This window comes from Clostridium aceticum (assembly GCF_001042715.1).
Taxonomy (GTDB): Bacteria; Bacillota; Clostridia; order Peptostreptococcales; family Natronincolaceae; genus Andreesenella; species Andreesenella acetica.
The window spans coordinates 1-115343 of sequence record NZ_CP009687.1 but is presented as its reverse complement, the minus strand read 5'-3'; the positions used below and the strand labels follow the sequence as shown (position 1 = coordinate 115343).

The 115343-nt window shown below is 36.4% G+C and carries 107 protein-coding genes, 2 tRNA genes, 6 rRNA genes, 1 other RNA gene, 1 riboswitch and 2 other annotated features (1 of these 119 running past the window's edge); of the genes, 10 read left to right on the top strand and 106 right to left on the bottom strand.

Features of this window, described 5'->3' with window-relative positions:
• The 14 genes from CACET_RS00565 to purR all read right to left on the bottom strand — a co-directional run.
• Nucleotides 1-220 carry the 5' portion of a SpoIID/LytB domain-containing protein gene (locus CACET_RS00565; RefSeq protein WP_044824626.1) on the bottom strand. 779 nt of this gene lie to the left of the window's left edge, so the window shows 220 of its 999 coding nt (coding positions 1-220); the start codon lies at nucleotides 218-220; the stop codon falls past the left edge of the window.
• 421 nt (nucleotides 221-641) lie between these two features.
• Nucleotides 642-884: an RNA-binding S4 domain-containing protein gene (locus CACET_RS00560; protein WP_044824625.1), complete on the bottom strand. Its 243-nt coding sequence runs from the start codon at nucleotides 882-884 to the stop codon at nucleotides 642-644.
• A gap of 62 nt (nucleotides 885-946) precedes the next feature.
• Nucleotides 947-1225, bottom strand: coding sequence for an HU family DNA-binding protein (locus tag CACET_RS00555; protein WP_044824624.1), 279 nt, complete (start codon nucleotides 1223-1225; stop codon nucleotides 947-949).
• A gap of 93 nt (nucleotides 1226-1318) precedes the next feature.
• Nucleotides 1319-2791 (bottom strand): bifunctional methyltransferase/pyrophosphohydrolase YabN, encoded by a 1473-nt coding sequence (gene yabN / locus CACET_RS00550; RefSeq protein ID WP_341411268.1) that lies wholly within the window; start codon nucleotides 2789-2791, stop codon nucleotides 1319-1321.
• A 44-nt stretch (nucleotides 2792-2835) separates the two neighbouring features.
• On the bottom strand, nucleotides 2836-4437 hold the full coding sequence (locus tag CACET_RS00545; protein ID WP_044824623.1) for a putative polysaccharide biosynthesis protein: 1602 nt from the start codon (nucleotides 4435-4437) through the stop codon (nucleotides 2836-2838).
• Between the two features lie 183 nt (nucleotides 4438-4620).
• The gene (spoVT, locus tag CACET_RS00540; RefSeq protein WP_044824622.1) at nucleotides 4621-5172 is read right to left on the bottom strand and encodes a stage V sporulation protein T; all 552 of its coding nucleotides are present in this window, start codon (nucleotides 5170-5172) and stop codon (nucleotides 4621-4623) included.
• A 132-nt stretch (nucleotides 5173-5304) separates the two neighbouring features.
• On the bottom strand, nucleotides 5305-6267 hold the full coding sequence (locus tag CACET_RS00535) for a peptidylprolyl isomerase (RefSeq protein ID WP_052661374.1): 963 nt from the start codon (nucleotides 6265-6267) through the stop codon (nucleotides 5305-5307).
• 38 nt (nucleotides 6268-6305) lie between these two features.
• The gene (gene mfd / locus CACET_RS00530; protein WP_044824621.1) at nucleotides 6306-9827 is read right to left on the bottom strand and encodes a transcription-repair coupling factor; all 3522 of its coding nucleotides are present in this window, start codon (nucleotides 9825-9827) and stop codon (nucleotides 6306-6308) included.
• 15 nt (nucleotides 9828-9842) lie between these two features.
• Nucleotides 9843-10223 (bottom strand): hypothetical protein, encoded by a 381-nt coding sequence (locus CACET_RS00525; protein WP_044824620.1) that lies wholly within the window; start codon nucleotides 10221-10223, stop codon nucleotides 9843-9845.
• Entirely contained in the window at nucleotides 10220-10780 is a 561-nt protein-coding gene (pth, locus tag CACET_RS00520; protein ID WP_044824619.1) for an aminoacyl-tRNA hydrolase, read from the bottom strand. The genes CACET_RS00525 and pth overlap by 4 nt, the downstream gene beginning before the upstream one ends.
• Nucleotides 10781-10851: 71 nt before the next feature.
• Nucleotides 10852-11799, bottom strand: a complete 948-nt coding sequence (locus CACET_RS00515) for a ribose-phosphate diphosphokinase (RefSeq protein WP_044824618.1) — start codon at nucleotides 11797-11799, stop codon at nucleotides 10852-10854.
• Nucleotides 11800-11805: 6 nt separating this feature from the next.
• The gene (gene glmU / locus CACET_RS00510; RefSeq protein WP_044824617.1) at nucleotides 11806-13185 is read right to left on the bottom strand and encodes a bifunctional UDP-N-acetylglucosamine diphosphorylase/glucosamine-1-phosphate N-acetyltransferase GlmU; all 1380 of its coding nucleotides are present in this window, start codon (nucleotides 13183-13185) and stop codon (nucleotides 11806-11808) included.
• A 295-nt stretch (nucleotides 13186-13480) separates the two neighbouring features.
• Nucleotides 13481-13786: a septation regulator SpoVG gene (spoVG, locus tag CACET_RS00505; RefSeq protein ID WP_044824616.1), complete on the bottom strand. Its 306-nt coding sequence runs from the start codon at nucleotides 13784-13786 to the stop codon at nucleotides 13481-13483.
• Between the two features lie 161 nt (nucleotides 13787-13947).
• On the bottom strand, nucleotides 13948-14778 hold the full coding sequence (gene purR, locus CACET_RS00500) for a pur operon repressor (RefSeq protein WP_044824615.1): 831 nt from the start codon (nucleotides 14776-14778) through the stop codon (nucleotides 13948-13950).
• A gap of 245 nt (nucleotides 14779-15023) precedes the next feature.
• Between purR and murC the strand changes: the two genes are divergently transcribed.
• Nucleotides 15024-16406, top strand: coding sequence for a UDP-N-acetylmuramate--L-alanine ligase (murC, locus tag CACET_RS00495; RefSeq protein WP_044824614.1), 1383 nt, complete (start codon nucleotides 15024-15026; stop codon nucleotides 16404-16406).
• Between the two features lie 210 nt (nucleotides 16407-16616).
• Here the strand turns inward: murC and CACET_RS00490 are convergent, their stop codons facing one another.
• From CACET_RS00490 to CACET_RS00470, 5 genes are all read right to left on the bottom strand, one after another.
• Nucleotides 16617-18347: a CotH kinase family protein gene (locus CACET_RS00490; RefSeq protein ID WP_044824613.1), complete on the bottom strand. Its 1731-nt coding sequence runs from the start codon at nucleotides 18345-18347 to the stop codon at nucleotides 16617-16619.
• A gap of 46 nt (nucleotides 18348-18393) precedes the next feature.
• Nucleotides 18394-19389, bottom strand: a complete 996-nt coding sequence (locus CACET_RS00485; protein ID WP_044824612.1) for an LCP family protein — start codon at nucleotides 19387-19389, stop codon at nucleotides 18394-18396.
• A 92-nt stretch (nucleotides 19390-19481) separates the two neighbouring features.
• Entirely contained in the window at nucleotides 19482-20948 is a 1467-nt protein-coding gene (locus tag CACET_RS00480) for an aminotransferase class I/II-fold pyridoxal phosphate-dependent enzyme (protein WP_044824611.1), read from the bottom strand.
• A 546-nt stretch (nucleotides 20949-21494) separates the two neighbouring features.
• Nucleotides 21495-22607 carry a M20/M25/M40 family metallo-hydrolase gene (locus tag CACET_RS00475; RefSeq protein WP_044824610.1) on the bottom strand — a complete coding sequence of 371 codons (1113 nt, stop codon included), beginning with the start codon at nucleotides 22605-22607 and terminating at the stop codon, nucleotides 21495-21497.
• A gap of 436 nt (nucleotides 22608-23043) precedes the next feature.
• A complete protein-coding gene (locus CACET_RS00470; protein ID WP_144414692.1) occupies nucleotides 23044-24597 on the bottom strand; it encodes an AbgT family transporter in 1554 nt (517 codons plus the stop codon).
• 356 nt (nucleotides 24598-24953) lie between these two features.
• Between CACET_RS00470 and CACET_RS00465 the strand changes: the two genes are divergently transcribed.
• Entirely contained in the window at nucleotides 24954-26183 is a 1230-nt protein-coding gene (locus CACET_RS00465) for an NAD(P)-dependent oxidoreductase (protein ID WP_044824609.1), read from the top strand.
• 40 nt (nucleotides 26184-26223) lie between these two features.
• Here CACET_RS00465 and CACET_RS00460 read toward each other — a convergent pair whose 3' ends face one another.
• Nucleotides 26224-26625 (bottom strand): hypothetical protein, encoded by a 402-nt coding sequence (locus CACET_RS00460; protein ID WP_044824608.1) that lies wholly within the window; start codon nucleotides 26623-26625, stop codon nucleotides 26224-26226.
• Between the two features lie 102 nt (nucleotides 26626-26727).
• Here CACET_RS00460 and CACET_RS00455 point away from each other — a divergent pair, with 102 nt between their 5' ends.
• From CACET_RS00455 to CACET_RS00445, 3 genes are all read left to right on the top strand, one after another.
• Nucleotides 26728-27057 carry a YtrH family sporulation protein gene (locus CACET_RS00455; RefSeq protein WP_044824607.1) on the top strand — a complete coding sequence of 110 codons (330 nt, stop codon included), beginning with the start codon at nucleotides 26728-26730 and terminating at the stop codon, nucleotides 27055-27057.
• Entirely contained in the window at nucleotides 27054-27506 is a 453-nt protein-coding gene (locus tag CACET_RS00450; protein WP_044824606.1) for a sporulation membrane protein YtrI, read from the top strand. The genes CACET_RS00455 and CACET_RS00450 overlap by 4 nt, the downstream gene beginning before the upstream one ends.
• A 109-nt stretch (nucleotides 27507-27615) precedes the next feature.
• Nucleotides 27616-28071 carry a rhodanese-like domain-containing protein gene (locus CACET_RS00445; protein ID WP_052661372.1) on the top strand — a complete coding sequence of 152 codons (456 nt, stop codon included), beginning with the start codon at nucleotides 27616-27618 and terminating at the stop codon, nucleotides 28069-28071.
• Nucleotides 28072-28226: 155 nt separating this feature from the next.
• Here the strand turns inward: CACET_RS00445 and CACET_RS00440 are convergent, their stop codons facing one another.
• The 10 genes from CACET_RS00440 to CACET_RS00395 all read right to left on the bottom strand — a co-directional run bounded on the left by CACET_RS00440 (nucleotide 28227) and on the right by CACET_RS00395 (nucleotide 39809).
• A complete protein-coding gene (locus CACET_RS00440) occupies nucleotides 28227-29237 on the bottom strand; it encodes a sodium:calcium antiporter (protein ID WP_242846917.1) in 1011 nt (336 codons plus the stop codon).
• A gap of 104 nt (nucleotides 29238-29341) precedes the next feature.
• A complete protein-coding gene (locus CACET_RS20300) occupies nucleotides 29342-30646 on the bottom strand; it encodes a DUF7922 domain-containing protein (RefSeq protein ID WP_048407512.1) in 1305 nt (434 codons plus the stop codon).
• Nucleotides 30647-30739: 93 nt separating this feature from the next.
• Entirely contained in the window at nucleotides 30740-31603 is an 864-nt protein-coding gene (gene rsmA / locus CACET_RS00430) for a 16S rRNA (adenine(1518)-N(6)/adenine(1519)-N(6))-dimethyltransferase RsmA (RefSeq protein ID WP_044824663.1), read from the bottom strand.
• A gap of 11 nt (nucleotides 31604-31614) precedes the next feature.
• The gene (gene rnmV / locus CACET_RS00425) at nucleotides 31615-32151 is read right to left on the bottom strand and encodes a ribonuclease M5 (protein ID WP_044824605.1); all 537 of its coding nucleotides are present in this window, start codon (nucleotides 32149-32151) and stop codon (nucleotides 31615-31617) included.
• A 98-nt stretch (nucleotides 32152-32249) separates the two neighbouring features.
• Nucleotides 32250-33293, bottom strand: coding sequence for a 3D domain-containing protein (locus tag CACET_RS21030; protein WP_044824604.1), 1044 nt, complete (start codon nucleotides 33291-33293; stop codon nucleotides 32250-32252).
• Nucleotides 33294-34063: 770 nt separating this feature from the next.
• Nucleotides 34064-35035, bottom strand: a complete 972-nt coding sequence (locus CACET_RS00415; protein ID WP_044824603.1) for a hypothetical protein — start codon at nucleotides 35033-35035, stop codon at nucleotides 34064-34066.
• A 362-nt stretch (nucleotides 35036-35397) separates the two neighbouring features.
• On the bottom strand, nucleotides 35398-36165 hold the full coding sequence (locus CACET_RS00410) for a TatD family hydrolase (protein ID WP_044824602.1): 768 nt from the start codon (nucleotides 36163-36165) through the stop codon (nucleotides 35398-35400).
• Nucleotides 36166-36177: 12 nt separating this feature from the next.
• A complete protein-coding gene (gene metG, locus CACET_RS00405; protein ID WP_044824601.1) occupies nucleotides 36178-38139 on the bottom strand; it encodes a methionine--tRNA ligase in 1962 nt (653 codons plus the stop codon).
• A gap of 159 nt (nucleotides 38140-38298) precedes the next feature.
• Nucleotides 38299-38546, bottom strand: a binding site (T-box leader).
• Nucleotides 38547-38703: 157 nt separating this feature from the next.
• A complete protein-coding gene (locus CACET_RS00400; protein WP_044824600.1) occupies nucleotides 38704-39234 on the bottom strand; it encodes a spore maturation protein in 531 nt (176 codons plus the stop codon).
• Entirely contained in the window at nucleotides 39234-39809 is a 576-nt protein-coding gene (locus CACET_RS00395; protein WP_044824599.1) for a nucleoside recognition domain-containing protein, read from the bottom strand. Before CACET_RS00395 ends, CACET_RS00400 begins: the two co-directional genes overlap by 1 nt.
• A 424-nt stretch (nucleotides 39810-40233) precedes the next feature.
• On the opposite strand from CACET_RS00395, the gene CACET_RS00390 reads away from it, so the two are divergent.
• Complete coding sequence (locus CACET_RS00390; protein ID WP_044824598.1) at nucleotides 40234-41679, top strand: nicotinate phosphoribosyltransferase; 1446 nt, start codon at nucleotides 40234-40236, stop codon at nucleotides 41677-41679.
• A 167-nt stretch (nucleotides 41680-41846) separates the two neighbouring features.
• On the opposite strand, the gene CACET_RS00385 is transcribed toward CACET_RS00390, so the two are convergent.
• Nucleotides 41847-43334: a CCA tRNA nucleotidyltransferase gene (locus tag CACET_RS00385; protein WP_242846916.1), complete on the bottom strand. Its 1488-nt coding sequence runs from the start codon at nucleotides 43332-43334 to the stop codon at nucleotides 41847-41849.
• Between the two features lie 410 nt (nucleotides 43335-43744).
• On the opposite strand from CACET_RS00385, the gene CACET_RS00380 reads away from it, so the two are divergent.
• Entirely contained in the window at nucleotides 43745-43984 is a 240-nt protein-coding gene (locus CACET_RS00380; protein ID WP_044824597.1) for an AbrB/MazE/SpoVT family DNA-binding domain-containing protein, read from the top strand.
• A 25-nt stretch (nucleotides 43985-44009) separates the two neighbouring features.
• Here CACET_RS00380 and rsmI read toward each other — a convergent pair whose 3' ends face one another.
• The 8 genes from rsmI to CACET_RS00340 all read right to left on the bottom strand — a co-directional run bounded on the left by rsmI (nucleotide 44010) and on the right by CACET_RS00340 (nucleotide 50782).
• Nucleotides 44010-44864 (bottom strand): 16S rRNA (cytidine(1402)-2'-O)-methyltransferase, encoded by an 855-nt coding sequence (gene rsmI / locus CACET_RS00375; RefSeq protein WP_044824596.1) that lies wholly within the window; start codon nucleotides 44862-44864, stop codon nucleotides 44010-44012.
• Nucleotides 44848-45615 (bottom strand): tRNA1(Val) (adenine(37)-N6)-methyltransferase, encoded by a 768-nt coding sequence (locus CACET_RS00370; RefSeq protein WP_044824595.1) that lies wholly within the window; start codon nucleotides 45613-45615, stop codon nucleotides 44848-44850. The genes rsmI and CACET_RS00370 overlap by 17 nt, the downstream gene beginning before the upstream one ends.
• Nucleotides 45616-45650: 35 nt before the next feature.
• A complete protein-coding gene (locus CACET_RS00365) occupies nucleotides 45651-46193 on the bottom strand; it encodes a peroxiredoxin family protein (protein ID WP_044824594.1) in 543 nt (180 codons plus the stop codon).
• Nucleotides 46194-46197: 4 nt separating this feature from the next.
• Nucleotides 46198-47097: a PSP1 domain-containing protein gene (locus tag CACET_RS00360; protein WP_044824593.1), complete on the bottom strand. Its 900-nt coding sequence runs from the start codon at nucleotides 47095-47097 to the stop codon at nucleotides 46198-46200.
• 104 nt (nucleotides 47098-47201) lie between these two features.
• Nucleotides 47202-48185, bottom strand: coding sequence for a DNA polymerase III subunit delta' (gene holB / locus CACET_RS00355; RefSeq protein WP_044824592.1), 984 nt, complete (start codon nucleotides 48183-48185; stop codon nucleotides 47202-47204).
• A 17-nt stretch (nucleotides 48186-48202) separates the two neighbouring features.
• On the bottom strand, nucleotides 48203-48532 hold the full coding sequence (locus CACET_RS00350; RefSeq protein WP_044824591.1) for a cyclic-di-AMP receptor: 330 nt from the start codon (nucleotides 48530-48532) through the stop codon (nucleotides 48203-48205).
• Nucleotides 48529-49161 carry a dTMP kinase gene (gene tmk, locus CACET_RS00345; protein WP_044824590.1) on the bottom strand — a complete coding sequence of 211 codons (633 nt, stop codon included), beginning with the start codon at nucleotides 49159-49161 and terminating at the stop codon, nucleotides 48529-48531. The genes CACET_RS00350 and tmk overlap by 4 nt, the downstream gene beginning before the upstream one ends.
• A gap of 178 nt (nucleotides 49162-49339) precedes the next feature.
• Entirely contained in the window at nucleotides 49340-50782 is a 1443-nt protein-coding gene (locus CACET_RS00340) for an aminotransferase class I/II-fold pyridoxal phosphate-dependent enzyme (protein WP_044824589.1), read from the bottom strand.
• 122 nt (nucleotides 50783-50904) lie between these two features.
• Here CACET_RS00340 and CACET_RS20040 point away from each other — a divergent pair, with 122 nt between their 5' ends.
• On the top strand, nucleotides 50905-51138 hold the full coding sequence (locus CACET_RS20040) for a hypothetical protein (protein ID WP_144414690.1): 234 nt from the start codon (nucleotides 50905-50907) through the stop codon (nucleotides 51136-51138).
• A gap of 57 nt (nucleotides 51139-51195) precedes the next feature.
• Here CACET_RS20040 and CACET_RS00335 read toward each other — a convergent pair whose 3' ends face one another.
• From CACET_RS00335 to CACET_RS00220, 25 genes are all read right to left on the bottom strand, one after another.
• Nucleotides 51196-51381 (bottom strand): sigma factor G inhibitor Gin, encoded by a 186-nt coding sequence (locus CACET_RS00335; protein WP_044824588.1) that lies wholly within the window; start codon nucleotides 51379-51381, stop codon nucleotides 51196-51198.
• A gap of 99 nt (nucleotides 51382-51480) precedes the next feature.
• A complete protein-coding gene (locus CACET_RS00330) occupies nucleotides 51481-51684 on the bottom strand; it encodes a hypothetical protein (RefSeq protein WP_044824587.1) in 204 nt (67 codons plus the stop codon).
• 230 nt (nucleotides 51685-51914) lie between these two features.
• On the bottom strand, nucleotides 51915-52064 hold the full coding sequence (locus CACET_RS20295; RefSeq protein ID WP_158385927.1) for a hypothetical protein: 150 nt from the start codon (nucleotides 52062-52064) through the stop codon (nucleotides 51915-51917).
• A 64-nt stretch (nucleotides 52065-52128) separates the two neighbouring features.
• Nucleotides 52129-52899, bottom strand: coding sequence for a cobalt-precorrin-6A reductase (locus CACET_RS00325; protein ID WP_044824586.1), 771 nt, complete (start codon nucleotides 52897-52899; stop codon nucleotides 52129-52131).
• Nucleotides 52896-53627 (bottom strand): precorrin-3B C(17)-methyltransferase, encoded by a 732-nt coding sequence (gene cobJ, locus CACET_RS00320; RefSeq protein WP_044824585.1) that lies wholly within the window; start codon nucleotides 53625-53627, stop codon nucleotides 52896-52898. The genes CACET_RS00325 and cobJ overlap by 4 nt, the downstream gene beginning before the upstream one ends.
• Before the next feature lie 4 nt (nucleotides 53628-53631).
• On the bottom strand, nucleotides 53632-54672 hold the full coding sequence (gene cbiG / locus CACET_RS00315) for a cobalt-precorrin 5A hydrolase (RefSeq protein ID WP_044824584.1): 1041 nt from the start codon (nucleotides 54670-54672) through the stop codon (nucleotides 53632-53634).
• Nucleotides 54673-55431, bottom strand: a complete 759-nt coding sequence (cobM, locus tag CACET_RS00310; protein ID WP_044824583.1) for a precorrin-4 C(11)-methyltransferase — start codon at nucleotides 55429-55431, stop codon at nucleotides 54673-54675. It lies immediately after the preceding gene.
• A complete protein-coding gene (cobI, locus tag CACET_RS00305; protein ID WP_044824582.1) occupies nucleotides 55424-56137 on the bottom strand; it encodes a precorrin-2 C(20)-methyltransferase in 714 nt (237 codons plus the stop codon). The genes cobM and cobI overlap by 8 nt, the downstream gene beginning before the upstream one ends.
• A gap of 92 nt (nucleotides 56138-56229) precedes the next feature.
• Nucleotides 56230-56823, bottom strand: a complete 594-nt coding sequence (cbiT, locus tag CACET_RS00300; RefSeq protein WP_044824581.1) for a precorrin-6Y C5,15-methyltransferase (decarboxylating) subunit CbiT — start codon at nucleotides 56821-56823, stop codon at nucleotides 56230-56232.
• Complete coding sequence (cbiE, locus tag CACET_RS00295) at nucleotides 56816-57433, bottom strand: precorrin-6y C5,15-methyltransferase (decarboxylating) subunit CbiE (RefSeq protein WP_044824580.1); 618 nt, start codon at nucleotides 57431-57433, stop codon at nucleotides 56816-56818. The genes cbiT and cbiE overlap by 8 nt, the downstream gene beginning before the upstream one ends.
• Nucleotides 57430-58545, bottom strand: a complete 1116-nt coding sequence (cbiD, locus tag CACET_RS00290; RefSeq protein WP_044824579.1) for a cobalt-precorrin-5B (C(1))-methyltransferase CbiD — start codon at nucleotides 58543-58545, stop codon at nucleotides 57430-57432. The genes cbiE and cbiD overlap by 4 nt, the downstream gene beginning before the upstream one ends.
• 12 nt (nucleotides 58546-58557) lie before the next feature.
• Nucleotides 58558-59178, bottom strand: a complete 621-nt coding sequence (locus CACET_RS00285) for a precorrin-8X methylmutase (RefSeq protein WP_044824578.1) — start codon at nucleotides 59176-59178, stop codon at nucleotides 58558-58560.
• A 26-nt stretch (nucleotides 59179-59204) separates the two neighbouring features.
• On the bottom strand, nucleotides 59205-60095 hold the full coding sequence (locus CACET_RS00280; protein WP_044824577.1) for a GHMP family kinase ATP-binding protein: 891 nt from the start codon (nucleotides 60093-60095) through the stop codon (nucleotides 59205-59207).
• 44 nt (nucleotides 60096-60139) lie between these two features.
• On the bottom strand, nucleotides 60140-60883 hold the full coding sequence (locus CACET_RS00275) for a hypothetical protein (protein ID WP_044824576.1): 744 nt from the start codon (nucleotides 60881-60883) through the stop codon (nucleotides 60140-60142).
• The gene (locus tag CACET_RS00270) at nucleotides 60883-61386 is read right to left on the bottom strand and encodes an ECF transporter S component (protein WP_242846915.1); all 504 of its coding nucleotides are present in this window, start codon (nucleotides 61384-61386) and stop codon (nucleotides 60883-60885) included. The genes CACET_RS00275 and CACET_RS00270 overlap by 1 nt, the downstream gene beginning before the upstream one ends.
• A gap of 12 nt (nucleotides 61387-61398) precedes the next feature.
• Nucleotides 61399-62778 carry a cobyrinic acid a,c-diamide synthase CobB gene (locus tag CACET_RS00265; protein WP_044824575.1) on the bottom strand — a complete coding sequence of 460 codons (1380 nt, stop codon included), beginning with the start codon at nucleotides 62776-62778 and terminating at the stop codon, nucleotides 61399-61401.
• Nucleotide 62779: 1 nt separating this feature from the next.
• Nucleotides 62780-64078 (bottom strand): glutamate-1-semialdehyde 2,1-aminomutase, encoded by a 1299-nt coding sequence (gene hemL / locus CACET_RS00260; protein WP_044824574.1) that lies wholly within the window; start codon nucleotides 64076-64078, stop codon nucleotides 62780-62782.
• The gene (hemB, locus tag CACET_RS00255) at nucleotides 64078-65055 is read right to left on the bottom strand and encodes a porphobilinogen synthase (RefSeq protein WP_044824573.1); all 978 of its coding nucleotides are present in this window, start codon (nucleotides 65053-65055) and stop codon (nucleotides 64078-64080) included. Before hemB ends, hemL begins: the two co-directional genes overlap by 1 nt.
• Before the next feature lies 1 nt (nucleotide 65056).
• Complete coding sequence (cobA, locus tag CACET_RS00250) at nucleotides 65057-66562, bottom strand: uroporphyrinogen-III C-methyltransferase (RefSeq protein WP_044824572.1); 1506 nt, start codon at nucleotides 66560-66562, stop codon at nucleotides 65057-65059.
• A complete protein-coding gene (gene hemC, locus CACET_RS00245; RefSeq protein ID WP_044824571.1) occupies nucleotides 66559-67497 on the bottom strand; it encodes a hydroxymethylbilane synthase in 939 nt (312 codons plus the stop codon). The genes cobA and hemC overlap by 4 nt, the downstream gene beginning before the upstream one ends.
• Nucleotides 67498-67541: 44 nt before the next feature.
• A complete protein-coding gene (locus tag CACET_RS00240; protein WP_044824570.1) occupies nucleotides 67542-68186 on the bottom strand; it encodes a precorrin-2 dehydrogenase/sirohydrochlorin ferrochelatase family protein in 645 nt (214 codons plus the stop codon).
• A gap of 26 nt (nucleotides 68187-68212) precedes the next feature.
• On the bottom strand, nucleotides 68213-69469 hold the full coding sequence (hemA, locus tag CACET_RS00235; protein ID WP_044824569.1) for a glutamyl-tRNA reductase: 1257 nt from the start codon (nucleotides 69467-69469) through the stop codon (nucleotides 68213-68215).
• A 20-nt stretch (nucleotides 69470-69489) separates the two neighbouring features.
• On the bottom strand, nucleotides 69490-69873 hold the full coding sequence (locus tag CACET_RS00230; RefSeq protein ID WP_052661370.1) for a sirohydrochlorin chelatase: 384 nt from the start codon (nucleotides 69871-69873) through the stop codon (nucleotides 69490-69492).
• A 151-nt stretch (nucleotides 69874-70024) separates the two neighbouring features.
• Nucleotides 70025-70209, bottom strand: a riboswitch (cobalamin riboswitch).
• A 232-nt stretch (nucleotides 70210-70441) separates the two neighbouring features.
• On the bottom strand, nucleotides 70442-71104 hold the full coding sequence (locus tag CACET_RS00225) for a TVP38/TMEM64 family protein (RefSeq protein WP_044824568.1): 663 nt from the start codon (nucleotides 71102-71104) through the stop codon (nucleotides 70442-70444).
• 24 nt (nucleotides 71105-71128) lie between these two features.
• Nucleotides 71129-72142: a ThiF family adenylyltransferase gene (locus CACET_RS00220; protein ID WP_052661368.1), complete on the bottom strand. Its 1014-nt coding sequence runs from the start codon at nucleotides 72140-72142 to the stop codon at nucleotides 71129-71131.
• A gap of 172 nt (nucleotides 72143-72314) precedes the next feature.
• Between CACET_RS00220 and mltG the strand changes: the two genes are divergently transcribed.
• Complete coding sequence (mltG, locus tag CACET_RS00215) at nucleotides 72315-73331, top strand: endolytic transglycosylase MltG (RefSeq protein WP_044824566.1); 1017 nt, start codon at nucleotides 72315-72317, stop codon at nucleotides 73329-73331.
• A gap of 43 nt (nucleotides 73332-73374) precedes the next feature.
• Here mltG and CACET_RS00210 read toward each other — a convergent pair whose 3' ends face one another.
• The 23 genes from CACET_RS00210 to serS form a co-directional block, all read right to left on the bottom strand.
• Complete coding sequence (locus CACET_RS00210; RefSeq protein ID WP_044824565.1) at nucleotides 73375-73590, bottom strand: heavy-metal-associated domain-containing protein; 216 nt, start codon at nucleotides 73588-73590, stop codon at nucleotides 73375-73377.
• Nucleotides 73591-73692: 102 nt separating this feature from the next.
• Entirely contained in the window at nucleotides 73693-73995 is a 303-nt protein-coding gene (locus CACET_RS00205; RefSeq protein WP_144414689.1) for a metal-sensitive transcriptional regulator, read from the bottom strand.
• Between the two features lie 116 nt (nucleotides 73996-74111).
• A 5S ribosomal RNA gene (rrf, locus tag CACET_RS00200) occupies nucleotides 74112-74228 on the bottom strand.
• A gap of 47 nt (nucleotides 74229-74275) precedes the next feature.
• Nucleotides 74276-77212, bottom strand: a 23S ribosomal RNA gene (locus CACET_RS00195).
• 129 nt (nucleotides 77213-77341) lie between these two features.
• Nucleotides 77342-78983, bottom strand: a 16S ribosomal RNA gene (locus CACET_RS00190).
• The 16S, 23S and 5S rRNA genes sit together here, the layout of an rRNA operon.
• A gap of 403 nt (nucleotides 78984-79386) precedes the next feature.
• Nucleotides 79387-79593: a hypothetical protein gene (locus CACET_RS00185; RefSeq protein WP_044826342.1), complete on the bottom strand. Its 207-nt coding sequence runs from the start codon at nucleotides 79591-79593 to the stop codon at nucleotides 79387-79389.
• A 182-nt stretch (nucleotides 79594-79775) separates the two neighbouring features.
• Nucleotides 79776-79958, bottom strand: a complete 183-nt coding sequence (locus tag CACET_RS00180; protein WP_044826341.1) for a hypothetical protein — start codon at nucleotides 79956-79958, stop codon at nucleotides 79776-79778.
• Nucleotides 79959-80118: 160 nt separating this feature from the next.
• Nucleotides 80119-80709: a 50S ribosomal protein L25 gene (locus CACET_RS00175; protein WP_044826340.1), complete on the bottom strand. Its 591-nt coding sequence runs from the start codon at nucleotides 80707-80709 to the stop codon at nucleotides 80119-80121.
• A 113-nt stretch (nucleotides 80710-80822) separates the two neighbouring features.
• Nucleotides 80823-81422, bottom strand: a complete 600-nt coding sequence (locus CACET_RS00170) for a 50S ribosomal protein L25 (RefSeq protein ID WP_044826339.1) — start codon at nucleotides 81420-81422, stop codon at nucleotides 80823-80825.
• Nucleotides 81423-81651: 229 nt separating this feature from the next.
• Nucleotides 81652-82068 carry a hypothetical protein gene (locus CACET_RS00165; protein ID WP_044826338.1) on the bottom strand — a complete coding sequence of 139 codons (417 nt, stop codon included), beginning with the start codon at nucleotides 82066-82068 and terminating at the stop codon, nucleotides 81652-81654.
• Nucleotides 82069-82350: 282 nt separating this feature from the next.
• A complete protein-coding gene (locus CACET_RS00160; protein WP_044826337.1) occupies nucleotides 82351-83433 on the bottom strand; it encodes a YibE/F family protein in 1083 nt (360 codons plus the stop codon).
• A gap of 274 nt (nucleotides 83434-83707) precedes the next feature.
• Nucleotides 83708-83941 carry a 30S ribosomal protein S18 gene (gene rpsR, locus CACET_RS00155; protein ID WP_044826336.1) on the bottom strand — a complete coding sequence of 78 codons (234 nt, stop codon included), beginning with the start codon at nucleotides 83939-83941 and terminating at the stop codon, nucleotides 83708-83710.
• 18 nt (nucleotides 83942-83959) lie between these two features.
• On the bottom strand, nucleotides 83960-84385 hold the full coding sequence (locus CACET_RS00150; RefSeq protein WP_044826335.1) for a single-stranded DNA-binding protein: 426 nt from the start codon (nucleotides 84383-84385) through the stop codon (nucleotides 83960-83962).
• Between the two features lie 22 nt (nucleotides 84386-84407).
• Nucleotides 84408-84692, bottom strand: a complete 285-nt coding sequence (gene rpsF / locus CACET_RS00145; RefSeq protein WP_044826334.1) for a 30S ribosomal protein S6 — start codon at nucleotides 84690-84692, stop codon at nucleotides 84408-84410.
• A 438-nt stretch (nucleotides 84693-85130) separates the two neighbouring features.
• The gene (locus CACET_RS00140; protein WP_044826333.1) at nucleotides 85131-85322 is read right to left on the bottom strand and encodes a DUF951 domain-containing protein; all 192 of its coding nucleotides are present in this window, start codon (nucleotides 85320-85322) and stop codon (nucleotides 85131-85133) included.
• Between the two features lie 29 nt (nucleotides 85323-85351).
• Nucleotides 85352-86224, bottom strand: a complete 873-nt coding sequence (locus CACET_RS00135) for a mechanosensitive ion channel family protein (RefSeq protein WP_082058316.1) — start codon at nucleotides 86222-86224, stop codon at nucleotides 85352-85354.
• Between the two features lie 12 nt (nucleotides 86225-86236).
• Entirely contained in the window at nucleotides 86237-86500 is a 264-nt protein-coding gene (locus CACET_RS00130; RefSeq protein ID WP_052661578.1) for a putative Se/S carrier protein, read from the bottom strand.
• A 13-nt stretch (nucleotides 86501-86513) separates the two neighbouring features.
• Nucleotides 86514-87116 carry a sulfurtransferase-like selenium metabolism protein YedF gene (gene yedF, locus CACET_RS00125; protein WP_044826332.1) on the bottom strand — a complete coding sequence of 201 codons (603 nt, stop codon included), beginning with the start codon at nucleotides 87114-87116 and terminating at the stop codon, nucleotides 86514-86516.
• A gap of 208 nt (nucleotides 87117-87324) precedes the next feature.
• An RNA gene (ffs, locus tag CACET_RS19705) (signal recognition particle sRNA large type) lies at nucleotides 87325-87589 on the bottom strand.
• Nucleotides 87590-87609: 20 nt separating this feature from the next.
• Nucleotides 87610-87698: transfer RNA gene (locus CACET_RS00120), tRNA-Ser, on the bottom strand.
• A gap of 11 nt (nucleotides 87699-87709) precedes the next feature.
• A complete protein-coding gene (gene tadA / locus CACET_RS00115) occupies nucleotides 87710-88159 on the bottom strand; it encodes a tRNA adenosine(34) deaminase TadA (protein WP_207641972.1) in 450 nt (149 codons plus the stop codon).
• 284 nt (nucleotides 88160-88443) lie between these two features.
• Nucleotides 88444-88520, bottom strand: a tRNA-Arg gene (locus CACET_RS00110).
• Between the two features lie 244 nt (nucleotides 88521-88764).
• A complete protein-coding gene (gene serS, locus CACET_RS00105; protein ID WP_044826331.1) occupies nucleotides 88765-90042 on the bottom strand; it encodes a serine--tRNA ligase in 1278 nt (425 codons plus the stop codon).
• A gap of 40 nt (nucleotides 90043-90082) precedes the next feature.
• Nucleotides 90083-90300: a binding site (T-box leader), on the bottom strand.
• Between the two features lie 360 nt (nucleotides 90301-90660).
• Here serS and CACET_RS00100 point away from each other — a divergent pair.
• Nucleotides 90661-90864, top strand: a complete 204-nt coding sequence (locus tag CACET_RS00100) for a hypothetical protein (protein WP_044826330.1) — start codon at nucleotides 90661-90663, stop codon at nucleotides 90862-90864.
• 68 nt (nucleotides 90865-90932) lie between these two features.
• Here the strand turns inward: CACET_RS00100 and CACET_RS00095 are convergent, their stop codons facing one another.
• The 19 genes from CACET_RS00095 to dnaA all read right to left on the bottom strand — a co-directional run bounded on the left by CACET_RS00095 (nucleotide 90933) and on the right by dnaA (nucleotide 115243).
• A complete protein-coding gene (locus tag CACET_RS00095) occupies nucleotides 90933-93677 on the bottom strand; it encodes a UPF0182 family membrane protein (protein ID WP_242846965.1) in 2745 nt (914 codons plus the stop codon).
• Nucleotides 93678-93760: 83 nt separating this feature from the next.
• Nucleotides 93761-94810: a PTS sugar transporter subunit IIC gene (locus CACET_RS00090; RefSeq protein ID WP_044826328.1), complete on the bottom strand. Its 1050-nt coding sequence runs from the start codon at nucleotides 94808-94810 to the stop codon at nucleotides 93761-93763.
• Between the two features lie 34 nt (nucleotides 94811-94844).
• Entirely contained in the window at nucleotides 94845-95687 is an 843-nt protein-coding gene (nadC, locus tag CACET_RS00085; protein ID WP_044826327.1) for a carboxylating nicotinate-nucleotide diphosphorylase, read from the bottom strand.
• Between the two features lie 22 nt (nucleotides 95688-95709).
• Nucleotides 95710-97227, bottom strand: a complete 1518-nt coding sequence (gene nadB / locus CACET_RS00080) for an L-aspartate oxidase (RefSeq protein WP_044826326.1) — start codon at nucleotides 97225-97227, stop codon at nucleotides 95710-95712.
• A 14-nt stretch (nucleotides 97228-97241) separates the two neighbouring features.
• Nucleotides 97242-98165 (bottom strand): quinolinate synthase NadA, encoded by a 924-nt coding sequence (nadA, locus tag CACET_RS00075; protein WP_479722646.1) that lies wholly within the window; start codon nucleotides 98163-98165, stop codon nucleotides 97242-97244.
• Between the two features lie 102 nt (nucleotides 98166-98267).
• On the bottom strand, nucleotides 98268-98786 hold the full coding sequence (locus CACET_RS00070; protein ID WP_044826325.1) for a transcription repressor NadR: 519 nt from the start codon (nucleotides 98784-98786) through the stop codon (nucleotides 98268-98270).
• Nucleotides 98787-99154: 368 nt separating this feature from the next.
• A 5S ribosomal RNA gene (gene rrf / locus CACET_RS00065) occupies nucleotides 99155-99271 on the bottom strand.
• A 49-nt stretch (nucleotides 99272-99320) separates the two neighbouring features.
• Nucleotides 99321-102257: ribosomal RNA gene (locus CACET_RS00060) — 23S ribosomal RNA — on the bottom strand.
• Between the two features lie 129 nt (nucleotides 102258-102386).
• Nucleotides 102387-104028 (bottom strand): 16S ribosomal RNA (locus tag CACET_RS00055).
• Nucleotides 104029-104423: 395 nt separating this feature from the next.
• Nucleotides 104424-105188 carry a SigB/SigF/SigG family RNA polymerase sigma factor gene (locus tag CACET_RS00050; RefSeq protein WP_044825732.1) on the bottom strand — a complete coding sequence of 255 codons (765 nt, stop codon included), beginning with the start codon at nucleotides 105186-105188 and terminating at the stop codon, nucleotides 104424-104426.
• Between the two features lie 32 nt (nucleotides 105189-105220).
• Entirely contained in the window at nucleotides 105221-105643 is a 423-nt protein-coding gene (locus CACET_RS00045; protein WP_044825696.1) for an ATP-binding protein, read from the bottom strand.
• Between the two features lie 48 nt (nucleotides 105644-105691).
• Nucleotides 105692-106006, bottom strand: coding sequence for an STAS domain-containing protein (locus tag CACET_RS00040; RefSeq protein WP_044825695.1), 315 nt, complete (start codon nucleotides 106004-106006; stop codon nucleotides 105692-105694).
• Between the two features lie 224 nt (nucleotides 106007-106230).
• Nucleotides 106231-108675, bottom strand: coding sequence for a DNA gyrase subunit A (gene gyrA, locus CACET_RS00035; RefSeq protein ID WP_044825694.1), 2445 nt, complete (start codon nucleotides 108673-108675; stop codon nucleotides 106231-106233).
• Nucleotides 108676-108687: 12 nt separating this feature from the next.
• Nucleotides 108688-110613: a DNA topoisomerase (ATP-hydrolyzing) subunit B gene (gene gyrB, locus CACET_RS00030; protein WP_044825693.1), complete on the bottom strand. Its 1926-nt coding sequence runs from the start codon at nucleotides 110611-110613 to the stop codon at nucleotides 108688-108690.
• Between the two features lie 138 nt (nucleotides 110614-110751).
• A complete protein-coding gene (remB, locus tag CACET_RS00025) occupies nucleotides 110752-111051 on the bottom strand; it encodes an extracellular matrix regulator RemB (protein WP_044825692.1) in 300 nt (99 codons plus the stop codon).
• A gap of 80 nt (nucleotides 111052-111131) precedes the next feature.
• A complete protein-coding gene (recF, locus tag CACET_RS00020; RefSeq protein ID WP_044825691.1) occupies nucleotides 111132-112244 on the bottom strand; it encodes a DNA replication/repair protein RecF in 1113 nt (370 codons plus the stop codon).
• Nucleotides 112245-112281: 37 nt separating this feature from the next.
• Complete coding sequence (locus CACET_RS00015) at nucleotides 112282-112491, bottom strand: RNA-binding S4 domain-containing protein (RefSeq protein ID WP_044825690.1); 210 nt, start codon at nucleotides 112489-112491, stop codon at nucleotides 112282-112284.
• Nucleotides 112492-112549: 58 nt separating this feature from the next.
• Nucleotides 112550-113653, bottom strand: coding sequence for a DNA polymerase III subunit beta (dnaN, locus tag CACET_RS00010; protein ID WP_044825689.1), 1104 nt, complete (start codon nucleotides 113651-113653; stop codon nucleotides 112550-112552).
• 249 nt (nucleotides 113654-113902) lie between these two features.
• Nucleotides 113903-115243, bottom strand: coding sequence for a chromosomal replication initiator protein DnaA (gene dnaA / locus CACET_RS00005; RefSeq protein WP_044825688.1), 1341 nt, complete (start codon nucleotides 115241-115243; stop codon nucleotides 113903-113905).
• Nucleotides 115244-115343 lie beyond the last annotated feature (100 nt).

Genomic DNA, 115343 nt, shown 5'->3' with positions numbered 1-115343 from the left:
TTTCCCTAGACTCTCCTGTTTCCACGATATGCACTGTTAGTCTAGGCTCCTGTCCTTCACCCTGACTAATAGATTCTGGAATTTCAGGGGTTTCCTCTGTTTGTTGAGGTGTTTCTTCTGTATCAGGTCCTTCAGGACGCCTTTCTACACGGCAGCCTGCTAAAGACAGTACTAGTATAATCGCCAATAACAATACTCCTAATTTCTTTAATCTCTTCATAGGAATCCTCTCCTTATCAAAAATTCTCTGAGTTTTCAAGCTGTAGATGTGATTAGTATTTGAAATAAAAGGAATTCCTATACAAATTTTTCGATAACATCTTCGAACATACGTTCTTTTTGTTATTTAAAGTTACTATAATTGTGGTATAATATGCCTATCCTCCATGAAAGGAGGTGAACACAATTGTCCCATCAACCAAAAGACAAGCTAGAGTACATAGTAAAGTTTATTACAACCATCGCAGCTCTCATTACAGCAATAGCTACTTTAATTCACACTTTAAGGTAACAAAAAGAAAAACAGGTGCCCACCACCTGTTTTTCTTATGAATACAATCGTCCCATCTTTTTACTACAAATATTCTTTATTAATTATAATATACCATTTTCTATTCTATTATGCAATAAAACTACGTTTTTTACTCTATCAACCGAAACATTTCCTTCGCTTCATCTTTTTTCACATGTTCAGAAATCTGTGTGATCTCTGCCCTTAGGGAACGGTCACCAAATTGTATCTCTATTTCATCTCCTATTGCTACCTCTGTCCCTGGCTTAGCTGTTTTCCCGTTGATAAAAACCCTGCCCTTCTCACATGCTTCTTTGGCTACTGTTCTTCGCTTAATGATTCTTGAGACTTTAAGATATTTATCTAGACGCATTTAGTTTTGCTCCCCTCCACTATAACACCAAAAATAAAAATCAGGGATAGCCCTGATTTTTATTAATCGTTCATTTTTTCTTTTAATGTTTTTCCTGCTTTAAAAACAGGAGCTTTTGAAGCTGGGATATCTATCACTTGTTCAGGGTTTCTTGGATTTCTTCCTTGTCTTGGCTTTCTTTCTCTTACATCAAAGGTTCCAAACCCTACAAGTTGCACTTTATCTCCTTCTACCAATGCCTCTTCTACACTTTCCATAAAAGCATTCAGTGCTAGTTCAGCATCCTTTTTAGTTAGTTGGCTTTTTTCAGCTATTCTTGCCACTAATTCAGCTTTATTCACTTAAACTACCTCCTTCGTATTTTAAAGTACGTATAGCATATTCTCTGCAAATTTCTAAAATCCTTTTTTTTTAACAATATTACCCACATTTTTTCAGCTTTTTTGCTTTGCTTCCTCCCATAATAAATCCATTTCTTCTAAAGTCATCTTCTCTAAAGATTTTCCTGTTTTAGCTGCTGCTGCTTCTATGTACTGAAACCTATTAATAAATTTTCTACAGGTAGCGCTTAAGGCGTCTTCTGGATTTACCTTTAAAAACCTAGTTAAATTTACCACTGCAAAAATCAAATCACCTGCTTCTTCTTTGATTTTATCAGCATCTTTGGCTTCCTCAGCTTCTAGGACTTCTTGTAATTCTTCCTTCACCTTATGAACAACATCCTCTAGCTTGTCCCAGTCAAAGCCAACGTTAGCTGCCTTTTTCTGAACTTTTTCTGCCTTTAACAATGCTGGTAGTTCTTTGGGGATTTTTGTCATAGAATCTGCTATACTTTTAATTTGTTTTTCTTGTTGTTTTTGTTGTTCCCAAGTTTGTATGGCTTCTTTCGAAGTATCTGCTTTTTCTCCTTTAAAAACATGAGGATGTCTAAAAATCAGTTTTTCACAAATACCTCTTACTACATCTTCCATGGTGAAAACGTCTCTTTCCTTGGCAATTTGACTATGAAATATTACCTGCAGCAGTAAATCTCCTAATTCCTCCTCCAGTAGTATATCATCTTTTTGATCGATGGCCTCTAGTACTTCATAGCTTTCTTCTATGAGATAGGGCTTTAGACTATCATGAGTTTGCTTAATATCCCAAGGACAGCCTTCTTTACTTCTTAATATTTCCATTATTTCCACCAAATTATTCACATTATAGTATTTTTTTTGTTCTATGTCAATCCCTGGTATATAAAGACTTGTGAGATAATCGATCCAATCTAAGCGGTCTAACATATAAAGAGGGACCTTTTCTATCCTCTGAAATTCAGTAATACCCGCGTTTTTTACTACAAAAATCTCCTGTTCATCGTCATAATAGTTCATCAGTCTTAATTTCACATCAGAAGCAATCAGAGGATCATAAACTTGGGTGATAATATTAGCAATGTTTGTGTCTGGCTGTTGCTTGTCTAGCTGCAACCCGTCCAATAGTTTAAATCCGCCAATAGGATCTATCTCTAGCGCCATAAACATAGCATCTATAAAGCTCATGGCAGGGTATACAACCTTTTTTATTCCTTCTTCTTTCTTGCAGGCCTCTGTCAACATTTGTACTGTGTGTTCTGCCACATAAGGATGTCCAGGTACAGCATAAAGTATATCCTCTTCCTTTGCCTTTTTCACAAGATCATCTACAATAAATTGGTATACTTCTTGAAAATTTTCTTTTTCCTCATAAACAGCATCGAAGGTTTTGTACTGTATGCCTTCTTCTTTTAAATTAGCTACTACAGGATGTTTTTCTGTCCTTAGGTATACTTCCTTATGCTGTTTCATGGCTGTTAGTGCAGCTAAGGTTAAATGTTCTTTCCCTCCCGGTCCTAGTCCTACGATAGTAAGTTTAGCTATTTTAATCACTCCCTTCTTAAATATAAAGTTAAGGTTTAACTTTAACCTCGTTCTTACTTCATGAGCTTTAACTTATGAAATAACTTTAATAGTTTTCCTCCGCCTGGTACTAGGTCAAAGTCTTCTTCGATAATGGTTCTTGTTTTTAAAAGCATCATGCCATAAACAGCTGCTCCTATAGCGATAGATACCATTGTAGAGAGACTATTACCAAGAAAACCATTTAACTGTCTATAGAGAATGAAAACAACAGCCCCCATTACTGTCACTGATAAAATAGGTTTTAAAATGAACTGTTTAGGTTCGAAAATAACTCCGGTTTCTTTTTTCACTGCAATAAAGTTTAAAAGAAATGCTGCGAAATAAGCTATGACGGTTCCTATCGCTGCACCTTTTACGTTTAAAGCAGGAATTCCTACCAAAGTATACGTAGTGATAAACTTAAAACCAGCTCCCACCATAAGGTTTCTAACGGGAATGTCAGGTTTTCCTAACCCCTGTAATACACCTGTCAAAGCTTGTAAGGGTGCTAAAAAAGTCACGGCAAAGGCTAGAAACAGAAGTATTCTACCTATCGTAGCTGGCTCTCTAGGATAAAGCATTGCCATAATTGGTGTAGATAATACTGCTAGGCCTACAGAAGCTGGCAAACCAATCAGCAAAGCTACCCGAAGGGCTGATTGTATGTCTTTTCTTGTACTATCCCAATCATTTTGAGCTACTGATTCTGAAATAACTGGTACAATACTGGTGGCCAATGCTAATGTCAATACTTGAGGTAAATTTACTAGTGCCGTTGCCATCCCCTGGAGCTGTCCATATAAGCTGTTTGCTTCTTGATAGCTAAAACCAGTGGCCTGCAGTCTTCTCAATACAATAAAAGTGTCCAGCATATTAATGAGTGGCATTACAGCCGCTCCTATAGCAATAGGAATAGCAATTCTTAAAAGTCTTTTAATAATTTGTTGATGGGTTTCTTCTACAGCATCAACAGCTTGTCCTTCTAAAGGGAGAATGTTATTTTTCCTTTTTTTATAAAGGAATGTCATCATTCCTAGTGCAGAAGCAGCACCTACGGAGGCACCAAAAGCAGCTCCACCGGCAGCATAGGTTACACCTAAACGGTTTAAAAAAATATAGGCTAAAGAAAAACCAAACAATACTCTTGCCGCCTGTTCTACTACTTGAGAAACAGCAGTAGGCGTCATATCCCGCATACCTTGGAAATAACCTCTAAAGGCAGCTAAAACAGCAACAAAAAACACTGCTGGTGCCAGTGCCACCACTGCATAGTAAGCGTTTGGACTCTCAAACACATTGTTTACTAAAAAAGTGGTTAGCAGCGCTAAAGCCACTGAGCCTACAGCCCCTAAGCCTAATAATAAATAGAAGGATGTCTTAAAAACCTTATGGGCCCCTTGATAATCTGCTCTTGCTCTCTTTTCTGATACTAATTTGGATATAGCTGTAGGAAACCCAGCAGCAGTAAAAGCTAACAGAAAGTTATAAACCGTATAGCCTACTTGGTAGTAGCCCATACCTTCAGATTCAATAATATAACCCAAGGGGATTCTAAAAAATGCTCCCATTACTTTTACAATCATTCCTGCTGCCCCTAAAATAACTGCCCCCTTTAAAAAGGTATCTTTCTTCATATTCATTCCTCCACAATAATATAGAATCTATTTTCCCCTCACTAATTCACAAAGATTGTCCTTCCTTTTGTCTTCCATCCTCGCTATAACTCTGTGAAGGTTACCTATAGCCCCTTGTTTCCTAATTGATTATAGCAGACTTTTACTAAAAAAAACAGCCCCGACATTGCGGAGCCTTAACGCTTACTGTTCCATTTGTTTTGATAAAAAAGCTGCAGCTGTAGTAGCTATCTTTTTCTCAACTTCTCCCATGTTAGAGCCCTTTGTCTTTGAACAAATAATTACTGTTCCTATAGGGTCTCCTTGTGTAACAATAGGAGCAATCACTTGGGCTGTATAGTCCCCTTCCTCCCCTTCATCAGAGGCAATCGGATACATTTGTTCTCCTTCGTTAAATAATGCGGCTTCCCTTTCTTCCATCATTTTCTCTAAAGCTTTACTGATACGTTTTTCTAAATATTCTTTTTTAGAATGTCCTGCCACTGCTATAATTGTATCTCTATCAGTTATAATTGCAATGTGACCTAAAGCTTCTTGTAAGGACTCTGCATATTCTGTAGCAAATTCACTTAATTCTCCTATAGGGGAATACTTTTTTAATATAACCTCCCCTTCTCGATCCGTAAATATTTCAAGAGGATCTCCTTCTCTGATCCTAAGAGTTCTTCTGATTTCTTTGGGAATTACTACTCTGCCTAAGTCATCTATACGTCTTACTATTCCTGTAGCCTTCAATACTATTCCCTCCTAATGTTAGAGTAAAATTTTAGTGTAATCATAGTATTTTACCAATCTTTGTTTTTTATTCATTGGAAGGATTTACTTTTTTATATAAAAAAAGCAGGTAGCCTTCATACCTGCTTTTATCTATAATTCTTCCCTTTTGTTAATTTCTGCCTTTTCTATCAATGCACTAACATGTTCTTGATATTCTTGATCTTTTAAAAATTCCATTAAATACACTTTAATATCTTCATATTCTTGCATTTCGCGAATAACATCTTCCACCAAAATAATATGATAGCCGTGTCTCGTCTCCACAATACCGCTTATTTCCCCTGGTTCTAGAGAAAAAGCAGCTTCTTCAAACTCTGGTAGCATATCTCCTCTTTGGAAGTAACCTAAGTCGCCTCCCCGGTCTGCTGCCCCTGGCTCGATAGAATACAGTGCCACCAAGTCGATAAAGTCTTCTCCTTGATCTATTTTTTGCAAAATCTCTTCAGCGGTAGTCTGCTCCTCTACAAGAATATGTCTTGCACTTACCTCCTCCTGCATAAAGAAGGATGGGTTATTCTTGTAGTAGGTTTGTGCAGCTTCTTCTGTGATTTCAAGGTTTTCTATGAAAAAATCTCTATATTTATGAAGGATGATATCTTTCTCGATCTGTTGTTTCATATAGGCTTCGTCTATATTATTTTCCTCTGTAAATTGTTGAAAGGTCTCATTTTGATCCTTAAAAACCTCATACGGTCCATAGGCTGCTAGTATTTCCTCTTCTGTTGCTGTAATGCCAGCTTTCTTTGCTTCCTGAAGAATCACTTCATCTGAAACAATCTTATCTAGAAGTCCTTTTTTTATAGAATCCAAAAGGGTTATTCCTGTACCAGTATCTTGTGTTAGTATTTCTCGTCCAAATTGTGCTTCATAGCTCATTCTTTGTAGAGCTAAGGTTTTTTCAAATTCTGCCATAGATATGCTGGTACCATTTACCACTGCTACAGCATCTTGTGGTATTTTAGACGTACTAGAACATCCTACAAAGAATAAAGTCATCATAAGTACAACAACAATTATCCCCATAGGCTTTCTACAGTTTTTTATTAAACCCATTTTTTATTCACTTCCCTTCTGTCTATCTTTTATTATACCTAACTAGCAACTTTTTTTAAACCACTAATTTTTTCTATTAAACCCTTTAAATCTAACAACACTTTATATTGGTCCTGTGTTTGTATCTTGTAGGTAATATACGGCTGTTGGCCTCCATGAATGGTAACCTTCCATCGATATCCCTCCATAACCTCAGCAACATTTTCTGGTCTTAATACCTTAGCCTCCTTAAACTGAATACGAATATTTTTCTCTTTTTGAGAAATATATTGGACTTTTAAGCTTTTTGCCAAAGCCTTAATATAAGAAATCAGCAACAAATTTCTTACACTAAGAGGTATATCTCCAAATCGATCCTCTATCTCCTCTTCAATGGCGTATAAATCTTCTTCATCGCGAATAGAAGCTATTTTTTTATAAATTTCTATCTTATGACTTTGATTAGCAATATATTTTTCTGAGATATAGGCATCTACATTCAGCTCCATCATGGTATCTTCATACTTCTCTATCTTTTCTCCCTTCAGTTCTCCTACCGCCTCTTCCAATAGTTTTACATAAAGATCATAGCCAATAGAGGCCATATGTCCATGTTGTTCCGAGCCTAATAGATTCCCAGCCCCTCGTATCTCCAGGTCCCTCATAGCAATTTTGAACCCCGAACCAAACTCGGTAAATTCCTTAATAGCTTTTAGTCGTTTTTCTGCCACCTCTGATAAAATTTTGTCTTTTTCATATAACAAGTAAGCATACCCTTGGCGGTTAGACCTTCCTACTCTACCCCTTAATTGGTACAACTGAGAAAGCCCTAGACGATCTGCATCCTGTATAATAATGGTATTTACATTGGCGATATCTAAACCTGTTTCTATGATGGTGGTACATACCAGTACATCATACTCACCATGATAATACTCCAGCATCAACTTTTCCAGTTGTCTCTCACTCATTTGACCATGGGCTACCCCTACCCTAGCCTGTGGTACAAAGTTCCCTAGTTTTGCTGCAATTTGGTGAATTCCCTGTACCCGATTATAAACATAGTAAACCTGCCCTCCTCTAGCCATCTCTCTTATAAGGGCATCTGCAATGAGGGCTTCGTTATAGGTGGCTACATAGGTTTGTACAGGAAATCTTTCCTCTGGTGGATCTTCGATTACACTCATGTCTCTTACCCCAATCATAGACATATGCAGGGTTCTTGGGATAGGTGTAGCGGTTAAAGTCAGCACATCTACAGCCTTTTTTAGCTGCTTTAAAGCTTCTTTGTGTTTTACTCCAAAACGCTGCTCTTCGTCTACAATCAGTAGCCCTATATCTTTGAAAGCAACATCCTTTGACAGGAGTCTATGGGTACCAATCAAAACATCTATGTTTCCTGTCCGAACATTCTCTATGGTATGCTTTTGCTGGGTAGGTGTCCTAAAACGACTTAACATCTCTACCGTTACAGGAAAGCCTGAAAAACGTTCTTTAAAGTTGTTATAATGCTGTTGGGCTAATATGGTGGTGGGTACTAAAACCGCCACCTGCTTACCATCCATAACAGCCTTAAAAGCACCTCTTATCGCTACCTCTGTTTTCCCATACCCAACGTCTCCACATAGTAATCGATCCATAGGTCTCTCTTTTTCCATATCTCTCTTTACTTCTTCTATGCACTTTAGCTGGTCCGGCGTTTCTTCATAGGGAAACAAATATTCAAACTGTTTTTGCCAATCAGTATCTGGGGCAAAAGCATAGCCTTTACTCTTCTCTCTTTCTGCATAGAGCTTTAAAAGGTCCTTGGCCATATCTTCAATAGCTTTTTTTGCCTTCGCCTTTGTTTTAACCCATTCTGTGCCTCCTAGCTTATTGAGTTTGGGCACCTTATCGTCAGCACCTATATATTTTTGTATTAGGTCCATTTGATCTGTGGGAAGATAGAGATTATCTTCTCCAGAGTAACGAATTTTTAGATAATCTTTTTTCACACCCTCTACCTTTAGTTCCTCAATACCTATATATTTTCCTATACCATGTCCTTCATGAACCACATAATCTCCTACCTGCAAATCAATAAAAGATTTTATAGGTGCTGTATCTTTTCTTGCTGATTTTTGTTTTTTCTTTTTATGAGCACCGTATATTTCATAGTCCGTAAAAAGAATATATTTTACATCTACATATTCAAAGCCCCTGTGAAGATTTCCTTGAAGGATGATGACTTTACCAGCATAAGATTCATCTATTCTATCCTGCACAAGAAAACTGGCTAATATCCCTTCCTCTCTGATGGTCTCTAATAGCTTCATGGCTTTTTCTTTTGTGGTGGTAACAATTCGAATCGTATAACCTTTTTGCTGTAGAGACTTTATTTCCTTTGTGAAAAGGTTTATCTTTCCATAAAAAGATTGTACCGGCCTAGAGATAAAGTTAATAATTTTCTTAGGCATGATATCTGGATGGTTTTTCGGTAAAAGACTAGAAGTTACCAAGGAACGATTTTTTAATTTTTCCAGAATTTCTTCATAGGTAAATAAAAGGTGTGCCTGATTAGGTAAAACTTCCCCCCTTTCTAAAAGAGTCTTAAAGTTCTCTCTGAATTCTTCCCAATATCCTTTAATTTTTTCTTTCCCTCGATCTGGTTCATCTAGAATGATGATGGCATCCTCCGCAAGATAGTCTATTAAGGAGGCACTTTTTTCATAGATATAGGGTAAAAAACGTTGTATTCCTTTAAAGTTACCAAAATTAGAAAACTTTTCTACTACTTCTGCTATTTTTTTCTGTAGTTTTTCTCCTGTAACAGTATCCAACTTTTTTAAAGTGTTTTTCAATTCCTGTGTTAGTCGAGGAATCGTCTTTTCATAATGATTCGCTTCTATGATGATCTCTATCGCTGGATAAACTTTTACTTCTTCAATTTTGTCTATGGACTTTTGTGTTTCTACTTCAAAGTGTCGAATAGAGTCTACTTCATCGTCAAAGAGTTCAATTCGAAGAGGATTTTCCTCTGAAGGAGGAAAAATATCAATAATACCTCCTCTAGTACTAAACTGTCCCTTTGTATCTACTCTCTCTACCTTCTCATAGCCTTGTAAAACAAAACTTTTCATTATCTCTTGCAGTTGAATACGTTGTCCTACCGTAAAGGTGTGTTGATATTTTTTATAGATATCTACAGGAGTAAGTTTTAACAATAAAGCTTCAATAGAAGCTACCACTACGCAAACTTCTCCCCTCGCCAGTTTATTTAAAGCTTTTATTCTTTCTTCACTTACTTCTTCACTTGTGGCTTCTACATCATAAAATACAATATCCTTTGTAGGAAAAAAGCTTGCCTGATCCTCAAGGTAAAACTTTAAATCTTGATGGATTTGTTGTGCTTCTATCTCACTATAGGTTAGTAAACAAATCTGTCGTCCTAGTCCTTCATAAAGGCTATAGGTAACATGACCCCTCTGAGAATCATCTAGTCCATGAAGGCTTATAGAAGACCTTTCTTCTCTTAAAATTTGTGCTAACTGCATATATTGTAGTGAATTTTCTAATGGTGATAATAGTACATTTTTTTTCATGCTTTGCACCCGCTTTTACAATTTTTTAACTACATACCAGTTCCATCCGCTGTGAAATATCCAAGATACTAGTATAGCTATAAAGCCAAATTTTGTTTTCGTATAGGTTAAGTAAGTAACCATGCCAAAAAAGCTATGACTTAGAATACTAGCCACAGCAGCCCACTTCCCTATTTTTTTTGATGAGGTAAAAATATCGTAAATTCCTTCTATACAGCCAAAAATGAAATGGGTTCCTATAATATTGGTTTTAAGGAAAAAGGCAAAGGTGGTTTTTGCCATTTCCTCTAATAGAGGTACTAGAATTGTGAGACCTTCGTCTTGGAAGGATTTTAATATGACCTTATTACATAAATAAGCTAAAGCAGCGGATAATATGCCTGCTATAACAATCATGTTTTATTATAACGGTTCATTGCTAGGTCAATACCTTCTTCTACAATGGTCTCTACGGCTTCTACAGCCTTTTCAACAACTTCCCTCATCAAATTAATTTCTTCCTTGGGAAATCTTCCTAGTACATAGTCCGCTAGATCACCAAATTTTGGTTTTCCTATGCCAATTCTTACTCGTGGAAAGGCATCAGATTGCAGCTGATAAATAATAGACTTCATACCATTATGACTACCAGCGCTACCTTTTTGTCGGATTCTAAGGGACCCCACTTCTATATCAATATCATCATAAATAACCACCAGATTTTTCGTGTCTACTTTATAAAATTCCATCATATCTCGAAGGCTTTCCCCACTTAAATTCATAAAGGTTTGAGGCTTTGCCAGTAAGACCTTTTTACCTCCCCAAAATCCTTCTCCGTAGAGGGCCTTATGCTTCAATTTGTTTACTTTTATATCATGACGATGGGCCAATAAATCTATGGCATCAAAGCCAATATTATGCCTTGTACCATCGTACTTTCTTCCGGGATTACCTAATCCTACAATAATGTGCATGATTCATAACCTCCTATGCACCTTTTCATTGAATGAAGGTTATTCCTCTATTCAACTTCAGCAAAAATCATTTAGTCAAATAATCTACTTACAGAAATATTTTTATAAATTCTTTGAATAGCTTCTGCAAACAAACGGGCTACAGACATCACTTTGATTTTATCAATATTTTTTTCCTCTGGCAATGTAATAGAATTGGTGGTAATCAATTCTTTAATGGCAGAGTTTTGAATTCTTTCAATAGCTGGTCCAGATAACAAAGGATGCGTACAAGCAGCGTATACATCTTTGGCACCAAATTCCTTTAATGCACTGGCAGCCTGTACGATGGTTCCTGCTGTATCAATCATGTCATCGATCAAAATAACATTTTTCCCTTCAATCTCTCCAATAATATTCATTACCTCTGAAACATTTGCTTTAGGCCTTCTTTTGTCGATAATAGCAATAGGTGCATCAAGATGATTTGCAAAATTTCTAGCTCGTGTAACACTTCCTAAGTCTGGAGAAACAACAATTAAATCTTGAATATTTTTTTTGATAAAATATTCAGCTAGAATAGGAACACCTAAAAGATGATCTACTGGTATATTAAAGTACCCTTGAATCTGTGCGGCATGTAGGTCCATAGCCAACACTCTGTCAGCCCCTGCTACGGTTAGCAAATCTGCTACTAATTTAGCTGTAATGGGATCTCTGGCTTTTGCTTTACGATCTTGTCTAGCATACCCATAGTAAGGTAAAACTGCCGTAATCCTTCCAGCTGAGGCTCTTTTAAAGGCATCAATTAAAATCAAAAGTTCCATAAGATGATCATTTACTGGGGGATGGGTAGGCTGTACTACGAAAACATCTGCTCCCCTTACAGTCTCATTGATATTTACAGCTATTTCTCCATCACTAAAAGTACCTACTTCGCAATTTCCAAGAGGTACACCTATCTCTTGAGCTATTTCCTTCGCTAATGCAGGATTCGCATTACCAGAGAATATTTTTATTTCACTACCGCTAGTATTCATTTTATTTTATTCCTCCTTTGTTTTCAATAAACCCTTACGCTGAACCCAGCCAGCTTTGTTTTGCTGATGGCTTCGAGCTATAGCTAATGCTCCTTTTTCTACAGACTTTGTGATGGTAGAACCACTGGCCACATACCCATGTTCTTCCACCACTACTGGTGCAATCAAATTAGAGTTACTACCAATAAAGGCATGATCATGAACCACTGCCTTGTGTTTATTTTTTCCATCGTAGTTTACAAATACGACGCCACAACCTATGTTTACATGAGCCCCTACCTCTGCATCACCGATATAGGCAAGATGAGAAGCTTTTGAGTAATCTCCAATAGTAGAGTTTTTCACTTCAACGAAATCTCCTATTTTTACATGCTTACCAATATTGCTTCCTGGTCTTAAGTAAGCATAAGGCCCTATCGTTGTATGTTCTCCCACTGTACTTTTTATAATCGTAGAGTCATGAATGGTCACAGCATCTCCAATTTTAGCATCTTCAATTCTTGTATTGCCGCCAATAACACAATCTTCTCCTATCATTGTGGTTCCGCTCAAGACGGCTCCAGGATAAATAATTGTATCCCTACCAATTTGCACTTTTTTCTCTATGTAAGTGTGGCTAGGATGAATGATAGTAACCCCTTCTTCCATATGCTTTTCAGCAATTCGTCGTCGCATAATAGTTTCTACTTGTGCCAGTTGACTTTTGGAATTTACAGCCATGATATCTTCATAGTCTTTGGTTTTATAGACTCCTATTGATTTTCCCATTGCAGCAATGATAGAAAGTGCATCGGTTAAATAATACTCTCCTTGAGCATTTTCCTTAGTAATGCGGGGCAAAGCTTCTCTAAGGGCTTTGGCATCAAAGCAGTAAAGACCAGAGTTAATTTCTTTGATGGATTTTTGTTCCTCAGAGGCATCCTTTTCTTCTACAATTTTCACCAGTTCCCTATCTACGCCTCTTACAATCCGACCATAACCATAGGGGTTTTCTAAATCTGCTGTTAGAACTGTAGCACTATACTTCTCTTTTTGGTGATAGACAACAAGTTCTTTTAATGTCTCCTCTGTGATTAAAGGACCATCTCCATTTAGTATTAACACAGTGCCCTCTGTAATAAGTTGATCATAAGCCATCATAACTGCATGCCCTGTCCCTAATCGTTCTTTTTGCATAGCAGTTTTAATATTTTCTGTTAAGCTGTTTTTCACCTCTTCTGCCCCATGTCCAACCACCACAACACACTCTTTTATATTCGCTTGATCAGCAGCATGTATAACATGCTGTAACATAGATTCTCCACAAACTTTATGCAAAACCTTAGGAAGTTTTGATTTCATACGGGTCCCAGCTCCAGCTGCTAATATAATTGCTTGTAATTTCATTTTTTCACCACCCACACAAATTCTGTTTATTTTTTGGATTAATACCTTGTTATATATTTTAATAAATTGTTCAAGGATTCATACTGATATGTATGATAAATTTAAAATAATTAGAAAAATCTATGACAATCTACTAGGCTTATTATCCCTTTAATAGTTTATTATATTTTAAATAAATAATAAACCCTTTTTCAACAAAATCTTCTGTTAGAAAATTTCCCATTTGGGTAAAAGTATAAAAGGACAAATAAAAAAAAGAAGCCCTAGTGACATAAAAGGCTCCTTGATACACTAACTATGCTTCATGTGCTGCACTTATCGTTTCAACTGCTTCAAGCTCAGCTTCTTCATTGACTTTTTCGTATTCTGTAAATATAGCCTGTTGAATTTTAAATCTTGTGTCAGAATTGATAGGGTGTGCTATGTCTCTAAAATCTCCTTCACCCATTTTTCTGCTAGGCATTGCGATAAATAGTCCATTTTGTCCCTCGATAATTTTAATGTCGTGTACGACAAATTCGTTATCAAAAGTTACGGAAACGATTGCCTTCATTTTGCCTTCCACTGCTACTTTCCTAACTCTTACATCAGTTACTTGCATCTGTCCCTCACCACCTTCCATCATGTCAATACTGGGTGTATATAGTTTCATAATAAGATGTATATAATTTCTATTATTTACCTTTATTCTCCATAAGTTTTCAATTTCCTTCTAAATATTTATAAATTTCTTAATTTTTTATGGTTTTTTCTAAAAATTCTTTATAAAGCAGGATAAATAAGTGCAGGATTTGGATAAATCTCCACAGACTCACTCTTTTCTCCTACTTCTTCTAAAATCAATAAAGGTATATAGTCTTCCACCAGTTTTTCTTGCGGCTCTTTCGTAGCGATTAGCACCCCTATGCCTTCTACCTGGGTGTCGAATTCTTTCATCATGTCCATCATACCTTTAGCAGTTCCTCCTGCCTTCATAAAGTCATCAATGATAATTACCTTAGAGTTAGGTTTGATCGCCCTTCTAGCTAAAGACATTCTCTGCATTTTTTTACTAGAACCAGAAACATAGTTAATACTTACAGTAGATCCTTCTGTCACCTTACTATCTCTTCTAAGAATAACTAGAGGTAAGTTCATAGCTTTTGCCACCATCATGGCTAGTGGTATTCCCTTTGTTTCTACCGTTATGATATAATCCACTTCCTTATAGTCAAATTGGCTAGCAAAAACCTCCCCCAATTGGTGAATCATTTGTGGAGAATAGATGATATCTGCCATGTATAAAAAACCCCCTGGAAGAATTCTTTCTTTTTGTCCTAAGTGCTGGCAGATATTTTCTAATATTTCTTTGTTTTGCTCTTTTGTAGTATAGGGAATAAATTTCACACCACCAGCAGCACCGGAAATCGTTTGAATTTTTCCTAGCTTCATTTTTTCCATAGACTGTTTTACCACCATAATATCTTCACTAATAGTAGATTTAGCAGCAGTGAACTTTTCTGTAAAGTAGTTAAGGGTAAATATTTTATTAGGCTGATCTCCAAGAATTTTTATGATAGCAGCAATTCTTTCGTTTCTTTTCAACTTCTCCATATATATAATTCCTCCCGGTATGAATATTATTTTATTATATTATACATTTTATTCGTTTATTAAAACAAATACAAGGGAAATTTAGTGTGCATCTGTTCACTTTTTATGTTATTATATTGAACAGAGTTTCGTATTAATATAAGTATAGAAAGTTTATAGATTAAAAGTAGCATTGGTTTTATATAAATGTCTAAATTTGGCAACACTAATGGCTAGAACTAACTTATTGTAAAGGAGCGAAGATTGTGATTTCTTTTGACTTGAATGAACATAAAATCCATCACATTCACTTAATTGGTATTGGTGGTATTAGTATGAGTGCTATTGCAGAAATTCTCTTAAGCCATGGTTACCATGTGTCTGGTTCAGATATTAGCGACTCAAAGCTTCTACGTAAACTAAAGGAGCATGGGGCAGAAATATTTATAGGACATAAAGAGGAGAATATTCAGAACCCGGACTTGGTGGTTTATAGTGCTGCTATTAAATGCATTAACCCCGAAAGAGTTCGAGCAAAACAATTAAATATTCCAGAAATAGATCGTGCAGAAATGTTAGGTCAAATCATGAAAAAATATGATAAGGCGATTGCAGTAGCTGGAAGTCATGGAAAAACTACCACAACCTCTTTATTATCTCTCTTGATGGAGTATGGAAATCTAGACCCTACGATTTTGGTTGGCGGGGATTTAGAAGATATTGGAGGTAATATTAAAATCGGTAAAAGTCATCATTTCATTACTGAAGCCTGCGAATATGTAGAAAGCTTTTTGAAATTTTTTCCATTTATTGCTGTTATCTTAAATATTGATGAAGACCATCTAGACTATTACAGAGACATTGAACATATCAAAGAAGCTTTTAGAAAGTTTGTAACCCTAGTGCCTAAGGAAGGCTTTCTAGTAGCCTGTAATGATGACCCTCAGGTGAGAGAAATTTATAGCAGTGCTGCCTGCAAAATCGTTACTTATGGTATAAAAACCTCTGCAGATTTTATGGCAAAGGATATTTCTTTTAACAAGGAAGGCCATCCTTCTTTTACGGTGATTTGCCAGGGAGAAGTTTTTGGTGAGTTTCACTTAAGCATCCCTGGACTTCATAATGTCTATAATGCTTTAGCATCTATTACTGCTTCCCACCTATTGGGTCTGGACGGAGAAACTATTTCTAGGAATATTCCTCGTTACAAAGGAATTCATCGCCGCTTCGATTTATTAGGAGAAGTAAAAGGAGTAAAAATAATTGATGATTATGCACATCATCCTGTAGAAATAAAAGCTACATTAGAGGCAGCAAAGCAATATCCTCATAGGAAAATTTGGGCTATCTTTCAACCCCATACCTATAGCCGTACCAAGGCGCTATTAAAAGATTTCTCTAGAGCTTTTGATGTTGCTGATCAAACCATTATTACAGATATTTATGCCGCTAGAGAATCAGATAATGGGGAAGTGAATAGCAAAAAGCTAGTGGAATTAATGGACCCTAAATTAGGAGCCCTCTATATGTCTAGCTTCGAAGAAATCATAGATTATATTTATGACAGGTTAGAACCTGGAGACTTAGTTTTAACCATGGGGGCAGGAGATGTTTATAAAATTGGAGAAGGACTTTTAAATAAGAAGTAAAAAAAACCTCCTTGGCGTGGGTTTGTCACCAAAACCATTCCAGGGAGGTTTTATATATTATTAGCATTAGCGTTAACTTAAGCCATGATTTGTCATCCTGAGGTAAGCAAAGCGAAGTCGAAGGATCTTAGAATTAAGAAAATCCTTCGTTATTTCAAGATCCTTCGCTATGCTCAGGAGGATTCCATGTTATACGATTCCACATATTTTTTACTCTGGATGAGTAATAACGATTTCTTCTCTATCTCTTATATGAAGGGTAGCTGTGATTTTGTTACAATAAGGATTAACTTTACTAGAGATAGACTCTACCCTACCATCTCTATAATAACCCATAATTAAATCCCACTGTCTTCCTGTAGCCACTTCCTCTTCGTACCAATTTTGCTTTCCAAAGGCAAAAATCTCATTTCTATAATATAAAGTTAATTCTCCTATAAAGTCTGCATTTTCTGGAAGGATGCTCCACAATCTATCTATTCCTTTCATCTCTTCCTTATGTTCTACTGTAAGAGTAACATTTCCTACTTCCTTTATTTCTTTTAAAAGGAGCTTCCCAATCGTCCATCCTTTGTAATCGGTAAAGTATATTGTGTCTCCTTCTTTATAATTTGCTAAGTCTACTATTACTGGGCTTTTTTCTATAGGATCTATTTGTCGTTTTATAAACTGGTATCTTAGTGCAACAAATTCTAATATTGTTTCTACATGTTCCTCAACTTTGCCCAGCCTTCCGTGATGATTCTGGGTATGCAATACAAAGGCATGCTTTGAGGGAACAACGTTAAGGCTATCCTCAATATATCCTCTCAGGTCAATGGTTTTGCTTACAAAATATTCTAAAGTAAAAATTTCCTCCATTAAGTACTCCATACGTTTAAAAAGCTTTTCCTGTAACTGCGGGGTTTGAAAAAATTTTATTATCATAGCGTTATCTCGGTAGCTATGTTCATAAAAATCATATTCGTAGGCGAAGTAGTGATTATCTACATATACTTGAGGTCGATAAGTAGAACCAAAGGTTAGGTCTTTATCCCACGGTATAATCCTCCACTTGGCGTCAGAATTATGATGGTCTAAATACAACCAATAATCATCAGCAAAGGAGTCTATATCTCCTATCAGTAAATGTATTGCCAACCAGTCTACAAAATCTTCTAAATAAAAGCGTTCTTGAAAACCCATGTAAAAGTCTTCCCCCGCTGGTGTGTTATATATCCACTCTGCTAAATCAACGACAGCTTGCCAGTGAGGATTTCCTCTATAAGAGAAGTTTTCTTTCAACAAAGTTACTGGGTCCTCTGTGTTACTGAGATCATATCCAAATAAAGAAGCTCTTCCTATTTCTTCTTTTTCAAGATTTGCCGCAAAGCTATCTCTTACTAGAGTGCCCTCGTCATTCATGCCCAAATGCTTTAATAAATTTTCATCGATTCTTTCCACATGTACATAAAGTCCTTCATAAACATTATTTATATATAAATTGAAATACTCTACCCTAGGAGCTGGTAACCCTAGTTCTTTAAACATGTCCATGGAAATCTTTTCTCTCATAAGGGCAGGGTCCGTATAAGAGGCGTTTAGGTTCATTCTATTACTTCCAAAAAGAAAGTCCTGTCCTTCTTGAAAACGAATGTTAAAAGACTTTTTCGGTAGATATCTTGTACTATCCCCTCTAAATCTTAGCTCTATTTTTTTTGCTGTCTTATCCTGTGGAGAAGTTTTTAAAGATCCTTCAACTCTCTGATCATCTAGAGGATCCCTCTGGTATAGCTTTACTAACTCCTCTTCCTCTACATATATGAATAATGTCGGGAAGTCTAAGCTGGTAGGTAGGTTTTTATCTATGTTACGGTTAAAAAGAAAAACAATAGCTATACAGCTTATGGCTATCAGTATAAAAATGATAGGGGTTTTATCCATCAACTTCTTCTCTCTCATGGCTACCTCCTTCAGTAAAAAAAGAAAAGCGGAAAATTTTCCGCTATCATTCCTCTTCTATAGGACTTTGTTCCTCTTGTTTTACGCCATAAATTTCTAGCAATAAATTTCTGGTTTCAATTTGATCGTGAAAATAATAGGATACACGATTTTGATACCTAGCTGTACCCGGAAGCATGGTCATACTGACATTTTCCATGTTTAAACCAACAGCATTAGTAGCATAGCGTAGTACATCTTGAAGTTCGATATCTGTTCTCACATGTCTAAAACTAGTAGAAACTAAGTTTGGCAAACTTCCTAAACTCATAGCCTTTTGTAGTGCCGATTGCATAAACTCCTGCTGTGCTCCGATTCTTCCCAAGTCTCCTCCTCGATCTACAGCACCACTGCCAGGAGTAGGTTGGCGATATCTCAAAAACTTAACTGCATCTTCTCCGTTTAAGACACGAGGTCCCGCTGGGAAATTAATCACTAGAGGAGGATCATCATAATCATCCCTATAGTGCATCCCTCCCCTAGGTATGGTTACAGGTACGCCACCAATAGCATTTACTATAGCCGCTGCTCCCTTATAGGTTACTGTAACATAATGATGTACTGGAACATCAAATAGCAGGTCACTGACTACTGTCTTTACCCCTGCCGCTCCATGATCTCCATAAGCAGCATTAATTTTCTTTTTTCCTGGGCCATCGTAGCCTACCCGAGGATAATAAGTATCTCTAGGTATAGAAATAATATCTAAACCTTTATTCTCTGGATCGAAGGATACAAACATCATGGTATCACTTCTCATTCCCTCAAGTCCTAACATAATAAAGTTTATCCTATTACTCTCGGCAACTGCTCTTAATAGCTCATCTTTAATTTCAGGTTCTGTGTCCTCAAAGTGATCATCATCTTCTGGTCTTACTATTACTGGTACCTCTGCACTAGGGTGCTTGTCCTTCATAAAGGTATTAAAGGATACAAATGCACCGGTAAAAAGTATTACAAAACTTGTAAAGGCTATGGTAAAAACTTTTAAAAATACTTTCATAGATTCACTTCCCACAAATTGTTTTAAAAAATTTTATCTGTACTCGATTATATCAAATCTAGTCATAAAAATCTATAGTTCGATATATTTACTCATATTTTTCTCTCTCCCAAAACCTTTACAAAATTTACATAAGGATCATCCGTCCCCTGCAATAAGCTGCCTTCTTTTTTTAACATAAATACATACTCTATCAATTCTTCAGTAATTCGCTCCCCTAATGCAATGATAGGAATACCTGGAGGGTAGGCCATAATAGACTCTCCGCTGATTTCCCCAGCCGCCTCTTCTAGTCTTACAATCTTTGTATTGCTATAGTAGGCATCCCTAGGGGAAACAATAATCTCTGGATTTCTTAGAACATTGGTTTTGATTTTAATCACTTTATCTTTCCGATAATTTTCAGCAATATCTTTTAGAGCTGCTACTAAAGCGTCTATTTGTGAAGTACTATCTCCCAGACTTAGTATAGCTAAAATATTATAGTAATCTGCTAACTCCACTTGAATATTATACTGATCTCTCAATAAATCATATACCTCAAAACCTGTAAGACCTAGATCTGCAACAAAAATCCCTAGTTTTGTTTCATCAAAATCATATACTCCTGGGGTACCAATAAGTTCATCTCCGAAGGCATACAATCCTTCTATTTCATTGATTTTTCCTCTAGCCTCTTTGGCTAAAATCAAAATATTTTCCAACATCTCTTCCCCCTGAACCGCCAGTTGTTTTCTTGCTACATCAATGCTAGCCATTAATAAATACGATGCGCTGGTAGTCTGTGTTAAGTTCAGGTTTTTCTTAACAACGCAGGGACGAATGATCCCTTCTTTCATTAGAAGTAAAGAACTTTGTGTTAATGAACCTCCTGTCTTATGCGTACTTACAGCACTCATATCTGCCCCTGCCTCCATAGCACTTAAAGGTAAGTCTTCATGAAATCTCAAATGGGCACCATGTGCCTCATCTACTAATACTGCTAGACCATGTTGGCGAGCCAACCTAATAATTTCCTTCAAGTTAGAGATTGCTCCATAGTAGTTAGGGTTCATCACCATCACTGCTTTAGCATCAGGATGTCTTGCAATAGTTTTTTCTAAATCTCCAATGGTAACTCCCATAGCAATCCCAAGTCTTTCATTGACCTGCGGTTGTATATAAATAGGAATAGCACCACTCAGAATAATACCAGACAACACTGATTTATGGGCATTCCGAGGAAGAATAATTTTTTCTCCCGGCCTGCAAGCACTCATAATCATGGTTTGAATTCCTGAGGTTGTTCCGTTTACTAAAAAAAAGGCATGATCTGCTCGAAAGGCTTCTGCTGCCAATTCCTCTGCTTGCTTGATTACACCTATAGGATTACAAATATTGTCCAGACACTTCATGGAATTAACATCTATTTCCATAATAGTATTCCCTACATATTCAGTGAATTCCTTTAAACCCTTACCGTGTTTATGTCCCGGCACGTCAAATGGAATAACATTTCTTCTGTGATAATCTCTTAAGCCTGTAAATAAAGGTGTTTGATTTTGATTAAAGTTCACCATGAAATTCACCTCTTTCTAAAAACATAGTTGATATATAGATATCATTAGCGTTAACTTAAACCAAAACTTGTCCCTTCAAGATCCTTCGCTATGCTCAGGATGACAAACTAAGAGGATTTTGGAAATACTTAACTTAACTTAACTTAACGCCTATGATATATATATAGTAATTTTGCACAATAGATTTATTAAATAATATTTTGATATAAAAATCAATAGTTTTTTATTAATAATAACTTTCCCTTTTCACAAAAAAGCCATACAGTGACTTGTAACGTCCTTGTATGACTTTTTTGTTTTATATGAAAGTTCTTTGATAACTGGATATATAGGGTTGCATGGAGAAACCGAAAAGCTTTGAATGCGAAAACCAAGCGATGAGTTTTTGCCTTCCATACGTAAAATATCCAAGGTACGAAAGAAACCGATACTATCGGCATCTAGGGCAGGTACTGCCCGAAGTTACGCCTGTGGAGACTGAGGTTGCGAAGTCGTGGAAGCAGGAAGCCATCCACCTCTGTAGGTGGTGATAGTTCACTTATTGATTTATGCAAACACTTTAATAATCTGTGCCACCATCTTGGCACTATTTACTAAATCCTTGATATGTATATGCTCTTCTAAGGTATGGGGCTTTTTCTCTCCTATTCCCAGATTCACAGATTTAATTCCGTTACCATTTAAGATGTTGGTATCACTACCGCCACCAGTGGAGGTAATATAGGCTTCTATCCCTAGCTGATGAAAAGCCTCTTTTACCTTCTTTACTACTTCTTCCTCTTCCTCGATACTAAAAGAAGGGTACATTCTTTCTACATCCATCTCTACTTTACCACCAAAATCTGCAGCGGCTTTTTCAAAAGCCTGCACCATATGTGCGGTTTGAGCGTCAAGCTTCTCTTCAGAAATACTTCTAGCTTCTGCCTTGATTTCCACCAAAGGTGTAACGATATTGGTAGCCTCTCCACCAGTGATCACACCGATATTCGCCGTAGTTTCCTCATCCACTCTTAGTAGCTTCATGTTTTCGATAGCTCTAGCAGCGATCATAATAGCACTAATACCTTCCTCTGGTGCTATACCCGCATGGGCTGGTTTACCATAGATTTTAGCATTTACTTTATCTTGACTAGGACCTACAGTAATAATTTCACCTGGAGATCCTCCGCTGTCTAGTACAAAACCATACTTTGCACTTATTTTGCTATAATCAAGATTTTTTGCTCCAAATAACCCGCCTTCTTCCCAGATACTAAAGACAATTTCTACATCACTATGGGAAAGATGATTTTCTTTGATGACTCGAACACCCTCTAGCACTGCAGCAATACCAGCTTTATTATCTGCACCTAAAATCGTCCTTCCATCGCTATAGATAACATCTTCTTTAATAACAGGCTTAACACCTTCCCCTGGCTTTACTGTATCCATATGACAACTGAACAAAATAGGGTCTCCTTTTCCTGTTCCCTTTAATCTTGCAATAAGGTTTCCAGTCTCCCCCTCTATCCTTTCATTAGCATCGTCTATGTAAACCTCTAGACCTAAATCTTGAAGCTTCTTTTTTAATACCTCAGCAATTTTTCCTTCTTTGCCAGAATGACTATCTATTTGTACTAATTCTAAAAACTCCTGCACTAAACGTTCTTGATTTACCATACTCCATCTCCTTCCTATTTTAAAACTTAGCTTCACTAAAGACAGCCAACATCATCCTTAGCGGAGTCATGGGGACGGTTTCATCTAGCACGTATGTTTTTCATGTGCTTGAGGAACTGTCCCCGTAGCGTAGCAGATGTAACACTATGTAGTATTCATTAGCGCTAACTTAAGCCATAATTTGTCATCCTGAGTGGAGCAAAGCGGAGTCGAAGGATCTTAGTGTTAGTAAAATTCTTGGCTACTCCAAGATCCTTCGCTACGCTCAGAATGACAGTTCAAGAGAATTTTGGTAATAATTGTACTAAGTTAACGCCTATTATGTAGTATTACTAAATGTGGTTATAATTATAGCATAATAACGATTGAAAGAAAAAGAAAGAAGCGAAGAATTTTGCTTCTCCGCTTCTTTATAAAAATCCTATAATTTTCATCACTAAATTCTAATAAATACTCCTGGTCCTAACGGTAGTCCTAGGAAGAACCATGCTACAAACAGCACTGTCCATCCTAGTAAGAATAGCAAGGAGTAGGGTACCATTGTAGAAATAATTGTACCGATCCCTGTTTCTTTATCATATTTTTGAGCAAAGGCTACGATTACTGCAAAGTATGCCATAAGTGGTGTAATGATGTTTGTTGTTGAATCACCAATTCTGTAGGCCAATTGAGTAAATTCTGGTGAGTACCCGATTGCCATTAGCATTGGCACAAATACAGGTGCCATAATCGCCCATTTTGCTGAAGCACTACCGATAAATAGATTAATAAATCCTGATACAAGAATAAACCCTATCAACATTGGAATACCTGTCATTCCAGTTGCTTCTAAAAAGTTTGCTCCCTTTACCGCTAAAATCGTACCTAAGTTTGTCCAGTTAAAGTAACTTACAAACTGAGATGCAGCAAAAGCCAGTACTAGGTATCCACCCATTGTTGACATAGCTTTTCCCATAAAAGCAGCTACATCTTTATCGTTTTTCACAGTCTTTGCTGCTATCCCGTAGGCTACGCCTGGGATCAAGAAGGTTAGTGCAATGATTGGAACTATGCCTGCCATGAAGGCAGAATTACGCAGTACTTCTCCTTCTGGAGATCTCAATATTCCATTGCTTGGTACTACCATTACTAATATAGCTACTACAAATACAAATAATGAAATACCTGCCCATACTAGTCCTCTAGACTCTTCTATTGTAATACCCTTAATTTCTGCAACTTCTTCACCTTTGTATTGACCAAGTCTTGGCTCAACAATTTTTTCTGTTACAATTGTACCGATAATTGTAATCAAGAAGGTTGAGGCAATCATAAAGTAAAGATTCGCTGTAACGTCTACAATGTATCCTGGTGAATACATCTGTGCTGCCTGTTGACTAATACCACCTAGAAGTGGATCTAATGTACCTACCATTAAGTTGGCACTGAAACCACCAGATACACCAGCAAAGGCAGCAGCTAAACCTGCTAACGGATGTCTACGGAAACTTAAGAAGATCAGTGCTCCTAATGGAACTAGTACAACATACCCAGCATCTGATGCAACGTTTGACATAACACCAGCAAAAACAACAACTGCTGTGATCAATTTTGGTGGTGTACTTAAAACTAATTTTCTTAGAGAAGCCTGTACTAAACCTGTACCTTCAGCAACCCCAACCCCTAACATCGCTACAAGTACTGTACCCAGAGGTGCGAAACTAGTAAAGTTCACTACTGCTTCTGCAAAAATTCTCCTAATCCCCTCTACTGTCAACAAACTAATAGCTGCAACGGTTGCCTTTTCAGTTTCTCCTGTAGCCACATTGATTCTCTCAAAATCAACAGTTACGCCAGCAGCTGCAGCTATTGCCGAGATAATAATTACTGCAAAACTGAAGATGACAAAAAGTGTTACTGGATGAGGTAATTTGTTTCCTGCTAATTCTACAAAATCTAAAAACTTATTAAAAAGTCCATGTTTTTTTGTATCCACTATTTTTGTACTCACTACTTTTCCTCCTATCTTTAGTATATATTATTCGTATATAAAAGCGTGTAGAAGTAGTATATATTATAATTTGTTGACTTGTCAAATCTTTTTAATAATTAAAAAATATTTAAAATCCTATAAATTTTCAGATTAAGGTCTATGCTGTGGTGATCTTCTCTATCCTAGTCATTTCATTTCATTTTAGGTAATTTTTGGTTTTATGTATTCTATACAATTTTGTGTTTTTCACAAGGGTAACGTTGTCCTTTGTCTATTCATTAACTATTCCAATAATTATGAATTATAACTTGTTATTCTCGGTAAACTGTTATAAGATAAGTATTAAAATTCATGTGGACAGAGGTGTAGTAAAAATGGCTAAACATATTATGCATGAAGCAAAGCGCTGTTTAAACTGTAAAAATCCCCAGTGTCAAGGACGTTGTCCTATAGCCACTGATATTCCTAGTTTTATTCAAAATTTCTTAAGTGGTAATATAGAAAAGGCAGGTGAAGGTCTTTTTTCCAATAATCCTTTATCAGTTATTTGTTCTATTGTGTGTCCCCATGAACATCAATGTGAGGGAGGATGTGTTTTAGGAAAAAAGGGAAAACCCGTCAATATTAGCGGCATCGAAAACTATATTTCTGATTACTATTTAAGTATGCCCAAGACCTATAATGTTGAAAAAAAGCTTGGTAAAATTGCTATTATCGGCTCTGGCCCTGCCGGTTTAACTTCTGCCTTTATATTAGGAGAAAAAGGCTTTCATGTTACCCTTTTTGAAGCACAGGAAAAGCTAGGTGGCTTCTTGAGATATGGTATCCCTGAGTTTCGCTTGCCCAACAGAATTTTAGATACTTTTACTGAAAACTTAACGAAACTAGGTGTGAAAATTAGACCCAATACTTTAATAGGTCCTATACTTACCATCGACACCCTATTTCGTGATGGTTATGATGCTGTATTTATTGCTACAGGAGTATGGAATCCTAATACTTTAAATATCAAGGGAGAAAGTTTAGGTCATGTTCATTATGCTGTTGCCTATTTGAAAAACCCTGAAGTTTTTTCTCTGAGTAATAAAGTTGTAGTGGTTGGGGGAGGTAATACCGCTATGGATGTAGCTAGAACTGCTATTCGAAAAGGTTCTAAAGATGTAACGATTTTGTATAGACGTGATGAAGCCAGCCTGCCGGCTATTCCCTCTGAAGTGGAGCTCGCAAAACTTGATGGCGTTAAGTTCGAATTTTTGGTCAGCCCTATAGAAATTGGAGAAAATTATATTAAATGTGTAGGAAATGAAATTATAGACGGCACCCTTCATCATAAGGAAGACACAGAATTACTTCTAGATGTAGATTCTGTTATTATCGCTGCTAGTCAAGGTCCTAGAAGTAATATTGTATCTCATACTACAGGGATTCAGGTAAATAATAGGGGCCTTCTTATCATTGATGAAAAAGGGATGACTACAAGAGAAGGTGTCTTCGCTTCTGGCGATGTTGTTACAGGAGCAAAGACGGTGGTTGAAGCGGTGCATCATACAAAGCTTGTATGTGATGCTATCGAAACCTATATTGATAATAAGTACAAGGAATAAATAGTTAGAATCAAAGGCGGAGAATACTCTCCGCCTTTTTTTAATAAAAATAACCAAATCCTGGTCCTCTGGGGGTTGGATGTCCTGGGAAAGGTCTTCTACGGCGTCTGCCTAAAAGTTCTCTAATGATAAGAATAGTAATCAAGTCTCTAAAGGCTCCCCTTGGTCCCCACTGTTCTGAAGCTACTTCACTTGTTGACATCTGATAAACTTCATCCACCATTTGTTCAATAAATCTAGGATCTACCTGAGGATACATTCTTGGATTGGTATACACATCATGACGACCACAAATTTCTTGAACTCTAGGATAAACTCTCCTATAAATATCTGGGTACAAGCTGATTAGTCCACTTGGATCATCATAATATTCCATGTAGCCTTCTGGTATGCCAAAGTATGGATATTGAACATACGGATAGTGTGATGGATTGTTATACATAAGCTTTTCCTCCCTTCTTTTTCGATACATATTATGCAAATCATGAAAAATTTGCCACTAGTTCGCATATAATTAATTACTAATCAATCGAGGTGAAGAATGATGCTTACTTTTTATCAAAATATTATTTACAATTTTTTTATTTCTTTAGGAGTATTGTTAGGAGGATGTCTCCTAGGAGGAGTGGCGGCTACCTTAAATGGGCATCCCCCTTTAAAAACCATGATGGATTTATGCGAACAAATCAAGATCTGGGCGATTGTTGTGGCATTAGGGGGTACCTTTCCTTCTTTTAAAGTGTTCGACACCGGACTTTTTAATGGGGAAATTAGGAGTGTGATAAAACAGGTAATCTATATACTAAGCGCTCTTTTAGGTGCTCATGTTGCTTATAAATTGATTTACTACTTAGAGGGCAGCGGAAAGCTATGAAAAGACGGTACAATGTTTTCGCAATCTTTATCATAGGGTTTATTGTAGGTCTAACGATAATGAACCTAATACAGATTCATACATTAGATCGACTGTATCGCATACAAAACCAATTGAGTAATCAGCTACTAGATCGTGAAATTAAACTGGAGCGTTTAAACCAAAGTCTAAACAGTGAAAAAGCCTCTATCATAAAAGACCTTGTTATCGAGGTGGAGTTTGAAGGCAACCCCTTAGTGAAGGATGAAATTGAAAAGGCTATTCATTTTTATATGACAGACTTGGTAGGACGAGAGCTTTGGAGTATTGATGGTGAGTTGGTTTATAAAATACTAGAGGATCGTATTCTCGATATTGAAGGTCGCAGGGTGAAGCTAAGAGTAAAGTATATTGTTCTTAGCGAAAAGATATCTATTTCTGTAAAAGCACAGGTTATAGAAGATTTGTAATAGAAACCTTCATACTAAATTAAGGCTAAAAGTTTACAATACTGTACTAAAACTTTTCTTTAGAAAATATATTAATAATAAACCAGTAACTGTGCTAGGGGGTGAAAAAGTGCATATTTTTGTAGTAAAAAGAAGAAATCTTTATATTGTGCTTGGCTTAATATTGGTGTTGATTATAGCACTGCTCTTCTTTGTTTTTACTAGAGATAAAGCAGTAAGCAATTATTCTACGATCAAGTATACTTATAGTAATCTTTTACCAGAAGAGGCTAAGGAATTAATAGAAGGAAATCCTCATATCGTTATTTTAGATGTGAGAAGCGAAAAGGAATATAGTAAAGGGCATTTAGAAAATGCCTTTCTTCTTCCTTTAAAAGAACTGAAGGACCGAAAAGTAGAGTTATCGGAAGAAAATGTTTATCTTGTTTATTGTGATAATGGTAAAGATAGTCAGAAGGCATCTAAACTCTTATCAGAGTCTGGGTACTCAAGAGTTTACACTCTGGTGGGGGGCTATAAAAAATGGCCCTATGAAATAACAAAGTCAGTCATCTACACCGATTAATAAGCTATGCTAAGCAGCATAGCTCATTTATTTTTAGGATATCATAATTGCTAGATTAATACAATTATTTCCAAATTTCTGTCGAACCGTCTTCCTTCCATTCCACTTTGCTCCCCCTCAGGATGACAAATTATGGCCTAGATCAACGCTAATGTTTAGGATATAAAAATAAGATAAATAGATAAGACATAGAAGGCTAAAATAAATACCGAGTCCCACCCAATAGTAAAAAAGGTCCTCCTAGATCGGTAAAATAGTCCTATAACAGCAATGCAGCTTAATACGATTCCTGCCATAGCTGTTATCGTATGATCTATATTGATAACAGTAAAAATAGAATCCTTATAATAGGCTAGATCTGTCACTACAATAATCAACATGTTAAATATGTTGCTGCCAAAAACATTACCCACCGCCATATCGTAAGCACCAATCTTAATGGCTGCTATAGATGCCACTAGTTCCGGTAAAGAAGTAGTAGCCGCTATAAGTAGGGTCCCTACAAAGGTATGTCCTAGTCCTGTTTGCACTGCAATCGCATCCCCTACTTGAGACAATGTCATCCCCGCCCAAATAATGATGGCACATGCTAACCCAAAACCAATAACAGCTTTCTTTAAAGGAATATTTTTATCATCTACTGTGTCTATGTCTTCTGGAGGACTTTCCTCTTGCTTTTTATTTTCATAACGAAGAATTAAAATAGAGCCATATAAATAGATAGCAAAAATCATCAAGCTGCTTATGCTTATCCAACCTATTTCTAAATCCAAACCGCTTATTTGACTCATCAAAATAGCCATTGCTCCTATTGCTGACAGTAATACCCCTAACATCCCTGCTAATATATGGTTCATTTTTACTTTAATCGTTAGAGGGCCTTGTCCGTGTAAAATATCAATAAGTGCTAAAATCATAATGTTAAAGGTATTGCTTCCATAAACATTACCTATAGCAATATCTGGAGCATCAATTAGTGCAGAAGTAACACTAGTAACCAGTTCCGGCAGAGAAGTAGCCGCTGCAATTAGTATTCCTCCTACAATACTATGACCTAGCTTTGTCTTAGCTGCAATAACATCTCCATATTCGGCAAGTTTAGTGCCAGAGATTACCACCATCAAAGCACTTATAATAAATAATATGTATGTATTTAACAATTTCATCCCTCTCTTTTTTAGTCTCTTTTCTAGCTTCTCCAAAAAATTAAAGCCTATGTAACAAATCAATAACTGTAGCAGAGATTGTCTCCACTACAGTCGTTGATCTATCAGATATTCTCCTGGCTTAAGGGCTCTACCATTTTTCCAGTTTCAGCATCAATATGCATTAGCCAATAACCAAAACCCTCTTGTTTAAACTGAGCGTAGTGGGATGGATGCCAATATACAAATCCTGTTTTCCCTTGGTAGGGCTGCTCTTTAGTAATTTTTTTCCCTGGGATACCATATATATAGTATTTAGCTCTTTTATTGTCATCATAACATACACCAAAGATATAGTGTTGATACCTATAAAGTTGCTTTTGATACTCTGAAGAAAGATAGTAGGAGTAATGATAATAATAAGGATTAATCATCATTTCAATATGAGAAATAAAAGGCATATAGGCTCTGTAGATGGTCTGGGTATTGTATTGTATTTGCCACCACTCATAGTCCTGCAATTTTTCATCAAAAGGTTCTACTCTAGGAAATACCTTTAGTGTGCTCTCAATGTATTTCTGTAATGGAGGAATCTCCTTAGCGGCAATATCCCAATCCTTTTCAAAGCTATATTGACTTTCTGGCTTTTTATGTGATAAATTTTCTTCCAGCGAATTCTCCTTTATTTCCAAAGAATTACTTTCCTGCGTCTTTTCTTCTTTAAGCTGATCTTCCTTGATTTTTTCTTTGGCTGGTTCTATTGGTTTTTCTTCTTTAGATTTTTCTTCTTTAGATTTTTCTTCTTTAGGTTTTTCTTCTTTCAACTTTTCTTGTTTTGGCTTATCTACTTTTACCTTTTCTTCTAATTTTTCTTGCATCTTTTCTTCTGGTTTTACTTGGATTTTTTCTTCTGATTTTTCTTGGACCTTTTCTGCACTTCTTTGAAAATCTACAGGTTTTTCTTTTTTTACTTCGCTAGCAATGAATAGATTTTTTTGCAATGCTGCTCTCCAATTGGTTTTTTCCTTATGTATATATCCTACCAAAGGTATGATTACTCTTTGGGATTCTTCAATTGTTTCTACTACAAGGGTAAGTGTATCAAAGTCTTCTATTGTTTTTTTAGAGCCCTTCACATTTTCCGAGTTAAACTCCCATATAATTTCACCTTTACCACTGCCTTCCACCTTCACTGGGCCGATGTCTACAACAATAGGTTCTAAGACATTTTTTGTCTGGATTAAATACAGTCGATAACTTTCTTTCTTTTCCTCAAGCTTTTTTAGATTTTGACAGTGTAATGATAGGGTTCCATTATTATTACGCACCTCTATTTTTCCATAGCCTTTAGTGCCTTCTGACTTCGAAATACTATAGCCTTTGTCTTCTTCTTCTAGCATAACAAAATATCTTCTATATCGTCTTTTCACTGATTCGCCCCCTTCATATATTCATAAAACTTCAGACCTTTTTATTAATATATGTAAAAGGAGAGAAATAGTTGCTATAAAATCCAGTAATCCCTATACACTAGCAGAAAAACTATTGGCTAAAGTTGCAAACTCTTCTATCGTTAATGTTTCTCCTCGTCTTTGTTCTTCAATTCCTGCCTTTTGTAACACTTCTTTTACCAATGCTTTGCTATAACCTAATGTCCCTGTGCTTAGAGCATTTAACAAGGTTTTTCTCCGTTTTCCAAAGGCATCCTTCACTAGAGAAAAGAAAAGTTTCTCATTATCTACATGCACCTTTGGTTTTTCTAATACATCTAACCTTATTACCGTAGAATCCACCTTAGGCTGTGGAATAAATACAGAAGGTGGAACCTTCAGCAGTATTTTAGGTTGACAATAATACTGCACCGCTATAGAAAGTGCTCCATAATCTTTGGTGGAGGGTTTTGCTTCCATTCGTCTCGCTACCTCTTGTTGAATCATGACGGTCATGGAAAGCAATGGTACCTTCTCTTCTAAAAACTTCATAACAATAGGTGTAGTAACGTAGTAAGGTAGGTTGGCTATTACCTTTACTTTTTTCCCGTGAAACTTTTCCTGTATTAGATGATGAAGATCTAGTTTTAGCACGTCTTCATGAATAACTTCTACATTATCATAAGCTTGCAAGGTATTTTTTAGAATAGGTAAAAGGCTTCTGTCTATTTCAATGGCTACTACAGATTTCCCTTTTTCTGCAATATGCTGTGTCAAACTTCCGATGCCAGGCCCTACTTCTATAACATCATCTTCCTTAGTAACACCTGCTCCTTCTACAATTTTTTCCAATATGTTTTGATCAATTAAAAAATTTTGTCCTAAGCTTTTAGAAAACTTAAACTGATACTGTTCTATGATTTCTTTTGTTTTTTTAGGTGATGCTATTTTATCCATAAGTATCTCCTCTACTTTTCCAACTTTTTTAAAGCTTCCTGCCATTCTTCTCTTGTAACACCATAATGATTTAAGCGATTTAAAAATTGTTTTGCGTTACCATAACCTATGCCCAATAGTTTTCCCATCTCATCTCTTCTGTAAGCCGCTTGAGGATTACCAATTAGACCTGCGGCTATTAAATCTTTTTGTAGGAATTCCTGCCTTTTTTCTATTGTTTGGCTTCTAGCGTTTTTTAATGCAATTAGAATATTTTCTGGAGAAGCATTTTCAATACCGATATTTCCATCTTTCAAAGCTTTTTCTTTTGGAAGAAAAGCATGTTTGCAGTTAGGAACTTGTGAAGCAATGGTATTTCTAATTTTCTCCCCCGCAAAGTCTGGATCTGTAAAAATAATAACGCCTCTCTTTTTTGCTGCTGTCTTGATCCGTTCCATCGTTGCTGGAGTTAGGGCAAAGCCTCCTGTTATGATGGTTTCTGCCTCAACAGCTCTTTTTATAGCAGCTACATCATCCTTACCTTCTACAACAATAATTTCTTTAATCACCTTTGTATCTCCTTCTTTATAAATGTTAATTCTCCCATGTTCTATGGGTTTATCCCTAGATAAATGATAGCGGAGAATGTATTCTCCGCTATCACTTACTAATCTAATATATAAACTTTAACTTTTCTTCGACCAAAACGCAAGGCTTCTGAACGATTTTCGAAGTAAAGATCTATCTTATTCCCTTTAATAGCTCCACCTGTGTCTTCTGCACTGGCCACCCCATAACTAGGTGTTCTATCCAATGACTCTATATATAACTTTGATCCCAGTGGTATAACTCTAGGGTCTACTGCTACTACACCTGGTCTTACTTGTGTGCCACTACCCGTAATACCAAAGTAAGGATCTCCTGGTCTTTTGCCTGTACTTTCATAATCAGCAGTATAGGCCGAAGCCTCCATGACGATTACTTCCCTGTATCTTCTTGAATCTCCCCTAGATGTTACTAAAATGTTTCCTGTTCCCTTTTCAATGATTTCATTGACGGCTTCTTTTATAATGTTTTCTTCTATTACGTCTCTTGCTACCTCAACATTATTTTCATAAGTAATTCCCAGCTTTATTTCTTTTAAACCCGGTACTCCTTCTTGAAGCCTTTTTGTTGTTCCAAGCTCTAAATCTTCATTATACTTAATCGTTGTTTGAAAGGGAACTTCTTGATTCTCTACAAGAATTTCTTCAGTTACCCTTATCACTTCTACTGTATCTCCTGGATTTAACGTAGTATGTAAATCCGGCTGAACTTTGTCTTTTTCCCCTAGTTTCAGATCTAATGTCTTGATTAAATCCTCTACAGTTTCTTCTGCTGTGGTAATGCTTTTTTGCTGTTGACCGTCTATTAATTGAATTTCAAAGGCTCTATGAATAACAATTCGTGTATCTTCTTTCAGCTTTTCTTGAAGACCTGGTACAACCTTGTCTGCCTCTAAAACTTCTATGCCCTGCTTGTTTATAAGAGTTTCTACAGTACTGGCAAAAGTTACAACGCTTTCTTCCTTTCCATCATAAACAATTGTCACATTTTTTCTCATAGCTAATAACCCAAAGCTAACTAATAGTGTTGCTAGGAAAACTACAGCAATAAAGGCTTTTTTGTTAACTCCCTTCAAAAAATCCTTACCACCTAAAAAAGTTTCCATACATATTCCTCCTGTTTTCTTGTATTGTACTCTTCCACTTTAGTATAGATGTAGGTTCCTAAATTTCAATATACTAAGGACTACATTTGCAGCCCTGATTTTGGGGCGAAACCGTAGACCGTGTGTATTAAAATTTAACTTTAAAAGCCCGCATCTATAGTACACTTGAAAGAATAAAATACAGTTTTTCCTACAGCAGTTCATCTTCCACTATATTAATGAACTGTATGCCTAGGGAATAAGTTTCTATCATTTTATGTCATTATCATTTGTTTGTCAAACTTTTAACCATTAACTGGAAGTAGTTAACGATGTTAGTAGGAATTATTTCCCTTTAATTCCTTTTTTATAACTTCTTTGTTTAGGTATATAGATACTAAACCTGATAGCTTAAATTGTGGAACTTTACGCCACGGGGACAGTTCCTCAAACATATAAAAACCATACCTACCAGACCAGCGTCAGGCTGGGTAAGGATTGTCACCCTGAGGGTAGTGGAGGATGTCCCCATAGCCCCGCTGTCCAAAAATAAATTTTCCCCCTTCAAAAATACTCTCCCATAGGCCATGATTCATTATATGCATTGCTTTTAGTTTTATCACTTTAGAATGTTTATGTCAAAACAGCAAGTCTTTTGTCAATACAAAGTTGTTCTTACAGTAAAACTATATGTATCTTAGTGAATACTAAAAATTTCCCAGGAAATTCGTTGAATAAAAAGGAAAAGTTCAGCAATTTGTCACTGAACTCTTTATAAACAACATATTTTTTCAATTATTGACCAAAAGTCCTTCTATAATCTCCTCTTGAGGAATGTTTGGAAAGCTTATTTCTTCATCAAAGGCATAGTATTTAAAGGTACCTGTACTGGTAGTATGGATTTCTACAATTCCCGACATCATATTCATCCTTTGAACAATACCCATTTTTTCCAGGTTTTTAGTATCTTTATGAATGTAGCATGTATATTCTATCTCCATATCCATGCCATAAATCAGTTCTTTTACCATGGTTTCTATCTCTTGCCGCATTTCTTCTTCCTCCTCAGAAGATACTTCTTCTGCTTTTATTAGTTGTTGGGTGATTTCTACTGTAGCTTTAATAATTTCATCGGCTGCAGCCTTGAATGCTTCTTTATCTACTGTCAATAGGACAACATAATACTCCTCTCCGTTAATTTTTTCTTCTGGCAAGTAGGTGGCTCTCATTCCAAACAACGCCATTTGTTGTTTAGAAATCCCCACATTGTTTTCTATATTGGTTCCTAATAAAGCTTGTAATTCCTGCATCATAGGATCAATACTGCTTTTTAGCCACTGATCTGTTCCAGGGAACTTCATATAAATATCATAGTTATCTATAAATAATTCTGTAACAGTATCTATTTCTTCCTCCCCCGCCATAGCTTTTGAAGTACTTACCACATAAACCTTATTACTTTCAAGATCCACAGCCCCCTCCTGAAGCATATGTATTATCATATCTGCTTCCTTTAGGCCCTCCTCTGCTCTCTCTATCACATGAGACTTCATATCCATGTCAAGGATGTAGTTCATTGTCTTAAACCCCAGTAATTCTTCTGATGCTTTTTCCAGCATTTCAGTAGCAGTCATTCCTTCTTGTGTAACATCTATAGCCTCTTCATGATTTACATCTATTGTACTTGTATCTGCCATCACTGCCGTTGTCATAGAAAAAACTAATATAAAAGCTAATATTATTGCTATTTGATTCTTTTTCACAGTACTTCACTCCCTTAGTAAGTTTTATATATAAGTCATAAGCGTTAACTTAATACAATTATTACTAAAACTCTCTCGAACCGTCATCCTGAGTGTAGCGAAGGATCTTGGAATAACGAAGGATGCCAAATTATGGCTTAGGTTAACGCTAATGATATATACGTTACAATAAAACCTTTGCAACTTATATATTAATTACTAATAAATACTATATATTGTATTTACTTATAAATATTTCCACATCATTGTATCAGTTTTTTTCTTTTTTATCAACAAAACTCCTTCGAGGAAATAAGACATCAAAAAAACAACAGTTTCCTACAGGAATCTGCTGTTTTCTCTTTTCTTCTATGGTACGTATTTTAGATAATTTTAAAAAGCTTTCGAGCATTTTCATTGGTTTTTTTTGCTACTTCTTCAAAGGATATCCCCTTTGCTTCTGCAATCCTATTAGCTACATAAGAGACATAGGCTGGCTCATTTCTCTTGCCTCTATGAGGAACTGGTGCTAAGTAAGGACAATCCGTCTCTACTAACAGCCACTCTAATGGTATATGTTGGGCCACCTCATAGGTCTTTTTGGCATTTTTAAAAGTTACCGGACCCGCTAGAGAAATATAAATTCCCCTTTTAATGTACTCCTTTGCCATTTCTACACTTCCAGAGTAGCAGTGCATAACACAGCCTATTTTTCCAGCATCGTACTCTTCTACTATATCAAAGACTTCCCCGTGAGCTTCTCGGTCATGAATAATAATAGGAAGTTTCACTTCCTTTGCTAGCTCTATCTGTCTCCTAAACCATTTTCTTTGGTCTTCTCTAGGAGAATGGTCATAATGAAAGTCTAGTCCAATTTCTCCTATGGCTACAACCTTTTTTCTGCTGCAAAGAGACTTTAATGTAGCTAAAGTATTATCATCCATGTCCTTAACGTCATGAGGATGCACCCCTACTGCGGCATAAACCATATCATATTTTTCTGATAAATCTACTGCCTTTATAGATGTTTGCAAATCTGCTCCAGGATTGAGAATATATTGCAAACCCTTTTTCTTTGCCTCTATGATGATTTCTTCTCGATCCTCATCAAAACGGATATCGTCTAGATGAGCGTGACTATCAAAAAGCATTCAACCCCTCCTTTAGCTCATCAGTGTTCCTGCTGGCATCTCTGAATCAATCGTTCCTAGTACAAGTTTTTTGTCATTAGAAGCAGCCAAAATCATTCCTCTTGATTCTATACCTCTTAGTTTTACAGGTTTTAGATTTGCCACTAAAATCACTGATTTACCCACCATATCCTCGGGTTTATAATGCTGTGCAATACCTGAAACAACCTGTCTGGTTTCATTTCCTACTTGCAGCTGCAATACCAGTAATCTATCAGCTTTAGGATGTTTCTCTGCTTTTATTACTTTTGCTACCCTTAACTCTAGCTTATCGAAATCATCGATGGTAATTTCCTCTTTTGCTTCCATCTCTACTGTTTCTTCTTCTTCTTGAATACCATTAATCTTTTTAAAGTAAGCCTGGTTTATTTTCTCTAGTTCTTCAACTTCTTTTTCTACCTCTAGCCTAGGAAAAAGAATTTCTCCCCTTTGTACTTGAGTTCCAACAGGAATCTTACCAAATACAGCAGCATCCTCCCAGCTTGTACACTGTTCTTTGTCTATACCTAACTGTGTCCATATCTTTGTAGTAGTTGCCTCCATAAAAGGCTTTATTAGTATAGAAATAATACGAAGACTATCAGCTAAGTTATACAGTACAGTATCTAATTTTTCTTTATTTGCCTCTTCCTTTGCCAAAATCCAAGGGGTAGTTTCGTCAATATATTTATTCACTCTACGGATTACCTTCCAAATTTCTTCTAATCCTTCGTGAAATTGAAGCTTGTCTATGGCTTTTTCTACCTTCTCAGCAGCTGTAGTTGCGATGCGCTTTAAATCCTCGTCAAACGCTCCTGCTGTTTTTCCTTCTGGAATGATACCGTCATTATATTTTTCAATCATAGTAATGCTTCGACTTACTAGGTTTCCTAAATCATTGGATAAGTCAGCATTCAATCGATTAACAAAACTTCTGTTGGTATAGGTTCCGTCATAGCCAAAAGTGAATTCTCTTAGTAAGAAATATTTCAGTGCATCAAGCCCATATCTTTCAATAAGCGGTTCTGGATAAACAATGTTCCCCTTAGACTTTGACATTTTGTCATCGCCAAACATAATCCACCCGTGTCCATAGACCATTTTAGGCAGCGGCTCACCTAAAGCCATCAACATTGCCGGCCAAATAATCGTATGAAATCTGATGATTTCCTTTGCCATGATATGAACGTTTGCAGGCCAATATTTCTCATATTTTTCTTGATTATCTGAACCATAGCCTAAAGCTGTGATATAGTTGGATAGTGCATCAATCCATACATAGATAACATGCTTTGGATCAAAAGGCACTGGGATGCCCCAATCAAAGCTGGTTCTAGATACAGCTAAATCTTCTAATCCTGCCTTTAAAAAGTTATTTAGCATTTCATTCTTTCTTGACTCAGGAAGGCAAATTTCTGGATGTTCCTCAAAGTATTGAATTAGTCTATCTTGATATTTCGATAGTTTGAAAAAGTATGCCTCTTCCTTCGCCAACTCAGCAGGTCTGCCACAGTCAGGACAGAGTTTTTCTTCTTTTAACTGAGTTTTTGTCCAAAAGGATTCACAAGGGGTACAATACCATCCTTCATATTCTCCTTTATAGATATCTCCCTGATCATAGAGTTTTTGAAAAATCTTCTGGACACTTTTTACATGGTGTTCGTCAGTGGTTCGAATAAAGATATCATAAGATATGTCCATTCTTTTCCATATATCTTTAATATCCCTTACAATTTCATCTACATATTCTTTAGGTGCCATACCTTTTTGACTGGCAGCTTTTTGGATTTTTTCACCGTGCTCGTCGGTTCCTGTCAAAAATTGCACATCATAGCCTGTAAACCGCTTAAATCTGGCTAAAACATCTGATGCTACGGTTGTATAGGTATGGCCTATGTGCAGTTTAGCACTGGGATAATAAATTGGTGTGGTTAAATAATAGGTTCCTTTACTCATGTTTTTTTCCTCCCTTGATTTTTAGTTTCCTAGAAAACTTATTTCATGATTTTTTGTTATTATGATACAATTGGCTCTCCTCTATGTAGGGGCGACCTGTGTTCGCCAGTTTTCCCTTCATAAAAACGAAGACAAAAAATCCCTATACTTGTTTCCAAGTATAGGGACGAGTTTTTCTCGTGGTACCACCCTAGTTTATTATTATCTTCCGATAATAATCTCAACAAGTGACATTCATCACCCTGCAATGTAACGGTTGCTACCGCCATGATCTAAATCTTATTTCAAAGAGTTCAATCACGAAGTTCAGGGGCCATCTTCAGTAAATTTTCTTAGCACCGGCTTTCACCTAACCCGGCTCTCTGTCACTAAGTCCATCCACCTACTCTTCCCATCATTACCTATCATCTATAAGTATACTTCTGTAAATTTCAACATGCTAAGAGGGAAAACCTAGACCCTAAATATCAAAATTCACGTTTACAACCTATATTTTGCTTTATATCTTAATTTATACATAAATATATAAGATTATACATCATCTGTCAATAGAGATTCTTGAAATTATAAGAATATCATCCTACAAATCACCACCGATGCAATAATCGCAGCAAAATGGGATATAAGAGCAGCTGTAACCGTATGACGAGAATACTTAACACCTATTGCTCCAAAGTAGACCGCCATGGTATAAAAGATGGTTTCCGCTGAACCCATCATGGTGGAGGCTACTCTTCCTACAAAAGAATCCGGACCATATTGGTTGACGATATCTTGTAGTACAGCTAAAGCACCACTGCCGGAGATAGGACGAATGATGGCTAAAGGCAGCACTTCCGCGGGGATACCAATAAAAGTCATAGGTTTTGTCATTAGCTGTGTTAAAAAATCCATGGCCCCTGATTTTCTCATCAGACCAATGGCAATAAAAATAGCGATTAAGTAGGGCATGATTTTTACAGCGGTTTTAAAACCGTCAGCCGCCCCCTCCACAAAGGCATCGTATAAGTTTACTCTTTTAACTAATCCGTGCAATAATATAATGGTCATCATCATAGGAATAGCTGCTAAAGAAAAGATACTTAAAATAACCATCATGCTTCCCTCCCCTCTAAAATCTTACAAACAAAGATGCCGACAATCGTTGATATGGTAGTGGCAATCAAAGAGGTTGCTATAATTTCTGTTGGCACCAAAGATCCAGCATCTGCACGAACCTTTAATACTGTTAAAGGAATTAATTGTATAGAAGACATATTAATCACCAGAAACATGCACATAGCATTGGTGGCGGTCTTTTTATCTCTATTTAAGGTTTGCATTTCCTCCATCGCTTTAATGCCTAGTGCAGTGGCAGAGTTACCTGCACCAAACATATTGGCCACCATATTCATCATGATGGCGCTGATAGCTGGATGGTTAGGAGGAACTGAGGGAAACAACAGTTTTGAAATAGGCCGCATCAGTAATGCAAAACTATCAATCAATCCAGATTTTTTGGCAATATTCATGAGTCCCAACCATACAGCCATAATCCCTGTAAGACCAATAGCAAACACCACTGCTTCCTGTGCATCCTGTAGTATTACTTCATTGATGATTTCTATCTTTCCACCTATCACCGCCATCAGCATACCAAAAATAATCATAACAAACCATATTATACTCATAAAAAATCCCCCTTTACCCTGTGTAAAAACTAACTTTATTCGGATTTTTGTCATTCTGAACGCAGTGAAGAATCTTGTGTTTTAGAGCTTTAAGACCCATTTGCTACACTCAGGGTGACAATTCTCACGCAGTCTGCAATCTATCTCTTTACCTTGAGAAGCTATCTTCCACCATTACATCTTATGTCGAAGAGCTTTTCCTATATGCTTTACTACAGTAACCGAGTAAGCTTTTCCTCAGCTAGCATTTGTTAATTTTTTAACTAGAGTAAATATTTAGATATTTTTGTAAATAAAGCGATGAAATTCTATAATTTTTATCATTTGTTCTGTAAAATCTGTTATAATAAGTCTTAATAGGTTATTTTAATGGAACATTGTTCTTTTTATAGGGACAAATACATTTAGATAAGGAAGATATAAAATGAGAAATCTTGCTTTATTAACAGATTTTTATCAGTTAACCATGATGAATGGTTATTTAAAACATGGTCTTCATGAAGATACTGTAGTTTTTGATTTGTTTTTTAGAAAGAATCCTTGTAATGGCAGCTATACCATTATTGCTGGGATTGAACAGGTAATCGATTACATTGAGACCCTTAGCTTTACAGAGGAGGATTTAAATTATTTAAGAGGCTTAGGCTTTGACGATGACTTTCTTAAGATTGTTAAAGATTTTAAATTTTCCGGAACCATCTATGCCGTACCTGAAGGCTCTATTATGTTTCCTGGGGAGCCTATTTTAAGGGTAAAAGCCTCTTGCCTAGAAGCTCAGTTAATAGAAACAGCTCTCCTAAACATTGTAAATTTCCAATCTCTTATCGCTACCAAAGCTTCAAGGATATGTGAAGCCGCTGAAGGAGACCCTGTGTTTGAGTTTGGACTAAGACGGGCTCAAGGGCCAGATGCTGGTATCTATGGGGCAAGAGCAGCTGTTATCGGTGGGTGTTCCTCTACCTCTAATGTTTTAGCCGGTAAGATGTTTGATATTCCTGTGGTGGGTACGCAAGCTCATAGTTGGATACAAAGCTTCGATACCGAGTTAGAAGCTTTTCGTGCCTATGCTGCTACTTATCCCAACAATTGCCTTCTTCTAGTAGATACTTACGATACATTGAAAACTGGTCTTCCCAATGCTATCACTGTTTTCAATGAGTTAAGGGATCAAGGTTACGAGCCTAAGGGTATCCGAATAGATTCAGGAGATATTGCTTATCTTTCTAAAGAAGCACGAAAAATCTTAAATGCTGCTGGTTTTGAAAATGTATCTATCGTAGCCTCCAGTGATTTAGATGAGGAGATTATTTACAGCTTAAAAATCCAAAAAGCTGCTGTAACTGGGTGGGGAGTAGGAACCAACCTTATTACTTCTAAGGGATGTCCTGCTTTAGGCGGCGTCTACAAGCTGTCTTATATGGAAAAAAACGGAGAGATGCTTCCTAAAATAAAAATCTCTGAAAACCCAGAAAAGATCACAAATCCAGGTTATAAAAAAGTTATTAGAATTTATCATGCCGATGATTATAAGGCACAAGGGGATCTCATTATGTTGGAGGAAGAAACCATTGATACTAGTAAACCTCTTACAATTTTTCATCCTACCTACACATGGAAGACAAAAACTTTTACCAATTATAAGATAAGAGAAATGTTAGTACCTCTTTATATAGATGGAAAACTGGTAGTTCCAAGAAAAACAGTAAAAGAAATAAAGGCTTATGTGGCTGAGGAGTTGGACAGCCTATGGCCTGAATATAAGCGATTAATTCGTCCTCAGCTTTACAAGGTTGACCTTTCAGAAAAACTTTGGAATTTAAAAAACGATATGGTTAGTCAGTACAGAGAAGCTGCAAAAAGAGGATCTTAAATATAGATCCTCTTTTTGCTTAAGTTATGTTAAATTTTCATAGGCGTTAACCTAACACAGTTATTACCAAAATTCTCTCCAAGTGTCATTTTGGTAATGCTAAGATCCTTCGACTCCGCTTTGCTTCCCTCAGGATGACAAATTATGGTTTAAGTTAACGCTAGTGGTTAAGTTTTAAAAGTTTTATAAAAATCTTTTATATATTGGATACTGGCCTCCTTAGTGGGTTCTATCTCTCCGAAATAAATAGCCTTTCTTATTTCCTCTAACATTTCTCCTACAGTACTGCCCTCTGATATATTTAATATTTCCATTACTTCTGTTCCGTTAATAATAGTTGATATGTTTTCTATCTGTTTGTAACGAGTTAAGTAGTTGTTTGCTATATATTCTATATGTACCTTAAACATACCCATTTCTTCTTTTGGATCTAGTATTTTTCTAGTAGCCACAATATCCCCTAAGGCTATCAATAAAATGTCTAAGGTTTCCCTTCCCATCTTATTAAATAATTTATATAAAGTTTTCCCACTTACATCATTCTTCTTATATAAATCTAATGGCCACATATGAAGTGCTATATATTTACAGAGTATCTCCTTCTCCCTACCACTCAACCTCATTTTTCCTGCATATTCCTTCATAAGCTCTGCTCCGGTTATTTCATGCCCTCTAAATCGCACTCTTCCTGTGTGGTCAATCCTACGGGCAGAAGGCTTACCTATATCGTGGAAAAGCGCTCCTAGTTTCAACAACTGTAAACGCTTATGACCGCCTGCTATTCTTTCACTGGTATGCTCCTCATAGGCTTGCCCTATATGACCTTCAAAAAATTTATTGGCATAGATATAACTTTCTACAGTTTTCATCGTATTTATAGAATGTTTCCAGCTATCTACCACATGATACTTACATTCACCTATTGTTTTCATTTCAATGATCTCTGGAAAGATTTTTTCTAATAGATTTAGCTGTTTATCCATAAAATCAAAGTAATAATAGGTCATAGGCTCCGCTAATATTTTAAATAGTTCTTCTGCTATTCTCTCCCCTGACACACTAACAATCCTAGCAGATTCTGATTTTATAAGTTCCTGTGTTTTATGATCTAATTGAAACTTTAACTGTGCCATAAAAGCTACTGCTCTTAGCATCCTCACCGGGTCTTCGTAAAAAACCCTTTCTTCTGTATGTAAAATTCTTTTGTCGTCTAAATCTTTTCTGCCCTTAAGGGGATCTATAATTTCTTCTTTTCTTATTGGCCATCCTTGCCGCAAATCATAAGCCATTGCGTTGATGGTAAAGTCCCTTTGGCACAAGTCTTCTTCTATTGTATTTCCTTTTGCCTTTGCAATATCTATTGTACTTTTATCTTCTAGTACTATTCTATATATTTCTCTCTCTTTATCTAGCTCTATAAAGGTTCCTTCTAGCTGACTGGAAATTTTTTTTGCTATAACTTTAGGATGATGAAGAGCTACAAAGTCCAGGTCCTTCATTTTTCTATCTAATAATATATCTCTTATGGTGCCTCCCACCAGATAGATCTCTGTATCCACCTCTTTGCTTAATTGAAGAATACGATCAACCACGGTATTCATTCTACCAGCTCCTAAAAATGTATTCTTGCTGCGATACCACATCTGCTCCGCCACGGGGACAGCTCCTCAGGCACATAAAAAACATACTTGCCAGACGAACCGTCAGACTGCGTGAGAATTGTCACCCTGAGCGTAGCGAATGGGTCTTAAAGGTCTAAAACACAAGATTCTTCACTGCGTTCAGAATGACAAAAATCCGAATAAAGTTAGTTTTTACGCAGTCTGCCGTCCCCATGACTCCTCTAGTTCCTAATCACATATCTATATTTTTAGTATATAGCATAAATTTACCTTCTCCAATGATAGTTATATTATTAACAATCTTTTTCAGTTGACTTTTTATGGAATATTTGGTACTATTTAATAGATAAATGTCGAATTTTGTATAAAAATATCTATCTATTGTTTTGGGGAATAGAATTAAGATAATAAGGGGAAACAAAATTTTAAAGGAGGACAAGTATTTGAAGTCAACAGGAATTGTTAGAAAAGTGGATGAACTAGGGAGGATTGTACTTCCTATTGAGCTAAGACGTACATTAAATATTGCAGAAAAGGATGCTCTAGAAATCTATGTGGATGGTGAAAGTATTTTATTAAAAAAATATGAGCCAGCATGTGTCTTTTGTGGTAATGCCAAAAGTATTGTCATACATAAATCAAAAAATATCTGTAGCGATTGTATTGAAGCATTGTCAAAGTAAAAACTTTTTTAAAGAGTCCATAGATCTATAGATCTATGGATTCTTTATATACATCAGACTTAGGTATTTTTCTCAATTTAGCTACTTTCTTAATAGCCTCTTTTTTTTCTAAACCCTCTTCCATAAAAGAAGAAATATGCTCTCTAATAGTGAGGTGTTGAAAAGTTTCCTGTTCTCTACGAACCTCTTCTTCTAAACTGATCCCTCCACATAACAGCACCATTTCTCCCTTAGGAGGATTTTCTTGAAGGTATTGGTAGACTTCGTTTAACCTTCCACGTATAAATTCCTCATACTTCTTTGTTAGTTCCCTTGCTATTACCGCCTCCCTATTGCCTAAAATATCTATCATATCCTGTAGTGTATCCGCAACACGGTGAGGAGCCTCATAAAACACAAGGGTTCTATCTTCTAATTTTATTTTTTCTAGCCTTTCTTTTCTTTTCTTTCTATCTCGATCTAAAAATCCTTCAAAAGCAAATCTTCTTGTAGATAGACCTGAAGCCACTAATGCTAAAATGCTGGCAGTTGCCCCCGGTAAAACTTCGAAGGGAATATCTTGTTGAATACAGGCTTTTATTAGTACTTCTCCTGGATCAGAAATCCCTGGCATGCCAGCATCAGAAACAAGGGCTATACTTTCCCCTTCTAGCAATTTATCTATCAGATATTGACTTTTATTTTTTTCGTTATGCTCGTGATAGCTTGTTAGGGGTTTTTGAATACTGAAGTGTCTCAGCAAGTTTATCGTATGACGGGTATCTTCTGCAGCTATGATGTCCACTTCCTTCAGTGTTCGTAAAACCCTCAAAGTAATGTCCTCTAGATTTCCTATGGGAGTGGGACATATGTAAAGCTTTCCTTTACTCAACAGCTTCATCCTCCTTCTCTAAAGCTTTTCTACCGTAGATTTTATGAATTTCCTCTGTATAGTTTCCTTCTTGATCATAAACATAAAGAGGGTCCATGACTTTCAATTCCGCTTTGGCAGCTTTTCTACACTCTAATAGTAGTAAATTTGGTTTTTTATCATAGGTAGGATGAATAAATTGAAGTTGCTTTGGTTCTAGCTTGTACTGTCTACAGTAATACATAATATCTGCTAATCTTTGGGGACGATGCACCATAAAAAACCTCCCCAAATGTTTTAGTAGTCTAGAGGCTACGGCAATAACCTCCTCTAGACTACATTTTATTTCATGCCTTGAGATAGACTTTCTATCTTCAGGATTTAAAAGACCTTTTGGATGCATATAGGGTGGATTGGATGTAACAACATCAAAACTATTGACAGGTAATACCTCTTCTGCTTTTTTAAGGTCCATAGGTAGGATCTTAATTCTATCCTCTAGTTGGTTTAATCGGACACTACGACTTGCCATATCAGCTACCTCTTCCTGTATTTCCAAAGCTGTTATATGACTTGTCCTGCTTTTTCCCGCCAATAATATTGGTATGATTCCTGTTCCAGTCCCTAAATCTACAACCCTTGCATTTTTTTTCAGTGTTACAAAGTTAGCTAATAATACAGCATCTATCCCAAAACAAAAACCTTCTGGATTTTGAATAATTTTCAAGTCATTTACTTGTAAATCGTCTATTCGTTCTGACTGTTTTAGTAAATCCTTCATTGATAGAGATTGGCACCTCCATGATCGTAAATTTTTTATAAACTTTCTAATAGGAGGGTTAACTTCTCTAAAATAGCATCCTCTTCTACTAAGGTTGTGTAGGAATAAACCACTTTTCCTTCTTTATCTAAAAAGACTATTGTAGGAAAATTACCTACATAGTAGGTTTCTTGTATTTCTCCTTCTTCGTCTAGTAACATTTCAAAGGTGTAATCTTCCAGATCCTTGAAAACCTCTTCTTTAGACATTGTATCAAATGTTGTGGCATGAATTCCTAGAACAGCAACATCCTCCTCTACCAGCTTATATACATTTTCTAGTATCTCCAATTGTTGCTTAGATTCTTCATTCCATGAGACCCAAAAAGCTAAAATCCCTGGTCTACTGGCTAAGATCCTTTGAAGAGAGTTCTCTTCTTCAGAAGAATCAATAGGTATTGCCTCTTCTTCTGCCTCTTCTTTTTCCACAACAGAAGGGTTTTCTTCTATTGTTTCTTCTGTTTTTCTATTGCATCCCCCTAGTACAGAGAGGACAAAAATAAATATCATTATAAAAACAAACCATTTGTTTTTTAACATGATTTTAGTCCTCCAATTCTTTTAACTCTTCATTAAGGTTACCCTGTAATTCTTCTACAACCTCTAGTTGCTCCTTCAAGCTACGTTTTTCTTTGATTTTTGTGACTTCCTCCATACTACAAAGCTTTAATTCCTCTGTGTTTTCTTGGAGGTTTTTTATTTTTACCTTTACTTTTTCCAGTAGTACATTGGTTTCTATGACAATCCCTTCTCCATAAGGAGTTTGTACGATAGAACCAATACCTGGTAGTTTTTCAAATATTTCTTGATACATATCGTGTTCGTATTTCAGACAACAAAAAAGCCTTCCGCAAATACCTGAGATTTTTGTAGGATTCAAAGAAAGACTTTGCTCCTTGGCCATTTTGATAGATACCGGCTCAAAATCTCCTAGCCAGGTTGCACAGCAAAGGGGTTTGCCACAGGTACCTATACCCCCTAACATTTTAGATTCATCTCGAACCCCGATTTGTCTTAATTCTATACGGGTTTTGAAAATAGCAGCTAAATCCTTTACCAGCTCTCTAAAGTCCACTCTGCCATCAGCAGTAAAATAAAAGATTACTTTATTATTATCAAAGGTATATTCTACATCAATTAATTTCATGTCTAATTGATGGTTAGATATTTTTTCTAAGCATACTTCAAGGGCTTCCTTTTCTTTTTGTTTGTTTTCAAAGTGTTGTTGTTGATCTTCCTCTGTTACCACCCTGATAACATCCTTTAGGGGTGCTACGATTTCTTCTTCGGAAACCTCTTTAGGGCCAACTACCACTTCTCCAAACTCTATACCTCTTGCGGTCTCTACAATAACGCAGTTATTTTTTTGTATGTTAATGTCTTTAGGGTTAAAATAATAGATTTTGCCTGCTTTTTTAAACCGCACGCCTACAACTGTTACCATGAAAATTCCTCCTAATAAATATTGACCTTTTCTTATTTTATCAAACTTTACGGCAATATGCTATGCTGAAAAAAATATACCATTTTTTCTAAAGGATGTTCTATTTAATTTGCTTTTTTCTTCAGTTGTAATAGCATGGTTTCTAAGTTTAGCTGGAAACTCACATTGCTTCTTAAATTATTTTTTGCTTCATCTATAATAAAAATCATTTCTTTTATATTTTCTAAAGAAAGTCTGCTACTTTGATACATGATCTCTTCTATCTCGTCTACATTTATAATAAAGGCCTCTTTGTTGGTGTGCTTGTATAAAAGGAGGTCCCTATACCATCCTATCATTAACTCTAATATTTCTTCAATAAATTGTTTTTCCTCATAAAGATCTTGAATATTTTCTAATAAATAAATAATTTTCTTGTCAACAAGATCTCTGGTTAGCTTTATTACTCTTTTTCTTCGCTGTTGAAAAACTTCATCCTCCAACAGTTGTAACCCTCTACCTGGAATACCTTTAGAAAGAGAAGCGATCACTTTTGCTTGCTTGCTATCTAGGTTTTTTTTCTCTACTAAGTATTTCTCTATCTTTTCCAGTGCTACTGGCAATAGTTTTAGCCTTTGACATCTGGAGGTAACAGTAGGTAATAAACTATTGCTATTGGCAGTCAAAAGAATAATCGTGACATATTCCGGTGGCTCTTCTAAGGTTTTCAGAAGAGCATTTTGTGCCTGTAGAGTCATTTTATCTGCATCACAAATAATATATACTTTTCTACTACCCTCGTAGGGTTTCATCTGAAGGTTCTTTTGTAAGTTTCTTACGACTTCTATTTTTATAGAAGTTTCCTCCTCAATCCAAACTACCTCCGGATGGCTGTTATGGTCTAACTTTTTACAACTAATGCACTGATTACAGGGTTTCTGGCCAATAGATCTACAACATATCCCCTTTGCCATTTGTAGAGCAACGCTTCTTTTTCCTAGCCCTTTTTCACCCTCTATTAAATATGCATGAGACAATTCATTTTGCTCTAATGTTTTTTCGAAGTTTTTCATAAGTTTTTCCTGTCCTAATACAGCCTCAAAAACCATATTGTCATCACTCTTTTCTATAGCTTAACATACTTCTCTACATCTATAACAAAAACCGTTGCTCCCCCTACCATGACCTCTATAGGGTAGGGTATAAAAATACCTGCTGGACCTGAAACCGGTGCAGGGGATGCTACCATTTCTTTTCTTGACTCACAATTGTCTTTTATAATGCTTATTACTCGATCTACCTCTTCGTCCTCCGTACCTACTAAAAGCGTAGTATTTCCTGCCCTTAAAAAACCACCTGTAGTAGCTAGTTTAGTCATCCTAAAATTATTGTTAGTTAGTTCCTCCATAAGTCGTGCTGCATCTTCATCATGGACAATAGCCACGACTAACTTCATAAAATCCCCTCCTCCATCATCTTTATTAATAATTTTTCTACATCTTCTTTAATCCCTTCAATATTTCTATCAGCCTTTATTATTTTTATTCTAGACGGATGTTGCTTTGCTAAATCGATATAGGCATTGTATACAGCTTTATGGAAATCTATCTTTTCTTGCTCTAGTCGATCTACTTCTTTCGTACTAATTCGTTGTAAAGTAATCTCTGGGGCAATATCAAAAAATATTGTTAGGCTGGGTACTAAACCTTGAGTAGCAAAATCATTTATGCTTTTTATAGCATGATGTCCTAATTGTCGGCCTACCCCTTGATAAGCAATGCTAGAATCCACAAATCTATCACATAATACTACCTTACCTTCTCCTAGGGCAGGTAAGATAAGTTCTGTCACATGTTGTGCCCTAGAAGCAGCATATAAAAGTGCCTCTGTTGTAGCCGCCATTTCTTTATACTCCTTATCTAATATAATCCCCCTTATCTTCTCTCCTATTATAGTTCCCCCCGGTTCTCTTGTGATCAGTACCTCTAAACCTTTCCCTTCAAAAAAGGTCTTCATATATTGCATTTGAGTGCTCTTCCCTGCCCCGTCTAATCCCTCTACAGATATAAATAAACCCTTTTTCATGCCATCACCTCCATTTATCTTGTATAGATAACCTGTTTTATAGTCTAATTTTATACCCATTAGCGTTAACTTAATCCATAATTTGTCATCCTTCGTTATTCCAAGATCCTTCGCTCCACTCAGGATGACAGTTCTAGAGAATTTTGGTAATAGTTGTGTTAAGTTAACGCTTATAATTTTATACTAAAACCTCAATGGTTTTCCACTGATGATCCTTTAATCCTAATACTTTCATTCCATTTTTTACCATAGACCTAGCGTGTAGAATGACTTCTTCCTCAATAACTTCTCCCGGAACTAATATCGGTATACCTGGAGGGTAAGGAATAAGATATTCTCCACTAACATACCCCTTGCTTTTCTCCAAAGGCACCTGCTTCTTTTCTTTATAAAGAGCTTCCTTAGGGGTAAAAATTTGTTTAGGCAAAACATATGAAAAAAAGGGGAACTTTTGTAGGGTTTCTTCACCTTCTTGCTTTGAAATTCCCTTCAATGCATCATACAGCTTTTGAAAGTCTTCTTCGTCATTGGCAATAGAAGTGATGCCTAGTATACCATACCTATTGGATAATTCCATTTGAATATTATATTGATTTCGAAGCTCTTTTTCTAGGTAATGACCATTGATTTTGTTTTGTTGCATGCTTATCCAAAGTTTTGTACTATCTATTGCTTTTATAGAATCTTTACCCATTACTACATCCTCTAAAAAAGTCACTTGTCCCATCTTTTTGACTTTGTTTTTAAAGTTTTCTATATGTTCAAGGAGCTCCTGCATCAATTGCCTTCCTCTATCCTCATAAATTGTGACAGCTAAGTCTAAGGAAGCCATTAATAAATAGGAAGGACTGCTGCTTTGATGCAGCTTTAGCATAAATTTCAGTTTCTCTACGTCTACTCTATTTCCCTGTATATGGAGCATAGAACTTTGTGTGAAGGCTGGTAATGTCTTGTGGGTGCTTTGTACTACTGCATCTGCTCCACATTCCAAAGCTGTCATAGGTAGTTTTTCGCTTAGTCCCAGATGTGCACCATGAGCCTCATCTACCAATAAAACTTTTTCATGTTGGTGAACAATTTTTGCTATTTCTTTTAGATCACTAGCAAATCCATCATAAGTAGGGTAAGTAATTACCACAGCCTTGGCATCGGGATGTTCTAATAATCTCTTCTTTACCTCCCCTGGTAAAACGCCTAAGGCCATTCCCCTATAGACATCTACTTCAGGGTATAGATATATGGGGGTTAAGTCTCCCAAAATTGTTGCATTAATAACAGATTGATGACAATTTCTTGCCACAATGATCTTATCCCCTGGAGATGTTGCTGCCATGATCATGCTATAAATACCAGAAGTACTGCCATTCACTAAAAAAAAGGTAGCCTCACTTTTAAAAACTTCCCTGGCTCTATCTTGAGCTTTTTTAATGACTTCCTTTGGATTGTGGAGATAATCTGTTCCTATAATTTCTGTTGTATCTATATTAGGTAAAACTTCTTTAAAATTTTTATAATTAATTTTGTTAAATATTTTACCATTTTTATGCCCTGGTACATGAAAAGAGGTTAAATTTTCTTCTTGTAATCTTAATAATTTATCTAAAAGTGGTGTTTGTTTCAAAATAACTCCTTCTTTCTATCTATCCAACTGTTATTCTTTCTAGAAAAAAAGCTATTTTTCCTTTATTTTTGTATAAAACATTTGTATTTTAGAAATAATACACCTATAGACAATATCTGTCTATGGGAAATACTTTAAATTATGTTAATCAGCCACAAATAAAAAATATTAAGGACGGTGGCATAATGAAAAATAAAATTACTAACTTAAGAACATTTTTACAGGCCTATAACCTTAAAAAGTCTGATGTGGAAATTTCTCATATGTTAGATATTTCTATTGATGAAGTGAAAAGTCATAGAAAAGAAGTTGCTAGAAATACAATGCTGACAAAGATAAAACAAGAAAAGAAGTAACATTTAAAAACAGTATTTCGAAAAATAATAAGGGGACTATCTAGTCCCTTTGTTATCTTAAGCTTCTTGTAAAAATTGTCTCCAAATATCTTTTATTTTTCTTCTAAATATTTCGTATTTAAGTTGCTCCACTGGTGTATTCACCAATTCTTCTTCACAATTTCTACATATATATTGGTTTAATAGAAGAATACCTGTACTGGTTTCGTCATCACATATATAACATTGTAATTCTTCTGTCATCTTATTCACCAGCCTTATTAAAATTTATTTATTTTGATTGTAGCCCTATATCTTCTATTCTATTCACAATCCTAGTACATTGTTAATAAAAGAAAAAGATTATTTTACCTTTCTAAGCCGGTGCACTGTTTTTTGTTTCTTTACTTGTTTTTTTGCTTGATGTGTACCAAAAGGAGACGAGGGTTTGTGCTTGATAGAGGCCTTCATATCCTCTCCTACAATCCTTACCAACGTCAAAATAAAAAGTAATATAGGTATTGTTATAATTATTAAAAAAGCTATATTAATTGCATTATTCAACATATTTTATCTCTCCCAAAAGTAGCTTTGTAGTAGCTTCGTCAGCGGTCAACATAATTCCTTCTTTTTAACTGTAAATTTTTTGAAAAACATGATTTTTTGTTATTTATTCTGTATAGTTTTTAAAATTCTACAAAAAACTTAAAATTCCTACTTTTTGTGAGTGGTAAAATAGTACTAAAAAAACAAAAGGGAAAGCTTCCCTTTTGTCAAAAGTTATAAGTATTAAGTAATTAAAGTTTATTTGCAAAAGCCATTAAGTAAACTTTTTCTTGACGGTTTTGGTTGATTTCATCCTCTACCATCATTAATCTCTTTACCTGATCATCAGTTAAGTTAGCATAGCTCAACTGACCCATATCTTTTTTCACTTCTTCGTTCATTTATATTTACCTCCTTTTGTACAAAAAATTATACTAAGTAATTCTGCTATTACTTGCGTATAGTTTATTTTGAGTAAATAGAGGTAATTTTATTCACCAATGCGTCTATATCATGATCAACTTCTCCATAAGCTATAGAAGGTTTTTTTACTAGTATAACAGGAATGTTTAATTCCTTGGCAGCAGCAATTTTTTCTTCCGTTCCTCCTGCTTTCCCGCTATCCTTTGTAACCACAACAGCAGCTTCATAGGCTTTAAACATTTGCTTGTTTAATTCTTTATTGAAGGGACCCTTCATAGCAATAAGATTATCCGGTGTAAAGCCTTGATCCTCACAACCCTTAATCACAGAAGATAAAGGTAGCACTCTAGCCACCAGCTTATTTACTTCTATTTCTTTTGTAAAAATAGGAAGTTGATTGCTTCCTATTGTCAAGAAAATTTTTCCTTCAAAATCCTTTGCCACATTTGCTGCGTGATAAAAATCATTGGCCCAATATAGCTTCTTGCCTTCTTCTTCATAGCACTGGGTTTCTGGTCGTTCATAGCGAAAATAAAAAAGCTTTTTTTCTCTACATACCTCCATCGCCAGTCTAGAAATATTTTCAGCATAAGGATGGGTAATATCTACTACCTGCTGAATATTTTTTTTTTCAATTAGCTCTTTCATCTTATCTTTATCTAACTTTTCTTCTAGCACCTCCACCTGAAAACCCTTTTTTAATAATTGACCTCCGTAAGTGGTGGTAACAGTGGCTATTACTTCAAGTTTTTTTTCAAGAAGCTTTTCCACCAGTTCTCTTCCTTCACTAGTACCACATAAAGCTAGAATCATAGATGATATCCTCTAGGTGTAACCATTTTTCCGTCTTGAACAAGGGTATTGCTGTTACCAATGATCACCATAGTAAACATGTCGATGGGATGCGTTAACATTTCTTCTAATGTAGTAATGACCATTTCTTCTCCTTGACGTCTTGCATTTCGAACAATGCCCACCGGTGTGGTGCTTTTTCTATGCTGCAGCAATATATTTCTAGCTTCCTCTATCTGTGTAACTCTTCCTTTGCTTTTAGGATTATAAAGAGCTATAACAAAGTCTCCTTCTCCTGCTAAGGCAAGTCGCTTTTTAATAACTTCCCAGTCTGTCAATAGATCACTTAGACTAATTACTGCAAAATCATGCATTAAGGGAGCCCCCAACACTGCTGCCGCTGCGCTGACAGCTGTCACTCCTGGAATTACTTCAACCTCTATGGGGCTTTTTCTCTCATGCTTTACCTCCAATAGAGCTCCTGCCATACCATAGATACCAGGGTCTCCACTGCTTACTAGAGCAACTGTAGCTCCCTCTTCAGCTAAATCAACAGCTAGGTTGCACCTTTCTATCTCTTTCTTCATACCACTATCAATAACTTTTTTCCCTTCTGTGAAGGGGCGTATTAAATCTATATAGGTTTTATACCCTATAATAACGTCACTGGAGATAATTCCTTCCTTAGCAGCCGGGGCCATGTAGTTTTCTTCTCCAGGTCCTATACCAATTACAAATACTTTTCCCATTCTTTTATCTCCCTTCTTCCTCTTCAGCTATTGAGATAGTCACACCTTGATTTTTTCTTTTCTTTAAGATCAAGTTTCCTCCACCACTACCTAAATAAGCACAGGGTTCGCTAACAGATCCCACACCAATAGTTTCTTTTACAAAGGAGGAGGCCTGAAACAAACCCTCTACCTCTGCTATTTTCTGTCTTTCAATAATTTCCAAAGGAATATTTAGTATCCTAGCAGCTTCTAGTAACCCTTCTTCATCCTTTTTTACGTCTACTGTTACTAATTTCTTAAGGCTTTCTATTCTCTTACCTACTTCTTTCAGGGAGCTTTTTATCTCCTCCAAAATCGTTGCTGCATCAATACCTCTCCTACAACCAATCCCTATAACTATATTTTGCGTATACAACTGTAGAAGGTTACTTCCTTGTAACGTTATGCATCGGTTTCCAACATAGATGCCATAGGTCTGATGATAAAGGTCATCAAATTTCTCTAAGTTTTCATAGCTTTCTGGGAGCTTTATAGAAAAAGATTTATCCCAATAAATACCCACCTTCCCACCATTAACGATGTGAGCGGTTATTTTCTTTGTTAACTGCCAATCAGTAATCCTACAGCCTAAGCTTTGTGCTAAGGTATCCACTGCCATTGTTTCTCTAACGTCTGATGCTGTAGTTATGACGGGATTTGCCCCCAACAAATCAGCTATCTTAAGGGTAAAACTGTTGGCTCCACCAATATGTCCTGATAATAAACTGATGACATTTGTGCCCTTCTCGTCTATTACCAATACCCCAGGATCTTGCCTTTTATCTCTTAAATGAGGGGCAATGTGCCTAACAACAATGCCTGTAGCCATAATAAAAATCAACTGATCTACTGTATGAAAAATTTCTCCTACTAAAGTTTTTAAGTCGGGGTCTATAGGATAAATGCCTTCTTCCCCTTCATAAAACTTAGGAAGCACATACAACTGGCTTTGGGGAAGGTGACTTTTTAACTGCAATCCTAATGCCCTTCCCCCTTTTGTTACAGTTAAAATAGCTACTTTCATTTACTCTTTACCTTTTCTATATTCATGGGTAAAGTTCTCATCGTATAATTTAGAAAGAGCGTACTCATTTCCCAAGAAATTTCCTACTAAAATCTGAGCTGTCTTTTTAATTCCTGCATCTTTTACCTTCTGAGCAATGTTCTCTAAGGTTCCCTCAACAATTTGCTGATCTGACCAAGTAGCTTTTTGTACTACTGCCACTGGTGTGTTTAAAGGATATGCTGTTAATAGCTCTTCTACTACTTTCTCTATAGCTTGTACTGACAAAAAAATCGCCATAGAGGTTTGGTGGCTGGCTAAAGATGCAAGGCTTTCTCTTGCTGGAACAGGGGTTCTTCCCTCCATCCTTGTCAAAATTACCGTTTGGGAAACTTCCGGTAATGTAAATTCCTTTTTCAGCTGAGCTGCTGAAGCAACAAAGGAACTGACACCGGGAATCACCTCATAAGTGATGGCTTGCTTCTCTAAAAGATCTATCTGCTCTCTAATGGCTCCATAAATACTTGGATCTCCTGTATGTACTCTTGCAACAGTTTTTCCTTCTTTAACCGCTTTTTCTATTACCTCTATTACTTCTGGCAAGGTCATAGATGCACTATTATGCACTTCTGCGGTTTCTTTTCTATTTCCCAATACTTCTGGGTTTACCAAAGATCCAGCATAGATAATTACATCTGCTTCTTGAATTTTTTTGTGTCCCTTTAGGGTAATTAGTTCTGGATCTCCTGGTCCAGCTCCTATAAAATAGACATTAGTCATGAAAACCCTCTCCTTTTTTGATAATAATCGTTGATAAGTAAGGGACTTTTTCCTCTTCTAAGTCTCTTATATCTCTAGTAATTTTTTCGTCAGCATGTCCACATTTAGATATCATAACAAAGTTATTTTCTAAACCTTGCTTCCTTAATTTTTCCGCTAAACCCTTAGGGTCATGGGATGCTTTTAACACCACTAAGTTATCAGAAATACTTAAAATATTTTCAACCTTTTCCTCTTCTTTAATTAAAGGAAGAATAGTTAATGTTTCGTCACCCTCTGTCAAGGGCAGGTTCACCCTGCTGGCGGTGGCACTAAAGGATGTAATGCCAGGTATAGTCTCAATATCATAATTTTTTTCTTTTAATGCTTTTAGTATATAAATATAAGTACTGTATAATAAAGCATCTCCTAAAGTTAAAAATACTACCTTTTTTCCTTTATCTAAAGCATCAGATATGATGTTAATATTTTCATTCCAATGACTTTCCAATGTCTCTTGACAGTAAACCATAGGAAAGACCAAAGCCTTTGTTTCTGCTGCTGGGTTTACATGCTCCTTTGCAATCTTTAATGCAATACTATCTTCTTCTTTTTTTCCCTTTGGACAAATAACAAGATCTGCTTCCTTCAATACTTTCACTGCTTTTAAGGTTAATAACTCAGGATCTCCTGGTCCTACACCTATTCCATATAACTTTCCCTTCATAAAGTCACCCCTTATCCTGTTGGAAAACCCTTCACATTGTTTCGTTAAGGTTTAAATTTAATTAACTTCACCACATATACAACTTGTTGAACTTACCTTTTTGTAGCAGAAAGAACATAGATATTATTTTGAGCTTCCATCAAGGTATAGTTTCCCGTGGAACGCCCTTTAGAAACACTTACTGATACTACTTCTACATCCTTAAACTCCTTTGTTTTCAAAGCTTTAAAGGCTTCTGTTAAGGTTTCAAGGGTGACTGCAGTAACAACTATTCTTCCTTCTTCAGAAAGATGTTCTAATGCATAATCTATAATCCAATGTATTTCTCCACCACTTCCACCGACAAAAACTCTATCAAAGTATGTGATTTTTTTCAACTCTTCTTCAGCACGGCCCTTTAGTATCTCTAAGTTTTCTACCCCAAAAGCCTTGCCGTTGACTGCCAGCAAGTTAAGGGCTTCCTCCTTATATTCGATGGCATAGACTTTTCCTTTAGATAATTTTAAAGCTGCTTCTATAGATACCGAACCAGTACCTGCTCCTACATCCACAAAAATGTGATCCTCTTTTAACCTTAGTTTTCCCAGTACCACTGCCCTTACTTCTTCCTTTGTCATGGGGGCCTTTCCCCTTACAAAGTAATCATCTGGTATGCCGAACCCATTGTATTCCCATTTTTTATCCATAAAAAATCACCACCACTGACATTTTATACGGGGCATTCCTTATAATTTCCTCTGGCTTACCCTCAACGATTCGTTCTTCTTCATAGGATAGATTTTCCCCTACCACCATATCTGCTTCTGTAAGTCCGCTATCTATTAAGGCTTTGGCTATGGCTTCTGGCGTATTAATCTGGTCTGTAAGAAGTCCTATTTTTTTATATGTCTTCAGCTTTTCTATAAAGTTTTCTTCTCTCCCGTGGAGACTTAAAAGCGGTGTCTCCTGCCAAGTTTCTTTTATTCTACTAAACAAGTACTGCAAGGAATTGATTCCTGGTATGACTTCTAGCTCCTCTTTAGAAAAATGTTTTTTCATATAGGTTAACATGCTATAGAAACCTGTATCTCCAGAAAGGATAAGGGTAATTCTCTTCTCTCTATGTTTTTTGATATAGTCTACAACAGCTTCTAAATCACTTGTAATAGGGTAGGTTTCTCCTTGATATTCATGAAAGATTTCTAAGTGTCGTTTACCGCCTATCAAAATATCACTATTTTCTACAGCCCTATAGGCAGCCGGTAATATATAATCCCTATGACCTGGACCTATGCCAACAACCCATATTTTCTTCATCGCTTAAACTCCTCCAGTAGCTTTTTGCCTTCTTCACAGGTAGCCAGTACCCCGTGTTCCATAGAAAAAATAATGGTCCCTATTTCTACTTCTTTAAAGGTGCGTTCTAAGGCTTTTTCTGTGATTTTTTCAGCTAATAGGGAAAAAATCTCTTCTTTTTTCATCCCTTGAATCAGTGTTACAGCTTCTTCTGTTGTATTACTTTCTAAGACACTTTTTATTTCAAGAGGACTAGCACCTAATATACCTAAATAAGCTGCTAGGATTTCTCTTCTGCCGTCAGCTATTTTACTATGGGTGTGAAAAATTCCTCCTGCCACCTTAATCAACTTTCCTATATGCCCTACTAGAAGAATTTTCTTTATATTGTGGTGCATAGCTTGGTCCAGCATAAATCCTATAAAATTGCTGGTTTTTATTACATACTTCTCATCAAAATCATAGTTGTTTTTGATTAAATCTCTACCATAGTTCCCTGGAACAAAAATCAACTTTTCCAAGCCTTCTTCCTTTGCCACTGAGATCTCCAATGCTAAGGATTCCTTCCAAGCTTCCTCAGACATGGGTTCTACAATGCCAGAGGTTCCTAGTATAGAGATTCCTCCTATTATTCCTAATCGAGGATTAAAGGTTTTGACTGCAATTTCTTCCCCCTTAGGAATAAAAATCTCCACATCTACACCTTTGTTCTCTCCTATAACCTGTCTTATTTCTTTTTCTATCATCTGTAATGGTATTGGGTTAATGGCAGCTTTACCAACAGGGATGGGTAAGCCTTTTTTTGTCACTCTCCCTACCCCTATGCCCCCATCAATATTGATTTTTGTATCTTTCCTCCATTTAACCCTGCTGTAGATAACAAGACCATTGGTTGCATCAGGGTCATCTCCCCCATCCTTCTTTATACCACAGCTTACACCTTCATTATCTCTTTTTTTTTCTAACACAGTTAAGTTCAAATCCCAGCCCTTTGGTGTGGAGATAGAAATGCTCTCTAAATCCCTTCCCTCTAGAAGCATCTGTGCGGCTGCTTTTGCGGCTGCCGCTGCACAAGATCCCGTGGTATATCCGTATCGCAGCTTTTTTCCATTTTTCACTACATATTTTTCCATAGTTTCCTTCTCCTATTTTGTCATATATAGAAGGGCATTAATTATAGCAGCTGCCACAGTACTACCACCTTTTCTTCCTACAGTAGTAATATACGGAACATTTCTTTTTAATAACTCATCTTTTGATTCCCTTGCCCCTACAAAACCCACTGGCACACCTACCACTAAGCTAGGTTGAACTTTTCCTTCGTCTATATACTGACATAATTGAAATAATGCAGTGGGAGCATTGCCGATAACAAAGATTTTTGTTTTACTGTCTGCTACTGCCTTTTCCATCGCCACCATGGAACGGGTAAGCCCTCTTTCCTTTGCGTCCTTGGTTACTTCAGCATCATCCACCAAACAGTATATATCGCTATTCAATTCCTTTAAAACTCTTTTATTGATTCCTGCCATGGCCATTTTGGTATCTGTATAGATGCTACAACCTTCTTTTAAGGCTTTAATGGCTGAATCAATCGCATTGTCACTGATCTTTGTAATATCACCATACTGAAAATCAGCAGTTGTATGAATTACTCTCTTTATAATTTTTCCTTCTCTTTCTGGAAAGGTTTTATCGCCTAATTCTTCAGTAATGATTTCAAAACTCTTCTTTTCAATTTCCATTGGGTCTTTAATATATTCCACTTTTCTCTCTCCCTTTAAGTTTCCATTTATGTGTTGACTATTTTTCCTCCACCGGGGATCATATTATAGCTTACAATAGATAAATAATTTTTCATATAAGATTTTTTCTTTATTGACCAGCAGAACTTTTCCTGATCAAAACTACCTTCATTGTACAATATACCTATCACAGAGCCACTGTGGGCTACGTTTATACCATAAGCCCCCAATTTTTCACTTAACGCATTGATCTCTTCTAAGCCTTCTTTGTAGAGAATACTTTGATTTGCAAATGCACTGATGGTAGCTGCTTTTCCTATCTGTTTTAAACTGTTGTTTTTTATCCCTTCTTCAAAACATTGTAGGGCTTTTTTCATCTCTTTTTCGTTTTCTCTAAGGTAACTAGAGCGATCGGTTTTACGGAAATCTATGGTATCAATCTTCTCTTTTCCTTCTAGAAGGAGCACTTTGCATTTTGGAATGTTGCCATACTGTTTTGTAAAGCTGCCCTTTAAATGGTCAAACAGCGTTATCGAAGAAAAAACTGTACTATCGGTAGGTTCTATTTTGATACATAGTTTCGCTACCTCTTCTTCTGAAATGTTTTTCCCTAAATAATTAGCAGTTGCTACAGCAGTAGCAGCTAAATCCGCTGTACTACTAGCCATCCCCTTAGCTATGGGAATGGCAGATTCAATTTGTAAGTAAAGATGCTCAGCTTCTCTTTGATGATAGCCATAGTACTGGAAGACTTGCTCCAACATTTTGTAAGCTTTAGAATAGTTTTTCCATGCTTTTTCTTTACTTTTTTTCTGCTCTTCCTCAATAATTACTTTGCTAAATAAGTTGATGCTATAGGAAATCAGCTTTTCTCCCCCTTCTATATAACCCTGTAGCAATTCACCACAAGAAGCGGGACAGATTGCCTCAATCGTCATGTCATCACCCTGCTCTCCACATACTATAAATATTGTTATCCTCTTTATATTAACTTCCCTATAATTTGTAGGGGAGTTTTGATTATTTTTTGAACACTTGAAAGGTTTTTAGCTTCTATGGTAAATATCATAACTGTAGCAGGACCTGCTGACTTTTTAAGATCTACCGAAACATTATTAAAAATTTCTAAATCCAACTGGTTTTCCTTAGCCAAGTAGTGGCTCTCATATAAAATGCCCTTTGATCCTACAGGATAAATTTCCTTTACTTCTTTCATTCTTAAAAGATTCTGAAGATCCTTCAGACTGCAAATTTCAGGATGAAAAGTTTCAGATATTTCATTTCCAAACTTAGGAATCCCTACTACTACTATGTGATCACCTTTTTGAGAGGCATTTGCCCTGATTTTGTCCTTTGCCACTTCTCCTACAACGGTTACACCCATAGCCGTCTGACAAGTCTTAAAGTTTTCTTCAGTGCTACCGTTTAAACAAGCAGCATCGATGGCTGCCTCTTTTAGTAAGGTTTCAATGCCCTGTATAATCTGTCTTCCCGTAGGCTCCATCTCTACAGACAAAGTATTGATAACAGTAGAAATTTCAGCACCTACTGACAGCACCTCCATCAAGGGTACTCGTGTTGTATAATACCCTACAATCTCAGGCATGACCTTTACGATATCTTGCTCTTTATTCCCTACGGCACCGCAGGAGTCGCAGGCTATGACAAGAAGTTTATCTGTTGTATGGTCGATGATGGTTAAATCTCTAAATCTTTTAACCTTCACTACCTCTTCCCCCTTGAAATAGTCTTATAGACAACTGTAGCCAATACAATATTTGCAAAAGAAGCGATGGTTAGAGGCATCCAAATCATTAAAAATAGAGGCCATCCTCCAAAACCTAACATCAAAGAAACAGGTACTGCTAAAAGTGCACCTACAGGCCCATTTAAAAAAGTACCTATTAGAATAGCAACCCAACTAGGAGCTTTCGTGTATACCCATCCAAACACATAAACAAAGACCAACATTTGAAAAGCTACCAAGATATGCATAGGTATTGTCATAGGAAATCCCGCAGTTGCAGCGGATAATAAATGCCCTAATACTCCCACCATGCCCCCTGCCAAAGGTCCAATGTATAAGGCTGCAAAAAATGCTGCCATAGAGTCAAAAGCAATACTACCTTGAATTTTTATCGTAGCACCAATCATACTTAGAGCAATTAACATAGCTATTTGTGTCATTGTTTTAATGTTATACTTTTTTCTCATATGCTGCTGAAGCATAGAAATCCCCCTCTATTCCATCATTTTTTTATAAACCTGACACCTTTCTATAAAACTCTCTACGAAACAAGGATTACTATAAAAGTGTATATGGGGAAAAGCCCCTATACAATTGTACTTTTCCTGCCCACAGTTCCAGCGATCTATGACCTTATTGTCTTTTGTTTTTTTTACATCGTAAATATAATGATCTTCCTCTCCCTTTACAACAGCTCGATGGAACTCATGGGCTTTTATTGTAAAAGAATTCTTAAAAAATTTGCTATCTTCCCTCGTTGTTACTTCACAATAGCCAAAACGTTGTAGTCTTTTTGTCATTTCCGCTGCTGTATCAAAAATACCTACCATTTCATGGTAGCTTCCTTCAAAAGTTTGAATCCCTTTAGATAAATACATGAAGCCTCCACATTCAGCATAAATCGGAAGTCCCTCTTGTGCCTTTTTATAAATCGCCTGCCGAATACTGTGATTGTCTTCTAGTTCCTTTGCAAAAACCTCTGGGAATCCTCCTCCCATATAAATACCATGAATCTTTTCCGGTAAATATCGATCCTTTAAAGGACTGAAGGAAACTAAATTGCAACCTAACTCTCTTAATAAATCCAAGTTATCTTGATAGTAGAAATTAAAAGCATCATCATAGGGATAGGCAATTGTTAAATTTTTGTCTAAGTTTTTTTCAGGAGCTTTAACTGCCTCCATAGGCGTTGCCAATCCTAAAAGAGCCTCTATGTCAATGGTTTCCTCCACCATCTCCACCACTTCATCTACCTTTTTCTGAAGCTCCGGCACCTCTCCACAAGGGATCAAACCTAAATGCCTGCTTTTTAGCTCAATGTTTACATTTTTGTTTAAGTAGCCAATGCACTTTGTATCGGTATCTCTTTCTATAACTTCTTTTAAAATAGAATAATGCTTTTCTCCAGAAACATTGTTAATGATAATACCTTTTATATCCACATCTCTATCGTACATTTTATAGCCCAATACCATCGCTGCAGCACTTGAGGACATTCCACTGCCGTTTATAACTAAAATTACAGGAAGATTTAAAATCTTTGCTATATGAGCAGAGCTTCCTTGATCTTTTTCTATGCCCCTACCGTCATAAAGTCCCATTACACCTTCTACTACAGCTATATCCGTGGCCGCAAGATTTTTATAAAATAAAGCTTTAAGGGTTTCCTCTTCCAGCATATAGCCATCCAAGTTTCTAGAAGGATTTCCTGTAACATAATGATGAAATTGTGGGTCTATATAGTCAGGGCCTACCTTAAAGGGTTTTACCGATAATCCTCTTTTCTTAAGTGCCCCCATAATTCCCGTAGAAATTGTGGTTTTTCCTACACCACTTTGGGTTCCTGCTAATAAAAAACCGCTAAAGGTCTTCATCTTATCCTAACCTCTTTACTTCTAATAAAGCTTCTTTTGCTGCTTCTAAGGTCTTCTTAATCTCTTCATCCCCCATAGCCGCATTGATAAAAGTAGCTTCAAATTGGGAAGGTGCTAAGTATACTCCCCTCTTTAACATTTCTCTGAAATAAAGAGCATATTTGTCTGTATCAGAGGTTAGTGCTGCTTCGAAGTTTACTACCGGCTTGTCAGTAAAAAACATACAAAGCATGGAGGCTACACGGTTAAAGGAGGCTTTCATTCCTAATTCCTCTACAATGCTTTTCAATCCCTCTGCCAATATCTGTCCTCTTCTATCTAAATCCTTATAGATTTGGGGATTTTCCTTCAGAATCTTCAAAGTTGTATAACCTGCCATCATTGCCAAAGGATTGCCGGACAATGTTCCAGCTTGATATACTGGTCCCATAGGTGACAACTTAGACATGATTTCTTTCTTTCCTCCAAAAGCCCCCACTGGTAGTCCTCCACCTATGATCTTTCCATAGCAAGTAAGGTCTGGTTTTATGTTGTAAAGACTTTGAGCACCTTCAAAAGCTACTCTGAAACCTGTCATCACTTCATCAAAAATCAATAAACTTCCATACGCCTCTGTAATACTTCTAAGCCGATCAGCAAATTCCTGTGTTAGAGGTACAACCCCCATATTTCCTGCTATAGGTTCTACAATAACCGCTGCTATATCTTCCCCATAGGTTTTAAAAATCTCTTCTATGTTTTCTATATCATTATATATAGCAGTAATAGTATTTTTCACAACATCCTCTGGTACCCCTGGGCTGTTGGGGACACCATGGGTTAATGCACCGGAGCCTGCTTTGATCAGTAAGCTATCAGAATGTCCATGGTAGTTACCGTTAAACTTTACGATCTTATTTCTGCCAGTGTATCCTCTTGCCAGTCTTAAAGCCGTCATAGTAGCTTCAGTTCCAGAATTAACCATTCTAATCATATCAATGGAAGGAATGCTTTCAACGATCAGCTGTGCTGTTTTTATTTCTATTTCTGTTGGGGCACCAAAGCTGGTGCCAGTTTCCACCACTTCTTTTAAACCCTTTACTACCTCTGGATGGCAGTGCCCTAAAATCAATGGTCCCCAGGAGCCTACATAGTCAATATATTGATTCCCGTCTTCATCATAGATATAGGTACCTTCTCCTTTTTTAATAAAAGGAGGGTCCATTTGCACTGATGAAAAGGCCCTTACTGGACTATTTACGCCTCCCGGCATAACTTTTTTAGCTTCTTGAAAAAGCTCTGTAGATTTCTCCAGTTTCATTAGCTATTCCTCCTTATCCACTTTGCCATATCTTTAGCAAAGTAAGTTAGAATCATATCTGCTCCAGCTCTTTTTATGGCAGTCAAAGTCTCTACCATACTTTCTTCTTCCTTTAATAAGCCTTCTCTTGCAGCTATTTTAATCATAGCATATTCACCGCTTACATGATAGGCAGCTATAGGAACAGGATAGTTGTTTTTTACTTCTCTGATGATATCTAAGTAAGCAAAGGCAGGTTTTACCATAATGATATCTGCCCCCTCTTCTAGATCTGCCTCTACCTGTCTTAATGCCTCTATACGGTTTGCAGGGTCCATTTGATAGGTTTTTCTATCTCCAAACTGCGGGGCACTATTGACAGCACTTCTGAAGGGACCATAAAATGCTGAGGCATATTTCACACTGTAACTCATAATAGGTATATGTTTAAAATTGTTTTTATCTAGCACCTCTCTAATCTTCCCTACTCTTCCATCCATCATATCAGAGGGTGCCACCATATCAGCCCCCGCCTCAGCATGAGATAGTGCTGTTTGAGCTAATTTTTCTAAGCTTTCATCATTAAGCACAATCCCATCCTTTACAAGCCCACAGTGTCCGTGGCTAGTATACTGGCAAAGACACACATCAGTAATAACTAAAAGGTTAGGGTAGTGTCTTTTAACTTCCCTTACTGCCTGCTGCACAATGCCATTAGCATCATAGGCCCCTAAACCCTCTTCATCCTTCTTCTCCGGCAAACCAAAGAGTACGATGGCTTTTATACCCAATTCTACAACTTCCGCTACCCCCTCTTTTAATTGATCAACAGAGTAATGGTATTGTCCTGGCAAGTTTGTAATTTCTTTTTTTATGTTTTCCCCGTGAAGGACAAACATAGGGTAGATTAAGTCAGAGATATGCACCTGGGTTTCTTTAACTAAGCTTCTTATTTCAGCACTACTTCTCAAACGTCTGGATCTTTTAAAAGCCTCCATATTATTCCTCCCTTATACTACTTACTAATCCTTCTATCGTATAATGCTCTGCCTGTATATCCACAGATAAACCTAAATCCTCAATCGTTTTTCCTGTAATAGGGCCTATAGAAGCTATTTTCACGCCATTTAATAAATTTTTGTTTTCTTCTCCCAATATTTCCAGGAAATTTTTTGCTGTGGAAGAGCTAGTAAAGGTAATATAGTCTAGGGAGTTCTTCAATATCTCTATCAAATCCTCTCTTTTACAGGTAGGGATCACTGTTCTGTAGATATCAACTTCTTCTATAATAGCCCCCATCTCCTTAAGTCCAGCAGTCAATGCTCTTCTAGCAATATCTGCTCGAGGTAAAAGTACCCTTTCCCCTTCTTTGATTTTTCCTTGGGCAGCTTCTAGGATTCCCTCTGCCGTATAAACCTCTGGTAAGAGATCCACTAAAACACCTTTGTCTTCTAAGGCTGCTTTTGTTGCGGATCCAATAGCCGTGATTTTTGCTAACCCTATAGAGCGAATATCTATTTTTAATTCCTTCAATCTATTAAAAAATGCTTTTACCCCATTTACACTGGTAAAAATGATATGCTGAAAACCAGTTAGGTTTTCTAATACTTTATCTATAGAAGTAAAATCCTCTGGTTCCTCAATGCTTATGGTAGGAAACTCTATAATTTCTCCACCTAGCTCCTTTAATTGCCTAGATAAATCACTGGCCTGTTGTCTTGTTCTAGTGACCAATATTCTTTTTCCTTGTAATGGCAAGGTTTGAAACCAGTTTAAGTTTTGCCTTAAGTTTACTACTTCTCCTATAATAATAATAGAAGGAGCCTTGATCTTATTGGCTGCTGCCACCTCTAGGATATTTTCAAGAGTGCCGGTTACAGTCTTTTGTCTAGCGGTAGTACCTCTATGTATTAGTGCCGCTGGCGTATCTTTGCTTTTTCCATGGAACATAAGCTTTTCTGTTATTTCTTTTAAATGCCCTACCCCCATCAAAAACACCAAAGTTCCCTCTAGTTTTGCTAGTGCTTCATAATTGACATCTGAATTTTCTTTTGTAGGGTCTTCATGTCCTGTTATAACATGAAAAGAAGTACTGACATGACGATGGGTTACTGGAATGCCTCCATAGTTAGGGACTGCTATAGCAGAAGTAATCCCTGGCACTACCTCAAAGGGGATGTTTTCTTCATATAAAGCTAATGCTTCTTCTCCCCCTCTGCCAAATACAAAGGGATCTCCCCCCTTTAATCTGGTGACAATTTTTCCTTCCTTAGCTTTTGCAACCAGTAGCTGATTGATTTCTTCTTGTGTATATGCATGATGATGAGGAGCTTTGCCTACGTCGATGGTTTCCGCCTCTAGTTTTTTATGTTGTAAAAGGTTTTCATTGGCTAAGCGATCGTATAAAATCACATCCGCTTTTTCAATACACTTCAAACCCTTCACAGTGATTAAGTCTTCATCCCCGGGACCAGCCCCTACTAAATATACATAGGGTTTCTTCACAGAATCTCTCCTCTCTCATTTTCGCATGATGCTAGCAACCTTTTTGCTCCAAGCTTCACCATTTCTTCTGCTAGCTTTGTTCCTATTTTAAGAAAATCCTCAAAATTTCCCTTTTCTTTATGACGAATTACTTCACTACCATCTGGAGAAGCTACCATACCCGTCATCCATAGCTCTTCCCCTACCTTTTGTGCATAGGCGCCTATAGGAATATGACATCCTCCTTCTAGGAGTTTTAGAAAAACCCGCTCTCCCATAACACAATTGTAGGTCTCCTTATGGTTAATTTCTTGGAACATATCATAAAGCATCTGGTCATTTCTTCTTATTTCACAGCCTAAAGCTCCTTGTCCTACCGCAGGGGTAAAGGCCTCGATATCTAGATAATAAAAATTACTATCATCATACCCCAGTCTCTTTAATCCTGCTGCTGCTAAAGTCACTGCATCTAAACCTTCTGTGTCTATTTTATTTAAACGGGTTGCCACATTTCCCCTTATATCTTTTAATACCAAATCTTTTCTCAGATTTAATAACTGTGCTTTTCTTCTTAAACTACTGGTACCGATAGAAGCATTGGTGGATAGCTCTTCTAGTGCTTTCCCACTTTTTGTTACCAATACATCTCTAGGGTCTTCACGTTCTGTTATTGCTGCCAACATTAAACCTTCTGGAGATTCTGCTGGCATATCCTTCATGCTATGAACTGCCAAGTCTACACTTTCCTCCAATAGGGCTGTTTGAATTTCTTTTACAAAAAGCCCTTTACCCCCTATTTTGCTCAAGGTTTTGTCTAAAATTTTGTCACCTAAGGTTTTAATCTTTATGATTTCGTAATCATATTGAGGAAACTTTTCCTTCAACATCTTCATAATCATTTCTGCCTGCACTAGTGCCAATTCACTGGCCCTAGAACCAATTTTAATTTTTCTCATATTATCACGCCTTCTATTGAGTTCAACTTATATTTTGTATTTTTTTACAACCGCTTTAAGCTTTCATAAACCTTCCACATTTCTTTCTTCACAGCCTCAAGTTTTTGCTGAGAATCTATTTCATAAGGTACTTCATGCACTAGATAGCGAAAAAGATACCTTCTGTCCTTAATAGAGGGAATTTCTTTTAAGGCTCTTTCTCTTATTTCTCCTAAAACATCTACAATCTCTTCATAACCTTCTGTATAGATCTCTTCTATTTCTTTTTTAATTTTACTGGAAAGCATAGGGCTTTTCCCTTCTGTAGAGATGGCAATTGTTAAACTTCCTCTTTCGATGGAGGAGGGTACAATAAAATCGGAAGCAGTAGGAGAGTCAGCAACATTAATCAAAATTTGATGCATTTTAGCCTCTTCTTCACACTTCTTATTGATTGCTGCATCATCAGTCACAGCGTACACCAGATAGCTTCCTATCAAATCTCCTGACTCATAATACTTTTTTTTGTAAGTGATTTTCTTTTCCTCCACTAAACCTTGTAGCCCCTCTGTTATTTTAGGGCTAATAAGAACTACCTTTGCCTCGTACTTTAGCAGAGTCCTTACCTTACGTTCTGCTACCTCTCCTCCACCAATCACAGTACAAAACTTTCCTTGAATCTTCAGCATCATTGGATAATATAGGGACATTCGTTAGCCTCCTTCTTCTAGTAAGTTTATAAACCTAAAAACTCATCTACAAAGGAGGCCATTTCTTCTCCCTTTCCCCTTACTCCAGCATCCTTTAATTGCAAGATCGGTTTTCTCCACATTTTTTTTACTAGACTTCTTACGATGATTTCAATCGTTTCCCTATCTTTTTCAGGGATGTGAGAAAGTTTCTTAAACATCTTGTTTAATTCTTCGTCTGTCAATTGCTGGCTATAATTTTTTATAGCTTCTATTTTAGGATACACTGGTAAACATTGATACCAGGCCTCATAGTCTTTGATAGCTGCTTCAATCAACTGCTGTATATTTTCAATTAAACTTTGTCTTGAGGCCAAATTTTCATTTGCGATATCCCTTAGTTGGTCTATATGAAATAGCTTTACTCCTTGCATCTCTCCAATAGCAGGATCTATATCTCTGGGCAGAGCAATATCAACGATGCATAAGGGTTTATCTCCTTGATAATAATCTCTAAACTCTTTTTCATAATAAACATAGTGATGCGCTCCTGTTGCACTGATAAGAATATCTATATCCTTTAACACCTGGTACTTTTTATCAAAGTCAATATATTGGATATTGCTATATTTTTCCATTAAAGCTTCTACTGTTTCAATTCTTCTATTGCAAATATATATTTTTCCAACGCCCTTATCTAAGAGATGTTCTACAGCTAGCCTGCTCATCTCTCCAAATCCTACAATTAACACACTCTTCTCTCTAAGATTACCCAATTGTTTTTCTACTTGTTTTACCGCAATATAACTAATGGATAGAGGGTTTTCAGAAATGCTGGTTTTTGTTTTGATTTCTTTAGCGGTTGTAATAGCTTCTAAAAACAACTTGTTTAATATTTTTCCGCTACTTTTTAGTTCTATAGCTGTCTGGTGAGCTTCTTTTACTTGTCCTAGTATTTGATCCTCTCCCAAGACCAGAGAATCAAGACCACAGCAAACCTCATATAAATACTTTACAGCTGCCCTCTCTTTTCTAAATAAATAGTAGCTTTCAATTTCTTCTTCCTCTAGCTGAAAGAAATCCTTATAAAACTCTTTAAACCATGTCTTTGCCTTCTGTGGATCCTCTACCACTGCTATAATTTCACTGCGATTACAGGTAGATAAAATCACAGCTTCTTTTACAAAAGCATCGTTTTCTATAATATTGTAGGCTTTTTGCAGCTTTGTCTTAGAAAAAGCTACCTTTTCTCGAAGGGCTATTGTGGAGTTTTTATGAGTAATACCAAATACAACTACCTTCATTTCTATCACCTTCTATCTTACTAGAGTGTACATCCAATTGCTTCTTTTCCTCTTTCCTCGATAATTTCTGCAATTCTCCTGTCAGCTCCTATATGTTTTCCTATAACAAAAGTAACATCAGAATGTTTTTTCTGTAAAGCTTCTAATTCTTCTGGTATATCCATTTGAATATGGTTACCTTTAAAAAGAAACATAGGCACAATAACGATTTCCTTTGCTCCTCTTTGGATCAAGTCTTCGATACCTTCTTCAAAGGTTGGTTTTGAAAACTGTAAAGAACCAAATCCTATCAAAGAAAACTCTTTCATCTCTCTCTCTTTTATCATTTCCATAATTTCCATTAATGTTTCATCTGCTTCCTTTGCCTTGCTCCCATGTGCTAGTACGAATAATCCTTTTGTCAATTAAACCGCCTCCTCATTATTAGTAAAAGTCATTGATTGTATCAAAGTCTTTTCTTTGTACTATAAAAAAATTTCCACATCAAAGTGGAAATTTGTCTGTACCAAAATAACCTTTGTTATTACAGCACCACAAACATTCCTTCCCTCCGAAGGCTGCTGCAAATTTTAGGTAGGTCTCCTGACTTGTGAATCAATTTACTTTCGACGCCTTCCCAAAATGAATTTTTAGTGGCCGTTGTCGATTTCATCCTCACTTACAGTAGCGGGGGCTGCAGCGGAATTTCACCGCTTTCCCATTTAAGTTTCCCATGAAACACCTAAAATATATATTTTTTATGTTTTTATTGCTATTTGTTATTCCTTTATCACTATCATCATATCAAAGTTTCCTTGTCATTTCAATAAAATTTTGAAACTTTAAGGTCTTGCCATTAGAAAAAGTAACCTTTTTTCCTCAAACACGCAAATTTCTTTATGGACTTTCCACTTACATAAATTGATTATTATCGTCATTTTCTGCAAATGTAGTCTCTTCAGATTCTAATCACTAGCTTTAGCTAAAACGTCATTACCTTTGGGTTTTATCGCTTCTTTTATGAAGCCAAGTTGGTAGAATCGCTAATAGAAGCAATGAAATGTATGCTATTATTGCCTGCAAAGAAAATATATCATTAATATTATCTCCTAAAAAAGTATATAGGACAATCTTAGGAGCTACTCCTAGTAGACTTCCTAGAACAAATTTGTTATAGGGTATTCCTGCTAACCCTGCTCCATAGCTTATAGCATCAATAGGAAAGCCTGGAGTAACCCTCATAGTAAATAAAACTCTAATGATTTCTTCATCCTTTAAACTCTGTAATTTAATAACATGCTTTCTTCCTACAAACCTCATAAAAACATGATGGAACCTTCCACCTAACCAATAACAGAGAGAAAAAGCTATCATAATACCTGTTAATGAGGCTATGCTTCCTAAAATTGTACCGTAAACCAGTCCCCCAACAATAAATATAAAGGCATTGGGAAAGAATAGAAAAGGCTTTAAAGAAGCAATACCTATAAAAACCAGTATCCCCCAAGCTCCAAAATCCTCTACTACGTCTTGAAGCTTTTCTATATCCCACTGTGACGCTAAGCTTATAAAGTTTTCTTTGGGAAAAATTAAAGTCAATATGGTGATGAAAATAGCCGCAACACCGATAACCATCAGTGTCTTTTTCCTTTTCATAATTCTTTCCTTTCAAAGGAAGGGTTAGTATCCTATATACTTGGCATAGACACTTTTAGCTTCTTCTATGGTTTTAGCGTTTTTGATGATTGCCCTGCCATCATCAAAAATTTTCATATCATAACCCTCTACCTTTAAGTTTAATAAAAATGGTGTTAGCTTAACCTCTAAGCCTGCTGCGTTTAATCGCTCATATAAACTGCTTAGTTTAATAGGTGTATTTTGAAAATCCACCTGTACACTATTATTACCACAAATATGCACTGCCTCTGGGGTCTTATTCTCTAGATAGTTATATTCTTGCTTACCACAGCAAGGACATTCTTCTTTTTTGACCAGTTCAATTTTTTCTACACTATTTTCCCACAAATCAATAAACAGTAGATTTCTATCGATATCTTCTTTGTGGTTGGTTAAATATTTTATTGCTTCATTGGTTTGAAACATAGCTACGATTCCTGTTGCCGTATTAATTACTCCTGCAGTATCACAGGTGGGTGTACTGCCTATAGGCGGGGGTGTTTCCATCATACACCTTAAGCAAGGACCTTCTCCTGGAAGAAAAGTTTTCATCGTTCCTGCACTTCCTATTGCACCTCCATAAATCCACGGAATCTTCTTAGCAAAGGCAATGTCATTAATTAAATATCTTGTTTTAAAGTTATCTGTACAATCTAAAATAATATCCATATCCTCTGCTAGTTTTTCGATAGTAACACTATTGACATCCTTAATAATACTGTCAATTTCTATTGTAGAGTTGATCTTTCTTAGCTTTTTTGCTGCTGCTTCTGCCTTTGGCATACTTTCCTTTACATCTTCTTCGTCAAATAAAATCTGTCTGTGCAGGTTACTTAACTCTACAAAATCTCTATCCACAATACGCAAGTAGCCAACACCTATTCTAGCTAAGTTATTTACTACTACCGTTCCTAAGGCGCCACACCCTACTACCAATACCTTTGATTTTTTTAATAAAGCTTGCCCTTCTATACCTATTCCTTGAAAATTTATTTGCTTAATATACCTTTCCTCCATAGTAATCACCTCTTACATTAGTTTTACTGTACTTTTCAACAAAATTCCCCAAAATCCTTCCTCTAAATTGAAGAATCTACTAATGCAATTTCTATAATATGATGATAAAATAGTATATAGAACTAAAAAAAGAAAAACATAGTTTTTTTGTCATTTAATGGGGGTTTTTTTATTGAAAAAATTTGCGTGGTTTTTATTTATACTTATTATGCTATCCTTTGGTACCTATTATTATCTACCTTCCTACCTATCAACAACTTCTAATACAGCAACTATAGAAATAACTGTTCCAGAGGGTGCCTCTTTAAATTATGTTGCAGACCTTCTTTATAAAGAAGGAGTTATCAAAAGCAAGTTATGGTTTAAATACCAGTCTCAGCAGGAAGGAATAGACCGAAATATCAAGCCTGGCAGCTATACCTTACATCCTAACATTGATTTTGAAGAAATTTTTTCTTTACTACAAAAAGGAACGCTTGAAAAACCTATCATTGTTACAATACCAGAGGGTTTTACTCTCTATCAAATAGCCAAAAGAACCGAGGCGGTTGGCTTAGGCACAGCAGAAGAGTTTATCGAAGCAACAAAGCAGTATTTTGATAGAAAAGAATACAACTTTGACACAGAAAAAGTCTTTTATGAGATGGAAGGCTACTTATACCCTGATACCTACTACTTTAGTGAAAAGCAAACTGTTTCAGACGTTGTCAACACATTAGCTAAAACGATGGAGGCCGTCTTCACTGAAGAGTATCTTAAGCAGGCTGATGAAATGAACTTATCCGTCCATGAAGTTTTAACTATTGCTTCTTTGATTGAAAGGGAAGCCTATCATGATCAAGAAAGAGCTGCTATTAGTGGCGTGATTTACAATAGATTAAAGAGAAATATGCTGCTGCAAATTGATGCTACCGTTATCTATGGCATTGGTAAAGGACAAGAACATATCAGTCGTGTTCTCTACGCTCACTTAGAGGACCCTTCTCCCTTTAATACTTATAGAACTCAAGGGTTGCCTCCAGGACCTATAGCTGCTCCTTCCAAAGCTTCTATACATGCAGCTTTATATCCTGAGGATCACGACTATCTTTATTATGTTTTAGGAGAAGGTGGACATGTCTTTAGTAAAACCTATAGAGAGCATGAAATTAATGTTGCAAATTATCGTAGGATGGTGAATCAAAATTAAGACATGATTATTGATAAAAAAGGAGATAAATTTATCTCCTTTTTTATAGGTTTTCTATTGCTACTACATCATAACCTGCTTCTTCCACAACTTCCTTTAATTTTTCGTTAGATATGTCTTCCTTTAATTTAATAACAGCATTTTTGCCTTCAAGATCCACTTTCACTTCTATCGATTCTTTCACTTCTTTTAGAGCTCTTTCTACATGACCCACACAATGACCGCAGCTCATGCCTTCAATTAAAATCTTCTTTTCCATGAATTAACCTCTCCTTCTTCTATTTGTATTATAAAAAAACCCTATTATAAAGTTCTTTAAAAATCTGCAAGAAGGTTACTAACCCTTTCTATTTTTATAAAACTAATGAATAAGTTTTTTTATGGTTTTTAATATCTCCTCCACTACTTCATCTTCCCCATTTTTTAGCTGTTCTACAACACAATGTTTAAAATGACCTTCTAATAAAATTAGCTCAATAGCACTTAAAGCGGAGCGAGAGGCTTCTATTTGATTGATTACATCATCACAGTAGGTGCCTTTTTCTATCATTTTTTTTATTCCTCTGATTTGTCCTTCAACTCTATTTAGTCGATCTAATAAAGATTTTTGAATTTTTAACGATTGTTCTGTAGGTTTTTTTTCATGATTATTATTCTGTTCCATTATATACACCTCCCTATAATTAATATACCATACCCCTCTAGTGTATGTAAAGGTAAAAAATAAATACCTATAACCCAAAACTAAAAAAACTTCTACGTTTTTTGTAGAAGTTTTCTATATCGCAACGACCTACTCTCCCAGGCAGCTTCCCGCCAAGTACCATCAGCGCTGAAGGGCTTAACTGCTGTGTTCGGTATGGGAACAGGTGTGACCCCTTCGCTATTGTCACGATATTCTTTTGAGGTTGTTCCCTCAAAACTAAACAATGTATGAGTTATTTTTGGTCAAGTCCTCGACCTATTAGTATCGGTCAGCTTAATACATTACTGCACTTACACCTCCGACCTATCTACCAGATAGTCTTTCTGGGGTCTTACTCACTTGCGTGATGGGAAATCTTATCTTGAGGGGGGCTTCGTGCTTAGATGCCTTCAGCACTTATCCCTTCCGTACATAGCTACCCAGCGGTGCCTTTGGCAAGACAACTGGTACACCAGCGGTACGTCCATCCCGGTCCTCTCGTACTAAGGACAGCTCCTCTCAAATTTCCTACGCCTGCGACGGATAGGGACCGAACTGTCTCACGACGTTCTGAACCCAGCTCGCGTACCACTTTAATGGGCGAACAGCCCAACCCTTGGGACCTACTTCAGCCCCAGGATGTGATGAGCCGACATCGAGGTGCCAAACCTCCCCGTCGATGTGGACTCTTGGGGGAGATAAGCCTGTTATCCCCGGGGTAGCTTTTATCCGTTGAGCGATGGCCCTTCCACTCGGTACCACCGGATCACTAAGTCCGACTTTCGTCCTTGCTCGACTTGTTGGTCTCGCAATCAAGCTCCCTTATGCCTTTGCACTCTTTGCACGATTTCCGACCGTGCTGAGGGAACCTTTGAGCGCCTCCGTTACTTTTTAGGAGGCGACCGCCCCAGTCAAACTGCCCGCCTGACAGTGTCCCAAAACCAGGTCATGGTTCATGGTTAGAACTTCAGTACTACAAGAGTGGTATCCCAACATCGACTCCTCCAAGACTGGCGTCCTAGGTTCTCAGTCTCCCACCTATCCTGTACATCTAGTACCAAAATCCAATGTCAAGCTGCAGTAAAGCTCCACGGGGTCTTTCCGTCCTGTCGCAGGTAACCAGCATCTTCACTGGTATTACAATTTCACCGGGTCCATTGTTGAGACAGCGCCCAAATCGTTACGCCTTTCGTGCGGGTCGGAACTTACCCGACAAGGAATTTCGCTACCTTAGGACCGTTATAGTTACGGCCGCCGTTTACTGGGGCTTAAGTTCTGTGCTTCGGTTACCCTAACACTTCCCCTTAACCTTCCAGCACCGGGCAGGCGTCAGCCCCTATACGTCGTCTTTCGACTTTGCAGAGACCTATGTTTTTGCTAAACAGTCGCTTGGGCCTGTTCTCTGCGACCGAAGTGTGCTTACGGAGCAAGTCCTTCACACCCTTCGGCACCCCTTCTCCCGAAGTTACGGGGTCATTTTGCCGAGTTCCTTAACAATGGTTCTCCCGCTCGTCTTAGGATTCTCTCCTCACCTACCTGTGTCGGTTTGCGGTACGGGCACCTAGTTTCTCAATAGAGGCTTTTCTCGACAGTGTGGAATCAGTTGCTTCGCTACTTGTTTTTCGCTCCCCATCACCTCTCAGGATTATGCTAAAACGGATTTGCCTGTCTTAGCTCCCTACTGGCTTAGACCCACTCAACCAACGGTGGGCTCAACCTATCCTTCTGTGTCACCCCATCTCTCAAACGATTCTAGGTGGTACAGGAATCTCAACCTGTTGTCCATCGCCTACGCATTTCTGCCTCGGCTTAGGTCCCGACTAACCCTGAGCGGACGAACCTTCCTCAGGAAACCTTAGGTTTTCGACGGGTAGGATTCTCACCTACCTCTCGTTACTCATGCCAACATTCTCTCTTCTATGCAGTCCACTACTCCTTACGGTATAGCTTCAACCCACATAGAATGCTCGCCTACCGAATATTTCTATTCCCATAGCTTCGGTGATACGTTTGAGCCCCGGACATTTTCGGCGCAGAATCACTCGACCAGTGAGCTATTACGCACTCTTTAAATGAGTGGCTGCTTCTAAGCCAACATCCTGGTTGTCTGTGCAACTCCACATCCTTTCCCACTTAACGTATACTTTGGGACCTTAGCTGATGATCTGGGTTCTTTCCCTCTTGACCACGGATCTTATCACTCGTAGTCTGACTCCTGAAAATAAGTTAACGGCATTCGGAGTTTGATAGGTTTTGGTAACCGGTGAAGGCCCCTAGACCATTCAGTGCTCTACCTCCGTCACTCTCATTTCAAGGCTAGCCCTAAAGCTATTTCGGCGAGAACCAGCTATCTCCGAGCTCGATTGGAATTTCTCCGCTACCCACAGGTCATCCAATGACTTTTCAACGTCAACTGGTTCGGACCTCCACGAAATTTTACTTCCGCTTCATCCTGCCCATGGGTAGATCGCACGGTTTCGGGTCTATAGCATGTAACTAATCGCCCTATTAAGACTCGGTTTCCCTTCGGCTCCGTACCTGAAGTACTTAACCTTGCTACATACCATAACTCGTTGGCCCGTTCTACAAAAAGTACGCGGTCACGCATTAAAAGCGCTTCCACAGCTTGTAGGCAAAAGGTTTCAGGTTCTTTTTCACTCCCCTTCCGGGGTTCTTTTCACCTTTCCCTCACGGTACTATGCGCTATCGGTCACTAGGTAGTATTTAGCCTTGGGGGGTGGTCCCCCCTGCTTCCCACAGGGTTTCACGTGTCCCGTGGTACTCTGGATCATTCTCAAAGATTTTCAGTGTTTCGCTTACGGGACTTTTACCCTCTACGGTGGAGTTTTCCAACTCTTTTCAACTACACTTACCAATCTTCTTAATGAAAATGTCCACAACCCCAAAAACTTAAGTTCTTGGTTTGGGCTCTTCCCCTTTCGCTCGCCGCTACTGAGGGAATCGATTTTTCTTTCTCTTCCTCGGGGTACTTAGATGTTTCAGTTCCCCCGGTCTACCTTCTATTACCTATGAATTCAGTAATAGATACTTGGACATTACCCCAAGTGGGTTTCCCCATTCGGACATCTACGGATCAATGCTTGCTTGCAGCTTCCCGTAGCTTTTCGCAGCTTACCACGTCCTTCTTCGGCTCCTAGTGCCAAGGCATCCACCCTTTGCCCTTAATAACTTGACCTTTGATGAATTGCTTTAGCTTTGTTTCTTTTCTCATATCATTGTTTAGTTTTCAAAGAACAATTTGAAAAGACCTTATTAAAAGAGGTCTCTCAAAATTAAACAGTATAGTATTGCCATTTCTCCTTAGAAAGGAGGTGATCCAGCCGCACCTTCCGATACGGCTACCTTGTTACGACTTCACCCCAGTCATCGGCTTCACCTTCGACAGCTCTCCCCTTACGGTTGAGCAGCTGGCTTCGGGCGCTTCCGACTCCCGTGGTGTGACGGGCGGTGTGTACAAGACCCGGGAACGCATTCACCGCGACATTCTGATTCGCGATTACTAGCAACTCCGACTTCATGTGGGCGAGTTTCAGCCCACAATCCGAACTGAGACCGACTTTATGAGATTCGCTCCAGATTACTCCTTCGCTGCCCTTTGTATCGGCCATTGTAGCACGTGTGTAGCCCTGAACATAAGGGGCATGATGATTTGACGTCATCCCCACCTTCCTCCGAGTTATCCCCGGCAGTCTCTCTAGAGTGCCCATCCGAAATGCTGGCAACTAAAGACAAGGGTTGCGCTCGTTGCGGGACTTAACCCAACATCTCACGACACGAGCTGACGACAACCATGCACCACCTGTCACTTCTGTCCCCGAAGGGAAAACTTCTGTTAAAAAGCGGTCAAAAGGATGTCAAGTCCAGGTAAGGTTCTTCGCGTTGCTTCGAATTAAACCACATGCTCCGCTGCTTGTGCGGGTCCCCGTCAATTCCTTTGAGTTTCACACTTGCGTGCGTACTCCCCAGGCGGAGTGCTTAATGCGTTAGCTGCGGCACTGAGGTTTGACCCCCAACACCTAGCACTCATCGTTTACGGCGTGGACTACCAGGGTATCTAATCCTGTTCGCTCCCCACGCTTTCGTGCCTCAGCGTCAGTTACAGTCCAGAGAGTCGCCTTCGCCACTGGTGTTCCTCCTAATATCTACGCATTTCACCGCTACACTAGGAATTCCACTCTCCTCTCCTGCACTCAAGCCAATAAGTTTCTAAGGCTTACTACGGTTGAGCCGTAGCCTTTCACCCTAGACTTTATTGGCCGCCTACGCACCCTTTACGCCCAGTGATTCCGGATAACGCTTGCCCCCTACGTATTACCGCGGCTGCTGGCACGTAGTTAGCCGGGGCTTCCTCCCGAGGTACCGTCATTATCTTCCCTCGAAACAGAGCTTTACGACCCGAAGGCCTTCATCGCTCACGCGGCGTCGCTGCATCAGGGTTTCCCCCATTGTGCAATATCCCCCACTGCTGCCTCCCGTAGGAGTCTGGACCGTGTCTCAGTTCCAGTGTGGCCGGTCACCCTCTCAGGTCGGCTACTGATCGTCGCCTTGGTAGGCCTTTACCCCACCAACTAGCTAATCAGACGCGGGCCCATCTTGTACCAATAAATCTTTGGCTATTCATAAGATGCCTTAGAATAGCTTTATGCGGTATTAGCAATCGTTTCCGACTGTTATCCCCCTGTACAAGGTAGGTTACCCACGCGTTACTCACCCGTCCGCCGCTAGGCAAATATCTAACATTCAATACTCGATTCTCATCATGTGTTGGCACTTTATGGCGTAAAGCTAGCCTTTGCTCACAAAGGGTCTACAGGCCTGCTTAACGCTGCCTCTCTTTCTCCCTTAATCTCTCAAGTACTCAATGTTAGATATTTGCCTCGCTCGACTTGCATGTGTTAGGCACGCCGCCAGCGTTCATCCTGAGCCAGGATCAAACTCTTAATAAAAAATATCTGGGTTCTATCATTAATTGATAGATGTATTTTGCTGGCTTAATATCTATACTGTTTAATTTTCAAAGACCTTTTTTTCTGCCACCCTCATTCGGCGACTTAACTACTATATCATACTTCGCTATATTATGTCAACACTTTTTTTAATTTCTTTTTCTTCTGTGTCGAACTTTCTTCTATCCCGTCGCCCCTTCGGTAGCGGCGACTTTTACTACTATATCAAATTTATTGTTGACTGTCAATAGTTTTTTAAAATATTTTACCAAGAATTATTTTCATTAATTTCAACCTGTTTGCTGCCTTTACTTTCAATTTTTTTAGAGACGACTTGTACTACAATAGCAAAACCCTTGCATTATATCAACATTATTTGTTTTGATACTATGTTATTGTTTTTTTAAGAGAGTCTATCTATGTAATTCTGCAACACAGCTCCCTCATCAGGATTACACTTAAACACTTTAGCTTCTTCATTTTGAAAGTTTTTTAAATGAACTGTAAAAAGATTATCTTTTTTGTCTACCTCATATAATATACACCTATATCCTTCATCATATAGGTCTTTAAAGTTTTTAATAATAGGAGAATCAAAATCTCCGTACATAAAATCAAGTCCCTTCTCTTTTTATTATTATAATAAACTTATAAATAGAATCACCAATTTCTTTAACTTTATTCACTTATATTCATTGCTTATTAAATTTTTATTATAAGAATCTTTAGATTTTCTAAAAAATAAAATTCTTCTTAAATACTTACTTTATTATTTAAGAAGAATTTTATTTTTTACTTATAAGACTCTTTCTCCATAGTTGCCAAAACCTTCATAAACAAATTAAAGGTCTTTCTTCTTTCTTCTTCTTCCAATACATACTTTTCTCTTTTTGTATAGGAGTTTTTATTTCTTATCTTGTCTATCCTTTTTCTTTTTATATATTCATTGATATCAATGATTGTGTTTTTATCCAAAATAACCACTTCTCCTAATGATATTTTGATTAAAGCTTTTTATTTTTTAATAGTATTTTTTATGCTAATATATTCCTTTTTCTAATACTATTATTTTCTATTTAATTTTTCAAACTCCTTCTTTTCTGTATGTATTTTTAAGAATTTTTTATCTTGAAGTTTACTTCTCTTCTAAGAGAACTTCCCCTTCATCATCTATGACCTTTTCAACTGTTGCTATTGAGGCTATTACTGACTCTAGTTCATCTACTACACTTATTTCTTCTCCAAACTCCATATCAGCTATCTTTAATAAATCTCCTGGTTTAAAGTAAGAAATATCAAACTCTACTTTTTTAGGAATATTTCCTGCAGAACACTCGATCTCTATTTCTTTTAGCTGTTGTTGCACTACAACGCCACTTTTTTCTACTAGCTTTTTACCTTTTAAAACAATAGGTATCGAGATATGAATTCTTTCATCTGGATTTACTTGTTGAAAGTCTAAGTGCATAATTTTTCTTGTTAGAGGATCTCTTTGAATATCTTTAATGTATCCTGTATAAGCTTGACCACCTATATTTATTTCTATAAAAGAATTTTCTCCTCCATGTCTTACAAAAGCCTCTAATTCTTTCTGATTTACTTCTATAGGCAAAGTATTCATGTTTTTACCGTAAATTACTGCTGGTATATAGCCGGATTCTCTTAAGCGATGGTTAGAGTTTGTACCTATATTATTTCTAATGTTACTTTGAATAGAACTTATCAAAGTTAAAACCTCCTCTTTGTTCTGTTATTTTCCATTATCTCCAACCATATCTATATTTATGCAAAGAAGTGATTCAACCACCGTCGAATCACTTCTTTGCATAAATAACTTATTTAAAGAAAACTTTCTCCTGTTTCCTCCTCGGTTTCTTGTACCTTAGAAGCATAAACAATTGTTGCTATTACACTACTCATATCATTCAATATTTCTATATTTTCATTTGTTGCTATGTTTAGATCTGCTACCGTTAAACTGTCCTTTTCTCTTATTTTTGTTGCATCTAATTCTATCTTATCTGGAATGTATTTAGGGTAGGTTTGAATTTCTACTTCGCTCAATTGACTTTGCAAGATTTCAGAAGAAGACTCTACTTTTTCTTTATTCAAAATATAAATAGGCATAGACAATTTAATTTTCTCATTTTCATCTAAAGTCTGTAAATCTGCATGAAGTAAGTTGCTTTTTATTGTATTTTTTTGAATTTCTTTTATGATAGCATAGGTTTTTTCTCCATCAAAATCTAGTGTGATTTTTGTACCTATACCATAATGAGATAGGAGCTTTTCCATTTCCTTTGCGTTAAGATAAATTAGCTTTGTTCCTTGACCTTTACAATATACTACTCCAGGAATGGTGCCCTTTTTTCTATCCTTTGACACTTTATTTTTTCCAGTAGCTTCTCTTGCACTTACCTTTAACATTGGTGTACTCATCTTCTATTCTCCCCTTTCAAAATAATAACATTTAAACTTACCTTATTACTATTAAAACAGAAATTTTAGAATATTTCAAACATTTTAGCGATATTTTTAATATTTCTTCTTTTTTCTTTTTAGAAAAAAAGCCTTTAAAGCTTTACCTTAAGTTTTCATTTAAAGCCTTTCTTAAGATAAAATTCCCTTAAAGTAGTCTTTAGGGAATTTTATTTTTTTAACTTACTTTCTAACCTACAGAGTTTAGTATTCTATTTACTACTTCCTTCAGCTTTTTTTCTCCAACATTTTCATCTATAGCTACAAAAATAGACTCTACCTCTTTTAATCCTTCATCGTAATGATAAGAGTATCCGTAGCAAATAAATCCCTCAGGAATGACATCTTCAATAAAAACTATATTTTCATCTGCCAATGCCATTAATTCTTCTACAATTTCTTCTGGACTTAGGTCTTCTGCCATTTCTTCTAAGTTTAGTTGTTCTTTTAAGCCCTCTTCTTCTTGTATAATTTTATATATTAAAGTGTCCTCTCTTTTAGAACCTTTACTTAAATCTTTTACTTCCTTAAACTCAAATTCCTTGATAATTTCCTTTAAAATATCTTCACTGTTTACAATTTTATCTCCAGCAACTACATAACTCATATATTCCTCTCCTTTGTTAATCAAGATATTTACTATATTGTTCCAACCTATTTTTTTTATATTCTACTTCGCAGTTACTACTTCCTGCTGACTTTTTATCATTTAACTTAACTATCATTAGCGTTAACTTAAACCATAATTTGTCATCCTGAGCGGAGCAAAGCGAAGTCGAAGGATCTTAGTATTAGAAAAGTTCTTCGTTATTCCAAGATCCTTCGCTACCCTCAGGATGACAGTTCGAGAGAATTTTAGTAATAATTGTGTTAAGTTAATGACTATGACTTAACTATTAATCGCTGCTACAACAGAGGTAATAGGGATTGTCATAATTAGACCAATACTTCCGCATAGAGACCTTATGATTTCTGAAGCGATATACTGAGAATTAATAATATCAGTAAAATTCATATCACTAAAAATGAAAATCAATAAAAGAGGTAGCGATGTTCCTACATAAGCAAGAATTAATGTATTTGTCATAGTAGCCATAATGTCTCTTCCTACCGACAACCCTGAAAAAAATAAAGTTCTCATTCTTATTTTAGGGGTTTTGCTTTTTATTTCATAAATAATAGAAGTAATTGTCATACTAACGTCCATCACTGCCCCCAGTGCACCAATAATTATTCCACTATATAATAGACCCCTATAATCAATTGAATAAGAAGAGTAGGCAACAAGCATCTCTAACATTTCATCTGATATTCCTGTAAGATATATTTTATTCCCAAAGTATATTGCTAAAATAGCCGATGTGATTGTTCCCCCTATCGTTCCCATAATAGCACTTAAACTTTTACGGGTAAATCCGCTAATAAGAATAAAACTAGTAATAACAATAATAAAACTTACAATAATACTAGATAAAATAAAGTTGTGTCCCTTTAGTATCAATGGAATAAAAATATAAATAATACAAAAAGCTGTAATTAATAGTGCAATGAAGGATCTTACTCCTTTAAACCCTCCAAATAAAATTAATAGTGCAACAAATAAAAAAAACACTACTTTTAAGTGATAATCTCTCACAACATCGATAAACCCTACTGCCACTAACTCATTATTTCTAGTATGTACTGTTAAAAAAATCTTCATATCTTTATGTAAAGGTATATTATATTTAGAACCTTCTACTAGTGGATGTTTGAATTGCACTAAATAACCTTTAAGTGGTCCCTCTAATAATCTAGCCTCCACTATTTGTACTTGAAGTTGATGGTCTTGTATAACATCTTCCCGTACAACAATTGCTCTTACTTTTTCATAGTCTTCCTTATGAAACTCTTCGTTGGCAAAGGAAAAAAAAGAAAAATTAATAAATATAAAGACAATTAATATAAAGAACCTATTTTTTTTAATCACCATTTCTTGTCCCCCTAATGTAGGTTTTTAGGTTGTTTCAAAAAATATTTATAAGTTATATATATTAATCAATATAAAGATATATTATAAAAAAATCTTTTTATATAAATTGTAGTAAATATGTTGCATACGCTATATCACACTAAGTCGTAAAAATTTTATTGTAACTTATACATAGATAATTGGCTATAAAGCTTAATAAAATGCAGGTCGTATGTCGTATACAAAGTATTCATAAGTATAAAAAAAGAAGTAGCTTTTGCTACTTCTTTTATATTTACTCCACTGTATATGGTAGTAATGCCATATGTCTAGCTCTTTTAATAGCTATTGTTAAATCTCTTTGATGAATTGCACAGTTTCCAGAGATTCTTCTAGGCAATATTTTGCCTCTTTCAGTAATGTATTTTTTAAGTTTTTGTATCTCTTTGTACTCTATACGATTATTTTTATCTGCACAAAAAGCACAAATCTTTTTCTTACTTTTACGCTTTCTTCTGTTATTAACCATTCTACTCCCTCCTTCTTTTTAGAATGGAACGCCATCTTCTTCATCAATAGCTTGAAAATCATCTAAATCTATATCTACACTTCCAAACTCATCTGTTCTATCAGATGAACTGTTATTATTCGTCTTGTTTTCTTTATTTCCCCATTCCAAAAACTCTACTTGGTTTGCTACAACTTCTGTAACATACTTTTTCTCACCAGCTTGGTTTTCATAAGATCTAGATTGGAGTCTACCTTCAATCCCTACTAATCTTCCTTTAGCTAAGTAATTTGCACAGTTTTCCGCAGTTTTTCCCCATACTACTATGTTAAAAAAATCTGCTTCGTTTGTTTTTGAAAAAGGTCTATTCACTGCAATACTAAAGGTGGCTACAGCTTTTCCGCTTGCAGTAAAACGTAATTCTGGGTCTCTTGCAAGGCGTCCAATTAAAACAACACTATTCATATTTACACCACCAGTTTTGTTATTATTCTTCTATTCTAATAATCATATGACGAATTACTTCATCAGCGATTTTTAGATTTCTATCAAGTTCCTTTGGAACATCAGGATTCGTAGCAAAGTTTACTAAAACATAGTATCCTTCTTTTACTTTATCGATTTCATAGGCTAATTTTCTTAATCCCCACTCATCAATATTTTCAACTTCACCATCAGTTTCAACAATTCCTTTGAACTTGTCTAATAGCTGAGTTCTTTTTTCTTCCTCTGTATTTGGTGCAAAAATACAAAGTAACTCATATTTATTCATAATTTCACCTCCCTCTGGACTTTAGCGGCCCTGTTTTTACAGGGCAGAGAAATGACTTTTCTCATCACATTATGCTATTATATCACTTTGCTATATTATTTGCAAATATTTTTTTGTATTATAGAGAATTCTATTCGTAAATCCATTGGCGTTAACTTAAATCATAATTTGTCATCCCGAGTGGAGCAAAGCAGAGTCGAAGGATGACAGTTCAAGAGGATTTTGGTAATAATTGTATTAAATTAACTCCTATGATTTGTAAACTAGGCAATATAAATATTTTTTATATTTTTTCTAATTTATTGTATATCTTTTTACTTTGGTGGCAATCCTATTAGTAGATAGCCCCCACAATACAACATTTTATTCATCCCAATCTCCCCCTTACAATAGAAGCGAGTGGTTTACAAAACCACTCGCGACTTTTTTGTGTTTATTTTAATCTACTTTACTTATAATTTTCTTAATTCTTCTCTCCAGATTTGATCTAGGTATCCATAGCTGTCTCTCACAACCCGTACACTTAATTCTAAAGTCTGCTCCTGTTCTTACAATTTCAAAATTGTTACTGCCACAGGGATGTTGTTTTTTTAGTTCAACTAGATCTCCTACTTTTAAATCCATAGGCATATCCTCAACACCTACCTTTCTCTTTATCTTTATGGTGTTTTATTTATAACAACCCTTCTAGGATAAGGAATCTCTATACCATGCTTATCAAAAGCTTGCTTAAAAGTTTTTCGCATCAATCTCTCTGTAGCCCACTGTTCCATAGGCACAGTTTTAGCAATCACTGATATAACTACCTCTGAATCACCTAAATCTGTTACTCCCAATACTGTAGGTCCTTCTATGATGTTAGAGTTTTCATTTTTTAAAGTTTCGCTAGCTTCATTTAATATTTTTATAGCATGATCTATATCTTCTTCATAAGCAATAGACATATTTACCCATGCCCTCATTTTTCCAGTGCTTTTATTTGTTACTTTTTTAATCTCTCCATTGGGGACGATGTGTAAATCTCCATTAAAATCTCGTATTTTTGTAACCCTTAGGGCCATCTCCTCTATAATTCCTCCAATACCATCTACATCTACATAATCTCCTACAGAAAACTGATCTTCAAATAAAATAAAGAAGCCTGTGATTATATCACGAACTAAATTCTGAGCACCAAAACCAAAAGCTAAGCCTCCAATCCCGGCAGTAGCAATTAATGCTCCAACCTCTACGCCAAAGGATTTTATGATAGAGGTAAAAGCTATAAAATAAATGATATACTTCACCATACTCTTTATTAAACCCTTCAGCGTTTCCATACGAGCAGCATCAACTTTAAGCTTTAGATTTTTTTGAGATTGAAAAAACTTATTTACAATAGAATGTATTATTTTTATACTTATTTTAGCTATTATTAAAGTAAATATAATATTTAAAAAAAGTCCTAAAAATTTTGTAAGCTGTTCTGGGTTTCTTAAGAACTCAAAGGTTTCTCTTAAAGAGGTTTCAATACGATGAACAAGTAAAAACATTTTTAACTCTCCTTAGTTAATTTCCGTTACTTTTTTTTCCTTAGCTGTCTTTTTAATTTCATAAATACCTTTTATTTTAATATTGCTTTCTTCTATGTCTTTTTTTATATGACCTAGATTTTCATTAAACATAATAGATAAACCACAGTTAGCGGTAATCTCCCTAGGGGTAGGTATTGTATCAAACTGATAGTTTTTTTGTTTTAAAAGTTTTTCTGCTGCTATGGCGTAATGGGTTGATTCAAATACAATTACATACATTTCCTGAATCTTCATTTTGTCCTCCCTGCTACAGTTTCAGTGTATTTTTAGCACCATTAAGTTTCTCAACAATTGTATACATATTGCTAATCCCACCAACTACTAATTTGTTTTTTATTTTAAAGTAGTCTAAGCAGGTACCACAGGATAGTATTTCTACACCGTTAGCCTCTAGCTTTCTTAGGTGTTCTATTACTTCAGAACCTTCTACTACTAGGTTAACACCACTATTTAGAAATAAAATGGCCTTAGGCAGCGGGGTTACCTCTGTTAGTGTATAAATATAGCCTTTCATTAACAACTTTCCTAACTCTTCACAGCCTTCTCCTAAACGATCCTTAGAAATTAGTATTACTAAGTCTTTTTTAGCATTTATATCGCATTGTATGTCCATAGAAGTAGTTTGATGAAGATGATGATCCTTAAAAATATCTATATAATAAGTACCTTGATTTTCTTGAATGTCTACCTTTAAATCTAAGCTTTTTGCTAATTTTGATATATTTTCCTTTGCTACTTCATTATCAACAATAGTAGTAATCTTACCGGTATCAATGGACTCTAAAGCCTTTTTTGTATTAATGACTGGCAGCGGACAGTTCATACCCCTTGCATCTACTTCTTTAAACATTTTCATTCCTCCAAATATATTTTATTAGAACAGACATAACCTTCAATACCTAATTAGTATCTATTTAAGTATATCAGTTGAAATATTTGTCTTCAATCTATTGTACCCAACCTATTATTTAATTTTTCTATTAGTAGCCAAGAAATTATTAAAAAATATTATAAAAAAACATGAGATTTAGTCTCATGTTTTATATTTAAATTTTAAGCTGTGCACCTCTCTTCGACATACCGTCATAGGCGTTACTCAAGCAGTTAACTCAAGTTAGGCTACCCCACGGCACACGAAAGGGATCACTTACCGTTGCTTCCTTCCGGACCTGGCGGGGTTCATGACTTTCCGTTGCGTAGGACCCAACTATCATCATCACTTACCTAAGCCAGCCCTACAACCAATATACCTCTAAGAGGACTTCAACCCTGCTATAGCGGATTGCAGGTTACAGGACACCGCTACCTTCCCGTCTAGCACAGCAAACTTATAAACTTTTTAATGGCGGAGAGAGCGGGACTCGAACCCGCGGGGCCTTTCGGCCTTACACGCTTTCCAGGCGTGCCCCTTAGCCAACTCGGACACCTCTCCATTTATTTTATTTATTTTTTTCTTAAGGTTTTAAAAAATGTCTTCATTATACTAGAACATTCTTCTTTTAGTACTCCTATTACTACTTCTGATTGGTGATTAAAAGCTTTATTATCTAAAAGATTTACTATAGATCCGCAAGCTCCTGCTTTAGGGTCCATCGCTCCAATGACAACTCTGTCAATTCTGCTTTGCAATATAGCACCTGCACACATGGGACAGGGTTCTATTGTAACATAAATCGTACTCTCTGTCAACCTCCACCCTCCAGCTTTTTTACAAGCCTCTTTGATGGCAATTATTTCTGCATGGGCAATAGATTCTTTTAGCGTTTCTCTCAAATTGTAGCCTGTGGCAATCACTTCACCTTTTCTTACAACAACAGCACCAATAGGTACTTCCCCTTTGTCGTAGGCTTTCTTAGCTTCTTCAAGAGCTAGTCTCATATAATACTCATCCACTTGCTTTTGCCTCCACCTCTTTAATACAAGTGAATTAGTCTTGCAAACTCACTGTACTATTATAGCTTATTCTATAAAGTTTGTCTACACTTCATCTGATTTTCCCTACTATTAAAGTATTCCATTTTTGCCTTTTATTATTACTTCCTTCTATAACCACTATATTCAATGTCTTCTTCTATATAGGCATGTGGCTGTAGACCTACTAGTCCTTTTACTCTATAGCAACAAAATAAAAACAAAGTCTTACAAATGATATTTACCAGACTTTGTTTTTATTTAAATGGTGTTCCCGACTGGAATCGAACCAGCGGCCTACTGCTTAGGAGGCAGTTGCTCTATCCTACTGAGCTACGGAAACATGTATTATTTAATATATAATTTTGATCGAATGCCGGCCAATTGACCAGCATTTGATCAAGAAATATTGTTGAAAACTATTTTAAAAGCTATTATAAATCTTTATACTCTTTTAGTATGACTGCTTTAAGCAATAAACTTGCTTTATTAAGTCACAGATGTAAGAGTATAGTTCTTACACAAAACATAGTTTAGCATATAATTTTAAAAAAATCAATGGAAGCGAAAGAAAAACTTTCTCTCCATTATTTTGATATCTTATTGATGTTTCCCATATAACCTCTTAACGCTTCTGGTATAATTACACTTCCATCTTGCTGCTGGAAATTTTCTAAAATTGCTGCTAAGGTTCTTCCAACTGCTAAACCAGACCCATTTAAAGTATGGACAAATTCTACTTTTTTATTCTCTTTTGTTCTATAACGAACATTTGCTCTTCTTGCTTGAAAGTCTTCAAAGTTACTACAGGAAGAAATCTCTACATATCTTCCATAACTAGGCATCCAAACTTCGATATCGTACTTAAAGGCAGCTGTAAAACCTAAGTCTCCTGTGCAAATTTTTACCACTCTATAAGGTATTCCTAATAATTGCAGCACTTTCTCTGCATTTTTTGTTAATTTTTCTAATTCTTCATAGGACTCTTCAGGTTTTGTAAACTTTACTAACTCTACTTTATTAAACTGATGTTGTCTGATGAGACCTCTTGTATCTCTACCAGCAGCCCCTGCCTCAGAACGAAAACAAGGTGTATAGGCTACATAGTATACTGGTAATTCCTCCTCATTTAAAATTTCATCTCTATGAATATTCGTAACTGGAACTTCTGCTGTAGGAATTAAAAAGAAATCTTTTTGTGGTATCTTAAAAACATCCTCTTCAAACTTTGGCAATTGTCCAGTTCCTGTCATGCTATCTCTATTTACCATAAAAGGAGGCATAACTTCTGTGTAACCGTGTTCTGCTGTATGCAAATCTAACATAAAGTTAATCAATGCTCTTTCTAATCTTGCTCCTAAACCCTTGTACAAAGTAAATCTAGAGCCTGTAATCTTAGAAGCTGTTTCAAAGTCCAATATGTCTAAATTTCCTCCAATATCCCAATGAGCTTTGATTTCAAAGTCAAAATTTTTAATTTCTCCCCATTGCCTTACCTCTATATTATCATCATCTGTATCCCCTTGAGGCACATCAGGATGAGGTACATTCGGAATTCTTAAAAGCAAGTAAGTAATTTTGTCCTCTACTTCCTTTACTTCGTTATCCATTTCTTTGATACTATTGGATAATTCCTTCATTTCGTTCATAATTTCTGTAGTATCTTTACCTTCTTTTTTAAGCCTCGGTACTTCCTTAGAAACAGTTTTTTGGCGATTTTTCATTTGTTCTACTTGCTGTAAAATTTCTCTTCTCTTTTCATCCAACTTCACTACTTCATCTAAGTCAAAATCTTTTTCCCCTCTTCTACCCATAGCTGTCTTTATATTATCTAAATCCGTTCTTATTCTTTTAATATCTAACATAATTTTCCTCCTCCGTATAATTAAAAAAGCCCCATCCCGATAAAGGGACGGAAGCTCTATTTCCGTGTTGCCACCCTAGTTAATTAATATACATTAATTCACTCTACTGCTTTTTAACGGTTGCAAACCGATGTTACCTACTACTTTATTTCAGTACATGGCTCCAAGAGGGATTCAACAGTTGACTTTATCGATTCTCACCTACCACCGACTCTCTAAAAAAGCTACCTGCTTACTATTTCTTTTCTTTGCCTTGATTTTTATTCATATTTTGAAATTAGTTTACCATAGATTTTCCTTATTTTCAATATTTTTTATCTTATATTAGCTTATTATTAGTAAATTAAAAAATTCTATTCCTTTTATTGTGGTCTTCTATGTATAAAAGTTTATCATTAGCGTCAATAATTTAGATATAATATCATAGGCACTAACTTAGTACACTTATTACCAAATTTCTTTCGAACTGTCATCCTGAGCATAGCGAAGGATCTTGGAATAACGAAGAGTTCTGCTAATACTAAGATCCTTCGACTACGCTTTGCTCCGCTCAGGATGACAAACTATGGTTTAAGTTAATAGCTCTGAATATACTATACTTTATAGGGGGAACTTTTTATGGAAAAAGTAAGTGAAGTAGATTTAATAGGACAAATAAGTGATATGAAAAATATTGACTATAGAAATACTTTGGCTATTGCTACTTTGGTTGAATTACTGGTGGAAAAAAATATTATTACACGACAGGAATTTGCTCGAAAAGCACAGCTGTTAGATCATATGTCTTTAGAAGAACTGAAGCAATTAAGAACTCGTTTTTAAAGGAAACAAAAAATGAGTTCTTATTTAAAATAAACGCACCCTTCCTATAAGGAGGGGTGCATTTTATTTTAATTACTATTCTCAGTATTCATTTGTTTTAAAATTTCTTCTAGCTCTTTAATATACCTTCCATACTCAGCCCAGTTTCCTTCTTGAGAAGAGCGATTAGCATTTTCAAATGCTCTATTAGCCCTTTGGATAAGACTTTGTACATCAGTATCATCTCTTGGAGTTTGTGGCGTTTCTGATGGTGTCTCTGCTGGTACTTCTGATGGCGTAGTTGCTCCAAATATCTTTTCTAAAGCAAGTTCTAAGGTTTTTTCCATAACAATTTGATCTCTATAGGCTACAATAACCTTTTTCACCTCTGGAAGACTGTTTTGGCTAGAAGCCCTTATATAAAGAGGTTCCACATAAAGTAAAGACTCTTCTATAGGGATGACCAAAAGGTTTCCTCTAATCACGGAAGACCCTCCTTCTCCCCATAAGGTTAGATTTTGAGATATTTGTGAGTCTCCATCAATCCTATTTTCTATTTGCATAGGTCCGTAGATATTTTGATCCTTTGGTAATCGATAAAGAATAAGTTCTCCATAGTTCTCTCCATCATTTCTAGCTTTTAATATAGCTGTCATATTTGGCATTCTATTAGGAGTATAAGGAACCGATAGAACAAATTCTTCCTTTTCTTTTCCCGGCAATTTCATGATCATATACTGAGATTCTACATTTTGTTGTCCCCCCGCATACTTTTCTTGTGCTATATTCCAAACATCTTCTTCTGTATAGAAGATGGAGGGGTTGGTGACATGGTAAAGTTCATACACCTCTGCCTGAATATCAAATAATACTTGAGGATAACGAATATGGCTTTTTAGGCCTTCTGGCATTTCTTCAAAGTCTTTAAATAACTGTGGGAAAATATTTCTATAGGTTCTAATAACAGGATCATCGTTGTCGGAAATATAATAGTTTGTGTCCCCATTATAAGCATCAATTACTACCTTTACAGAATTTCTAATATAATTATTTCTTCCTGCCATATAAGGTGTGGCGTAGGGATAATTATTTGTAATGGTATAACCATCTATGATCCAATAAAGTCTTCCTTCGCTTATTACAATATAAGGATCTTCATCATAGTGAATAAAGGGAGCTATTTTATTTACTCTATCTAAAATATTTCTATCTCTTATAATTCTACTTTCTGATGTAATGCTGTTGGAAATCAGTATTTTTAGACTTCTTTCATGCAGAGTGTATAACAATCTATTGAGACCACCTAAAGAAATTCCAGCAGTTCCTTCATACATTGTCTCTGCATTTGCATCTCCTCCTAGTGGATAGTCAAACTCTTTTTCCTTTGTATTTATAATAATATATTCATTTGTTAGTTCTCCAAAGTAAATTTCTGGTCTTTCTATGTCGATATCTATACTGCTTACAGGAGGTATATTTCTAATCAAAAGTTCTGGCTGTCCCTCAGTAGTAACAGCATTTACAGGAGATAATGCTATACCATAACCATGGGTATATTTTAAGTGCTGATTTATCCATGTTCTTGCGTTCTCACTTAACCTGCTTTGGTCCAGTTCTCTAGGTGCTAAGAAAACCTGCTTATACTCTCCATTAATCATATATCGATCAATATCTACATCTAAAAAGCGATAATAGGGTCTTATGGCTTGTAGTTGATTATAGGATTCTATAGTAGGTCTGTAGTCATTGATTCTTATATTTTCAATGGTTTCTTGATTGTTTTTCAAATCTTCTAATGTTAAATTATTTTTTACATTAAACTCTCTAACAGTAACATCCTGAAGACCATAGGCTTTTCTTGTATATTCTATATTATTTCGTATATAAGGAGTTTCTTTTGCTATAACATTAGGTTCTACCACCAATTTTTCTACACCTAATGCTACTACATTCCCTAAAATAGTGACAACAATTAAAGCAGCAGGCACCAACAGTGCTTTTTTCCACGATCTTTTAAAATAACCAAAAACCAATGCTGCTGCTGATAATAAAGAAATCACCATCTGTACTCTATACAAAATCAAACTAACATGAATATCCGTATACCCTGCCCCATAAACAGCCCCTGTCGAAGAATACAATAAGTTATAGGCTGCTAGATAATGATTTGCTGCTAAAATCATAAAGAACACAACACCAATCAAGGTCAGTTGTTTGATTCCCAAATCCGTAAAATTTTTCAAAACACTTTTGTTCCATTTGATTTCTTCTTCTGAATCATAATAGGTAGGCTTTTTTATAAAAAGCATAAGAGCATAGAAAGCAAAGGTGACAAAAACCAAAGCTACCAATAGCCCTATAAAAGTGCTTAACAACTGCTGTATTACTGGTAATTTAAATATATAAAAAGAAACATCTTTATTAAATATAGGATCCACTATATCAAATCCCTCTGCATGAAAATACATCAAAAGACGTATCCATAACTTACCAGCTATTGAAGTAGCGGTAATAAAACCTAATAACACTGACGGAATTACTATAATCTGATTTACTGTTTTTTCACTTATACCTACTTCGTAAGCCTGTGTTTTTTTGTAATAACCCTTCTTTAAGATGATTAAATAAACATAATAAAAAAGCGTAGAAATAAGAAATATAGGAATACCTAGCTGAAACTGTGTTTTAAGTTTTGTTAAAAAGACTTCGTTATAACCTAGTTCACTAAACCATTGATAATCTGCAATAAAGTTGATTATTTCGTTGAAAAATCCAGCAAAAATAAAAATAGCTCCAATAATTGAAACCATCAAGATTTTCTTACTTTTTTTCAAAAATTCCCCCTCCTTCTCAAAAAAAACAAAATCCCATAGCATTTTATAGATTTATTATACTATGGGAATCTTTTTTTTACAAATTATTGATTTAGTTTCATATCTCCCAATTTGATCCATCCTTTTTTTCTCATATATTTTGCAATAATGAGAGTAACTATTGCTGGGAGAATAAAGTGTAGAATTATTACCTTTACTAGGACTGTAGTAGAGGGATTGCCTTGCTCTGTAACCATTTTTGCGAAGGTGCCAAACTGTCCTACTAAGCCACTGGTGCCCATACCTGCCCCTATACTATTGTTTTCCATTGAAAATAATGTGGTGGCCAAAGGTCCTAATAAAGCACTTGCTAATGTAGGAGGAATCCATATCAAAGGATTTTTTATAATATTAGGTACTTGTAACATACTGGTACCTAAACCTTGGGCAATAAATCCCCCAAAACCATTTTCCTTATAACTAGCTACACCAAATCCTATCATTTGAGTAGCACAGCCTACTACAGCAGCACCTGCTGCTAAACCATCTAAACCTAAAGATATAGCTAGGGCAGCACTACTGATAGGTAAGGTCAGAATCATACCCATTAAAGCTGATACTAGTATCCCCATAGGAATTGGATGTATCACTGTAAGACTGTTGATAATCTGTCCTAATCCTGTCATAATAGCTGCTACCGCAGGACCTATAAAGTTTCCTGCCAATCCTCCTGCTATAATGGTAAGGGCAGGAATCAAGACAATATCTACCTTTGTTTTCCCTACGATCAATTTTGCTACTTCTGCTCCTATTAAAGCTGCTACAAAAGCTCCCACTGGCTCCCCTGTTCTTATGCTATAAGCTCCTGCCTCTGTTAGAAATATGGTATTTGCACCTATAGCCCCCGTAGCTATTGAAGCAAAAATTCCTAGAGAAGGTGCTCCCACTGCAAAAGCTACTCCAGCACCTATAGCAGGTCCCATTAAGAATTGAGCCATCTGTCCAAAAGACATCAGTATAGGAATATTTACTAGTTCGCCTATTTGTTTTAGAATAAGTCCAATAATCAGAGAAGAAAACAGGCCTAAAGCCATACCATTTAGTGCTTTTGTAAAATACTCCCTTATAGAAGCTCCTTCACCATTGATTTTCATCTATATTCCCTCTCTTTACATGATTTTTATTAAATTACCCCTCATTAACTAGATTCATACTTATATCCATAGCTTTTGTGGAGTGAGTTAATTCTCCTACCGATATAATATCTACTCCTATTTCAGCAATTTTTAGTAATTTTTCCTTTGTGATATTGCCGGAAGCTTCTAAAATAGCTGACTTATTGGTTATAGCTACAGCTTCCTTCATGGTTTCTATACTCATATTATCCAGCATAATAATATCTGCTTTTGCCTCTAAAGCTTCCTTTAATTGTTGAATTGTTTCTACCTCTACCTCTATTTTTACAGTGTGAGAAACATTTTTTCTACACTGGTCTATTGCTCTTGTAATACTACCTACTGCCTTAATGTGGTTGTCCTTGATTAATACTGCATCTGATAAGTTAAAGCGATGGTTATGACATCCCCCTACTCTAACGGCATACTTTTCTAAAATCCTAAGCCCTGGTGTCGTTTTTCTTGTATCCACAACTTTTACATCATAATCTTTGACAAGCTCACTGTATCTCCTAGATTTTGTTGCAATTCCTGACATTCTCTGCAAAAAGTTTAAAGCTATTCTTTCTCCCTTTAATAGATTTTTTATTTTACCCCCTATTTCAATAAGCTTTTCTCCTTCTGCTACAAAATCTCCATCTTTTTTCACTGGTATTACTTCCATCATAGAATCAATTAATCCAAACACCATTTCTACTACTGAAATTCCTGCTATAACACCTTCTTCTTTGGCTATCATTATAGCCCTTCCCATCTGATCTTCTTCTAATAAAATGTCTGTTGTTAAGTCTATATAATTTATATCTTCTATCAATGCATTTTTTATGATTTTTTCTATTAAAAACTTATTATACAATATTATTCCTCCCAAAAACTTTTTAGCTTACAAGATAGTGAGCACCCATACTTTCCTTTCTTTTCGTAGCAGCTTTTATAATCAATAGTGCTACCGTCAGCATATTGTTTAATTCATAATAAGCAATAGTTTCTTGTTGATTTTTCCTCAAAGACTCCTTCATTATTGTTATTTCTATAAAGGCTTTTTTCAATTCTGCTTCACTTCTTATAATGGAAACCTGATTTTGCATAATATCTTTTAATTTTTTTATAAATTTCCCTATATTTATTGAGAAATCTCTTTTATCTTCTTTTTCTATAGAGTAAAAATCTATAGAATCATCAAGGACCTTATTGCTTATGTCATATTTAAGAAGATAACTGCTAATCGCTGTAGCCACCCTGTTTCCAAACACAATCCCTTCTAAAAGAGAATTACTAGCCAATCTGTTACTACCGTGAACACCCGTACAGGCACATTCTCCACAGGCATATAGTCCCTCCATACTTGTTTTACCATCTATATCTGTCCATATTCCCCCCATAACATAATGCTCTACTGGTACTACCGGAATATACTGTTTCGCCATGTCTATTCCTTGTGAAAGGCAATGCTGATAAATTGTTGGAAACCTCTCTTTAATAAATTTTTCAGACTGATGGGTAATATCTAAGTAAACAAAAGGACGATGATCCTTCTTCATTTCAGTAAAAATAGATCTTGCTACAATATCTCTAGGAGCTAAATCTTTCATTTCATGATAGTTCCCCATAAAAGCTTCCCCTTGAAGATTTCTAAGAATAGCACCTTCTCCTCTTACAGCTTCAGAGATTAAAAAACATTGCCCTTCCTTTAGATTATATAGGGCTGTAGGGTGAAATTGCACAAATTCCATATCTCTTATCTTCACTGAAGCTCTATGAGCCATAGCAATACCATCGCCAGTAGCTATAGTATTATTGGTTGTATTTTTATAAATTTGACCGATACCCCCTGTTGCCATTACAAATGCTTTTCCTTGATAAATCATCTTATTGCCAGCTTCATCTATACATAAAACTGCCTTTGCTCTGTTTTCTTCTGTTATAAGATCTATTGCAAAAACATTCTCTATAATTTTTATATTGGTAGATTTTTTTACTTCTTCAGTTAATATTTTAATAATTTCCTTCCCTGTAGCATCCTTTACATGAAGAATACTATTTTGCCTATGTCCTCCCTCTCTGGTAAATTTTAATGTACCTTGATCGTCTCTATCAAAATTTACACCATAAGCGATTAATTTTTCAATATTTTCACTAGATTCCTCAACAAGTATTTTTAAAGTTTCTTGATTGTTACAATAACAGCCTGCCTTTAAAGTATCCTCAAAGTGGATATCCTTATTTACAGAAACAGCTATGCCTCCTTGAGCTAGTCCACTATTGTTTTTCTCTATTGTTGTTTTGCTTATTAAAATCACTTTATACCTAGAATCGATATTTAATGCTGTAAACAGTCCTGCAATACCTGTGCCTATAACAATGACGTCACCATCAATAACAGATTTATCCTTCATTGTTTTTAATCTCCTTAACAGATATTTATCATTGTTTCCAATGTTTTTAATGCCTTTTGTCTGATTTCTTCCTCTACTATAATTTCTTTTTCTTCATTTTTTAAGGCTAAGTAAACATCCTTTAATGTAGTTTTTTTCATATTAAAACAAACGAGGGCTGGTGATAGCAAATAAAACTTTTTATCAGGGTTATTTGTTCTAAGTTTGTGTAGGACCCCCATTTCTGTACCAATAACAAAGGTTTTGTTTTCAGACTCAGTAGCATACTGTATAATTTCAGAGGTACTTCCCACAAAATCAGCCTTTTCTACTACTTCAGGTGTACACTCTGGATGTACTAGAACAAGGGCCTTTGGATGCTTCTCTTTAACAGTATCTATTTCTTCTGGCTTTACACGATGATGTGTAATACAAAACCCCTCCCATGAAATGATTTCTTTCTCCGGTAATTGCTTTGCAATATAACTGCCTAAGTTCTTATCAGGGATAAATAAAACTTTGTCTGATTCCAGGCTTCTTACAATCTTTAATGCATTAGAAGAGGTACAGCAAATATCACTTTCTCCTTTTACTTCAGCAGAAGAATTAACGTAACACACAACGGGGATGTTTGGGTATCTTTTCTTAAATTCTCTTAACTGCTCAACATCAATCATATCCGCCATAGGACAGCCAGCATCATAAACTGGTAATAAAACTTTTTTTTCTGGAGAAAGAATTTTTACGCTTTCCGCCATAAAATGTACGCCGCTTAAAACAATGATATCTGCATTTGTTTTTGCTGCCTCTTGACTTAGTTTTAAAGAATCTCCTACAATATCAGCAATTTCTTGGACTTCTGGTATCTGATAGTTATGAGCAAGTATAATAGCATTTTTTTCTTTTTTTAACCGTTTTATTTCTTCAATCATTTCACTTTCTGTTATTTGTTCCGACACAAAATCATTCCCCTCTATAAAGATCTTCTCTTATTTTTATATGATATTACATATGTTTTTACATCTGTCTTGTCACCTATTTGTAAAAAATATATCACATTTTTATTCATTAATCAAGTAACCTTTTTCTAAAAGAGCCTCTTCCATCTTTTTAAAAGTTTCCTCATCGGGCACTTCTACTGTGTGAATATGAACTCCTTCTGTTAAAGATGACAGTGGTTCAGCCTTTTGATTTTTTACTTTCTCCATAAATTCATCTAGTTCTTTTCTATAGCTAATATCTAATATTCCTTTTATTTCCCCGTAAATTGGATGTTCCACTATAACATCTAAGATTCTTGCACCATGATGAATCATAATTTTTAATTCTTCTTTCATATCTTTATAGGTCGTATGTTTTGAAACAATCGTCTTTCTTATCTTCCCTGTATCTTTTTGAGGTATTACATAACCTTGAGGAGTAGCTATAATATCTATGCCTTCCGCCCTTAACAAAGCTATATCCTGAACAATTACTTGTCTAGATACATCAAAATAAGCAGCTAACTCTGTTCCTTTCATAGGCTTACTTTTTTCTTTTAACTCCATTACTATGGCTTTTCTTCTTTCTCTACTATTCATATAAATCATCCTTTTCTTCTATATTAAGTGCTTATCATATGCAATTTTTTTAATTTACTTCTATAGATAAACAACACCAGGGCTTAATTTTGATATACTAAGGGCTACATTTGCAGCCCACGGTTTTGGGGCGAAACCGTAGACCGTGTATATCAAAATTAAAGTTTAAACTTGCTCATCTATAAATAAATATTAACGTTATTTTAGCATAATTTTGTTTCATGTAAAACAAAAAGGACATAATTCTTTTTTCTTAATAGATTCTAATCCTAAATCCTTATAATAAACAACGGAAGGGTCAAGATCCTTCCCTACATTAAATACAAAAAAACTAAAAAAACTTCTACGTTTTCTGTAGAAGTTTTTCTATATCGCAACGACCTACTCTCCCAGGCAGCTTCCCGCCAAGTACCATCAGCGCTGAAGGGCTTAACTGCTGTGTTCGGTATGGGAACAGGTGTGACCCCTTCGCTATTGTCACGATATTCTTTTGAAGGTTTATTCCCTCAAAACTAAACAATGTATGAGTTATTTTTGGTCAAGTCCTCGACCTATTAGTATCGGTCAGCTTAATACATTACTGCACTTACACCTCCGACCTATCTACCAGATAGTCTTTCTGGGGTCTTACTCACTTGCGTGATGGGAAATCTTATCTTGAGGGGGGCTTCGTGCTTAGATGCCTTCAGCACTTATCCCTTCCGTACATAGCTACCCAGCGGTGCCTTTGGCAAGACAACTGGTACACCAGCGGTACGTCCATCCCGGTCCTCTCGTACTAAGGACAGCTCCTCTCAAATTTCCTACGCCTGCGACGGATAGGGACCGAACTGTCTCACGACGTTCTGAACCCAGCTCGCGTACCACTTTAATGGGCGAACAGCCCAACCCTTGGGACCTACTTCAGCCCCAGGATGTGATGAGCCGACATCGAGGTGCCAAACCTCCCCGTCGATGTGGACTCTTGGGGGAGATAAGCCTGTTATCCCCGGGGTAGCTTTTATCCGTTGAGCGATGGCCCTTCCACTCGGTACCACCGGATCACTAAGTCCGACTTTCGTCCTTGCTCGACTTGTTGGTCTCGCAATCAAGCTCCCTTATGCCTTTGCACTCTTTGCACGATTTCCGACCGTGCTGAGGGAACCTTTGAGCGCCTCCGTTACTTTTTAGGAGGCGACCGCCCCAGTCAAACTGCCCGCCTGACAGTGTCCCAAAACCAGATCATGGTTCATGGTTAGAACTTCAGTACTACAAGAGTGGTATCCCAACATCGACTCCTCCAAGACTGGCGTCCTAGGTTCTCAGTCTCCCACCTATCCTGTACATCTAGTACCAAAATCCAATGTCAAGCTGCAGTAAAGCTCCACGGGGTCTTTCCGTCCTGTCGCAGGTAACCAGCATCTTCACTGGTATTACAATTTCACCGGGTCCATTGTTGAGACAGCGCCCAAATCGTTACGCCTTTCGTGCGGGTCGGAACTTACCCGACAAGGAATTTCGCTACCTTAGGACCGTTATAGTTACGGCCGCCGTTTACTGGGGCTTAAGTTCTGTGCTTCGGTTACCCTAACACTTCCCCTTAACCTTCCAGCACCGGGCAGGCGTCAGCCCCTATACGTCGTCTTTCGACTTTGCAGAGACCTATGTTTTTGCTAAACAGTCGCTTGGGCCTGTTCTCTGCGACCGAAGTGTGCTTACGGAGCAAGTCCTTCACACCCTTCGGCACCCCTTCTCCCGAAGTTACGGGGTCATTTTGCCGAGTTCCTTAACAATGGTTCTCCCGCTCGTCTTAGGATTCTCTCCTCACCTACCTGTGTCGGTTTGCGGTACGGGCACCTAGTTTCTCAATAGAGGCTTTTCTCGACAGTGTGGAATCAGTTGCTTCGCTACTTGTTTTTCGCTCCCCATCACCTCTCAGGATTATGCTAAAACGGATTTGCCTGTCTTAGCTCCCTACTGGCTTAGACCCACTCAACCAACGGTGGGCTCAACCTATCCTTCTGTGTCACCCCATCTCTCAAACGATTCTAGGTGGTACAGGAATCTCAACCTGTTGTCCATCGCCTACGCATTTCTGCCTCGGCTTAGGTCCCGACTAACCCTGAGCGGACGAACCTTCCTCAGGAAACCTTAGGTTTTCGACGGGTAGGATTCTCACCTACCTCTCGTTACTCATGCCAACATTCTCTCTTCTATGCAGTCCACTACTCCTTACGGTATAGCTTCAACCCACATAGAATGCTCGCCTACCGAATATTTCTATTCCCATAGCTTCGGTGATACGTTTGAGCCCCGGACATTTTCGGCGCAGAATCACTCGACCAGTGAGCTATTACGCACTCTTTAAATGAGTGGCTGCTTCTAAGCCAACATCCTGGTTGTCTGTGCAACTCCACATCCTTTCCCACTTAACGTATACTTTGGGACCTTAGCTGATGATCTGGGTTCTTTCCCTCTTGACCACGGATCTTATCACTCGTAGTCTGACTCCTGAAAATAAGTTAACGGCATTCGGAGTTTGATAGGTTTTGGTAACCGGTGAAGGCCCCTAGACCATTCAGTGCTCTACCTCCGTCACTCTCATTTCAAGGCTAGCCCTAAAGCTATTTCGGCGAGAACCAGCTATCTCCGAGCTCGATTGGAATTTCTCCGCTACCCACAGGTCATCCAATGACTTTTCAACGTCAACTGGTTCGGACCTCCACGAAATTTTACTTCCGCTTCATCCTGCCCATGGGTAGATCGCACGGTTTCGGGTCTATAGCATGTAACTAATCGCCCTATTAAGACTCGGTTTCCCTTCGGCTCCGTACCTGAAGTACTTAACCTTGCTACATACCATAACTCGTTGGCCCGTTCTACAAAAAGTACGCGGTCACGCATATATAGCGCTTCCACAGCTTGTAGGCAAAAGGTTTCAGGTTCTTTTTCACTCCCCTTCCGGGGTTCTTTTCACCTTTCCCTCACGGTACTATGCGCTATCGGTCACTAGGTAGTATTTAGCCTTGGGGGGTGGTCCCCCCTGCTTCCCACAGGGTTTCACGTGTCCCGTGGTACTCTGGATCATTCTCAAAGATTTTCAGTGTTTCGCTTACGGGACTTTTACCCTCTACGGTGGAGTTTTCCAACTCTTTTCAACTACACTTACCAATCTTCTTAATGAAAATGTCCGCAACCCCAAAAACTTAAGTTCTTGGTTTGGGCTCTTCCCCTTTCGCTCGCCGCTACTGAGGGAATCGATTTTTCTTTCTCTTCCTCGGGGTACTTAGATGTTTCAGTTCCCCCGGTCTACCTTCTATTACCTATGAATTCAGTAATAGATACTTGGACATTACCCCAAGTGGGTTTCCCCATTCGGACATCTACGGATCAATGCTTGCTTGCAGCTCCCCGTAGCTTTTCGCAGCTTACCACGTCCTTCTTCGGCTCCTAGTGCCAAGGCATCCACCCTTTGCCCTTAATAACTTGACCTTTGATGAATTACTTTAGCTTTGTTTCTTTTCTCATATCATTGTTTAGTTTTCAAAGAACAATTTGAAAAGACCTTATTAAAAGAGGTCCCTCAAAATTAAACAGTATAGTATTGCCATTTCTCCTTAGAAAGGAGGTGATCCAGCCGCACCTTCCGATACGGCTACCTTGTTACGACTTCACCCCAGTCATCGGCTTCACCTTCGACAGCTCTCCCCTTACGGTTGAGCAGCTGGCTTCGGGCGCTTCCGACTCCCGTGGTGTGACGGGCGGTGTGTACAAGACCCGGGAACGCATTCACCGCGACATTCTGATTCGCGATTACTAGCAACTCCGACTTCATGTGGGCGAGTTTCAGCCCACAATCCGAACTGAGACCGACTTTATGAGATTCGCTCCAGATTACTCCTTCGCTGCCCTTTGTATCGGCCATTGTAGCACGTGTGTAGCCCTGAACATAAGGGGCATGATGATTTGACGTCATCCCCACCTTCCTCCGAGTTATCCCCGGCAGTCTCTCTAGAGTGCCCATCCGAAATGCTGGCAACTAAAGACAAGGGTTGCGCTCGTTGCGGGACTTAACCCAACATCTCACGACACGAGCTGACGACAACCATGCACCACCTGTCACTTCTGTCCCCGAAGGGAAAACTTCTGTTAAAAAGCGGTCAAAAGGATGTCAAGTCCAGGTAAGGTTCTTCGCGTTGCTTCGAATTAAACCACATGCTCCGCTGCTTGTGCGGGTCCCCGTCAATTCCTTTGAGTTTCACACTTGCGTGCGTACTCCCCAGGCGGAGTGCTTAATGCGTTAGCTGCGGCACTGAGGTTTGACCCCCAACACCTAGCACTCATCGTTTACGGCGTGGACTACCAGGGTATCTAATCCTGTTCGCTCCCCACGCTTTCGTGCCTCAGCGTCAGTTACAGTCCAGAGAGTCGCCTTCGCCACTGGTGTTCCTCCTAATATCTACGCATTTCACCGCTACACTAGGAATTCCACTCTCCTCTCCTGCACTCAAGCCAATAAGTTTCTAAGGCTTACTACGGTTGAGCCGTAGCCTTTCACCCTAGACTTTATTGGCCGCCTACGCACCCTTTACGCCCAGTGATTCCGGATAACGCTTGCCCCCTACGTATTACCGCGGCTGCTGGCACGTAGTTAGCCGGGGCTTCCTCCCGAGGTACCGTCATTATCTTCCCTCGAAACAGAGCTTTACGACCCGAAGGCCTTCATCGCTCACGCGGCGTCGCTGCATCAGGGTTTCCCCCATTGTGCAATATCCCCCACTGCTGCCTCCCGTAGGAGTCTGGACCGTGTCTCAGTTCCAGTGTGGCCGGTCACCCTCTCAGGTCGGCTACTGATCGTCGCCTTGGTAGGCCTTTACCCCACCAACTAGCTAATCAGACGCGGGCCCATCTTGTACCAATAAATCTTTGGCTATTCTTAAGATGCCTTAGAATAGCTTTATGCGGTATTAGCAATCGTTTCCGACTGTTATCCCCCTGTACAAGGTAGGTTACCCACGCGTTACTCACCCGTCCGCCGCTAGGCAAATATCTAACATTCAATACTCGATTCTCATCATGTGTTGGCACTTTATGGCGTAAAGCTAGCCTTTGCTCACAAAGGGTCTACAGGCCTGCTTAACGCTGGCTCTCTTTCTCCCTTAATCTCTCAAGTACTCAATGTTAGATATTTGCCTCGCTCGACTTGCATGTGTTAGGCACGCCGCCAGCGTTCATCCTGAGCCAGGATCAAACTCTTAATAAAAAATATCTGGGTTCTATCATTAATTGATAGATGTATTTTGCTGGCTTAATATCTATACTGTTTAATTTTCAAAGACCTTTTTTTCTGCCGCCCTCATTCGGCGACTTAACTACTATATCATACTTGGATATATTATGTCAACACTTTTTTTAATTTCTTTTTCTTCTGTGTCGAACTTTCTTCTATCCCATCGCCCCTTCAGTAGCGGCGACTTTTACTACTATATCAGATTTCTTAATGCTTGTCAATAGTTTTTAGTCGCTTTTATTTAAACATCTTTCTTAGTTGTAATGGAGTAGATACTCTTGTTGCTTTTATCATTAGTTTTTCTCAAGGACACATTGTATCATAACGTTAAAATAAATCATTATGTAAACTTACTTTATAGTATTTATTTATGCGCTTTTATTAAATTCTTTTTTTAGTTTTTCAATGATCTTTTTTTCCATACGTGATATTGTCATCTGTGAAACATCCAACTCTTTTGCTACTTGTATTTGTGTTTTTATATCAAAAAATCGATCTCTTAAGACTTTTTTCTCCAATGCATTAAGTTTCTCCATAGCCTTCTTAATAAAATCTTTATTTTCGATATCTGTAAAGCTTTTGTCTACCTCTCCTATTAAGTCCATTAGTTGTACATCTTTGTCCTCACCATCATTTTCATAGGTTAAATTCAATGATTTTGGTGTATAGACTTGGCTAGCCTCCATTGCCTCCATTACTTCTTCTTCTGAACACTCTAGATACTCTGCTATATCTTTGATTTTAGGAGTTCTTTGTAAGTTTTGCTGTAGTGTATTTTTAGCGTTATTTATTTTCTTAGATAATTCTTGAATCCTTCTTGGCACTCTAATAGACCAGCCTTTATCTCTAAAGTACTTTTTTATTTCACCAATAATTGTAGGTGTAGCAAAGCTAGAAAATTCAAATCCTTTATTTATATCGAATCTTTCTATTGCATAAATTAAACCTAAGGATGCTACTTGATAAATATCTTCATATTCAATCCCTTTATTCATATATTTTCTAGATAAGATTTCTCCAATATACAGATATCTACTTACTAATTCATTTCGAATTTCTATATCTTTTGTTTCAGCGTAGTATTTAAAAAGTTCTTTTTCTGTTAATTCTTTTAGGGGTTTACCTATTTTCATATTTAATTTAGAAGCTTTGGCTGCTCTTTTCATCAAAAATCATCCCCCACATACTTTGTCATTTTTATAAGGGTCCCTTTTCCACTATTAGATGAAATCTCTACATCATCCATTAGAGACTTTATAATAAAAATTCCCAACCCTCCTTCTTTTAACTCCTCCATATTAGGAATCTTTATATTATCGCTTAAACACCCCTTACCATTATCATAAACAGATATAACTAACTTTTCTTCATCTGTATAAAAATCTACATTAAAATTTTCCTCTTGGCAAATACCATGAGTTATTGCATTCGTACATGCTTCTGAGATCGCCACTTTTATATCTTCAATTTCTTCAATATCAAAACCCATTCTATTTGCAATTCCACTGGTAGTAAGCCTTATAATACCAACATACTCTGGCTTATTAGGTACAGATAACTTTATTATATCACTATTTTTTTCTTTCATATTCATCTGCTCCTTTGTATTTAACGTGTTATACATAAGTTTACCTCTCTATTCTATAATAAAGATTTTGTCTAATCCTGTTATATGTAAAAGTTTTTTTATACTAGGCTTTATATTTAATATAATAACATTTTTATCTTCTTCTTTTAATTTCTTTAATACCCCTATTAGTACGCCTAAACCAGTACTATCAATATATTCTAAATCTTTAGCATCTATTTCTATCGTATCTTTTTTTTCTTCCAGCATACTGGTAAAACTTTCCTTTAATTGCCCTGCAGTATAGATATCTACTTCTCCTGCTAATTGCATACTCCATCGTTTATTAAACCCATCATATTGTTTATCTATTACAAGCGACATGTTTTTCCCTCCATTTTTCATAGGAAATTTTTTATTTAATTACTATTATAGCAAATTTTTTTCGTTTCTACTATGTTACTGAGAAAATCTGTTCAAAAAAACAAAAATGCAAAGGTATGGCGCACATACCTTTGCTTAAAAATATGGGGGTTGAATTCAAAAGCTTTTGGCTTCTATTATATTTTTTCCCCTATAACTTAAATTTAAACATCATTTCAATAATTTTATTCGTAATTTTCCTCTTCTTCATGTTGAGGAATTTGGGCAATGGATACAATGCTTTTATTTTCATCTGTTCGCATTAATGTAACACCCTTTGTATTTCTTCCCATTTTGGAAATATTATCAACATTTAGTCTGATTACTATACCATCGTTGCTTATTAGTAAAATCTCATCTTTATCTGTTACGATTTTAGCTCCAACCAATAATCCTGTCTTTTCTGTAGTATTATAGGTCTTTATACCTTTACCTCCTCGAGACTGTAGGCGATATTGTTTTAGATCTGTTCTTTTTCCAAAACCTTTATAGCTAACAACTAGTAAATCCTTGTTATCTTCTATGATATCCATGCCTACAATTTCATCTTCTTCAGATAAAGTAATACCTTTTACTCCCATAGCACCTCGACCCATATCTCTAACGTCTTCTTCTTTGAATCGAATAGCCATTCCTTTTGCTGTAATCATAATAACTTCTTGTCCAGTATCTGTCAATCTTACACTGATTAGTTCGTCATCTTCTCTAATACTAATAGCAATTAAGCCGCTTCTTCTTGTATTTTCAAATTGATTTAACTGGGTTTTTTTGATAATACCCTTCTTTGTTGCCATAATAAGATACTTAGATCCCCACTCCCTACCAACTGGTATCGTAGCAGCTATTTGTTCGTTGGGTGCTAATTGCAGTAAATTCACAATAGCTGTTCCTTTTGCTTGTCTTTTTGCTTCTGGTATTTCATAAACGTTTAGTTTATAAGCCTTACCCTTATTTGTAAAAAACAGCAAATAATCGTGGGTTGAAGTAATAATCAGCTTTTCTACAAAATCTTCTTCTCTAGTAGTAACAGCTGAAATTCCCTTTCCACCTCTTTTTTGACTTTTATAGGTATCTATCGGCAGACGTTTTATATATCCAAAGTGTGTTAATGTAATCACCACATCTTCTTCATCAATCATATCTTCCATATTGATCTCTTCAGGGTCAAAAATGATTTCAGTTCTTCTATCATCACTATACTTTTCTTTAATTTCCAATAACTCTGTTTTGATAATATTTAGCACTAACTGTTCACTAGCTAATATTTCTTTTAACGCCTGAATCAGCTTCATTGTTTCTTTGTACTCTTCCTCAATTTTTTCTCTCTCTAAGCCTGTCAACTTTTGAAGTCTCATATCCAGTATAGCTTGTGCTTGCCTCTCAGATAGTCCAAACTTCGTCATTAACCCTTCCTTCGCAGTTTGTACTGTTGAGGAGGACCTAATTAAAGAAATTACCTCATCTAAGTGATCTAGTGCTATCTTCAAACCTTCTAGAATATGAGCTTTTGCCTCTGCTTTGGCTAAATCAAACTTTGTTCTACGGATAATAATATCTTTTTGATGCTCTATGTAATGGCTCAATATCTCTTTAAGATTAAGAACCCTTGGTTGACCCTCTACCAAAGCAATCATAATGATACTAAAGGTATCCTCCATTTGGGAATGTTTGTATAACTTATTTAGTACTACATTGGCATTGGCATCTCGTTTCAATTCTATGACAATGCGCATACCTGTACGATCACTTTCATCTCTCAAATCTGAAATACCTTCTATCTTCTTGTCCCTTACTAAATCAGCTATTTTTTCTATTAGCCTTGATTTATTTACTTGATAAGGTATTTCTGTCACAACGATTTGCTGTTTTCCTTTTTGCATTTCTTCTATTTGTGCCTTGGCTCTAACTCTAACTTTGCCTCGACCTGTCCTATAGGCCTCTTTAATACCTTCTTTTCCTAAAATATACGCACCAGTAGGAAAGTCTGGTCCTTCGATGGAGGACATAATTTCTTCTATACCAGCTTCTGGTTCATCTATAAGAGTAATAACACCATCAATAACTTCACCTAGGTTATGGGGTGGTATAGATGTTGCCATACCTACAGCAATACCGTTTGAACCGTTTACCAATAGATTAGGAAACTTACTAGGCAGTACTGCTGGCTCATCCATAGTTTCATCAAAGTTAGGTATAAAATCCACTGTTTCTTTTTGAATATCCCTGATCATTTCCATAGCAATTTTAGAAAGTCTTGCTTCTGTATAACGCATAGCAGCAGCACTATCGCCATCTACAGAACCAAAGTTCCCATGACCATCTACCAACAAATATCTTGTAGAAAAATCTTGAGCTAATCTTACCATAGCATCATACACAGCTGAATCTCCATGAGGGTGGAATTTACCCAAAACATCCCCAACGATACGTGCTGACTTTCTATGGGGCTTATCAGGAGTAAGACTCAACTCACTCATTGCATACAATATTCTTCTGTGAACAGGTTTTAGTCCATCCCTAACGTCGGGAAGGGCTCTTCCCACGATAACACTCATAGCATAATCAATATAAGACTTCTTCATTTCATCTGCTATACTTATAGGGACAATTTTATTATTTTCTTCTGTCATAGGTTATTCCCCCTATATATCTAAATTAGTAACATATTTGGCATTTTGTTCAATAAACTCTCTTCTAGGCTCTACTTTATCTCCCATAAGAGTTGTAAATATTTCATCTGCTGCTGCTGCATCCTCGATGGTAATCTGAAGCAATGTTCTATGTTCTGGATTCATTGTAGTTTCCCAAAGTTGTTCTGGATTCATTTCTCCAAGACCTTTATATCTTTGAATATCTGCTTTTGTTTCTCTTCCTAAATCATCCAATATCTTGTTCAACTCTTTATCTGAATAAGCATAATACTCTGCTTTACCCTTTTTAATTTTATATAAAGGTGGTTGAGCAGCAAAAATATGTCCAAGCTCTACTAATGGTTTCATGTATCTAAAGAAGAAAGTCAATAACAATGTTCTAATATGAGCACCATCCACATCGGCATCCGTCATAATAACAATTTTGTGATATCTTAATCTTTCTATATCGAATTCCTCTCCTATGCCTGTACCAAAGGCTGTGATCATAGATCGAATTTCATTGTAATTCAGTATTTTATCTAATCGAGCCTTTTCAACATTTAAAATTTTACCCCTTAAAGGTAAAATCGCTTGTGTAGCACGATCTCTTCCTTGCTTAGCACTGCCTCCCGCGGAATCTCCCTCCACCAGATAGATTTCGCTTAATGCAGGATCTTTTTCCGAGCAATCTGCTAATTTTCCAGGTAGAGCGGTATTTTCAAGAACACCTTTTCTTCGGGTCAACTCTCTTGCTTTTTTAGCAGCTTCTCTAGCCCTTTGAGCTTTCAAACCCTTTTCTACGATAAGCCTAGCCTCTGTAGGGTTTTCCTCTAGAAAAGCTTCTAGGTTTTCTCCAGTAATAGATTCTGCTAAACCTTTCATATCGCTATTTCCTAGTTTTGTCTTTGTTTGTCCTTCAAACTGAGGTTCTGGCAGTTTCACAGAGATAACAGCTGTTAAACCTTCTCGAATATCTTCTCCTAATAAATTGACATCCTTGTCCTTTAAAAAACCATTTTTTCTTGCATAGTCATTGACAATTCTTGTTAGAGCAGACTTAAATCCACTTAAATGAGTTCCACCCTCCTGGGTATTGATATTGTTAGCAAAACTAAAGATATTTTCAGTGTAAGCATCAGTATACTGCATGGCTACTTCTACTACGCTGCCGTCTTTTGCCTTGTCAAAATAGATGATTTTGTCATGCAGTGCTTCTCTGTTTTTGTTTAAGTGTTTTACAAATTCTTGAATACCTCCACTATAGTGAAAAGTACTTTCCTTTTGTTGATCTTCTCTCTTATCTACTAGTGTTATTTTTATCCCTTTATTTAAAAAGGCTAATTCCCTCAAACGATGCTCTAGTGTATCATAACGAAAAATCGTCTCGTCGAATATTTCTGCGTCCGGTTTGAACAACACAGTTGTACCTGTCTCTAAAGCATCTCCTATTTCCCTCACATCATCTAATGGATTTCCTCTTTCATATCTTTGAAAGTAGGTTTTTCCATTTCTTCTAACTTGGATTTCTAAAAATTCTGATAGAGCATTTACAACCGAAATTCCTACACCGTGTAATCCTCCAGAAACCTTATATCCTCCTCCACCAAACTTACCACCGGCGTGTAATACAGTCAATACTGTTTCCAGTGTAGATTTTCCTGTTTGTGGATGAATATCTACAGGTATTCCTCTACCATTATCCGTCACTTTTATAGAATTGTCCTCAGTAATGATCACTTCTATTGCATCACAGTAACCTGCTAGCGCCTCATCTATACTATTGTCTACTACTTCGTAGACAATATGATGCAGTCCCCTCAGACTAGTACTTCCTATATACATTCCTGGTCGTTTTCTTACAGGGTCTAGTCCCTCTAATACTTGAATCTGTTCTGCATTATATTCTTGTATTTTATCTTGTATTTCATTTTCCATATTTACAACCTCCTATTTAACAGGAACAAAATATATGTGCATAATATATATCTATAAATACTACTATACAAAGGGTTAAACATGTATATTATAGGCTCTAAGTTTAAAAGCCTACGCCTATAAGACATGAAACTCCCACTAAGAAAGTGGAAGCGTGTGAATAAATCCTGCTCTTTTTTGTAATGTTAATGCAGAAATAGGAGACTTATATACGATAGTTTTATGATTTCCTTTATGGGATTTATTTTTATTTTCTATCCTTTCTACAATAACAATAGATCTAGGTTCCTCTTCACATATATTTTCAATAAACTCTTCTTCTTCACAAATCTTTAAAAAAGCTTTACTATCCTTTGATTTTAAGACAGAGTCTATATCTAAAATTGCAATAATGTCTTTTGTTTTTACAACAAACTCTCCTCCAAGATGAAGAAACATCCTCACTCTCCCTTTCATCGTTTTCTCTACTACATTTATCTATTATAACCTTTATTAACCTTTAATAAAAGACAATACTATTATTTTAAGGAAAGCCTGTTAATTTCTCCGTTACACACGCTAAATAATTTATATTCTTCTTGACTTTTTATATTTAAAGGCTCCATCATTGTAGTTGTAATAAAAGTTTGGACATTTTTTAGGTTCTTAATTAAATAATTTTGTCTTTTTTTGTCTAATTCACTCATAACATCGTCTAATAACAGTATCGGGTATTCCCCGACTTCTCCCCTCATTAATTCTAATTCTGCTAACTTCAAAGAAAGCACCGTAGTTCTTTGTTGACCCTGTGACCCGTAGGTTTTCACTTCTAAACCATTGATTTTGAAAATTAAATCGTCTCTATGGGGTCCTACTAAAGTTAATCCTCTTTTTTCTTCCAACGGTTTTATTTCCTTTAGGGCCTGTTTAAATTTTTCTTTAATATCTTTTAACTCGTCTTCTTCTTTGATCTTAATGTTACTATCATACTGAACTTCCAATAACTCCAAACCCTCTGTTATTTTTTTGTGCATCAGTTTAGCTAAAATAGCTATTCTTTTAATAAATTTTTTTCGATAAACAATAAGCCAAGCACCACGTTCAATCAATTGTTCATCCCATACTTCTAGGTCTAAGGTCTTTCCTTTATAATTTTTTAACACCTTATTTCTCTGTTGTAGAATCTTGTTGTACTGGGTCAAAGTATGATAATATCTGGGGAGTATTTGAGAAATATCATTGTTAATAAATCTTCTTCTTTCGCTGGGGCCTTCTTTAATGATTTTTAAGTCCTCTGGGGAAAACAAAACAACATTTAAATTCCCGAGTAAATCCCCATACTTTGTTAAAGATAGTTTGTTTATTTTTATTCTCTTACTACTTTCTTTGTTTATTAGTATTTCAATCTCTGTTTTATCTGTTGTTTTTGAAATAGTCGTTTTTATATAAGCATGATCTTTTAATATTTTTACTAATTCTTGATCTTTACTGGTTCTAAAGGACTTTCCTATAGCACATAAATACAAGGCTTCTAAAATATTGGTTTTGCCTTGGGCATTTTCTCCTACGAATATATTTAACTTAGGATGAAACTGTAGTTGCAATTGCTTATAATTTCTATAGTCAATTAGTTTTATCTCCTCTACCATCATTTTTTTTGCCTCCTGTCGTTCATCCTAATTTCATAATTTATATAACTTTAATTTTTATACCTTCTACCTCAACAAGATCTCCAAGTTTAATCTTCTTGCCTCTTTGGGTAACTATTTCCCCATTAACCTTTACTTCCTCGTTCAAAATAATTATTTTAGCATGGCCGCCACTACCTACTATATCTGTAGACTTCAATAATTGATCTAGTTTAATATATTCGCCCTCTAATTTGAACTCTCTTAACATCTTTCATTCCTCCTTGGTTTTTATAAAACAGCAACCCAGCATTCTATGCTGGGTTAGATTAGTTGGTAGATAATCTTACGGGTAAAATTAAGTAAATATAATAATCATTGGTAACTGGCTTTAATATACCTGGACTTAGACTTGTAGTAAATTCTAAATAAACTTCCTCGTCTTCTATAATTTTTAAAGCATCTATAAAGTATTTGGAATTGAAGGCTATTTCAATACTGTCTCCCTCTAGTTCGATAAAAATTTCCTCTTGAACTTTTCCTAATTCAGAATTAGAACTGATGGTCATTTTATCATCATCAATCACAAACTTAACCAAATTATTTTTTCCTTCTCTTGCCAGTAGAGATGCTCTTTCAATACTATCCAACAAACTTTTTGTCTTCACTTTTACTTTAGATTTATATTCCTTTGGTATAATCTGTTTATAACTAATAAACTCCCCCTCAAGAAGTCTGGAAATTAACTTTGTGGTGCCTATAATAAACAAAGCGTGATTTTCTGTTAAAGTAATATGAATGGTTTCTTCTTCGTCTGTAAGAATACGATTAATCTCGTTTAAAGTTTTTGCAGGAAGAATAACCTTATTATCAATAGAAGCTTGTATTTTTCCTTTTCTTAAGGCTAGACGATATCCATCTAAAGCTACCATATTCAAGGTATCTTCTTCTATCTCCATCAAGGCACCAGTTAAAACTGGTCTGGTTTCATCCTGTGATGCAGCAAACACCGTTTGACGAATCATATTTTTAAATAAATCTTGCGTAATTTCGTAAGAATACTCTTCTTCAATAGAAGGAAGTTCAGGAAAGTCCTGAGGATCATAACATACAATATTGAATTCACTATTTTCACATTTAATAGACAGCTGGTTGTTTTCTTTTAGTGTTATTTCTACTTTTGCATCTGGCAATTTCCTAATAATTTCACTAAAAAGTCTAGCATCTACTACAACAGCACCTTCTTGATAAGTATTTACCTCTACAGTGTGTTCTATCCCTATTTCTAAGTCTGTAGCAACTAGTTTTAAATAGTTTTCTAATACTTCTATGTAAATTCCCTTCAGTATAGGTAAAGTAGTTTTAGATGAAACAGCTTTTTGAACAATAGTAGTACTATGTACTAGTGTTTTTTTTTCGCATGAAAACCGCATTTGTGGATATCCTCCCTCTTAAATATAGATATAATAAATAAAAAAAATATAGTAGTAATAGTAGTAGGGCCTGTGTTTTTGTGGATAAGTACATAGAAGGCTTAAAAAACTCCTTTATCCACATGTGTACAAAATGTTAGCCCTTTGGTGAAGGTTGTCCACATATCCAGTAAAAAATAAAATAGATAAAAGTTATTCAAAACTGTGAACAATATTGTGAACAATCTTCTGTTGATAATATCAATCTACTTAATTACCCTTTAAATCACTAATTATTTTTTCTATTCTTTCCTTTAAATCAGGATCATTTTTTATATCATTTGATATTTTTTCATGAGCATGCATAACTGTGGTATGATCTCTTCCTCCAAATTCTTCTCCTATTTTAGGAAGAGATAGATCTGTCAGTTCTCTAGTTAGATACATAGCAATCTGACGTGGATAAGCAATGGCTCTTGTACGTTTTTTAGAATCTAAATCCTCTAGTTTTATACTAAACTTATTAGAAATGACCTCTTTAATAAGTGATGTATTTAATTGTCTTGCTTTAGAAGAAAAGATTTCTTTTAACGCTTCACTTGCTAGATCTACGGTGACATCACTATTTGTAAGCGAGGAATAAGCAACGATACGAATAAGAGCACCTTCTAACTCTCTTATATTGGATTGAATTTTTTTAGCAATATATAACATAACTTCGTCCGGTACATCGATATTTTCCATCTGAGCCTTTTTTCTTAATATAGCGGTTCTAGTTTCAAAATCAGGAGCTTGAATATCTGTAATCAGACCCCATTCAAACCTAGTTCTAAGACGATCTTCAAGTGTAGGAATATCCTTGGGTGGTCGGTCACTAGAAATAATGAGTTGTTTGCTAGACTCATGCAATGCATTGAAGGTGTGAAAAAATTCTTCTTGAGTACTTTCCTTACCAGCAATAAATTGAATATCATCAATCAAAAGAACATCGACATGACGATATTTATTTCTAAACTCTACATTTCGGTCATCTCTTATAGAGTTAATTAGTTCATTTGTAAAGGTTTCAGAAGAGACATAAGCTACCTTGGTACTGGGATTATTTTGCAATATATAGTGACCTATTGCATTCATTAAGTGAGTTTTACCTAGACCAACGCCTCCATAGATAAAAAGAGGATTATAAGCTTTTGCAGGAGACTCAGCTACTGCAACGCAGGCTGCGTGAGCAAATCTATTGCTATTACCGATAACAAAAGTATCAAAAGTATATTTTGGGTTTAATTGTAGATTAGATAGGCTTTCTAAAGGGGCCCTATTATTGTGTCGATTGCTTTTTTCTAAGCTTTTCATATTATCTTCTGTAGGTACAATAATTTTAATTTCAAACTGCTTAGAAGTAGTTTGTTTTAAGGCATTACTAATCAATGTAATATAACGATTATTTAAAATATCTTTAATAAAATCATTAGGTGTACCCAAAATAATTTGATTGTTTTGTAAAGAAATAGGTTCAATTGTTTTGATCCAGGTATTAAAACTTACTTCTGTTAGTTCTGCTTTGATTAAAGTGAGAGTGCTTTCCCAAATTTGAGGCAGGTTTTCCTTCATAGCCCAAATGTCCTCCTATATATTAATTTAATACAAAAAATTTAATAAAAAAAAAGTTATCCTAAGGTTTGTCCACAATAAAAGCAAAAAAAAATAAAAT

Excerpts from the sequence above, each read along its gene's own strand:
- CACET_RS00370 (WP_044824595.1), bottom strand. The coding sequence starts at position 45,615 with ATGAAGGATTTACTAAAACAGTCAGAACGAATAGACGATTTACAAGTA.
- rpsF (WP_044826334.1), bottom strand. The coding sequence starts at position 84,692 with ATGAATAAATATGAGTTACTTTGTATTTTTGCACCAAATACAGAGGAA.
- cbiE (WP_044824580.1), bottom strand. The coding sequence starts at position 57,433 with ATGAAGAAAATATGGGTTGTTGGCATAGGTCCAGGTCATAGGGATTAT.
- hemC (WP_044824571.1), bottom strand. The coding sequence starts at position 67,497 with ATGAGAAAAATTAAAATTGGTTCTAGGGCCAGTGAATTGGCACTAGTG.
- cobJ (WP_044824585.1), bottom strand. The coding sequence starts at position 53,627 with ATGGGAAAAGTATTTGTAATTGGTATAGGACCTGGAGAAGAAAACTAC.
- CACET_RS00545 (WP_044824623.1), bottom strand. The coding sequence starts at position 4,437 with ATGAAGAAAGATACCTTTTTAAAGGGGGCAGTTATTTTAGGGGCAGCA.
- CACET_RS00400 (WP_044824600.1), bottom strand. The coding sequence starts at position 39,234 with ATGGTTATTTTAAGTATCTTTTCTTTAGCAGCTATTCCTATGATGATG.
- CACET_RS00185 (WP_044826342.1), bottom strand. The coding sequence starts at position 79,593 with ATGTACGGAGATTTTGATTCTCCTATTATTAAAAACTTTAAAGACCTA.
- CACET_RS00050 (WP_044825732.1), bottom strand. The coding sequence starts at position 105,188 with ATGAAAATAGGTAAACCCCTAAAAGAATTAACAGAAAAAGAACTTTTT.
- CACET_RS00365 (WP_044824594.1), bottom strand. The coding sequence starts at position 46,193 with ATGTTAAAAAACAAATGGTTTGTTTTTATAATGATATTTATTTTTGTC.
- cobM (WP_044824583.1), bottom strand. The coding sequence starts at position 55,431 with ATGACTAATGTCTATTTTATAGGAGCTGGACCAGGAGATCCAGAACTA.
- CACET_RS21030 (WP_044824604.1), bottom strand. The coding sequence starts at position 33,293 with ATGGAAACTTTTTTAGGTGGTAAGGATTTTTTGAAGGGAGTTAACAAA.
- CACET_RS00410 (WP_044824602.1), bottom strand. The coding sequence starts at position 36,165 with ATGCTTTTTGATAGTCACGCTCATCTAGACGATATCCGTTTTGATGAG.
- CACET_RS00515 (WP_044824618.1), bottom strand. The coding sequence starts at position 11,799 with ATGAATACTAGCGGTAGTGAAATAAAAATATTCTCTGGTAATGCGAAT.
- serS (WP_044826331.1), bottom strand. The coding sequence starts at position 90,042 with ATGTTAGATATTAAAAGAATAAGAACGGATTTAGATAATATAAAGACA.
- dnaN (WP_044825689.1), bottom strand. The coding sequence starts at position 113,653 with ATGCGGTTTTCATGCGAAAAAAAAACACTAGTACATAGTACTACTATT.
- cbiT (WP_044824581.1), bottom strand. The coding sequence starts at position 56,823 with ATGGATAAAAAATGGGAATACAATGGGTTCGGCATACCAGATGATTAC.
- CACET_RS00045 (WP_044825696.1), bottom strand. The coding sequence starts at position 105,643 with ATGAAAGAAAAAAATAGTGATATAATAAAGTTATCTGTACCTAATAAG.
- CACET_RS00135 (WP_082058316.1), bottom strand. The coding sequence starts at position 86,224 with ATGTTTTTACTTGTTCATCGTATTGAAACCTCTTTAAGAGAAACCTTT.
- CACET_RS00015 (WP_044825690.1), bottom strand. The coding sequence starts at position 112,491 with ATGTTAAGAGAGTTCAAATTAGAGGGCGAATATATTAAACTAGATCAA.
- CACET_RS00490 (WP_044824613.1), bottom strand. The coding sequence starts at position 18,347 with ATGAGAGAGAAGAAGTTGATGGATAAAACCCCTATCATTTTTATACTG.
- cbiD (WP_044824579.1), bottom strand. The coding sequence starts at position 58,545 with ATGGAAAAATATGTAGTGAAAAATGGAAAAAAGCTGCGATACGGATAT.
- hemL (WP_044824574.1), bottom strand. The coding sequence starts at position 64,078 with ATGAAACTGGAGAAATCTACAGAGCTTTTTCAAGAAGCTAAAAAAGTT.
- rpsR (WP_044826336.1), bottom strand. The coding sequence starts at position 83,941 with ATGGTTAATAACAGAAGAAAGCGTAAAAGTAAGAAAAAGATTTGTGCT.
- CACET_RS00070 (WP_044826325.1), bottom strand. The coding sequence starts at position 98,786 with ATGAATAGTAGAGAAAGAAGAAAAGCCATAGTAATGGAGTTAAAAGAA.
- CACET_RS00130 (WP_052661578.1), bottom strand. The coding sequence starts at position 86,500 with ATGAAGATTCAGGAAATGTATGTAATTGTATTTGAATCAACCCATTAC.
- CACET_RS00335 (WP_044824588.1), bottom strand. The coding sequence starts at position 51,381 with ATGACAGAAGAATTACAATGTTATATATGTGATGACGAAACCAGTACA.
- CACET_RS00265 (WP_044824575.1), bottom strand. The coding sequence starts at position 62,778 with ATGAAGACCTTTAGCGGTTTTTTATTAGCAGGAACCCAAAGTGGTGTA.
- CACET_RS00140 (WP_044826333.1), bottom strand. The coding sequence starts at position 85,322 with ATGCCTATGGATTTAAAAGTAGGAGATCTAGTTGAACTAAAAAAACAA.
- cbiG (WP_044824584.1), bottom strand. The coding sequence starts at position 54,672 with ATGAAAGTAGCTATTTTAACTGTAACAAAAGGGGGAAGGGCATTAGGA.
- rsmI (WP_044824596.1), bottom strand. The coding sequence starts at position 44,864 with ATGAAGCTGTTGAGTAAAGGAAAGCTTTACATATGTCCCACTCCCATA.
- CACET_RS00240 (WP_044824570.1), bottom strand. The coding sequence starts at position 68,186 with ATGTCCCTATATTATCCAATGATGCTGAAGATTCAAGGAAAGTTTTGT.
- CACET_RS00350 (WP_044824591.1), bottom strand. The coding sequence starts at position 48,532 with ATGAAGTTAGTCGTGGCTATTGTCCATGATGAAGATGCAGCACGACTT.
- nadB (WP_044826326.1), bottom strand. The coding sequence starts at position 97,227 with ATGAAGGATAAATCTGTTATTGATGGTGACGTCATTGTTATAGGCACA.
- holB (WP_044824592.1), bottom strand. The coding sequence starts at position 48,185 with ATGGTTTTTGAGGCTGTATTAGGACAGGAAAAACTTATGAAAAACTTC.
- tmk (WP_044824590.1), bottom strand. The coding sequence starts at position 49,161 with ATGAAAAAGGGTTTATTTATATCTGTAGAGGGATTAGACGGGGCAGGG.
- CACET_RS00280 (WP_044824577.1), bottom strand. The coding sequence starts at position 60,095 with ATGACGATTGAGGCAATCTGTCCCGCTTCTTGTGGTGAATTGCTACAG.
- dnaA (WP_044825688.1), bottom strand. The coding sequence starts at position 115,243 with ATGAAGGAAAACCTGCCTCAAATTTGGGAAAGCACTCTCACTTTAATC.
- CACET_RS00440 (WP_242846917.1), bottom strand. The coding sequence starts at position 29,237 with ATGAAATTGTTAAATACATACATATTATTTATTATAAGTGCTTTGATG.
- CACET_RS00330 (WP_044824587.1), bottom strand. The coding sequence starts at position 51,684 with ATGTTGAATAATGCAATTAATATAGCTTTTTTAATAATTATAACAATA.
- CACET_RS20295 (WP_158385927.1), bottom strand. The coding sequence starts at position 52,064 with ATGAACGAAGAAGTGAAAAAAGATATGGGTCAGTTGAGCTATGCTAAC.
- CACET_RS00455 (WP_044824607.1), top strand. The coding sequence starts at position 26,728 with ATGCTTACTTTTTATCAAAATATTATTTACAATTTTTTTATTTCTTTA.
- CACET_RS00560 (WP_044824625.1), bottom strand. The coding sequence starts at position 884 with ATGCGTCTAGATAAATATCTTAAAGTCTCAAGAATCATTAAGCGAAGA.
- pth (WP_044824619.1), bottom strand. The coding sequence starts at position 10,780 with ATGCACATTATTGTAGGATTAGGTAATCCCGGAAGAAAGTACGATGGT.
- CACET_RS00210 (WP_044824565.1), bottom strand. The coding sequence starts at position 73,590 with ATGGAAAAGAAGATTTTAATTGAAGGCATGAGCTGCGGTCATTGTGTG.
- spoVG (WP_044824616.1), bottom strand. The coding sequence starts at position 13,786 with ATGCAAGTAACTGATGTAAGAGTTAGGAAAGTAGCAGTGGAAGGCAAA.
- CACET_RS00170 (WP_044826339.1), bottom strand. The coding sequence starts at position 81,422 with ATGAGTACACCAATGTTAAAGGTAAGTGCAAGAGAAGCTACTGGAAAA.
- CACET_RS00090 (WP_044826328.1), bottom strand. The coding sequence starts at position 94,810 with ATGAAAATCAATGGTGAAGGAGCTTCTATAAGGGAGTATTTTACAAAA.
- CACET_RS00325 (WP_044824586.1), bottom strand. The coding sequence starts at position 52,899 with ATGATTCTAGCTTTATGTGGTACTAGTGAAGGAAGAGAACTGGTGGAA.
- mfd (WP_044824621.1), bottom strand. The coding sequence starts at position 9,827 with ATGAAAAAAAATGTACTATTATCACCATTAGAAAATTCACTACAATAT.
- CACET_RS00535 (WP_052661374.1), bottom strand. The coding sequence starts at position 6,267 with ATGGGTTTAATAAAAAACTGTAGAAAGCCTATGGGGATAATTGTTGTT.
- glmU (WP_044824617.1), bottom strand. The coding sequence starts at position 13,185 with ATGAAATTACAAGCAATTATATTAGCAGCTGGAGCTGGGACCCGTATG.
- remB (WP_044825692.1), bottom strand. The coding sequence starts at position 111,051 with ATGTTTCTTCATCTTGGAGGAGAGTTTGTTGTAAAAACAAAAGACATT.
- cobI (WP_044824582.1), bottom strand. The coding sequence starts at position 56,137 with ATGAAGGGAAAGTTATATGGAATAGGTGTAGGACCAGGAGATCCTGAG.
- CACET_RS00525 (WP_044824620.1), bottom strand. The coding sequence starts at position 10,223 with ATGATTGTTATAGCAGGCATATTATCCGCTGCTTTAGCTTATTTATGT.
- CACET_RS00270 (WP_242846915.1), bottom strand. The coding sequence starts at position 61,386 with ATGCTTCAGCAGCATATGAGAAAAAAGTATAACATTAAAACAATGACA.
- CACET_RS00205 (WP_144414689.1), bottom strand. The coding sequence starts at position 73,995 with ATGGAACAGAATAATAATCATGAAAAAAAACCTACAGAACAATCGTTA.
- hemB (WP_044824573.1), bottom strand. The coding sequence starts at position 65,055 with ATGGAGGCTTTTAAAAGATCCAGACGTTTGAGAAGTAGTGCTGAAATA.
- rsmA (WP_044824663.1), bottom strand. The coding sequence starts at position 31,603 with ATGGATAAAATAGCATCACCTAAAAAAACAAAAGAAATCATAGAACAG.
- CACET_RS00150 (WP_044826335.1), bottom strand. The coding sequence starts at position 84,385 with ATGAATAGTGTTGTTTTAATTGGACGCCTTGCAAGAGACCCAGAATTA.
- CACET_RS00165 (WP_044826338.1), bottom strand. The coding sequence starts at position 82,068 with ATGAGTTATGTAGTTGCTGGAGATAAAATTGTAAACAGTGAAGATATT.
- CACET_RS00460 (WP_044824608.1), bottom strand. The coding sequence starts at position 26,625 with ATGTATAACAATCCATCACACTATCCGTATGTTCAATATCCATACTTT.
- CACET_RS20040 (WP_144414690.1), top strand. The coding sequence starts at position 50,905 with ATGGGAAATACTTTAAATTATGTTAATCAGCCACAAATAAAAAATATT.
- purR (WP_044824615.1), bottom strand. The coding sequence starts at position 14,778 with ATGGAGAAGTTGAAAAGAAACGAAAGAATTGCTGCTATCATAAAAATT.
- CACET_RS00465 (WP_044824609.1), top strand. The coding sequence starts at position 24,954 with ATGGCTAAACATATTATGCATGAAGCAAAGCGCTGTTTAAACTGTAAA.
- CACET_RS00100 (WP_044826330.1), top strand. The coding sequence starts at position 90,661 with ATGGAAAAAGTAAGTGAAGTAGATTTAATAGGACAAATAAGTGATATG.
- CACET_RS00225 (WP_044824568.1), bottom strand. The coding sequence starts at position 71,104 with ATGAAAAGGAAAAAGACACTGATGGTTATCGGTGTTGCGGCTATTTTC.
- CACET_RS00480 (WP_044824611.1), bottom strand. The coding sequence starts at position 20,948 with ATGGTGAACTTTAATCAAAATCAAACACCTTTATTTACAGGCTTAAGA.
- CACET_RS00390 (WP_044824598.1), top strand. The coding sequence starts at position 40,234 with ATGAGAAATCTTGCTTTATTAACAGATTTTTATCAGTTAACCATGATG.
- CACET_RS00485 (WP_044824612.1), bottom strand. The coding sequence starts at position 19,389 with ATGAAAGTATTTTTAAAAGTTTTTACCATAGCCTTTACAAGTTTTGTA.
- CACET_RS00040 (WP_044825695.1), bottom strand. The coding sequence starts at position 106,006 with ATGTCGCTTGTAATAGATAAACAATATGATGGGTTTAATAAACGATGG.
- CACET_RS00160 (WP_044826337.1), bottom strand. The coding sequence starts at position 83,433 with ATGGTGATTAAAAAAAATAGGTTCTTTATATTAATTGTCTTTATATTT.
- CACET_RS00360 (WP_044824593.1), bottom strand. The coding sequence starts at position 47,097 with ATGGTAACAGTTGTAGGCGTGCGGTTTAAAAAAGCAGGCAAAATCTAT.
- gyrB (WP_044825693.1), bottom strand. The coding sequence starts at position 110,613 with ATGGAAAATGAAATACAAGATAAAATACAAGAATATAATGCAGAACAG.
- yedF (WP_044826332.1), bottom strand. The coding sequence starts at position 87,116 with ATGTTTAAAGAAGTAGATGCAAGGGGTATGAACTGTCCGCTGCCAGTC.
- CACET_RS00395 (WP_044824599.1), bottom strand. The coding sequence starts at position 39,809 with ATGAGTATAATATGGTTTGTTATGATTATTTTTGGTATGCTGATGGCG.
- CACET_RS00475 (WP_044824610.1), bottom strand. The coding sequence starts at position 22,607 with ATGGTAAATCAAGAACGTTTAGTGCAGGAGTTTTTAGAATTAGTACAA.
- metG (WP_044824601.1), bottom strand. The coding sequence starts at position 38,139 with ATGAGTAAAGGAACCTATTATTTAACCACACCAATTTATTATCCCAGT.
- recF (WP_044825691.1), bottom strand. The coding sequence starts at position 112,244 with ATGATGGTAGAGGAGATAAAACTAATTGACTATAGAAATTATAAGCAA.
- gyrA (WP_044825694.1), bottom strand. The coding sequence starts at position 108,675 with ATGACAGAAGAAAATAATAAAATTGTCCCTATAAGTATAGCAGATGAA.
- CACET_RS00450 (WP_044824606.1), top strand. The coding sequence starts at position 27,054 with ATGAAAAGACGGTACAATGTTTTCGCAATCTTTATCATAGGGTTTATT.
- hemA (WP_044824569.1), bottom strand. The coding sequence starts at position 69,469 with ATGAAGGTAGTTGTATTTGGTATTACTCATAAAAACTCCACAATAGCC.
- CACET_RS00220 (WP_052661368.1), bottom strand. The coding sequence starts at position 72,142 with ATGGAGGAAAGGTATATTAAGCAAATAAATTTTCAAGGAATAGGTATA.